Genomic DNA, 88,531 nt, shown 5'->3' with positions numbered 1-88,531 from the left:
TAGTACGAGAGGACCGGGATGGACGAACCTCTGGTGCACCAGTTGTCGCGCCAGCGGCACAGCTGGGTAGCTATGTTCGGAAAGGATAACCGCTGAAAGCATCTAAGCGGGAAGCCCCCTCCAAGATTAGGTATCCCTGAAGACCCCTCGAAGACTACGAGGTTGATAGGCAGGATGTGTAAGCGTTGCGAGACGTTTAGCTGACCTGTACTAATCGGTCGTTCGGCTTGACCATTTATTCTTCTTAGATTGGCGGATTCTATCGCTTTGAACCCAATTCAGTTCTTGAAGCTCTCACCAGCTTTTGGCCCCCGAATGCACTTCGACGGACGCCATCAGCGCGGGATCGAGATCTTTGCTCTTTTAAGAATTAGGTTTTTCCGGTGGTAATAGCGAGGGGGAAACACCCGTTCCCATACCGAACACGGCAGTTAAGCCCCTCAGCGCCGATGGTACTGCGCTGGAGACGGCGTGGGAGAGTAGGTCGTCGCCGGGAATTTATTTCCGAAACGGCCCTCGAGAGAATTCTCGGGGGCCGTTTTTCTTTTTGGCGAAGAGATGCCCGTACCTCAGATCCGTTCACTCTCGGTGAAGGCTTGCCGCAGCAGTGCTCACGTCGCCAAGATGTCCGAAGGTTGTGGGGGCAACGTTGCCGGCCCCCATTGGACTGCTCGAACCTTCGATAGCCTCTCGGACCCTCGGCCCTCGGATACTCATCACAGGAGTCGCTGAGAAGCGCCAGATTGTCGAGGGTGTCGGCAATCTGGCGGGGAGGGCGTCTTCCTCGGTCGCTGAGGATGCGCTGTGGGAGGAGGTTACATCGAGGCGGCCAGAGACCGCCGGTCGACCGGCCCCTGGCAGTCGTAGATCTGGAAGGCCTGCTCGGGCGATCTGCTCTTGCCGGGCAAGATCTTGAAGTCGTCCGGCGCAAACACAGAATGGGCGGTGGAGTCCAAATCGACCGTCGGTGCCTCGACGGACCAGAGTTCAATCGCGTCGAAGCTGCTGCGGAGGTATTCGTCGACCTCTTCCGCGAGTGGCTCGTCGGTGGGATGGGCGAGGAGCAGGCGCCCGTCGCCTCGCAGCAAGCGGGAGGCGCCCTCGAGGGCGGGAATGGGTTTCTCGAGATCGTGTAACAGGTCGACGGCCACCGCCAAGTCCGCTCCTCCTTCGGCACCGATTCTCCGCAACACCGGCAGGACATCCGGCTTGGCGCAAAGGTCGCCTTCGACGAAGACGGCCCCGGTCTTTCGGAAGTGACGACGAGCGAATGCGACGCAGCGCGGGTCTAGATCGATCCCCACCGCTTCGTCCGCTCCGGCTCTTGCGAACTCGGCCGTACCGAAGCCGGTCCCGCAACCGAGGTCGAGGGCTTTGAGGCCTCGGCAGTGTGCTGCGGCGAACCGGTAAATCGCGAGGTGGATTTGAAAGCGATCTGTCGGTAGGTCATCTCCCACCCTGCGCGTGCTTCGCGGCAAGCCCGAGATGAGTCGATGGACCCAGGCGGCTGCTCTTTGACCTGTATGGGAGAGATTCGCTCGCATCGATCACCTTTCCGGACGTTCCCAATCTCGGAACGCACGGCATTTCGGCGACCTAGAAGAATCCAAATAAATGTAACAAGCGCTAAAATGATTCTAGCGGGTGTGGTGTCGAAAGGGCAAGTCGCTGGGAGTCGTGACCTCGCCTTGAATGGATCGGCAGAGACCGCCCTACGGGGCGGTTGCAGGATCCACGGTGAAACCGAATCGCGATTCGAAGCGTCGGAGCAAGCGGACGATCGCCGGACCCACGGACAAAATCAGAATCACGTTCCCCGCGACGCGGCCGAGATCCCACCACATGGAAGAGCCGAGATAGAACAGGGTGTAGCGGGCGATGGCGCTCCCCAACCCCAGCGCAGGGTCCCAACCGTCCCCGTCGAGAATCAAGTAGGGCCAAAACCAGAGGTTCACGATCACTCCGTAGACCAGGCCCGCCGCGGCGGCCCAGGCGGTGAGCAGGATCCAGCGCGGGCTTTTCCGAGACTCGAACTTTGCTGCAAGGGTCGGCCTGGCTCGCTGCCCGATCATGCCCGAGATCAAGCCGATCCAGCCGGCCGCGAGCATCTGGAAGGGCAGCCAGGGCCCCAGGGCGTTGACCAAAATGCCCGAGACGACCATGGTCAAGCTGCCGAGTAGAAAGCCGAAGGTCGGTCCCATCACGTAGCCGCAGAGAATGGGTAACAGAAACACGGCGCTGAATCCTCCGGGTCCCGGTATCAATCGAAGGACCGCATTGAGACCGAGAAGGGTTCCGAGGGCTGCCAGGCGTCGAGCGTCGAAACGCCGGGTTTCGAGCCCCAGAATGATCGCCAGCAGACAACAGCCGAGGAGGAGGAAGAAGAGGAGCGGCGCGTCGTCCGCTCGCGCGCTGGAACGGGCGGTGTCGAGGGTCCGCTGGGCAACGGTGCGGGCTGGGTCGAGGAACGGCGCCGCCAGGGCGTAAAGGCCGATAGCGCTGGAGAGCGTCAACACCAGGGCCAGGAGACCGCCGTCCTTTTTCGCAACTCTAGCCATCCTCTAGCAGGGCCTCCACGGTCAAGCGGGAGGGGTCACCAGCCAGCCGATAGGCGAAAGACGCAAACTCCGGAAAGCGCCCCATCACTTCTCCCACCGGGCCGTCGGCGATCTTCTCGCCGTTTTCCAGAAGCACCAGCCGGGTGGCGAAACGCGCCACCAGCTCCAAATCGTGGGTCACCAGCACCACCGCCATGCTGCCCGCGGGCGTGGTTCGGCGACGCAGGCTCTCGACCATCGCTGCTTCGGACACCGCATCGAGCCCGCGGGTGGGCTCGTCGAGCAGAAGAATGCGAGGTTCTCCGGCGAGCACCGCGGCGAGGGCGGTACGCTGCCGTTCGCCGCCGGAGAGATCGCGCGGATGACGGTCCGCGAGGGACGACAGGCCGAGTTCTCTCAGCAGGTCGTCTCGCGCCGTGGCGTTTTCGGCGAGGCCCCTGGCTCGACGGGTCGTCTCGATCTCCTGCGCCACCGATTCGGTGAATAGCAGGCGGGAGGGGTTCTGGGGAACCAAGCCGACCTCACGGCCGATCTCGTCCAGCGGCCGTTGCCGGTGGGATGACTCGCCGAGGCGCACACTCCCTTCCCCGGGACGGAGCAGCCCCACCAAGAGCTTGATCAACGTGCTCTTGCCGGATCCGTTGCGACCGACCAGGGCGCAGCGCTCGCCGGCGGCAAGGGCGAGGGTGACGGTCTCGACGGCGAGTCGGGAGGCGCCAGGATAGCGATAAGAGAGGTCCTGAGCTTCGAGCAGAGGTGGCTCCGAAGGGGGCGACACGACCCGCGTCGAAGGTTCCCTCTTGTCCCGCTCGTGCGAAGATCGGCGGTAGCGACGGTGGGCCTCCGCCAAGGTCAGGGGAGGAGTCGTCCAGCGATTGTGCTCCGCCAGTTGCAAGACGGGAGGTGCGAACGCAGTGCCCGTCAGCGTCGGGGCGGGCTCTCCAACGCGCTCGATGCGGCCTTGACGGTTGAGCAGAACGACCCGGTCGATTCTTTTCATCAGCGGTTGCAGGCGATGCTCGCTCAAGACGACGGTCACCCCGTGATCGCGTTGCAGCCGATCGAGGGCCTCGAAGATCTCGAGCGCGCTGGCCGGGTCGATCTGGGAGGTGGGCTCGTCGAGCACCAGAATCCTCGGCCGCAGGCTCCAGAGAGAAGCCAGCGCCACCTTCTGTCGTTCGCCGCCGGAGAGGGAGGCGATGCGGCGGAAGCGGAGGTGCCGAATGGCCAGGGTGTCGAAGGTCTCATCGAGACGATGGGCGATCTCCCGCGGTGCCACGGCATGGCTCTCCAGCACCAAGGCGACCTCGTCCTCGACCCGCTGGGTGATGAACTGTGCTTCCGGATCCTGAAAGAGGAAGCCGACGTGTTCGCTCATCGCCCGCGGTCCCTCGGCTACCGGATCCAGGTTCGCCACCCGCAGGCGACCGGCGATGCGACCGCCGTGGAAGTGGGGCACCAATCCGTTCAAACAGCGCAACAGGGTGCTCTTGCCGCAGCCCGAGGGACCGGCGATGAGCCACCACTGACCGGCCGGCACGTCGAGGTCGATATCGCACAGGGCCGGAGCGAGATCCTCGCCCGCGCCTTGCGGGTAGCGGTAGGTCACGCCCTCGAAGCGAATCATGGGCCCCTACCCCTTTCCGAAGAGATGTCGCCGAGGGGAAGAGCCAGCAGCAGGATGGCGAGAATCGGCAGGAGCTGGACAGCGGGCCAGGCGAGCCGCGGATAGGCGGTGAAGGCTAGCCCCTGGCGGTTCAGCACGAGAGCGACCACGGACGCACTACAAGCCGCCACCAGGGCGGTGTCCCAGGGCGTCCAGGGCAGTCGCCGAAAGCGAGTGCGCCGCACCCCCGCCCCGATGCGCCGCACGGCAAGGGTCAGCAGCACGAGGCCCGGCAGCCACAGCCTGGGCCACACGACGATGGCGCCGAGGACTGTCAACAGACCGCCGGCGATGGCCCAGCCGGCCCAGGCCGGCGGCCGGTGGGCCTGGACGCCACCGAAGCCGCGCGCCTCCATCGCTTCGGCCAGGTTGAGACTCCGCTCCAGGCCTTCCGCCAGCAGGGTCACAAAGGTCGGCGCGAGGCCTCGGAGGCCGCGCTGCCGGACTCCCCGCAGTGCCTGTGCCTCGCGGATCTCCCGTTGGGCCACCAAGGTCTGCGGGATGAAGGTCAGGGCGATGGACAGAACCACCGATGACTGGTGTAGGAAGCGGGGCATGCGGCGCACCAGATCCACCGGGTCCACGGCGCGCTGAAAGGCGGCGAAGGCGAGCAAGACCGCCAACAGCGCCAGGCCGGACAGGAACCCCGTCGCCACGCTCTCCGCCGTCACCCGGCCGCCGAGGTCGAGGAGTCCCACCTGCCGGTCGGCGATCTCCAGGTCCCAACGCCAGCGCGGTAGGGAGAAGAGGGTGGTGGCTCCTTGGTGCACCAGCAGCGGCTGCACCAGACTCGAGAAGACCACCAGGATCAGGCCGAAGCGCAGGAAGCCCTCCCAGCCCGGTTCGTGGGCGGGCCGGCGGCCCAGGCCGAAAAACACCGCGGCCAGCACCAGCACCAGCAGGCCGAGGTAGGCCGGATGCCGGGTGAGGGCTGCGGGTACCAGGGCGGAAACGAGCCACAGGCACCAGGCGGCCGGGTGAAAACGGCACCCGGCCGAAGGCCCGGGTCCGTCCGGCGAAGCCACCTGGTCCCTGGGCACCAATCAGAAGTTCAGGGTGACGCCGCCGGCCAGGGTGCGGTCCGGCGCCGGGAAACCGGCGGCCTCGTCGTACTCCTCGTCGAACACATTGTCGACCCGCACATACGGCGCGATCCAGGTGCGGACCTTCCAGGTGGCGGCGAGGTCTGCGACGGTGTAGGCGTCGAGGGTCACGCTACCGATATCCGCCCGCTCCCCGGCATAGCGGCCGGTGGCGTGGAGGGTCCAGTCGGCGATGCCCCAGGAGAGCAGAAGGCTGGCGCTCTCCTCCGGGCGCCGCAGCAGCGGCAGGCCGGTGTCGAGATCTTCTGCTTCCAGGTAGGTGAGGTTTAGCCGCCCTCGAAAGCTCCGCCGAGCGAAAGAAGCTTCGCCTTCGAGGCCCCGACTGCGGGCGCGGCCGACATTGAAGGGCTGGAAGGTCGGCGGGGCGAACTGGATCAAGTTCTCCTGATCGATGTTGAAGGCCACCAGGCCGAACCCCCAAGGACCGCGCTCCGATTCCAGGCCGACTTCCCAGCTTTCGGCGCGCTCCGCTTCGAGATCCGGGTTGCCGAAGCCCGGGAAGTAGAGGTCCGACAGGGTGGGCGGCCGGAAGCCCTCGCCGTAGTTCGCTCGCACCCGCGCGTGTTCTCCGAGGGCCACCACTCCTCCGAGGCGCAGGCTGGTCTCGCTGCCAAAGGAATCCGCATCGTCGTGGCGCAGGCCGGCGTCCAAGGTGGCGATGCCCGCTCGGTAGTGGGCCTGGGCGAAGGCCGCCCAGGTGCTCTGCTCCACCTCCGGGAGAACCGAGAACGCGTCCTGTCGGTCGGCGGTCTGCTCGTCCCACTCGCCGCCGCCGGCAACCCAGCCGCGCTCGCCGGCGAACTTGCGGCGCACGACCGTGCGCGCCGTGCGGGAGACGGCGTCCGTCTGGCTGGCGGTGAAGGGATTGCCGGGATCGCGCGCCTCCAGGTCGTTGCGGTATTCGGCCAGATGTCCTTCGGCGCTCCAGGTGGCGCCGGTCCAGCGCACCGGCAGGTGAATCTGTCGGCTCTCCCGCAGGTTGCTCTGCGTCGGGCTGGGGTTGCCGAAGAAGTCGAAGGGAATGCCCACCTCCGATTCGAGGCCGCGGAGAGAAAGGCCGATCGAGAGATCCGATCGCGGCGCCCAGTCGCCACGCAGGGTGATCTCCTCGGCGTCGTAGAAGTCGTTGTCGACGGTGCCGTCGCCTCGCCGGACCTGGCCGATGAAGTCGAAGTGCACCGCCCCGGTATCGAGGCCGGCCGTCACTCCGCCGCGCCGCAGGCTGTCCTCGCCGCCTTCCAGCCGCAGGGCGACCCCACGGTGGCGGGCCGGCAAGAGCTGCACCACGCCGCCCACCGCGTCGCCGCCGTAGAGGGCGCTGAAGGGACCGCGCACCACCTCCACCCGCTCGATGCCCTCGGTGGACAGGCCGGAGAGATCGAGGGCGCCCAAGAACGGGTCGTTGATCGCCACGCCGTTCCACAGGAACAGCGTCTGGTTGGAGTTGGTGCCGCGGGTGAAGAGAGACGTGACCTTGCCCGGCGAGCCGGAGCGCACCACCGAGACACCCGCAACGGTGCGCAGTAGGTCGAGGACCTCCGGCGCCTGGCGGCGGCGGATTTCCTCGCCGGAGATCACCGTTACCGTGGCGGAGATCTCCGGGCGCTTTTCTTCTTCGAGGGTGGCGGTGACCACCACCTCATCGGCGTACTGCGGGACGACATGGCCGGTGGTCTCGGCGGCGGCCGAGGAGGAACGGGCTTGCTGGGCGGCCGCGGACCCCGTCACCCCGACGAGAACGGCCAGTATGAGGATGCGACGCATGGGTCGGCTCCTTTCCGGTCTGAAACGCACGACACGGGGGAGGAGGAGCGCGATGCGGTGAGCTTCGGGCCTTGGACTTCCCCTCACCCCGAGGGGAGTTCGCCGAGAAGGGCGAACCGGTGCGCGTGAGGTGGGCAGGTCTCCTGACTTCCGGATCGTCTTACCGCCGGGTCCTTCCCATGTGAGCAACCGACTTCGCGCCGAAACGCGCTCGATCTCTCCCACACAGTGGGTTTTTCCCGGTTTCATCCCCGGATACAGTGGCGGGGGCCGTGCCGGCTTTGCACCGGACTTCCCTTTCGACGGGCGACCTTCGCCGTCCGTCGAGGCTCGCGTCAAACGCGGGCCACCGCACCTCATGATGGGTCAAAGAACTTGGATCTCCTCGGGCACAACACCCAAGAGGCCCACTCTACATCACCGGCGCGCCGCGACGCCTGACAGAATGTCTCCGCTGTGCTCCTCTTCGCCCTTTTCGCCGTCGGCTTCCTCGCCGGCGTTCTCAACGTGCTGGCCGGTGGCGGTTCCTTTCTCACCTTGCCGATGTTGATCTTTCTAGGCCTGCCGGCGACCGTCGCCAACGGCACGAACCGGGTGGGCATTCTCTTGCAGGGGGTCACCTCGGTGTGGGGCTTCGACCGGCGGCGTCTGCTCGACCGCGGCCGGGCGGTGAGCGCCGTCGTGCCGGTGCTGGCCGGCACTCTACTCGGTGCCGCCCTCGCCCTGGTGGTCGGTGACGAGGCCTTCCGGCGGATCTTGGCGGTGCTGATGGTAGTGGTTTCGCTGTGGAGCTTGTGGGGCCACCGGACAGAGCGGCCGGGCGAGAGCTCCCTGTCCCGGGGGGCGACCGTCGTGGCGTTTCTGGGCGTCGGCGTCTACGCCGGCTTCGTCCAGGCGGGGGTGGGCTTCCTGTTGCTGGCAGTGCTGAGTCGCGTGGGGATGGATCTGGTGCGGGCGAACGCCCTCAAGGTGCTGATCGTCCTTATCTCCGTCGTTCTTTCTCTCGCGATCTTCGCCTGGCAGGGCCAGGTCGACTGGTCCCTCGGCCTGGTGCTCGCCGCCGGCAATGGCTTGGGTGGTCTGGTTGGCGTGCGGCTGGCGGTGTTGGCCGGCCATCGCGGTTTGCGGTGGATCGTGACCCTCACAGTGATCGCCTTCGCCGTGGCGTTGGTGCTGCGATGAAGCTCCACCGGGGAGTGACCTACTTCGCCTTGGCGGTCCTCCTGTCGGTCCTGGTCACCTGGACAGGTTGTGCTCGCTCCGACGAGATCCGCCGGGAGGTGGACTGGGTGATCGGGCAGGGCCTTCGCTCCTCCTTGTCCGGCGGTGAGCCGGCTCCCTTTCCCTGTGCCGACGAAACCAGGTTCTCTCGCCGGGTGCGCGCCGGCGAAGAGCTGGTGGCGGAGATCGCCCCGCTAGGTCGCGACGGACGATGGGTTCTGTCCGGCTGCCGCCGGGGAGAATCGACCGGTGCCTTGCAACTCGCGGCGTGGTCCGGCGACTCGCTGCTCTTGGAGGAGTCCCTGCCGCTCGCCGGGACCGAGGGTTGGTGGCACCATGAAGTAGATCTCTCGGGATACTCCGGCAAGCCGCTGCGGTTGGTGCTGCGGGCCGACTTCGAAGGGCCAAGACGGCTCTTTCTGAGCGACTTTCGGTTGCAGCATCGCCTGGCGGTACCGCCCGTATCGCCGCCCGAGCGGTCGCCGGTGCTGTTGATCTCGGTGGACACCCTGCGCCACGATCGGGCGGCGCGCATGGCGTCCCTCGAACGCCTCGCCGCCGACGGCGAAGTGTTCGCGCCGCACTACGCCGCCGCGAGCTGGACCAAGCCGTCCCACGGCGCGCTCCTCACCGGACGGCTCGCCGCCCTGGGTCCCACGGCGGATCCAGAGGGCGTTCTACCGGCGGAAGTGGAGACCCTCGCCGAGCGTTTCCGCGCCGCCGGCTACCGCACGGCGGGCCTGGTCTATGACTGCACCTGGCTCGATCCCAAATTCGGCTTCGATCGCGGCTTCGAGAGCTACCGCACCGTCCGCTGGCGCACGGCGCCTCTGGTGCGCGAAGCGCTGGACTGGATCACGGACCACCGCGGCGAGCCGTTCTTCTACTTCCTCCACACCTTCGAACCGCACTCGGATCACGCTCGCCTGCCCTACGAAGGGCAGGGGGTGACGGCGGCGACGGTGGAGGAGCGCTTCGGCGTGCCGGGCTACGGCTGCCGGCAGGCGACCTGCGCGGCGGGTCTGCTCGAAGGCCTGGAGCGGGGGCGGATCGCTCCCCTGCCGGAGGAGCCGGAGATCCTGCGCTTCCTCTACGACGCCGGTGTCGCCGCCACCGACGAGGCTCTCGGCCACCTGTTCGACCGGCTGCGGGAACTGGGCCTCTACGACGCCATGACCATCGTCGTCACCAGCGACCACGGCGAGCTGCTCTTCGAGCACGGCGAACTGACCCATGGCAAGTGGTGGGAAGAGGTGGTGCGGGTACCGCTGATCATCAAATGGCCGGCCTCCGGTGAGCGGGCCGGACGGGTGAACGAAGTTCCGTCGAGCGCCATCGATTTGGTGCCCACCCTGCTGGCGAAGACCGGCCTGCCGGGCAACGATCTCGACGGCGTGGACCTGCAGACCCGCCGGGCTGACCGGCCGGTGACCACCGGTGTGCAGTGGCGCACCGTGCGGGTAGAGAACCTCAAGGCGATCTTCCCGCTGGACGAACCACCGCGGCTCTACGATCTGGCGGCGGATCCCGGGGAAGCGAACGACCTCGCGCCAGGGCGCCCGGAGGCAGTCGATAAAATGAGGGAGCTGCTGGAGAAGACTCGCGCCTCGGCGCAACCGATTCCGGAGGCAGAGAGCGAGCGCGCTCCACTTTCCGAAGAGGAAAAGGCCCGGCTCCGGGCGCTGGGCTACTTGGGAGGGTAGGAGGGGCTGGGACTTGAGCCCAGCCCCCCGTGGAGCGACTAATACCGATAATGATCGGGCTTGTACGGGCCATCCAAGTCGAGGCCCAGGTACTCGGCCTGATCGTGGGTGAGGCGGGTCAGCTCGACGCCCAGGTGGTCCAGGTGGAGCCGGGCGACCTCTTCGTCGAGATGCTTCGGCAGCACGTAGACCTCGCGGCCGTAGCGCTCCGGATTCTGGTGCAGCTCGATCTGCGCCAGCACCTGGTTGGTGAAGGAGGCGGACATTACGAAGCTCGGGTGGCCGGTGGCGCAACCGAGATTCAGGAGGCGACCCTCAGCCAGCACCAGCACGCTGTGGCCGTCCGGGAACACCCACTCATCGTACTGCGGCTTGATGTTGATCACCTGGATGCCGGGCAACTTCTTGACGCCGGCCATGTCGATCTCGTTGTCGAAGTGGCCGATGTTGCCGACGATCGCCTTGTCCTTCATGCGGGCCATGTGGTCGGCGGTGATGATGTCCTTGTTGCCGGTAGCGGTGATGAAGATGTCCGCCGTTTCGAGCACGCTTTCGAGGGTCTTCACCTCGTAGCCTTCCATCGCCGCCTGGAGGGCGCAGATGGGGTCGATCTCGGTGACGATCACCCGCGCGCCCTGACCCTTCAAGGACTGGGCGCAACCCTTGCCGACCTCGCCGAAGCCGCAGACCACGGCCACCTTGCCGCCCATCATCACGTCCGTGGCGCGGTTGAGGCCGTCGACCAGCGAGTGGCGGCAACCGTAGATGTTGTCGAACTTGCTCTTGGTGACGGAGTCGTTGACGTTGATCACCGGGAACAGCAGCGAGCCGTCCTTCATCATCTGGTAGAGGCGGTTGACGCCGGTGGTGGTCTCCTCGGAGACGCCGCGGATGCCCTCCGCCATGCGAGTGAAGCGCTGCGGGTCCTTCTCAAGCTCGGCGCGCAGCAGGTCGAGGATGACCCCCCACTCCTCCGGCTCGGAGGACTCGTCGAAGGCGGGAACCTCGCCGGTCTTCTCGAACTCGACGCCCTTGTGGACCAACAGGGTGGCGTCACCGCCGTCGTCAACGATCAGATGCGGGCCGCTGCCGTCCGGCCAGGTCAGCGCCTCGCTGGTGCACCACCAGTACTCCGGCAGGGTCTCGCCCTTCCAGGCGAAAACCGGCGTGCCCTTGGGATCCTCGACGGTGCCGCCGGTCCGTTCGCGGCCCACCACCACCGCCGCGGCGGCGTGGTCCTGGGTCGAGAAGATGTTGCAGGACACCCAGCGCACGTCGGCGCCGAGATCCACCAGGGTTTCGATCAAGACCGCCGTCTGCACGGTCATGTGCAGGCTGCCCATGATCTGGACGCCGGCCAGCGGCTGGTCGTCCTTGTGGCGCTCCCGGAGGGCCATCAGGCCGGGCATCTCGTGTTCGGCCAGGCGGATCTCGCGGCGGCCCCAGTCGGCGAGCGACAGATCGGCCACCTTGAAGGGCTCACGGCCCGCCTCCCGGGCGGCGGCGAAAGAGTGTTGCGTTGCGGTTGCGGTGATCATCGGTGAAATCTCCTAGTACGAAAAGCGGTGCGGAACACCGCGTAGTGGGTAGGTCAGGTCTAGTTCCTTGAGTCGTTCGGCTTGCCGGCCGGTCCATCGCCCATCCGGGCGGTCGTGACAAAGAGGTTCGGTCCCTTGGCCTTGGGATCCGGCGGCAGGTGCATGCGGTGGGGAGTCTCGAAGCCCACTTCGTCCAGCCACCGCGTCATCTGATCCTCGGAAAAGCCGAGCCACAGGTGCCCCATCTCCTGGCGATAGCGAGCGCGGTCGTGGGGCACCATATCCACCACCAAGAGCTTGCCGCCGGGAGTGAGCACCCGGGCCACTTCGGCGAGCGCCGCCTTCGGGTCCGGCAGATGGTGGAGGACGAGGATCAGGAGGGCGGCGTCGAGCTCTTTCTTGGCCACCGGCAGGGACTCCAGGCTGCCGCGCCGCAATTCCACATTGGGGTGATCGGTGGCCAGATGCTCCGTGGCCGCCTCCAGCATCTCCGCCGACTCGTCGACGGCGATCACCCGATCCACAAAGGGGGCGAGAACCTTGGAGGTCGGTCCGGTGCCGCAGCCGAGGTCGCCCACCACCCAGGTACGGTCGATCAAACCCAGCAGCGGTCCGAGTTCGGAACCCTCTCCGAACAGCTCACGGCGCAGCCGATCCCACTCGCCGGCGGTCGACGAGAAAAACTCCTTGGAACGCGATCGCCGTTCCGCCAGGACCGCCGCCAGGCGGGAGCGATCTTGGGTGGCGGCCGGCAGGCCGGCGATCTGCTGCCGGACGAGACGCCAGAGGTTCTGCACCTCGTCGTCGATCGCCTCGTCCATGCGGTAGCGCCGGCTGGTGCCGTCCCGCCAGGAGTCCACCCAGCCGCCGGTACCGAGCACCTTGAGGTGGCGACTGACCGTCGACTGCGGCTGCTGCAGCACCGTGCATAGTTCCGTTACGGTGAGTTCGTGATCTTCGAGCAGCACCAGCAACCGGCCGCGAGTGGGCTCCGAGAGGACGCCCATGCGGTCGAAAATGTCCGGTGCAGTCGGGGTGGAAGCGATCAATCCGTTCATCCGGATGAATTGTGATGGAATAGTGCTTCGGAGTCAAGGGTTAAGTTGCTAGGATGGGGTAACAGCATAACGAGAAGGAGGGATCTGATGCAGATCTCAGAGAGAAAATCCGTCTCCGCCCGCTTGGTTCTCGTCGGTTTTTGCCTGGTTCTCGCGTTGAGCGGCGCCGCACAGGTTTGGGCCGAATGTCCGGAGGACGGCGAAACCCTTTGCCTGCTCGATGACCGGCTGCAGGCCAAGGTGCGGTTCAAGAACCAGCACGATGGCGGCACCGAGGGGCGAGGCACGCCGGTGACGCTGACGGACGAGACCGGCATGTTCTGGTTCTTCAACGACCAGAACTTCGAGGTGGTCCTGAAAGCGATCGACGGACGGGCTTCGAACGGCAAGGTGTGGGTGTTCCTGGGCTCGTTGTCCGATGTCGAGTACTGGGTGGATGTATTCGACACGGTGACCGAGACGCCACGGACGTACTACAACCCGCCGGGCAACCGCTACGGCATCGCCGACACCAACGCCTTCGATTCGGAGGTGACAGTGTGTGGAACCATCGCTGGCTTGGCCTGCGAAGGCGGCGACTTCTGTGAGTTTCCTGCCGGGATGTGCAACGTGGCGGACCTGGGCGGCGTCTGCCTTCCGATCCCCGACGCGTGTATCGAAATCTTCGACCCGGTCTGTGGCTGCGACGGCGTGACCTACGGCAACGACTGTATTCGCCAGCAGGCGGGGGTGTCGCTCGATCGCGTGGGTCCCTGCTGAAGAATTCGATTCGATGATCCTGGCGCGGCGACTCGCTGCGCCAGGATTCTTCCCTTCTGCTCAGCTCGGCTCGTCGTCTACCACTTCCCACTCCACATCGAGCGGGGCGTCCCCGCGGCTTTCCACCCGCTTTCCGACTTGGACCCTCTGGAAGCGCCGACCGATCATCCGCACGAGTCTCCTCCCCGCCCATCTCCGCACCCTCGGCACCAGCAGGGAGAACCCTGCAATGTCCGTCAGCAGTCCCGGAGTGAGGAGCACCGCGCCGGCGGCCAGCAGGAGGGCGCCCTGAGCGAGCTCTTGGTGCGGCGGCCGTCCCGCTTCCACGGCCTGGCGGAAGCTGGCGAGAGTGGCCAAGCCCTGGTAGCGGGCGAGGGACGCGCCGAGCACGCCGGTGGCGATCACCAGCAGCACCGTCGGGACGATGCCCACCCGCTGGCCGAGAAAGACCAGCAGGGCGAGTTCGACGAGGGGTACGGCGACGAAGAGAAGGGTGAGGCGCCACAGCATGGCTTCACTGTGGCGCCGTGAGGGCCCTGGCGTCAAGGGGGCGCCAGAGTTGGTCCTGCTTGCGAGGCGCTACGGCAGGGAGACGACCACCCCCGTCGGGGTGATGGGGGCCGGCTTGGTCTCGCCGGGCGCGATCACCCGGGCCGAAATGCCGAATTCGCCGTCCGTGTAGCCTTCCCACACCGCCGTGACACCGCCGTTGGGCGCCACCGCCAGATCGAGCTGCTGGCTCGACAAGTGGTGCTCGTTGAGTCGGAAGGGGAAGCCCGTGGGGTTGCCGAGAGCATCCAACCAGCGGGCGTCGGCGGACGATTGCAGATCGCCGTGCCAGGTGAGCCAGCCGGCGATGAAGCCGCCGTCCGGGCTCGCCGCGATGCTGGCGAAGGCATGGGCGCGGTCTTCGTCGTCGGTGTCCGTCGGGCTGGCGGAGAGGGCGAGTTGCGGGCCGAGGAAGGAGCCGCCGCGGCCGATCATCTGGCCCATCACCCGATACTCCCGAGGGCCGGTTCGGGTGGTCCAGGCGGTGAGAAACTGCCCGTCCTGGGCCGCCACGGCGGGGGAGTAGTGACCGATGCCGTCCGCCCCGTTGAGCTGGAAGGAGGCACCGTCCGCGGCGCCGTCGGCGCTGAACAGACGGCCTCGCACCTCGACGACGTCGTTCACCTGCCGTTGCCAGGCGACCAGAAAGCGCCCGTTACCGGTGATCGCCACGGCGGGGTTCTTGGTGGTTCGGCCGGCGGGATCGTCATCGATCTTGAAAGCTGGACCAGCGGCAGCTCCGCCACGCCGGTAGAGGCGGCCGAAAATACCCTCGGTCTGCGACGGCCCCGGCCGGAAACCGTTCCGCTGCCAGGTGCGCACGTCGGACCGCCACACCACCACGAAGCTGCCGTTGTCCCGCATGGCAATCTCCGGGTCGGTGTTGAAAGTGTCGCGGTTGCGGTTGACCCGGAAGCGCCCGGTCACCGGCGTGCCGTCCACCCGGAAGCGCTGGCCGAGAATGTCCTGGCTGAAGATGGTGATGTCCTCGCGGAAAATGGAGGCCCGCAGATACGAGGTTTCTTCGGTCCAGAAGAGGTAGAAATCGCCCGAGGGGTGGAAGGCGACGGTGGGGTCCTTGCGGATGAAGACGGTGCCCTCGCCGGGGTTTTGGTCGATCCAGCGATTGGTCACCAAGTTGAGGTCCCGCGACGCCTCGCCGCGCGCCGGAAAATAGCGAGCGGAAATGCCGTAGCGCAGATTGGTCCACACCACCAGGCTGCCGCCTTCGGCGTCGTAGGCCACCACCGCGTGGCGCTGCTTCGACTCGTCGTTCAGGTTGACGCGGAACTCCGCCGCCAGGGCTGGAAATTGAACTGCCGCGGCGAGCGCGACGATGACTGCGGCCGAAACGAACGAGCGTGTCCTCATATCCCCTCCAGGGTGTTCTCAGTCGATATGTTGTTTTGACATTGTAGGGGGCTTGGCGCGATGAGTCAAACGCAAGGGGTGTGAAGGCTGCGGCGCAGGGAACAGCTTCGGGTGCGGGGCTGCCCACGCTGAGCTAGGGCGCGACCCAAGAACCGCCGGGTCCGTCCGAAAGGCCAATAGGGACCTTGCCTGGCCCTTCCATGGCCCTTACGACTTGGGCCTTGGCTCGGCGGTGTCAGGAGGAGTGCCTCGCGGGTTCCCGCTGGAATCACCCAACAGCACCTCTAGGATCCACGAATACATAGTGGGCCGAGCATACCGCTCTGCCGGCGCTGGTGTCCGGGCAGCACCTGGCGTACATCGAGATCTTAGGGCCAGCGAGCCAATGGCGGCTAGGCCGGGACGACCCAGGTCGAAAAGTGAGCCGGCGGCACATCGCTACCTGTACGTCAACTATCTGGGGTGGAGCCGACGACTATTCGTGTGGCTTCAGGCGCCCTTGGCGTTGACGAGGGCCTGGACCTGGGATCGCTGATCGAGCGGGGCTAGGGGGCGCTTCCGGGGGATCTTCGATACGCCACCGTGGCCGCTCGCCTCCAGCTCTGGCGGCATCCGGAGCCTCTGCCAAATACGGATGACGTCGAGGGGCTAGCTCGCTACTGGCACGGGGCGTGGTGTCGGGGCTGCGCCGGCACTGTCGAGCAGGCGGTGAAGCACTACGGGAGGTATGCAGCGTGACCGCCGACCTCGAGGAGCGAGGCCGGCGGGGCGGTAATGGCGTGGCTATTGAGGGGGAGGACGCGGCGACCTTAGGTGTCGTCGGAGGAGCAGAGGCGGAGGCGGTGCCTGAAGCACTCCCCGACGTTGCTCACAAGAAAGAAGTAGTCGATCCCGTCGCACGAGAATCTGCAGGGAGCCAATCTGGAGTTCGATTCAATCCTAATATTGCCCTGAGAGTCTTCAACGAAGATGATGCTTGGCGCCTGCTCGAGCTTGAGTATCTGCACGTCGGCCGCATTGCCTGAGGTGTCGGCCAGGGCTGCGGGGCCAACTACGACTCCGATTAGGAAGAGGCTTGCCAACAGACACGGGAGACTTTTCTTAGAAATCAGTGGCGTTTTCATGGGCGGCCCCTTGATGTATTGCGTCAAGAGGTCAATTTCTCTTGTGCGTCTATTGGGTAATGCGCAAAGAAAAACGTTACTCCCTCACTTAGAATGAGGTTTCAATAGGCGAATCGGGAGGCGATTGTTTGGACGTGCCGCCACCACCGCCCAGCAAGCAGCGGAGCACTACGGGAGGTACGCGGCGTGAGCGAGGCCCGCTGAGCCTGGCTTTCCCTAGGGCTTGCCAGAGATCTCCGACCGAACCCAGCTCACCGCCCGTTTCGTCTGGTCGGACTTGAACCGCTCAAGAACGGCCTCGATGGCGGGGCTTGCCGTTCCCGTGATCTCTCCCTCGGTCCATTGGGTTCCGTACGTAGGCGCCTGGACCCCAGCCGATCCCGCCTCTGCCACCAACGCTGCGGCTTCGGCAATGGTGCTGATAGCGCTGTGCTCGAGTCCTACATGCTTGCTGACATCGAGACTGGCTAGAAAGCGGGTCTCCTCGATGGTTGATTTCGGAAGGACGGCAGGAGACTCTTCGAGTTCGAGTGCTGCCTGAACCCAATCCTCATACCGCTGGTCGCCTTCCGGGTCGCCAGGCCCGAAAGTCCTCTCAGCATGAAGCCCGTCCGAGGTCAGGAAGCGGATTGACATCGAGAAGTCTGTGTAGGTGCCCCAGGGAACCTCCGTCAGGTCCGGGGGGTCCATCTTGTGAGAGTACTCGGCCCACCATCCAGATTCCTCATCTTCAAGCCGCGTGACCGCTTGTCCGCCATCGGTGGCGTGGGTGTCTGTGATGGTGACTCGGTTCCCTCCGGGGGTGACGATGAGCCACAGCACCGTGCTTTCTTCGTCCTCGCCCAAGAGGTGGATCTTGACGGCCTCTGCGAGGTGGTCTTGAGAGGACCAAGCCCAGTAGGAGTAGGTCCCCAATTGCTTCTTGGGGCCGGCAACCACTTGCCAAACGGCCAGGGTAGCCAAGGCGAGGAGTCCGGCTAGAAGAAGTCTCTTCATGGCGTCACTCTTAGGGTGCTGGGAGGCGAAATTCTAGATCGCCCACCGGGTCGCATTCGTTGAACGGGATTCCGCACTGCCCTTGGCATTCGCCGCGCTTGCGTTCGGCCGTCCGATTGCAGGCTTGGCGGATGGGGCGGAGGCCCATCGTCGAGCAGTGGCAGCTCACCTTCTCGTCCATCTTTCCGTTACAGCATCCCATACAGCCGCGGCAGGTCCGGACTCTTGACGTGTCGCGGCAGCCGGTCTCGCTGACCCAGCCCGGAAAGTGGGGGTTGTTGGCCCGCTGGCAAGCGCTTGTGTCAATCTCGTTGATTTCGTGCTGGTGGTGGTCAGCGTCGCCGCTGCAGTCGTCGTCGCCACCCGGCGGGGTCCCCTGGCCGACTGCGGGAGCCGCGAGGAACGCTACGGCAAGCAACGGGACGACCAGGGCTGCAATCAGGTGTCTCATGGTGGTCCACCTCCTAGAGACTTGAGTGCAAGCGCTTCCTCAAGTGCGCATTGTACTGCGTGCTCTTTAGGGCGCAGTCTAGGAGAGGAGGGGGTCAGGCGGACCCAGATGGATGCCCGGCGCCTTCAGCGCGAGACAGGGGGTGTGGTTCTGGCCGCTCCCGCTGTCCACGCAAAGGCTATGTCCAGCATGACAACTCATTTCGTTTAGGCTTGAAGCCCTAGCGATTTGATGAGGACTGTGAGCCAGCCGGGGGACTGGAGCGGAGGCCCAGAGGTGAGCGGGGCTCCTGGGGGTTGGTTGACCTCTGGCATGAAAAGTCTCCTTCCGCTCAGCCCAGGCCGAGCCATCCAAGAATTGTGGTGAACCATCCGAGGGACTCGCGCAGTGGAGGTTCGGAGGTGACTGGGGCTCCTGGGGGCTGCGTGATCTCCGGCATGACAACTCCTTTCAGCCCAGCCCGAGCCAATTGAGAAGGCTGCCGAACCAGTCAAGGGATTCCCAAAGCTGGGACGCGGGGGTTTCAGGGGCTGAGTCGACAGCGGTGTTGATTCCGAGCTTTGGGATGGCGAACTCCTTCTGTATTGCGTGAATGCTGAGGTGTAACAGAAAGAGTGCGGGGCGGAAGGGGGAGCGGGACGAGGCTTGCGCGGCCCGAACCAGCTTCTGGAGGCGAGACGAGCCTGATGGCTGCCGAGGCGCCACCTCCCGCCCCCCAACCTGAAGCGCCGCCACCAGCTTCTCGAACGCTCCCGAACGAGGCGACATAGCGCATAGCCGCCCACAGCTTCTCCCCAAGCAGAAACGCGGAGCGGAGGCGTTCGTAGACGGTCTTCGGTGGTTTCAGGTGGTGGGTGCCAATGTACTGCCAGATTGCCGTCTCATGCCCGACGCCCTCATCAACCATGCATTTGATGGCATAGAGGTCACCGGGAGTGCCCTTTGGTTTCCGACCGCGCTTGCCTGCCACTGCGCACCCCCCGGGTGCCTTTGGATCTTCCAGCCCCAGCACTTGCCGCTTCTTGGCAGTGAACTCCTCTTCGGTGAGGATGCTTGGTCGCGGAGTTCGGCGAGGGCTTTGAGCGTCTCGATGGTTTCCGAAGTAAGTTCGCCTTTGGCGCTGGCGCCTTCTGTCGCCGGAGCGTCGGGTGAGACCGGATCCAGGGCTGCCAGGTCCACTGGGACGCACTCTCGATCACCTCGCTGGGCCACTACCTCTTCAAAAGCTGCGACCAGGCGCGGTTAGCTGAACATCTTCCTGAACACGGGCTCGAAGGCGGCCTCGATCACGTTCCCACGTCGGGGCTTGGTACCCCCTCCTCGGCCCTGGAGCACCGCCTGGCGGAACGGCTTGTGTTTCATGCGGGCCATTTCCGCGAACAGAATCCTCTCGACCTTCTGGCAATCCACTGCGTCAGGGCAGTGGGAGTTGAGGAAGCTCACAGAGCAGATGCCATCGGCAAAACCCGAGATGACGGACGCAGAGCCGGCGACCTGGTCTTGTGCATCCGAGGGGGCAAGCAGGAGCGCCGCCAGCGATGCGGCCCAGGGTAAGAAGTGAAGCTGAATCCACCAGGAAGATCCTCAACGTCTTAGTCCTCGCCTGCCTCGACGTATCGATGCGCCGTTTCTCGAATCTGATCGGCGAATCGATAGATTTCCTCGACAGCATTGATTGGGTGACGAGTCTCTTCCTTCTCCTCATCGAAGAGCCCGAGGTAGTACTGGCTCGTGTTGAACCATAGGCGACAAACTGGTTTCCGATTGTTGTCGTCTAGAAGGATGCCACAGTAGGTCTTGCGGTCACGGATGGCGATCCGATTCGGTTCGAAGTCTCTACTAAGGATTGCGGTGACGATGTAGTAGCCCTGAAGCTCATCTTCGGTGGTCTCGATACCGTCATCGTCGACCTCGACCTTTTCCGCGTGCTTCGAATTGGGTACTGAAGCCGGGTCCGGGGAAGTTTCGACAGTCGAGCCTTGTTCGGTTGCCAGGGCGGTCCGGAGGCGCTCGCTGATTCGCTCGCTAATGAACTGGGCCATGGCGGTCTTCGTTACTCGAGCGAACTGCTCCAGGACGCCCTGAGTGATGCGACCGTCATAGATCTGGGAGGCGAAGAACCGTGCGAATTCGTCTGACGGCTCGACAAGCTGCTGGGCGAAGAGCTTCTTCACCGCTCTGGTGTATTTCAGGTCGCTTGCGTTCTCGAGAATGTTCTCGAGGTCGAATCTGTCTTTTGAGAACTTCTTGAGCTCCTCGACGTCCGAATCATCAACCCGGCGCAAGTCGATGACCAGGAACGGCTTTGAGTCCATCTTGTTGGGCGCTTCGAGGTCCGAGAAGAACCGATAATCCAGACCATTGGTCAGGACTCCGAACCGAGCCTCGGTGACCGAAAAATATCGAAAGAGCTGAGAGGCGTGCGCCTCGTCGAGACTCGACGTGGCGCTTTTACTCTCGAAGAGAATTGTCGGCCTACCATCGGCCATAATGGCGTAGTCGACTTTCTCCCCCTTCTTTACTCCAACATCTGCGGTGTATTCGGGGATCACTTCTCGAGGGTTGAATACGTCGTATCCAAGAGCGTTGATGAACGGCATCACGAGGGCGTTCTTGGTTGCCTCTTCGGTGTTGATGGCGTCGATCTGACCTGTAGCACGCCGGGCAAGCTCGGCGATTCTGTCGGCGAAGTCCATTTGCTCCTAGCCCTCCATCGCGATGCGAAATCTACGACCTCAACCCGTCTGCGCCGAGGTATGTTTGTATGTCCGGTGGGGGTGCCTTACCGTTGGCGCTCACCTGCGATGACGCTCACCAACCCGATCAACGCAATCACCACCGACACGATCAGTCCCAGTTGTCGATCCTGCATTCGGCCAAGATTGTGAACTCGTCCGCCGCCTACGGTGTTCCCGAGAACTTCAACGCCGGGGACGAACACGCTAGTTTCAAAGAAGGACCAGAAGTAGACCGCTGAGGCGACGCCGCCGAGGAAAAGCAGGGCTCCGAGCCCCTTGAGGAAGCCACCGCTGACCGCCGGGGCAGCCGCAGGCTCATCCGCTTCCGCTCGGCCATCAAGGCTTTCGCCGCAGTAGCGGCACTTGATTGCGGCGTCCTGAATCTCTTCCGCACAGTAGGGGCAGGTTTTCAAGTCACTTCCCTGAGCAACTATAATTTTCGATATTCTGACTTGATTATAATACGAGCTTACATCTGTACTGCGTAAACTCCAAGCCTCAAGGGCCTATTTGAGACGTATGCGGATGCGTCAATCGACTGTGAGCCCAGACTCGCTGTCCATAGCGCTGTCTGGAGTGAAGACGGGTCACAGACCCTGAATCTGCCCATCGTTCACGCCCTTTCTTCGAAGTATGTGTATTTGTCCGGCGCTGGTGCCCGGGCAGCGCTTGGCGTATTTGAGGACCTGAGGCCAGCGAGCCAATGGCGGCTAGACCGGGACGACCCAGGTCGAAAAGTGAGCCGGCGGCACCGTCTTCGGGATGGAGCCGCCGGCTGGGGACAACGAACGGGATGGTGTCGCCGCGGAGCGCCGGGCGGCGCGTCGATCGGCGACGGGGAGATCAGACCATCGCCCGATGGCGGAAGAGTGGGGAGCGTTTGACCGCGGCGCGACAATCCTTCCGGCCCCGCCGCCCTGTAGGGACTGTTAAACTGATCTCTTATGGTCTTCGCGCGGAGGCCTGTTTGACGGGGTTCGAGGGATTCCGCGGTGAGCAAATCTCGTTCTGGGTTCCCGGGGAATTAGAGCTTGCAGGGATCAGAGGTTCGGCGATCAGGGGGGATGGCTTGCGCAAGATAGGAATCTTCGGTTGGGGCATCGTGGCTCCGCGGTCTGAGAACGTCGAGGCCTTTGCGGCCAACCTCGGTTCATCCGAGAGTTGGCTCTCACCTTTCCGCGGCGGCGGTCCCAACAATTTTCTCGTCGGCGATCCGAAATTCGACTTCTCGGCCTACAAGGGCTGGATCGACAACCGGTTCCCGCCCAACCGCTACCCGCAACTGGTCGAGAAGATGGACCAGTCGACGCAGTACGCCGTCGGTGCCTTCATCCAGGCGCTCGGGCAGAACCCGGGACTCGAAGAAGAACTCACCTCCCTCGGCACGGCAGCTCATGTCTACGTAGGTACGGGCCTTGGGGCGTTGCCCACGATCTACGACATCTCGATTGCCCACCACCGGGCGGAGCGCCGCTGGAACCGCTTTTGGTCCCAGCCGGAACGCAACGCGGACCTGCGTCGCTATCTGGCGGATCCCGAGTCCTTCGCGGAGGAGTCCCTGCCGGAGTCACCGGAGGGCCTGGTGGCCGAGGAGCGGGAGCTGGCGCAGGCCGCCTGGGATCGCTTCTGGGCTGCTCGCTCGGACCACCTGGCGGGGTTCCTGGCGGCGATGCGGGAGATCGAGGGACAGCGCGTCGAAGGCGATGTGGAAGCCGGCAAGATGCGCCTGATGAAGTCCAAGCGCCGGCGCCTGGCGCGGTTGAAGGAGGAGTGGGGAGCGCCGCAGCCTCCCTGGGAGGCGGTGTCACCCAAGATTCTGTGGAACATCCACAACTCGCCGTCGGCTCAGATCTCGATGCTCGGGCGGATTACCGGCCTGTCCTTCGCGCCGGTGGCGGCCTGCTCGACCTTCGGGGTGAGCCTGAAACTGGCGATGGACGCCATCGCCCGAGGCGAGATCAAGGCGGCGGTGGTGGGCGCGACGGATCCGGCGCCCCATCATCTGAGCGTCGGTGGCTTCTACAATGCCCGGGTGACGGCGGCGGACGCCTCCGTCTCCAAACCGCTGAGCGAGCTGCGCGGCACCCACGTTTCCGGCGGCTCCGCTCTGTGGATCGTCGGCGATTGGGAGCACATGACGGCCAAGGGCTTCAAGCCCCTGGGAATGGAGCCGGTGGCGGTCGGCGTGTCGGCCGATGCGGACCACATCATCACGCCCTCGAAGGAAGGTCCCCGGGCGGCCGTTCGGCAGGCCCTGGATGAGGCCCACGTCGATCCGTCGGAAGTTTCCACCTGGGATCTTCACGCGACGGCGACTCCGGGCGATTTTCTGGAAGTCGAGACCCTGCGGGGCGTCCTACCGGATTCGGTGCTGGTCACCGCCCGCAAGGGCACCTTCGGGCACGGCATGTCCGCCTGCGGTGGCTGGGAGCTGACCGCCCAGTACCTGGGCTACGCCCGCGGCGAACTTTTTCCGACGCCCCTGGAAACGGCGGAACTCAACGGCGAGATCTCCGAGGTGCACCAGCGGTTCGTGTTCGACTGCGCCCTGGCGGCGCCCGGCGGCTACGCCGGAAAGATGTCGATGGGCATCGGCGGGATCAACGCCTGTGTCCTGTCGCGGCCGCTGTCGGCCGAGTAGAGGCAGGCGGATCCCTCCGGGGATCTACTCTTCGCTCCAGGGCTCGATTTCCAGCGAATAGCCGGCCAGCGCCTGCCAGGCGTCCTCGGCCCCACTTTCTCCCAGCTCGGCCCGGTAGATTCCCGGCGGTAGCGCTGTGGCCGGCACCGTGGCGGTGACGGCGTTGTTGAGCGGGTCGACGGCAATCCTCTCGATCACCAGGCCGGCGCTGTTTTGCAGGCGGAGTTCGAGATTCGCGCTGTCGGCCGCGCCTGCCGGCGCCGGCAGGTTAAGGGTGACCGCCTGCACGCTCGGCGGCAGGGCGATCGCGTTGTCGGCGCTGCCGGACCGTTGGGTATCCACTAGCTTGAAGGCCACAACGTTGGCGAGGGTTGCCGCGGAGGAGGCGGCCAGTCGAACCCGCGCGCCTTCGAGGGCCTGGCTGAGTTCCTCGATGCGGTTCTCGGCCTGAACCAAGTCAGAACGCTGGCTCTGCCAGGTGGTGATCCAGCCGCCGAAGGCGACCAAGCTCATCAGGCCGGCGGCGAGGGCTGCCGGAAGGTAGCTGCGCCGAGGCGCTGCCACGGGCCGCTTGAAGGCGACGACTTGTCCCTCTTCGGCTCGTCCCGCGGTGGCCGACTGGGTTTCCTGCCGCAGAGCGGCGAGGCTCTCGCGCACCATCGCCACCTCCTCCGGATCGGCCAGCTTCTCGATCACCTCCGGGTCGATGGTGGTGCTTCCGCCGAAAACGTAGGCGACCACGTCTTCAGTGGGAATGCGCTGGCCAAAGGTTTGGCCGGCCAGCCACGTTTCGGCCAGCTCCTGGCGCAGTTCCGGGTGTTGGCGGAGAGCTTTTATTACGGTCGCGCGCTCGCCTGGTTCGAGGGTTCCGTTGAGGAACCAAGGCAGCAATTCGCGGATTTGGCTAGAGTCCATGAGTTCAGTCCTTTTGCGCGAAAACCATCATTAGAACGGCATTCGCTACTTAATGGCGCCGCGCGCGATCATCCGTTACGCGGTCTCGCTTCCAAGTAGCTTCTGGCGTAGCTCAATCGCGCGTTTTCGGCAACGCAGGACCCGTACCCGCAGGGTACCCTCGGCCACCTCCATCTGCTGGCTCATCTCGCGATAGCTCAGGCCCCGCAGCACGAGGGTCCACAACTTCCGGCACTCATCGGAGATTTCCCCCAGCACCCGCTCCAGGAGATCCTTGGACTCCTGCCGCAGTTTGGGATCGCTGTCCGTGAGGATGGTCTCGGCCTCGTAATCGGGCATGGCGTCGAGATCCGACCAGTTCCACCGGCTCTGGGATCGAATGCGGTCGAGGCACGTGTGGCAGACCACCCGCCACAGGTAGGTCTTCAAGGCCGATTCGCCGCGAAAGGTGCCGAGCTGGAGGAGGCGGGTGATCTCCAGCCGCACGTCCTGCAAGACGTCGTCCCACTGCGCCATCAAGCGCCGCCGATAGGGCTGTGCGGCATGGTGGATCCAGCCTTCCACGGCCGACATCGCCGCGGGCTGGCCGCTCAGGTAATCGTCGACGAGCTGGGCATCCTCAGGGTGCATGGAATCAAGAGTCCTTTCGCCGCCGATGCTGCCCGACGGACCCCTTGGAGTCAAGGGCGAATCGCTTCGGCCTTGACACTCGAGGCCTTGGTTTCGTACTGTACTAGTGTGATGGTACACAAAGACAACAATGAGTGGGTACCCGTTCTCGATCCGACGAGCGCCGTGCCGATCTACGAGCAGGTCGTGGAACAGGTGGCCCTGGCGGTGGCTTCCGGGCAACTGGTGGCCGGCGATGCGCTCCCTTCCGTGCGGGCTTTGGCCGGCGCGGTCCAGATCAATCCCAACACGGCCGCCCGGGCACTGCGCGAGATCGAGCGCCTCGGCCTCGCCCGCACCCTGCGCGGCGTCGGTTCGGTGGTGGACGACGGGGCGAAAGCGATTGCCCGGGTCAATGCCCGATCCGCGCTGTCTCGCGATGTCGGTGCGCTGGTGCAGATGGCTCTGCGCCTCGGCCTCGACGACGACGAACTGGTGGAAGTCGTGCGCAAGACCTGGAAGGAGATGCACCGTGAAGATGCTGATTGAGGCGGAGGGCGTCCGCAAGAGTTTCGGATCGAACCAAGCCCTGGGCGGGGTGAGCTTCGCCATGTCGCCCGGTGAGGTGGTGGGGCTCGCCGGTGTCAACGGTGCCGGCAAGAGCACCCTGCTCAACCTGGTGATGGGATTTCTCCAGGCCGACGAGGGCCGACTTTCGGTGCTCGGTGTGGATCCCCTGTCCCGGCGTCATCTGGCGCAGGTGGGGTGGATGCCGGAACGACCGGTGTTCCCTTCGTTCCTGACCGTGGAGTCGGCGTTGGCCTTCCAGGCCGCCACCCTTCCCGCGTGGGACGAAGATCTGGCGCGGGATCTGAGGCAGCGCCTCAGGCTGGACGAGCGCGGGTCCGTCCGCTCCCTGTCGCGCGGGCAGACGGCTCGCCTGGCCCTGGTCGCCGCCCTCGCCTCTCGCCCCGACCTGCTGGTGCTGGACGATCCCACCTTGGGCCTCGATCCGGCGGCCCGGCGCCTGCTGCTCGGAGAGCTGCTGGCGACGGCGGCGGAAGCGGGGGCGGGCATCCTGGTCAGCACCCAACTCCTGGCGGAGATTGAGCCGGCCCTCGACCGGGTTCTGGTGCTCGACCACGGTCGGCTCCTGCTCGATGAGCCGGTGGAGGAGCTCAAGAGCCGCTGGCGGCGGATCGAAGTGCCGCGCGATGCGATCGGCCTGCCGGCGGAACTGGTGCCTACATCGATGAACGGCCGAACCTACGCCAGCGCCTGGGACGAGGCCGTCTGGCGCCAGTTCCGGCAAGCCGTACCCAACGCCGCCGCCCATCCGGTGGGTCTCGAAGACATCTTCATCGCCCTGACGGAGGAATCCCATGAAAGCTGACCTTGCCTTTCTGAAGCTGGAGCTGCGGCGGCATTTGAACCTGGTGCTGGTGATCGCCCTCGTCATGCTGAGCCTTCCCCTGATCCATCGCTGGTCGACCGGCCGATGGGATTACTGGTCCGGTGACTGGCCTGCTCTCGTGACGGCCCTTGCTTTGGGTTTGGTGATCCCCCTGGCTGGCCTCGCCATCGGGCTCGGCGCATGGGCCGACGAGCGTTCGTCCGGCACCCTCGGCTGGCTGTACTCCAGGCCGCTCATGGGCCTCCGCCTGTTTGTGTTGCGGGTTTGTGCGGCTCTGCTCTTGCTCCTCTCGATGGTGCTGATCGTGGTGGCTTTCAACGACCAGTCGATCTCCGATCTGAGGTTGCTGCACCAAGATCTGGAGCTTCCCTGGAGTCAGGGCTCAGTCTTGGGAGTCCTGGGAGTCTTCGGTGCCCCCCTGCCCCTGGCGATCGGTTTTTTTGCCTCGGCACTGGCCTCGGATCGTAATCGGGCCCTGCTGATCGCGCTCGGAATTGCCCTGATCCTTGGGATCGTGGCGCCGCTGTTCGTGTGGTCTCAGGGCACCATGGCGGTGTTGCTGATTGCCGGTCAGGGTCTGCTGCAAACCATGAACTTCTATTTCCTGGGGGGCGGATGTTTAGTTGCCCTGGTGGCGGCAGGTTGGGCCGTTCGGCGGGCGCCGGCGGACCGCAGCCGGATCATGAGAGGCCTGAAGGTCTTCGTTCCGGGAGCGATTCTCTTGCTCATCGGGCTCGCTGGATTCGCTCGCGTGCCCTACGGGGTGACATCGGACAAGCCGCAGGCAGTCTTCGATCTGGAGGGCGACCGCTCTCTCGCACTGGTGACGGCTCGAGGCCTTCAGGGGCATTTTCTTCATCCGGTCTTGGAGGGGGGTGGCGGAAGCGAGCGCCGCCTGTTCGTCACCTGGCGGGATGTCTTCCCGGCGCCGGACGGCCGGGGAGCGGTTCTGCAGACCGCGGATTTTCAGCAAGGGCGAGTCTTCTTGTCGGCGGAAGGCGACCTGACGGAGCTGCGGTTGGAGGGGCTGCCGTCGGCCAGGTTTTCTCCCATCGGATGGTCCCCAGACAGCGAGCGGTTCGCCTGGTGGGTGCGCGAGGGCAAGTACTGGACGGGCCTGGCGCTTTTCGAAGGGGACGGCAGGTTGCGTTGGGTGCCGCACTCTCAGCCGCTGCCCAAGGGCTACGGCGCGCACTGGCTCGACTCCCGGAGCTTCGCCGTCATGGAGATCCCTTCCCGCGGAACGGTCATCGATCATTCAACCGAGAATCAGTATCGCTGGCGGGTGATCGATCTCGCAGGCAAGACCGGTCTCGGGCCGACTTCTACCCTCCATCGTGGCTTTCTCTATCCCATCTTTCCGGACTGGGAGCATTCCCTTGGCCTCGGGTTCGGCCGGCTGGCAGATCGGCAGGTGCTGGTCGGAGATCGATGGTTGTTCCGCCGTTCGGTCCGCGACGTTCGTGAACTGGCCTTGCTGGATCCGATCTCCGGAGAGGTCGAGCGGTGGGCGGAAGAGAGGCTAGGCCTCGGCTACGGCCCGTCGGGGCAGGCGGTCTGGCTGGAGAACGGCGCGGTCCTGCGAAGCGCGAACGACGGAGTCGCCACGGAGGCTCTGTGCTCCTACGCCTTCGAGGCGTCGTTCGTCGCCTTCGGCGGAGTGAGAGACGACTGGCTGGTCTTCGCGCACCGCGGATCGGAGCAGGAAGTGGAGCTGTTCGCCTGCCACGCGAAGAGCGGAGAAACGCGCACCTGGCGGCGCCCCTTGGTGCCGATCCGCGGCCCGTGGCACGGTTTCGGCGCGGCCCGGACCAATCCTTCGCTGCCGCTGGCCCCAGTCGAACCGACGCCTGAGGTGGAGGCTGTAGAGTGAACCCTTAGTGGGAATTTGTTAGATCTTTCGGATGTTGTGGCCAAACGAACCGCGAGATCAGGCGCTTTCGACTCCTGATTGAGTGTATTTCGCTCAGGTATTCCGGCCTGGGCTTCTCAGATTTTGGCGGAAGGAGTTTCCTGAATGTCCGAAAGTATGACCCTACCGGTGTTGCCGCTGCGCGACGCCGTGATGTTTCCCGGGGTGACCGTGCCCGTGGCCGTGGGGCGCCCCGGCACTCTGAAGGCGATCGAGGCGGCGATCAAGAGCAACGACAAGCTCCTCTTCGCCGTGGCCCAGCGCCAGAACTTGCAGGAGGTGGGGGCCGAGGGTCTTTACACCATCGGTACGGTGGCTCGTATCGTCCAGCTCCAGCGCGGATTGAACGGCTCCCAGCTGCTGGTGCGCGGCGAGCAGCGCGGCATCGCCCTGCGCATCGCCGAGCACGACGAGTACCTGCAGGCCATCGTGCGGCCGGCCGAAGAGATGGTGCCCCTCGACACGGACGATCCCGCATTCCAGGCGCTTTACCGCGAGAGCCGCGACCGCGCCGCGGAACTGGGTCGGCGATCCGGCCTGCCGGAAGAGGTCATCGATCAGGTGATGGAGACCGTGGACGATCCCGGCCGCTTGGCGGACCTGGTGGCCTCTTATGCCGAGATGCCGACGGCGGATCGCCAGATGCTCTTGGAAACGCTGTCCGTCGAAGAGCGGCTGCGGCGGGTGCTGGTGCAGGTGCAGCGGCAGATCGGTGTGCTGGACGCGCAGGACAGCATCAAGTCCAAAGTGCAGGAAGAACTCGGCGACCGGCAGCGCGAGATGTACCTGCGCGAGCAGCTCAAGGCGATCCAGGACGAGCTGAACGAGGACGACGGTACCTCCGACCTCGACGAACTCAAAGAGAAGCTCGACGCTCTGGAGTTGAAGGACGAAGTGCGCAAGGAGATCGACCGCGAGTGGGCCCGCCTGTCGCGCATCGGCCGCGAGGGCATGGAGTCCCAGGTCATCCGCACCTACCTCGAAACCATCGCCGAGCTGCCGTGGAACGAGCGCACGCCGGAACACCTGGACATTCCCGAGGCGCAGGCGATTCTCGACGAGGATCACTACGGCCTGGACGACGTCAAGGATCGAGTGCTGGAGTTTCTCTCGGTGCGCGCGCTCCACGGTCAGCGGGCCGAAGAGGAAGCCGCCGCCACCGAGGAATCTGCCGCCGCCGAAGGCGCCGGGGAAGAGGCCCGGCTGGATTCCCTGGACGAGGCGGAGTCGCCGAAGGCCTCGGAGGCCCAGAACGACAACCGCAGCCCGATTCTGCTGTTCGTCGGTCCGCCGGGCGTCGGCAAGACTTCCATCGCCAAGTCCATCGCCCGAGCGATGGGCCGCGAGTACGTGCGCATCGCCCTCGGCGGCGTGCGCGATGAGGCAGATATCCGCGGTCACCGGCGCACCTACGTGGGCGCCATGCCCGGGCGGGTGATCCAGGGGTTGAAGCAGGCCAAGACCCGCAATCCGGTGTTTCTGCTGGACGAGGTCGACAAGCTGGGGGCCTCTTTCCAGGGTAACCCGGCCAGCGCCTTGCTGGAAGTCCTCGATCCGGCCCAGAACGACACCTTCACGGACCACTATCTAGGAGTGCCCTTCGATCTGTCGGAGGTGCTCTTCATCAGCACCGCCAACTTCATCCAAAACATCCCGGCGCCGCTGTTGGACCGCATGGAAGTGGTCGACTTCACCGGCTACACGGAGGCCGAGAAGCTGGAGATCGCGCGGCGCTATCTGCTGCCGCGGCAGCTCTCCCAGAACGCCCTGACGGACGAGCAGATGTCCGTGACGGACGAAGCCTTGGGCACCCTCATCTCCGGCTACACCCGCGAGGCGGGCGTGCGGCAGCTCGAGCGGGAGCTGGGGCGCCTGGGCCGCAAGGTGGCCCGGCGCATCGCGGCGCAGGAGGTGGATGGCGGCGTCGAGATCGACGCCGAGGATGTCGGCGAACTCCTCGGCCGGCCGAAGGTGCATCCGGAGGAGGCGGCCCGGGAGGATCAGGTGGGCATTGCCACCGGCATGTACTACACCCCCGTCGGCGGCGACATCATGTTCGTCGAGGCGGAGACCATGGAGGGCAAGGGCGAACTGGTCCTGACCGGTCAGCTCGGCGACGTGATGAAGGAGTCGGCGCGGGCCGCCTGGTCCTTCGCCCGCTCCCACGCCGACCTGCTGCAGATCGATCCGGAGGCCTTCAAAGTCGACGTCCACCTGCACGTACCTGCCGGGGCGATCCCCAAGGACGGTCCGTCGGCGGGCATCACCATGTCAACGGCCCTGGTCTCGCGCCTCTCCGGCCGTCCGGTGCGCCACGATGTGGCGATGACCGGCGAGGTCACCCTCTCCGGCCGGGTGTTGCCGATCGGTGGCGTCAAGGAGAAGGTTCTCGGCGCGGTGCGTGCCGGCATCACCACGGTGATGCTGCCGAAGGCCAACGAGCGGGATCTCGAAGACCTGCCGGACGACGTGCGGGAGCGCATCGAGATCCACCCGGTGGAGGATCTCGGTGAGGCCCTGGCGATCGCCCTACGCGGCGCCGCCTATGAAAACGGTCGGCTGCTCTTCCCGGAATCTCTGACCGGTGGCGATGGCTTGGAGCGCAGCCTGTCGCATTGATGTAGAGAGCGTTTCAGACAACGGAACCGACGGCCGGATCCCCGATTGGGGTCCGGCCGCTTTTCCTTTGACCGAGGTTCTGGAGGATCCGTTCTAAGGGTCTGCCATCTAGTCGGCGCCTGGCGGAGCGCCGGCGGCGTCTATGGTCGGCGGTGTTCCTCACGATCCCGTCGTCTCGGCTTCGATCAGGGGTCGTCCGCCGGCGCCTCAGCCTGCAGGGTCACGGTGCGGGTCACGTCGTTGAAGGGACCCGGAATCGGATTGCCGTCAACATCGATGAGCTCCAGGCGGATCTCGATATTGCCCATCGGCAGCCCTTCGATGACGTGAGGTGTCCACTCGGTGATCACGAACTCGGTACCGTGGATGGTCGCGCGCACATGGCTGCCGTCCGGCGCCAGATCGGTGTTGAGGAGGTAGAAATCGAGCATCAGCTTTTCCGTGTCGGCTCCGGTGTAGGTGCCCTTCGGGCGGCTGTAGAACAGGTGCGGTGCCGCGGCGTCGAAGGCCTTCTGCTCGCCCTCCCCATCGCCCACCGTGAAGTCGAAGACCACCGCCGCGTCGGCCTCTTTGACGCTCTCGTGGTAGGAGCGCGAGAGAAAGGCCAGGGCGACGTGGTGGCCGTCTTTGACCTCGTGCTCGAAGTCCGCCTCGTAGTGCGCCGAGTAGGGGCCGTTGTCGATGATCAGGTGAATGTGCTGGCCCTGGGTGGAGTTGGCGAGTCCTTTCCCTTCCGCATCGGCCGTTTGGATACCCAGTTCGTAGCCTTCGACGGTGAAGTCGAAGGACACGGCACCGCTCGGAACGGTCGCGCCGGCGGCGGGCGATTCGAGGGACAGGCTGGCGCCGGCAAAGGCGGTGGAGTCGGAGTACGGCGTGAGGACGATGGCTTCTTCCACCACCTCTTCAGCGACCGGGTCAGTGTGCGAGGCGTCGTCCGCCGCGTCGTAGGTGCTGGATCCGCCACAGGCCACCATGACGATCAGGCCGGCCAGGAGGAGAAGGAGCAGGGAGAAGTGCAGGGTGGAATAACGCATGGAACGAGACTCCTATGATTTGAACATCGAGCGAGCAGCTTTGAACATCGAAGCCTCTATTCTAGCGGTGATGGGTCATCGCCCCCGTGCTATGCTTCATAAGGCCTAGATTTTATTGAGCTTGGAGGTGTGACCATGAGCTTTTTCCAGATGTCCGATTCCACCCCGCAAAGCCTGCGCCGGTGGCGCTTCGGGATGGCGCTTGCCGCCGCCATTGTCGTGCTCGGCGGCGGTTTTTTCGCGCCGTCCGCCGCCATGGCGGAGACCTTCACCGTCGAGCTGACCGACGGCACCAGCTTTCTCACCCTCTACAAGCCGCAGGAAGCGAGCTGGGACTCGGAGACCATCTTGATCCTGACGGATCAGGGCAACTCGATCGGCATTCCCAAGTCCTCCGTCGCCAGCGTGGTGTCGGAGACGGAGTCCAAGGGCTTCGGCCGGGTGATCGATACCACCACAGTGATTTTGGGTTGGGCCGCCAACGATGCACCCACCGAGACGGATTCGCAGGAATTCTCGACCGTCGAGCGGCTTCAACAGCTATTTAACTCGCAGCAGCAGGACTACTCGGTGCCGCAATTCGTTTCGCCGTCGGAAGCCGGCCGAACCGGCGGCCTACCGGCCTATGGCGCTTCCCCGCAGTCGTCTGGCTTCACCTATTTCGGCGGCTCGCTCACGCCGCGGGCGCCGGCCCCCACCGGCGGCGTGGTGCAGAGCAGCCCGGCCGTCGGAGGACCCGCGCCGGTGGTTTCCACCGGTGAGGTGGGCGGCCCGTAGGCCTCATCTGCCAGGAGATGGAACCACCGCCGGTTCGGCCGGAATGGACTCGGCGGTGACGGTCCCCCCCTCCCTCGGAGAGATTTCCTGCCGTGTTGCTCTACCGCATCGCGCCGGAGGGTTTCTTCGCCGCCGGCGAAAGCCCCGATCGTCTGCGGGTGCTTTTCTCCAGCCCGTTCGAGGTTCCCGTTGCGAGCTGGGAGTTTGGCCGGCCCCTGTCGGCAGGCGATGTCGTTCCCCTGGCACCGGTGGTGCCGTCGAAGATTCTCGGCTTCGGTCGGACCTACCGCGCCCACGCCGAGGAGCTGGGGAACTCCGTGCCGGAAGAGCCTCTGTTGTTCCTGAAGGCTCCGTCTTCATTGATCGGTCCTCGCTCGCCGGTGGTGCTGCCGCCGGAGAGTGAGCGCGTCGAGTACGAGGGAGAGGTGGCGCTGGTGATCCGCCGCCGCATCTCTCGAGTATCGCCGGAAGACGCCCTGGCGTCGGTGTTGGGAGTCACCTGCGGTTGCGACGTGACCGCCCGCGACCTGCAGCGGCGCGATGCGGTGGCCTTCGCCCGCGGCAAATCCTTCGATACCTTCTGCCCGCTGGGTCCGGCGATCCAGGTGCGACCGGACTACGAGGGGATCGAAGTCGTCACCCGGCTGAACGGAGCGGAGCGCCAGCGCGGCCGCTCCGCGCAGTTGGTTTGGCCGCTGGCGGAGCTGGTGTCCTTTGCGTCGCACATGATGACCCTGGAGCCGGGAGACGTTCTGCTCACCGGTACGCCGGAAGGGGTCGGCCCGCTGGCCGACGGCGACCGGTTGGAGGTGGAGGTCTCCGGCGTCGGGGTACTGGCGGTGCCGGTGGAGAAACTCGCGTCGTGAGCTATCGACTCAAAATTCTGACCGGTTTTCTCGTGGCCGCGGGGACCTTTGCCGCCCTCCACTTTTGGCGTGGCTTCCGCCCGGAACACGCCCTGATGGTGGCCATTGCCTGTGGCGCTCTGGCCTACGCCTCGCTCCGCACGGTCGAACGCCTGCTCAACATCTACCGCCGTCGCGGATCCTCGTACTCGGTGGACTGGGACGACTCCTCCGATTGATCGCGCCGGAGAAGGGCTTTCCATGGAGTCACCGCCAGCGCCACGGCGACCAACAGGTGGACCGCGCCACCGATGGTGAATCCCAAGAACAGCAGGGCCATCCAGCTCGATACCAGGCCGAGGGCGAGGGTGGCGCGGAGGGTCGCAGTCGGCATCGGAAAGGGCTAGCTCTGCCGCCGGGCCAATCCGGCGAGCACTTCGTGCAGGATGTCCTTCAGCTCCACCGTGTACTCCGCCAGGTGGCGCAGGTTTTCTTCCAGCCGGTCCGGCCCCGGTCGGGTGAAGGTGCCGGCGCTGCGCGGTCGCACCTTGTGGGTCAGGCGATCGTCGAGGGCCTGGAGGCGAACGTAGGCATTCTGAAGTCGTTGCTGGTCCATGGTGGTGTTCCTATCTTTAAGGGGGATCTGCTGCCGGTTGAAAGCGAAACAGGTAGTCGATGAGTTGGTCGATCTCTTCGGGGCTCAACCGTTTCTCGAAGGCCGGCATGGACTCGTGGCCCTGGGCGATTCGGCGGGTCACCTCGGCGCGTTCGCCGTCGCGGGATTCGGCCAGGAGCGTGGATATTCGCAGATCGAGATTGGGCTTTTCCAGTCGCGGATTGCCTTCCCCCTCGGCGCCGTGGCAGCGGGCGCAGTAGCGTTCATAGAGTCGCTCCGGACTGCGGTCTGCCGGATCCGGCGCGCAGGACGCGAGCCCGGCGAGCAGGGCGAGAGTGGCGATCCCCATCGCAACGCCTCGCCTCACCGCCTTCGTCTCATCGGGCCGCGGAGCGCAGTTCGTCCAGGTAGCCGAGGAGGACGCGCATCTCCTCGCGGGTCAACTGGTCGAAGGCCGGCATCTCCCCGAACACTCCTTCACGGATGACCGATTCGACGGCGATGCGATCCCCGCCGGTGCGCCAGGTGTCGTCGAGCAGGTCGGCGTAGACCTTGCCCATGTAGCGCGGTCGGTTGCCGGAACCATCGATGCCGTGACATTCGGCGCACAGGCTACGCCACAGTTTTTCGCCCTCGGAGCGCTGCGGCAAGAGATCGCATCCGGTGGACGCGATGAGGAGCGAGAGCAGCAGGGATCCGAGACTCAGTTTGACGATCGTTCGGCGCGGTATCGAATTCATCGCGAGTCCTCGGCCGTCGAGCGCCGATGCACCCGGGTCGATGTCGCTTGGTCCCGCGGGCGCACCACGATCTCGTCGATGTTGACGTGCGGCGGTCGGGTCGCGGCCCAGGTCACGCAGTCGGCGATGTCTTCGGCCAAGAGCGGAGTCATCCCTTGGTAGACGGCGGCGGCGCGCGCCTCGTCGCCGTCGAAGCGCACCTGGGAGAATTCCGTTTCCACCAGCCCCGGGTTGACCGCTGTCACCCTCACCGGCTGCCCCAACAGCTCCAGGCGCAGTGTGCCCGTAAGGGCGCGGAGAGCATGCTTGGCGGCGGTGTAGCCGGCGCCACCGGGGTAGACCTCGATGCCGGCGGTGGATCCGATGTTGATCACCTGACCGTTGCCGGAGGCCACCAATTTCGGCAGCAGCGCGCGGGTCATCCGCAAGGTGCCCAGGACGTTGGTTTTGTACATCCACTCCCAGCGTTCGTCGAGGGCTTCGGCCACCGGCTCGAGGCCCCAGGCGCCGCCGGCGTTGTTGACCAGCAGGCCGACTTCCGGCTGTGTCCGGCAGAGGAATTCGACGCTCTCCGGGTCGGTCACGTCCAGGCGGTGGGCGGTGCCGCCGATCTCGCCGGCGAGGGCCTCCAGCCGGTCCAGCCGGCGGGCTCCGACCACCACCCGAAAACCGGCCGCCGCCAGCGAGCGGGCGGTGGCGGCGCCGATGCCGGAACTGGCACCGGTGACGATGGCGGTGGTTTTTCGGCTCATGGATTGCGGGGCGAGGCGTCCGGAGCGGCGGCCGATGCCAGGGCCTCTTCAGACCGTTGTCGCCAGCGGTCCCGGCCGGCAATGGCGACTTCCCGTTCGTTGTCGAAGGACAAGAGAGCAATGCCTTCGTCCCAGGGGAACCAAGCGGCGCCGGAGACCTCCTCCGGATCGTAGTCGTCCGTCGAGCCTTCGATGTACTCCAAGAGGAAGTAATCCACCCGTTTGTGGATTTCCTTGCGGCGGTGCGGGAAGCGGTACTCGATGTAGGGCAGCGGCGCCACCACCTGGCCGGTGACGCCGGTTTCCTCCTGCACTTCCCGCAGGGCCGTCTGTTCGAGGGTTTCGCCTTTCTCGATGTGGCCCTTGGGAAGCTGCCAGCGCTTGCCATCCTGCAGCGAGATCAGCAAGATCTCCCCAGCTCGGACCACCAGGCCGCCGGCGGAATGTTCACGGCGAACCTTCGGAGCACGGTGCCGGCGGCCCGCGCCTGTTTTTTTCTTCTTGCCCTTCATGGCGATTCAGGATCCGTCGCTGGATCTCTTCCCGGGACCTCTCAGTTCGCGCTGCCTTGACCGACCGGCGACCAGCTCGGCAGGGAATTCGGATCCACTCCAACGGAGGCGAGCGCATCCTCCCACATCCGGCTCGGGGTCGGCGAGAAAACGAACTCCGGCACCACCGGCGCGATCAGCCAGTCGTTGCGCAAAATCTCTTCGAGCAGTTGGCCTTCGCCCCAGCCGGCGTAGCCGAGGTACAGGCACATCCGATCCGGCGGCGTGCGCGAGAGTTCGCTCAGGACCGCCACCTGCTGGGTGAGGGACAGTCCCTCTAGCAGCTCATGGCTGGCCTCCGGTGGACCGACCGGCCCGGCGCCGTAGAGCACCGTACCGATCTGCCGCTCGACCGGCCCTCCGAAATGCGCTAGTTGGTCCGGCATACCGCTCCAGTGAAGATCCAGGCCGGCGAGCACTTCGCGAATTTCCAGCGGCGCCTCGCGGTTGAGGACCAGTCCCTCGCTGCCCGCTTCGGTGTGGACCGTCAGCAGGATCACCGTGCGCTCGAAGTCGGGATCCTGCACCTGCGGCATGGCGATCAACAGCACCGGAACGTTCAACTCCAGGCGGTTTTCGCTCATCGGATGGAATTGTAGCGCGCCTTTCGGCCGAGCTTCGGCGGCCTGTGCCGAGCGCTTGGTCTACAATCGCGAGGAGGCTCCCTCAAGGGGCACGACGACCCTTTCGGGGAGAACCTAAAGTCCCTGGATTTGATATTGGAGACACCACCTATGCCGGACCCCACCTCCCCGAACACCTTTGGTACCCACGGCCACTTCGAGGTCGGCGGCAATCGGTTCCGCATCGCGCGGCTACCGGCCCTGGAAGATCGTGGACATTCGATGGCGCGCCTGCCCTACGCCCTCAAGATCCTGCTCGAAAACCTGCTGCGGCGGGAGGATGGGGGCGCCGTCACCATCGACGACATCAAGGCTCTGATCGCCTGGCAGCCGAACGCCAGGCCGGCCACGGAGATTGCCTTCATGCCGGCGCGGGTTCTGCTCCAGGACTTCACCGGCGTGCCGGCGGTGGTCGATCTCGCCGCCATGCGCGACGCGATGGGTGATCTGGGAGGAGATCCCACCCTGATCAATCCCATGCAGCCGGTGGAGCTGGTGATCGACCACTCGGTGCAGGTGGACGCCTACGGCCGCGAGGCGGCACTGCTGATCAACTCCGAGAAGGAGTACGAACGCAACCGCGAGCGCTATGCCTTTCTGCGTTGGGGCCAGCAGGCCTTCGACAATTTCAAGGTGGTGCCGCCGGAGACCGGCATCGTCCATCAGGTCAACCTCGAATACCTGGCCCGCGGTGTGATGGTGGACGCCGGCGATGATCATCCCTTCGCCTATCCGGACACCCTGGTGGGCACCGACTCGCACACCACCATGATCAACGGCCTGGGCATTCTGGGCTGGGGGGTCGGCGGCATCGAGGCCGAGGCGGCGATGCTCGGCCAGCCGATCTCCATGCTGATCCCGCAGGTGGTCGGTTTCCGCATGACCGGCGAGTTGCCGGAGGGAGCGACGGCGACGGACCTGGTGCTGACGGTCACCGAGCAGCTCCGCGCCAAGGGGGTGGTCGGCAAGTTCGTCGAGTTCTTCGGGCCCGGATTGAGTCAGCTTCCGCTGGCGGACCGGGCCACCATCAGCAACATGTCGCCGGAGTATGGCGCCACCTGTGGCCTGTTCCCGGTGGACGACGTGGCGATCGAGTACATGCGCTTCACCGGTCGGCCGCAGGAGGTCGTCGAGCGCACCGAGGTGTACTTCAAGGAGCAGGGCATGTTCCACACCCCGGACAGCCCTGAGGCTGAGTACACGGACACCCTGGAACTGGATCTTTCCACCGTCGAGCCGTCCATGGCGGGCCCCAAGCGGCCGCAGGATCGCATCTTCCTGGGCGCCGTCAAAAATTCCTTCCTCGATGGTTTGGACGATCTGCGGGGCGGCTCGAAGGGTCAATCCAAGGGCAAAGCCGGCAGGCTGAACGTGGTGGACGGCGCGGGCGGCGGCACGGCCGTCGCAGTCGCCGCGCCCAAGGTGCTCGCCGACGGGGCCGTTCAGGTGACCCGCGGCGACGAGACCTTCACGATCACCGACGGCTCCGTCGTGATCGCCGCCATCACCAGTTGCACCAACACCTCCAACCCATCGGTGATGGTGGCCGCCGGCCTGGTGGCAAAAAAAGCCATCGAGCTGGGCCTGGAGGTCAAGCCGTGGGTCAAGACCAGCCTGGCGCCGGGCTCCAAGGTGGTGACTCGCTACCTCGAGGAGGCCGGCCTGATGGACTATCTGGAAGGCCTCAGATTCCACCTGGTGGGCTACGGCTGCACCACCTGCATCGGCAACAGCGGCCCCCTCGATCCGGAAATCTCCGAGGGCATCCACGCCGGTGGCCTGGTGTGCGCTTCGGTGCTCTCCGGCAACCGCAACTTCGAAGGCCGCATCAGCCAGGACGTGCGCGCCAACTACCTGGCCTCGCCGCCGCTGGTGGTGGCCTACGCTTTGGCCGGCCGCATCGACATCGATCTCTACAACGAGCCGCTGGGAACGGATCGCAACGGCGAAGACGTCTTCTTAAAAGACCTCTGGCCTTCCCAGGAAGACATCCGCATCACCGTCGGCGCCGCCCTCCAGGCGGAGATGTTCAAGGACGAGTACGCCAGCGTCTTCGATGGAGACGAGCGCTGGCGTTCGCTGCCGGTGCCGGACGGCGAGACGTACGCCTGGGCGGAAGACTCCACCTATGTCAAGCAGCCGCCCTACTTCGACGGCATGGGCACCGAGCCGGATGCTCTGCCGGAGATCCGCGGTGCCCGGGTGCTGGCACTCCTCGGCGACAGCATTACCACTGACCACATCTCCCCGGCGGGCGCCATCAAGGCCGACAGCCCGGCCGGTAAATACCTCCAGGAGCACGGCGTGGCGCCTAAGGACTTCAATTCCTACGGCTCCCGGCGCGGCAACCACGAGGTGATGATGCGCGGCACCTTCGCCAACATCCGCCTGCGCAACCAGCTCACGCCGGAGATCGAGGGTGGCTGGACTTTGTACCTGCCGGATGGCGAGCCGATGACCATCTTCGACGCCGCCATGAAATACCGCGCCGAGGGCACCCAGCAGATCGTCCTCGCCGGCCGCGAGTACGGCACCGGATCGTCCCGCGACTGGGCCGCCAAGGGGCCGAACCTCCTCGGCGTGCAGGCGGTGATCGCCGTCAGCTACGAGCGCATCCACCGCAGCAACCTGGTGGGCATGGGGTTGGCACCGCTTGAATTCCTGCCGGGCGACTCGCCGGACTCTCTCGGCCTGAACGGTCACGAGCTGTACGACATCGAGGGCCTCGCCGAAGGCGTCGAGTCCAACTTCGCCGGCGGCCGCGAAGTCACCGTCACCGCCCGGCCGGAAGAGGGCGAGGCGATCGAGTTCAAGGCCAAGGTCCGCCTCGACACGCCGCAGGAGATCCAGTACTTCCGCCACGGCGGTATCCTGCACTACGTGCTCAGGCAGTTGCGGGGGTAGGAGGGGCCGTTCTCCACAGCCTTTCACTGAGGGTGCTTGCGTACTTGCGCCCGTGGGGAGTTTCCCCCTCTCGCTCTTCGGGCTAAGGTGTTGCGTAGGCCTAATCCCCTGAACATAGGGGTGTTTACTCCTTTTCTCTTTAGAACCGGTGGGCCGTAGACCTAGCGTTCGGACCTGGTGATTGACAAATAGGACCAATTTGGTCCATGATCCTCGCGACCCCCTGTCTCTGCGAGCGTTCTACTAGATCTCCTGGCTTCTCCAATTCAGTCTCAGTACGGGGTCAACATCCGTTCACCATTCTGATCGAGTGGGCCTCGCCCATCGCGGAGCGCCGGTAGCAAACATCCGATCGTGAAGACGTCACGCAATTTACCCCCACACCACAACGAGACCAAGGCACTTGGCTCATTTCGGAGATGTATATGTTAGCAAGAACGCCCGTTCGTCTACTCGTTGTCGCAGTGTTGTTCATGACACTCATACCCTCAGCAGTCACCGCTCAGGCCCAGGAAGAGTCCACTCCTCCGCGAGAGGCTCAAGACGGCGCCGTAGAAGACGAGAAGGCTGCCCCTGACGAGGTGGTGGAAGAAGAAATCGCCGTCGTAGGCAAATACCTGTATGCCGACAAGGTCAAAGCCCTCAAGACACCGACCCCAATCATCGACGTGCCGCAGAGCCTGTCGATCACTACCGAGGCCCAGCTCGACCGACAAGGCTTCACGAGCATCGGTGAAATCGTGAACTACACCCCGGGGGTCAACACGTCCCAGGGTGAGGGCCACCGCGACGCGATCGTCTTTAGAGGGGTGCGCTCAACGGCCGATTTCTTCATTGACGGGGTTCGCGACGACGTGCAGTATTACCGCCCGCTCTACAACCTCGAGCAGGTGGAGATTCTTCGCGGTCCGAATGCACTTCTCTTCGGCCGCGGTGGCACCGGCGGAATTCTGAACCGCGTCACCAAGAAGGGCTTGATCGGAGAGTCTTTCTCGAGTTACCAGGCGCGCTCCGATTCCTTCGGCGAGTTTGGCGTTCAGGTCGACGGCAACTTCGGCTCCAGCGACAAGCGAGCCTTTCGCGTCAACGCTCTCTACGAAAATCTCGACAATCATCGCGACTTCTACGACGGCGAGCGCATCGGCATCAACCCTACCGCCAAATTCGAGCTGACGCCGTCGACAACCCTCGATGTGTCGTACGAGTATGCTGATCATCAGCGATTCGTTGACCGAGGCATTCCGACGGGATCCGACGGACGCCCCGTCGAAGCCCTCGAAGACATCGTTTTCGGTGATCCCGAGCTCAACACGACCGAGCTCGAAGCCCACCTGCTTCGCGCGAGTCTCGAGCACAACTTTTCGAGCCGCCTCAAGGGCAACTTCAGCGCCTTCTATGGCGACTACGACAAGCTCTACCAGAACTTCTACGCCAACGACTATGACGAAGCGACGAACATCGTCGAGCTGGACGGCTATGTCGACACCACACAGCGTCAGAACCTGATTTTGTCCGGGGATCTGATCGGAGAGTTCGACACCGGCGGTCTGCGCCACACGGTGATCGTCGGCACGGAATACATCGATACCTCGTCGGATCAGAATCGATTCAACTCGTTTTTCGACACCTCCGCTGCGGACGGTACGAGAACGGATCGGGCGGAATTCTTCGCAACTCGCGACATCCTGCGAAATGGTGTGGGCGTTCTGGCCGACGGCCGAATCGCGACCAACAGCTTTTCGACGGATCTCAACGACGATACGCGGGTCGGCGTCGAGGTCGTTTCGGTCTACGTTCAGGACGAGATCGAGCTTTCGGACAAGTTCGACGTGGTGATCGGCGCCCGATTCGACAGTTTCGACATCGAAGTCTTCAACGTGCCGGCGAACGACATCCGGACACGGACCGACGAAGAGGTTTCGCCGCGTCTAGGCTTGGTCTTCAAGCCGCAGGAGAACGTCTCTCTTTACGGCAGCTACAGCGAATCCTTCCTGCCGCGCAGTGGTGAACAGTTCGCCAACATCAACGGCGACAACAATCGCCTGGATCCGAACACCTTTGCCAATCTTGAGGTAGGTGTGAAGTGGGACCTCAGTCAGCGCCTGAGTCTGACAGCCGCGCTGTTCGAGGTTGAACAGGAGTCGCCGGTGGTTTCGGACTCGGACGCTGGAACCTTCGACGTGATCGAGACCTCGGTCGACGGGTTCGAGGCGCAGCTCCAAGGACAGCTGACGGATCGATGGTTCATCGCCGCCGGATACAGCTATCTGGATGGCGAACAGGCGAACGGAGTGCGTCGGCCGCGCGAATTGCCCGAGAATATGTTCTCGCTCTGGAACAACTACGAGGTGACGAGCCGGTTTGCCCTGGGAATTGGGTTGACCTACCAAGATGAAAGTTTCATCAACAACAGCAATAGCGCGGTGCTGCCGAGCTATACCCGAGTGGACGCGGCGGCCTACTACGACGTGTCCGATACGCTGCGGGTTCAGCTCAACATCGAAAACCTGACCGACGAGCTGTATTTTCCCAACTCACACAGCACGCATCAGGCGACCGTGGGCGCGCCTCTCAACGCAAGCCTGTCCGTCAGAGGGCGGTTCTAGCCTGCTAGCGCCTTCCTAGCCGAGAGAGCCAGGGGACCTGTGGCCACACAGGGACCTTGGCTCTCGAAGCGAAACCCCAGCGAGGCCGAAGCGGCTCGGAAACCGGCGGTCCTATGTAGAATCGTCTAGTCTGGATCGCGCTTCGCCATGTACACCATCTTCAAGGACTTCACCTTCGCCGCCGCCCACTTCATCGTGGGCCACACGGGCGGCTGCGAAAACCTCCACGGCCACAACTACCGGGTGCGGGTGTACGCCGCTGCCGAAACCCTCGATGAGTTGGGCATGGTGGTGGATTTCGCGGACTTGAAGGCGGCGATGGCGGAGGTGGCCGGCCCCTTCGATCACCGGGTGATCAACGACATCCCACCCTTCGATAGGCGAAGCACCACCGCCGAAAGCCTGGCCTCGTACATCCACCAGCAAATCTCCGGCCGCCTCGGGTCGGACGGACGGGTGACGGTGCCGCGGGTCGAGGTGTGGGAGAACGATACCTCCTGCGCCATCTACCAGCCATGACCACGGTTGTGGCAGCACCGGCCTCCTCTGTCCTCGAGCTACCGCCGGAAGAGCGCCTCAAGATCCACGAGGTGTTCTACTCGCTGCAGGGCGAGTCCACCGCCATCGGTCGCCCCTGTGTCCTGATCCGCCTCACCGGCTGCCAGATGCGCTGCCGCTGGTGCGACACCACCTACAGCTTCTACGAAGGCGACTGGCGGTCTCTCGACGACCTGCTGGCGGAGGTCGAGGAGATCGGCTGTCCGCTGGTGGAGGTCACCGGCGGCGAGCCTTTGCTGCAACCGGGCGCGCTGCCGCTAATGCGGGAGCTGTGCGACCGCGGCTACGAGGTACTCCTCGAAACCGGAGGCGGGGTGGACATCGGCGCCGTCGATCCGCGGGTGCGGCGCATTGTGGACGTCAAGTGCCCCGGCAGCGGCGAGGCGGAGAACTACCACTGGCCGAATCTCGACCTGCTGACGCCGCTGGATGAACTCAAGTTCGTGTTGGCGGACGAAGGGGACTACCGTTGGGCGCGGGAGCTGATTCGGACGATGGAGAAAGACGGCCGCCTGGCGTCCGTCCGGGCGGTGCACCTGTCGCCGGTTCACGGTGAGCTGGAAGCCACCGATCTCGCCGATTGGATCATGCGCGACCACCTGCCGGTGCGCCTTCAGTTGCAGCTCCACAAGCTTCTCTGGGGCGCCGAAACTCGGGGCGTGTAGTCCTCACCAGTCCGTGGTGAGAATCCTGCGGTTCGTCTCACGCTAGGTCAGGGGTGTCGGTCCATTTCCGCGCCGCCTAGGCGATGCACACTGCAGAAAAGCTTTTCAGTGGATGGCTTCCGAAAAAATCCCTACGCTGACTGGAGGACAGGGGGCGTTCACCCAACGCCAACCCTCCTTCAAGAGCGCCACCAGGTCTGCGAGTTCCTCGAGCGATAAGGCCAACATGACGCGTGCCGACTCGATCTGCAAGAGCATGACCTTCTCGCGGCTGGTCTTGGACTTTTGAGCGCGTTGGATGTCGAAGAAGAAGCTCGCGATGGTGTGGAGTTCTTGCGGACGGGCAGTGAAATACGCCGTGCCGATCTGAAATCCCAGCGTGCCGCACTCCAGGCACTGAGTGAGGTGCCCCGCGCCGGCTCGGTAGCTGCGAGTGGCGCATTCGCTTCGGTCACACATGTGGAACCTGCTCCGAGAACGGTGCTGACAAAGGGGAGAGCATTGTGCCTAGGGGGTCTCCGCTGTTTGGAATTCTGGAGGCCGCCAGCGGGTGGCCTCGCGGTTCGCAGCCCACTCGATGGCCCGGTGCTCTGATGGCGCGCCGGGCCAGGCCACGGGCCGGAGGTCGGCGAAGTTTTGATCTGGCGCCGAGAGTTTGTCCCACAGGGCGAGACAGGCCCGGTATTCGGGGAGCGCCAAGGAGTGGCCGGTCGTCGAGTCAACGAACACCGGATGACTGTCGAGCACGGGCCGTGCGGAGAGCCTGCTCTCGCCCAGCGCAATGGGCAAGGTAGAAAGGAGAGCGAAGAAGAGCGCAACGGCGCCGAAACCGGCGTAGAGCCGCAACACCGGCTTAAGGCTGGTAAAGCGACCATGCACGCCGGGCCGGGCGTTCAAGAGACCCGCTCCTCAGAGCCAGCGACATCGCTGCCGGCGGGCGAAGACGGGCGACCTGTGTTGATCTGCTCGGTACTCATTGGACTCTTCCTTCTCTTTGTTGAGATGTAGTCTCAACTGAGTGCCTCTTAATACTGGACCAAACTGGTACAGTTTGTCAAGGTCGCCCTACCCTGGAAGGGGGGTGAGCGCCGCCGGTCGGCCGGCACTCCGCCTTGCGGAGAACTGTCCGGGCCGGTAGACTCAGCGCGGTGATTCCTTTACGAGGGATAATCGTCGAAGCGCGCATAACGCCCCGTCCGGCTGTCCTTTGCAGCACATCGCAGCGCAGTTTTTGAATTCGGAGTTTTCATGAGCACAGCGAAACTGACTTTTGAGGGTCAGGAGATCGAGTTCCCCGTCGTCGAAGGTACGGAGGGCGAGAAGGCGATCGACATCGCCCGCCTTCGTGCGAAGACGAAGGGTGCGATCACTCTCGATCCGGGCTACGGCAATACCGGTTCCTGCTTGAGCGCGATCACCTTTATCGACGGCGAGAAGGGCGTGCTGCGCTACCGCGGTTATCCGATCGAGCAGATCGCCAAGTCTGCCGACTTCTTGGAGGTCTGCTTCCTGTTGATCCACGGGCACCTGCCGAGCCGGCAGGAGTACGACGCCTTTCGCCACAACCTGACGTACCACAGCCTGCTCCACGAGGACATGAAGAAATTCTTCGAGGGCTACCCGCCGACGGCCCATCCGATGGCGATTTTGTCGTCCATGGTGTCGTCCCTTTCGGCCTACTACCCGGAAGAGGAGTCGGAGGACATCGACGCCAACGTCGTTCGGCTACTGGCCAAGATTCACACCATCGCGGCCTTCTCCTACAAGAAGACGATCGGTCAGCCCTTCATGTACCCGCGCAACGACCTGGACTACTGCTCCAACTTCCTCCGCATGATGTTCGGGGTGCCGGCGGAAGAGTACGAAGTGCCGGTGGTGCTGCGCGAGGCCCTCAATCTGTTGCTCATCCTGCACGCCGACCACGAACAGAACTGCAGCACCTCGACGGTGCGGATGGTCGGCAGCAGCGAGGCGAACCTGTTCTCCTCGATCGCCGCCGGCATCAGCGCCCTGTGGGGACCCCGCCACGGCGGTGCGAACCAGGCGGTCATCGAGATGCTGCAGCGCATCCACGCCGACGGCAGCGACTACCAGAAGTACATCGATAAGGCGAAGGACAAGGAAGATGAATTCCGCCTGATGGGCTTCGGCCATCGGGTCTACAAGAACTTCGATCCGCGCGCCCGCATCCTGAAGGCGACGGCGGACAAGGTGCTCGACGCCCTGGGGGTCCACGATCCGCTCTTGGACATCGCCAAGGAACTGGAGACGGTGGCCTTGAACGATGAGTACTTCGTCGAGAAGCGCCTCTACCCGAACGTCGACTTCTACAGCGGCATCATCTACCGTGCGATGGGCATTCCCACCCAGATGTTCACGGTGATGTTCGCCCTCGGCCGTCTACCGGGCTGGATCGCCCACTGGCTGGAGATGCGCTCGGCGCCGTACAAGATCAACCGGCCGCGCCAGATCTACACCGGCGAAACGGAGCGGAAGTATGTTCCGCTCGATCAGCGATGAGGCCGTTCGAGCGGCTCTAGTCTTGCGGCAGGCTGACTTTGCGGCGAGTCGTTTTGACGGCTCGCCGTTTTTCGTTGAGGCTGGTGGAGACTACAGGTTCCGCCCCAGCCGTCGGCGGATCTTCGAACGGAACGTCTCCATCTTCTCGAGTAGGGAAGGCCAGCGCTGGAGGCCGCGCTGAATCCAGCGGTGGATCGCGCCGCTGACCACCGACAGCAGTGCCAAGCCCACGGCGATGGTCAGGATGCCTTGAATGCCCGGCAGCACCAGGCCGGCGACCCCGATCAGGACCAGAATCCAACCGACGGAAAACAGCAACACCCGCATCCAGGGTGAGATGTCGCCGGTCGCGGTGGCGCCGCCGCCGATTGCCGCAGAGGCCTGCATCGAGTCCGAATCGAGCAGTGAAGAATCCCCGCGCCGTCGATTCGGAGCGTCGGGCGAATCGGAACGTGCCCGCGGAGAGACTGCATTGCGGGCGGGCGGGGGAGGGGCCGATTCAGTCATTGCGTCTTACCTACGTGCTTCTACTGTAACCGGTTTTTGGTCCGCTCTCTTCCCGCGGCGCGGTGGCAATGCCGTGAACTCCCTCCCGACCCTGCTGGTCAACGCTGTGAGAATCCGTTCCGGCCCAGCCGGTTGACAAACAGGACCAGAACGGTCCAGAATCGATTTTGGTTCTTGAGAGGTAGTCTCAACTAGCGCAGCTAGTGCTTGGTGAGGCCTGGGCCGAGGTAGTCTTCGGTGGAGGAGCGGGGATCAGCGAGTATGAAACATCAGAGGGAGCGAGAGCAATTCGTTCAGGGCGTGCGCCAGCGGGGCCTCCGCATGACCGCCGAGCGTCTCGCCCTGTTCGATGAGATCTTCTCCCATCACGGTCATATCGACGCCGACCAGCTCCTCGCCACGCTGCGCGAGAAAAGCGCCAAAATCTCCCGCGCCACGGTTTACCGTACCCTCGATCTGCTGGTCGAGTGCGGGCTGGTTCACAAGCATCGCCTAGGCCGCAATCGATTCCTCTACGAACACATCCACGACGGTCTTGGCCACAACCACCTGGTCTGCGCAGAGTGCGGCCGGGTGGCGGAGTTCGTCAGCCCGGGAATCAGTGCGCTGCAGAGCGAAATTTGTCGCGCCCACGGCTTTTTGCCATCGCGGCACACTCTGCAGATCACCGCTGTATGCGCAGACTGCGGGGGTGACGGTGACCAGGATTCCTCTCGCAACGGAACCTAGTGATTCATCCGGGCGCAGCCCGAACTCATTCGTATCTCTTGGAGAAACCGCTTTGAAAACTTTGCGCTGGATTCCGGCCTTAGCCATACTCTGTCTGACCGCCTGTTCCCCCGCCGCCACTCCACCGGTGGAAGAAGAGGTAGAGCAAAACGTCACCGTTTACTCGGGCCGCAACGAGAGCCTGATCGGCCCGCTCCTGGCTCGCTTCAAGGAGCAGACCGGCATCACCGTCGACGTGCGCTACGGCGACACCGCGGAACTTGCCGCCACCCTGCTCGAAGAAGGCGCCGCAACGCCGGCGCAGGTCTTCATTTCGCAGGATGCCGGAGCCCTCGGAGCGGTGGCCGCACAGGGTCTGTTCAAAACCCTACCGGCGGACGTCACCGGCCGCGTGCCGGCCCGCTTCCAAGACCCCCAGGGCCGCTGGGTGGGGGTGTCCGGCCGCGCCCGGGTGGTGGTCTACAACACGGCAAGCACGACTCCGGAAGAGCTGCCCCAAAGCCTGGCGGCGGTCGGTGAAGAGCGCTTTGCGGGCAAGTTCGGGGTGGCGCCCTTGAACGGGTCTTTCCAGGCCCACATGGCGGTGGTGAAGGTGGCCGAAGGCGATGAGGCGCTGGAAGCTCTCCTCGCCGCCATCGCCGGCAACGATCCCCAGCGCTATCCCAAGAACAGCGCCATCGTCGAGGCGGTGATCCGCGGCGAGGTGGATTGGGGACTGACCAATCACTACTACCTGTGGCGCGCTCTGTCGGAGAATCCCGAGGCGCCGGCGAAGAACTACTTCATGCCCGAAGGGGCCGCTTCATCCTTCGTCAACCTGGCCGGTGCGGGAGTGCTCAGCGAGGACGAGGCTACTCTGGAACTGGTCCGATTCCTGGTCTCCGATGAAGCACAAAGCTATTTCGCGGACGAGACCTTCGAGTATCCCCTCGTCGCCGGGGTGGCCGCTTCCACCGATCTGCCGCCCCTCGACGGTGTCGAGGTGCCGGACGTCGACTTCGCACAAGTTGCCGACGCCCTGCCGGCGACTCTCGAAGCGATTCGCGCTAGCGGCCTCGAGTAAGGCAACCGGGTGGCGGGATCGATCGCCGAGGGTGGAGGCAACACCGGGAGCTCGGGTCCGTTGGGACCGGGCCACCTCACCGGCTCCACCCTCCTACCGGAGAAGCATCCGAGAGCTTTCCGCCGGGCTCGCCGACGAAGCCGTCGGAGGGCTCCTCTCTGGCTGTCGATTCCCGCCGTTCTCACCGCCCTCGCCGTCTCGCTACCCCTCGCATACCTGCTGGTCCGCTCGGCGAGCGGTGGCTGGTCGGCCTACCGGCAGGCGGTGTTCTCCGGCCGCACCCTCGAACTCCTCGTCTCGACCCTCGCCCTGGTTGCCGGCACGGTGACCCTGGCCCTCACGGTGGCGGTACCCCTCGCCTGGCTGGTGGCCCGCACGGACCTGCCCGGCCGGCGCTTCTGGGCGGTGGCCGGGGCGCTGCCGCTGGTTTTTCCCTCCTACGTTTCGGCCTTCGCCTTGGTCGCCGTTCTCGGTCCGCGCGGTTATCTGCAGCAACTCCTCGGCGTCGAACGCCTGCCGGACTTCATCTACGGCTACGGCGGCGCCGTTTGCGCCCTGGGACTCTTCACCTACCCGTACATCTTCCTGCTGCTGGTCGCCGGCCTGCGGGATCTCAACCCGGCCTATGAAGAGAGTTCCCGCACCCTCGGAGCGGGCCGCTGGAGAACCTTCTTCCGGGTGGTCCTGCCCCCTTTGCGCCCGGCCATCTTCGGTGGTTCGCTGCTGGTGATCCTCTACACCCTTTCGGACTTTGGCGCCGTTTCCATCGTGCGCTACGACACCTTCACCTACTCCATCTACAATGCCTACCGTGGACTCTTCGACCGCAGCGTTGCCGCTTCCCTGGCCACCGTGCTGGTCGCATTGACGGTGGGCTTCATCCTTTTGGAAGCGCTGCTCCTACGCCGCCTGCGGCCATCGCCACCGGTCGCCGCGCGCCCGGCCCAGCCGCTGCTGCTGGGTCGCTGGCGCCGCCCGGCACTGGCCTTTGTGACCTTGCTGTCCGCGATCACCCTGGGCATTCCCCTGATCGTGCTCATCTCCTGGGCGCTGCGGGCCGTGCGCTCCGGCGGAGGGTTCGAGACCGTGGCGTCGGCCGCTGCCGGTTCGCTGACGGCGGCGCTCCTGGCGGCGCTCGTCGCGATGGCGCTCTCCCTGCCGGTTACCGCCTGGTCGCTGCGTTTCCCGGGGCCGGTGAGCCGCCTGACGAACCGTCTGAGCCATGCCGGATTCGCCCTGCCGGGCATTGTCATCGCCCTGTCCCTGGTCTTCTTCTCCATTCGCTACGCGCGGCCGATCTACCAGACCCTCGGCCTGCTGGTGGCGGCCTATGTCGTGCGCTTCTTGCCGGAAGCGCTGGTGGCCAGTCGCGCCGCCCTACAGGCGGTCGCCCCACGCTTCGAGGAGTCCTCGCGCAGTCTCGGTCGCGGTGCCTGGAAGACCTTCACCGGGTTGACCGTGCCCCTCGCCCGGCGAGGGGTGCTCGCCGGCGGTGGGTTGGTTTTTCTCACCGCCATGAAGGAATTGCCGGCCACCCTCATCCTGCGGCCGATCGGTTTCGAGACTCTCGCCACCCGCATCTGGAGCAACGTTTCCGACGGCATCTACTCCCAGGCGGCGGCGCCGGCCCTGGCTTTGGTCGCGGTGTCCGCCCTGCCGGTCTATTTCTTGATCATCCGCCCGGCTCTGGCACCCCGGAGGGCGCGGTGACCGCCGCTCACACCGAGCCGATCGTCCGTCTGCGGGGTCTGGTTGTGGCCTACGGCGACCACCGGGCGGTGGACCGGGTCGATCTCGACATTCGGCGCCAGGCGGTGACGGCCATCCTCGGCCCGAGCGGTTGCGGCAAGACCAGTCTGCTGCGGGCCATCGCCGGTTTCGAATCCCCCCGTACTGGCGCCATCGAGCTGGACGGCGAGGTGATCGCCACGGTCGATGGCGAACTACCGCCGGAGAAGCGGCGGGTCTCGATGATGTTCCAGGAGGGCGCCCTCTTCCCGCACCGCACCGTGGAGGGCAACGTGCTCTACGGACTCGCCGGCGGTGAGTCGGCCCGGCGGCGAGCGCAAGAGGCGCTGGAGCTGGTGGGAATGGCGGAATACTCTAAGCGCTACCCGGACGAGCTTTCCGGTGGCCAGCAGCAGCGGGTGGCCCTGGCCCGGGCGCTGGCGCCTTCACCTCGGTTGGTGTTGCTCGACGAGCCCTTCGCCAATCTGGACGCCGCTTTGCGGATGCAGGTGCGGGAAGAGGTACGCGCCATCCTCGAGACCGCCGGCGCCACCGCCATCCTGGTGACCCACGATCAAGACGAAGCCCTCAGCATGGCCGACGTCGTGGTGGTGATGGAACATGGCCGCGTCCTCCAGGCGGGTACTCCGGAGGAGGTATATCACCGGCCCGCTTCACCGGCGGTGGCGCGCTTCGTCGGCGACGGCCAATTCTTCGAGTGCGCCGTCGCGGACGGCTGGGCGGAGTCCCTTTTCGGCCGGGTGAGAACCGACGCACCGGACGGGCCCGGACACCTGCTGGTGCGGCCGGAAGACTTGGAAGCGCGAGCGGCGGACATCCGCGGCGACTCCACCGGCACGGTGCTCCGCCGTCGCTTCTTCGGCCACGACCTGCTCGACGAGATTCGCCTCGACGCCACCGGAGAAACGCTGTGGGTGCGCGGCTTTTCGCGGTCGGACTATCGGCCCGGATCGCGCGTCTCCCTAACCCTGAGGAACGGGGCCCTGCGCAACGGATTCGACGAAGCCGCGAGCCAGGGGGGCGCCCGAGTATTCCCGTTGTCGTCGTGATCCGCGCTTTTCTGTTCTATTTGTCGGTTCTGGCTCTCGCTCTCGGCTGCGCCGCGCCGCCGCCGGAGGACGCGCCACCGCTGCTGCTGGTGGGGATCGACGGTGGCGAATGGCAGGTGATCGAGGGACTGTGGCGGGAGGGCCGTCTGCCGGTGTTGCGCTCCTTGGCCGACCGTGGCGTGCGGGCAACCCTGGGTACCGACTACGCGGCCTCGCCGGTGATCTGGACCACCATCGCCACCGGCCGCCTGCCGCGTGATCACGGCATCACCGACTTCGTCGTGCCCACGCCGCGGGGAGATGTGCCCGTGACCTCGGATCTGCGGCGCGTGCCGGCGCTGTGGAACATGGCCTCCACCGCTGGCCGCCGGGTGGCGGTGCTCGGCTGGTGGGCCTCCTGGCCGGCGGAACCGATCACCGGAGTGATGGTGACCGATCGAGTGCTGCTCAATCTCGACCGCGCCTTCCACCCGCCGGAGCGTCAAGACTGGCTCGACCAACACATCGCCGCCGCGGCCGCGGATCCGGTGGTCCCCACGGCCTTCGATGCGCGTGGTGATGTGGTGCGCCGGGACCGCCTCAAGGGCCGCCTGGCGGCCGATCTTGTGCGGCAGCCTTTTGATCTCTGGATGGTCTACTTCCGCAACGCCGACGTGGTGTCCCACACCGAGTGGAAGTATTTCGATCCGGAGCCCTTCGGCGATGGCGTTCGCGACGGCTTGACGGCGCAAGAGCGGTCCGCCCGCGCGGCGGCGGTGCCGGAGAGCTACGAAGCCATCGACCGGGCGCTGGGCGAGATTCTCGCGGCGTTGCCGCCGGCGGCCAACGTGCTGGTGGTATCGGACCACGGCTTCAAACCGGAGACCAAGGAGATCGCCCAGGTGATCTTCGACCTCGATGCGGTGCTAGAACGCCTCGGCTACCTGGCGCGGGACGCCTCCGGTGCGGTGGACTTTCGCCGCACCCAGGTGTACTCCTACCGCTCGCCGAAGCACAAGAAGGGCAAGACCGTGCGCTTCTCCCTGGCCGGCCGCGAAGCCGGTGGCGCGGTGCTGCCGCGCGAGCGGACGGCCTTACGGGAGCGCCTGGCCCGTGACCTCGCGCGGGTGACCTACGACGGCGGCGAGCCGATCTTCTGGCTGCGCGATGTCCGCCCGCCGGAAGCCCGCCTCGGAGCCGACTTCGTGATCGGCGTGACCAACGACGCGCCATCGCGCACCCTGTGGCTCGACGGCGAACCCTTCGAAGGTCCCGTCGAGGGCATCACCCGCATCACCGGCACCCACGACGCGAACACCGAGGGTATCTTCCTCGCCGCCGGCCCGGACATCGATCCCCGGGCCCAACTCACCGGCATCAACATCCACGACCTCGCCGGTACTGTTCTGTTCGGTACGGGCTTGCCCGTCGGCGAAGACTTCGCCGGCACGGTGCGGCAGGAGCTGTTTCGGGAGTCCTTCCGTCAGCGCTTTCCGCTGCGCACGGTGACGAGCTGGGGGCGGCGGGATGTCTCGGGGAGGGCGACCTCTTCGGAGGCCGATGCCGAACTCCTGGAGGAGCTGGGCGCCTTGGGCTATCTAAACTAGTCCGACCAATTCCGCCCGCTCTTCGTCCGTCAGAAACGCCGCCTCCAGGGCATTGTTCTGCAGGGTGTCGAGGTCGTCTTCGGAGAGGCCCAGCTCCTCCCGGGCAATGCGGTATTCGTGCGCCAGGTCGATGCCGGAGATCGCCGGATCGTCGGTCGACAGGTTGACCTTCAAGCCGTGGGCGAGGAGCTGGGGCAGGGGGTGTTCGGCATAGCTCGGGTAGGTGCTGGTGTGGACGTTGCTGGTAGGGCAGACCTCGAGCGGGATCTCACGCTCGGCCAGGAGATCGAGGGTGGCCGGGTCTTCGATCGAGCGCACCCCGTGGCCGATGCGCTCGGCTTCGAGTTCGAGCACCGCTTGGCGCACGCTCGCCGGCCCGGCGGCCTCGCCGGCGTGGGCGATGGTGCGCAGTCCGGCCTCCCGGGCACGGCGGAAATGCTCGACGAACAACTCGCCGGGATAGCCCGCTTCGTCGCCGGCCAGATCCAGGGCGACGATGCCCCGCTCTCGGCAGGCGATCGCCGCCTCCAGCTCCTCGAATCCGATCTCCTGCCCGTAGTTGCGGGAGATGATGCCGATCAGCTTGGCGCGCACCGGAATCTCGCCGTGGGCCGATTCCAGGGCATCGCAGGCCGCTTCGGTCACCCCCAGTGGATCCAATCCGTGGGGCTCCGCCATGAAGTATGGACTGAAGCGCAGCTCGATGTAGTCGATGTCCTCGGCGGCGGCGTCTTCCAGGTTCTCGCGCACCACCCGGCGTACCGCGTCGTAGTCCACCAGGATGCCGCGCAGCAGCTCGAAGCGGGCGAGGAAGGCCACCAGGTTGGGGCGGGGCTCTTGCAGGTGAACGTGCGGTCGCAGAGCCTCCACCGAGTCCGCCGGCAACGGGAGCCCAAGGCGGGTGGCGAGATCGAAGATCGTCTCCACCCGCACATTGCCGTCGAGGTGGCGGTGGAGTTCGACCAGCGGGCGACCGTTCCTCATCAGCCGTCGGAGTTCAGTGGACCGCCGAAGTTCTCCTCGTAGCGCTGCCAGAACTCCTCCGCCGTGTAGCCGTGGCTCTGGGTGCCGTACTGCTCCACGACATAGGCGGCGGCGACGCTTCCCATGCGGCCGCACACGGAATGGTCCACGCCGCGCATCATGCCCGCCACGAAGCCGGAGCGGAAGGCGTCGCCGGCACCGGTGGGATCCACCATTTCGTGGATCTTGGCGGCGGGAATCTTCACCTTCGATCCGTCGGATCCCAGGATCTCGCTGCCCTCTTCGCCGTAGGTCACGACCCAGTAGTCCGCCAGTTGCGAGAGACCCTTCGGATCGAGGCCGGTCTTTTCCTGGAAGACGGCGTACTCGTAGTCATTCAAGATCACCACGTGGGCGCCCTCGGCGGCCTTGCGCAGGGTCTCGCCGTCCATCGCGATCACCTGGAAGGAGGGATCGAAGACCAGCGGAATGCCCGCCCGGCGCGCCTCCACGCAGTGCCGCACCATCGCCTCCGGGTCGTCCGGCGCCACCACGCAGAGATCTGCCCCGCCACGTTCGGCGGCGATGGCCTCCATCGACAGCTCCGCCGCCCGCGCCATGGCGCCGATGAAGAAGCCGGTGATCTGGTTGTCCGCCTGGTCCGAGGTGATGAAGCACGAGGCCGTCGCCTCGTCCTCGTGGACGGTGACGGCGCTCACATCCACGCCCTGCTCCACCAGCCAGTCGCGGTACTCCTGGAAGTCGCCGCCGGCGGTGGCCACCAAGGTCGGTGTCTCGCCCAACAGCGCCAGGCTGTAGCCGATATTGCCGGCGCAGCCACCGCGCTGCTTGCGGAACTCCTTGACCAGGAAGGAGAGATTGATCATGTGGATCTTGTCCGGCAGGATGTGATCCTTGAAGAAGCCCGGAAAGGTCATGATCTGGTCAAAGGCGATCGAGCCGGCGACCAGGATCTTCTTGTCCGAGGGGGTCAACGCCTGGGATGAGGGCATGGGATATCTCGCTCGAAAATCGGGAATGGGAACTTGGGGTGAAAGGCGGTTGGTTCCGTTCGGTGCCGGTAGGGTGCAACCCGGCCGGACACGACTCGGGAATTGTCTCAAAAACCAGCAAAGATCACCAATTCAGATTGCGCCGCGGAATCCTCGACAAAATGATCGACAGAAAGTGATATGTTTTTGTCCGACATACTGTCCGCGAACTTGTCGCGGCCTTTCTTCGTCTTCTAGATCATGAATGAGTATCCGCATCTTCGCTTTCGCCGACATTGGGAAATCGGCGCTGATGTTGAGTACCAGTTGGGGCAATGTGACGCGATTAGCTCGGCGATCGCTGAGATGCCTTTGCGCCCGGAGTACCGCAGAAGTCTGCTCGGAGTGGCGCTGATTAAGGGAGCACAGGCGACTACGGCGATCGAGGGCAACACCCTGACGGAAGAAGAGATCGAGCGGGTGGCTCAAGGAGAGGCCCTTGCCCCCAGCAAGGAGTACCAGCAGATCGAGGTGAAGAACGTCCTCGATGCGATGAACGCATTGTTGGAAGAAGTGGCCAGTGCCGACCGAGATTCACTCATCTCACCCGACCTGATCCTTCGGTTTCACCGCCTGATCGGCAAGGACCTCGGACAACATCTCGACGCGATTCCTGGCCGATTCCGAGACGATTTTCGAGTCGTGGGAAGATACCGGTGCCCGGACCCTCGAGAGGTACCGAAGCTGGTCAGCAGGCTCTGCGAATGGCTTCGTGAGGAGTTCGGCTACCCGTCGGGTCGTCAGTCCTTCCGGGAGGCGGTGATCGAGGCGATCGTCGCCCATGTCTACTTGGAGTGGATCCATCCATTCGGCGATGGAAACGGTCGGACAGGGCGTCTGCTGGAGTTCTACCTTCTCCTGCGGGCCGGAAATCCCGACCTGGCGTCGCACATCTTGTCGAATTTCTACAATCAGACTCGGCCGGAGTATTACCGGCAACTTGAAGTTGCCGGAAAGCGAGGGGACTTGAGCAGTTTCATCGCTTATGCCGTTCAGGGCTTTCGAGACGGATTGCTCTTGACTCTGGAGTTGATCCAGCGAAGTCAGTTCGAAACGGCTTGGCGCAGCTTTATCTATGACCGGTTTGCAGGCAAGAAGTACCGGAAGACGGTGTTCAAACGACGTCGGAACCTCATTCTCGAAGCACCAATCGGCGAGTGGCTTACCTTCGACGAGATCGCATTGACTTCCCCGCGGGTCGCTAGAGACTATGGCGGGCTCTCGGAGCGTACTCTACAAAGAGACCTCGAAGTCTTGATTGAGATGGATCTCCTAGCGATGAAGGATCGGAAGTATGCCGCCAATACGGTTCTTCTCCGCCAGCTCATGCCCAGTCGTCGCAGGGTAGGGTCATGACCTTCGCCTCGGCTACTTCCGATCCTTGCCTCGGCCATCTTCGCCGAGAGTTGGAAGGTCGCGAACCCCGCCGCTACGAACGGGACGGCGACACCAAGGAGGCGGCGGTGGCGGCAATTCTGCGGCCGGGCCTTTCATCGGCAGGGAACTCGGCCCTCGAACTGCTCCTCATCGAACGCACCCACCGCAGTGACGACCCGTGGTCCGGCCACATCGCCCTGCCCGGCGGTCGCCGCGAGGGCCAAGACCCGGATCTGCTGACCACGGCGCTGCGCGAAACGCGCGAAGAGGTGGGTTTGGAGCTGGTCTCGGAAGTGGATGTGATCGGCCCGCTGGACGAGGTGCGACCCAACACCCGCAAGTTGCCGCCGCTGATCATCGCTCCCTTTGTGGCCACGGCCCCGGCGGACGCCGAGGCCGTGCCCGATCCGCGGGAGGTGGCGGCCGCCTTCTGGGTGCCGATCGAAAAGCTGCTGGCGAAAGAGGCACAGAGCGAGATCCAGGTCAGCTTTGGTCCCGGCGAAGTCTACTTTCCCTCCATCCGCTACCGCGACCACCACATCTGGGGCCTCACCCACCGCATCCTCTTCGAGCTGTTCCGCCGTCTGGGCGCCCTAGACCGGCTTCAGCCGCCGATGTAGGACATCTCCACCCGCTCGCGGGCTTCGAGGGTCGGCGTCTCCGCCGTGCGCAGCTCGGAGTAGCGATCCTCGCGCCGGCCCCACAGCTCGTGGAGGAAAGCTTCGATCTCTTCGTCTGCGGAGCCGTCCCGCACCATCCCCCGCAGGTCCGTGCCGCGGCTCGCGAAGAGGCAGGTGTAGAGGCTGCCTTCCGCCGACAGGCGGGCCCGGGTGCAGTCGCCGCAGAACGGCTGGCTGACGGATGTGATCACCCCGAATTCGCCGCCGCCGTCCCGATAGCTCCAGCGCTGGGCCACCTCGCCCCGGTAGGCCGGTTCTACCGGGGCGATCGGGAACTCGGCGCGCAGGCGGTCCAAGATCTCCCGGCCGGGCACCACATCGTCCAGCCGCCAACCGTTGGTGGTGCCGACGTCCATGTACTCGATGAAGCGCAGGATGTGACCGCTGCCGTGAAAGTGGCGCGCCAGCGGCAGGACGGCGTCGTCGTTCACCTTGCGGTGAATCACCGCGTTCACCTTCACCGGAGTCAGACCGGCGGCGGCTGCCGCCTCAATGCCGGCGAGCACCCGCGCCACCGGAAAGTCGACGTCGTTCATGCGCCGGAACTGGGCATCGTCCAGCGAGTCCAGACTCACCGTCACCCGCGCTAGACCCGCCCGAGCCAGCTCCGGCGCCAGTCTTTCGAGCAGGGCTCCGTTGGTGGTGAGGGTGACCTCCAACCCCTCGATCGCCACCAGTTGCTCGATCAGCAGCGGCAGATCCCGCCGCAGGAGAGGCTCGCCGCCGGTTAGCCGCGTCTTCCGCACCCCCAACCGCCGAAAGATCCGCCCCAGCCGCGCCACCTCCTCATAGTCCAAGATCTCCGCTCGCGGCAGGTACGGAAAATCCGCTCCGAACACCTCCTTCGGCATGCAGTACCGGCAGCGGAAATTGCACCGGTCCGTGACCGAAATCCGCAGATCGCGAATCGGCCGACCGAGGCGGTCCTGCGGCTGGCGATGGGGGAGTGAGGCCATGGCTCCGAAACTCTAGCAGGGGATGATCGTTGACGTTCAATATGCGAGGAGGGATCCTCCCACCATGACGACGAAGGCGGATAGCAAGCGTCGAGTTGTGCTGCCGGGCGCCAATCCCGGTGATATTTACGACGTACAGAAGCAAGATGATGGGCAATACCTGTTGGTGCGCTTGCAGCGGCCCGAGCCGCGAGGCGCGATCAGCCGGGAAGAGAGCCTGCGCGCCATGGAGCGGAACCCATTGCGCCCGGTCATGACTTGGGAGGAGTTGAAGGGACTCACTCGCGAGCCGTGATCCTCCTGGACACGAACGTCTTGATCTACGCGATGGACCAAGACCCTCCGTTCGGGTCATGGGCTCGTCGGAACATCGTTGACGCGGTCGCCGACGATAGGGCGGCGATCAATGCAGTCATCCTGGCGGAGACTTGCGTTGGGGATCAGGATCCTCCGACGGTGGCCGATGTGGGCTGGATCGGACGGCGGCACGCACCCCTTCGGTCATCGCCTTCTCCTGGGGAGCGAACTCATGGCTGCGAAACTCTGGCAGGGGATGGATCTCTCTGTGACATGGCCGATAGAGTGCGCGAACCATGCGAAGAATCTGTGTGTTTTGCGGCTCCAACTCCGGATCCCGGCCGGCCTACCGCGAAGCCGCTCGGCAACTCGGCACCACCCTGGCGGAGAGGGGGGTCGGGGTGGTCTACGGTGGTGGTCGGGTGGGGTTGATGGGCGAACTGGCGGATGCAGCGCTTGCCCGCGGTGGCGAGGTGATCGGAGTGATTCCGGAGGCGTTGTTCGAAAAAGAAGTCGGCCACCCGGGGCTCACGGAACTCCATCGCACCCGCACCATGCACGAGCGGAAGGCCTTGATGGCGGAACTCTCAGACGCTTTCGTGGCGTTGCCCGGCGGGATCGGCACCCTCGAGGAGCTGTTCGAGGTTTGGACCTGGGCGCAGCTCGGCTTCCACGGCAAGGCGGTAGCCCTCTACGACGTGGAGGGCTACTTCGGTCCCCTTCTCGCCTATGTCGACCGGATGGTGGAGCAGGGCTTCCTGCGTCAGCCGCACCGGGATCTTGTGTGTCAGGCGAGTGATCCGGCCGGCCTGATCGACGTGTTGCAGACGGCGCGGACCCCGGCCGTCGACAAATGGCTCGACCCTCCGATCTAAAAGAACCCGAAACCGGCATCCAGCAGGATGTCTCCCGCGCCTCAGCTCTCAGTTCGAGCGGTTGGAGTTGTCCATGTCCGAGACGATCAGCCAGCGTCCATCGGCGTTGCGGGCGAGGGCGAGGGTGAACTTGCCGCGGTCGGGCGCGCCTTCTTCGTAGGTGTAGCCGCCTAGGATGAAGCCCACATCGCCTTCCATCTGGTAATGGAAGGCTCGCAGGTAGAGCGATCCGCCGCTGCCCTTGTAGCGCTCGGTGATGGCGGCCCGGCCCACCACCGGCGGCCGGCCGTGGGACAGCACATAGCCGTCTGCGGTGAAGAGGGCGGCGAGGCCTTCCGGGTCGCCCTCCCGCCAGGCCTGCTCGTAGTCGCGCAGGACGCGATCGAGTTCCGGCGGCAGGGTGACGGAGGGCGGCTGGGACTCGGGCGGTTTCCCTGCCGCGACTTCTTCGGCCGCTATCTCCGGGCTCGCTGTGGAGGCCGCCGCCGCATCTCCGGCAGTTAGAACTTCCTGCATGAGGTCCAGGAATTCACCACCGCCGTCGCCGGTCGCGTCCGCCCGATCCACCAGCCGGACGACCACCGCGCCTGCCTCGGGAAGTCCCATCAACCATTGGCCGAGCCAACCGTTGGCCTGGTACCCGGAGGGCCAGTCGGCAAGAAGCCACCAGAGGAGCCCGACGCGGTCGTAGTCATTTCGCTGCGAGGTAAGAGCCTGCTCGGCGAACTCTCGGTCGATGAGCTGCTCGCCGTTCCAGGTGCCGCGCTGGTTCATGAGCTGACCGATCTTCACCAGGTCGCGGGCGGCGAGAAACAGACCGGCCATGCCGTAGGGATTGTCGGCGCTGTCGCGCAGCCACTCGGCGTCGGAGATGCCCAGATCGGCAAAGACCGTCTGCCGCAGGTAGTCGTCGAGTTTTCTGCCGGATCGCTCTTCGACCACCGCTGTGAGTAGGTTGGAGGCCTTGTTGTTGTACCGAAAAGCGGCTCCGGGAGCCTCGGCCAGCTCCGCGGCGAGGGCCAGCTGCACCACGTCTTCGCTCGGTTCGATCTCGACACCGGCGTTGGGAATGTCCTGCAGCCCAGTGGCGTGGGTGAGGAGGTGGAGAAGGGTGATTTCGGCCTTCCGACCCTGCCGCCACTCCGGAAAGAGTTCGCTCAGCGGCAGATCCAGAGAGTCGATCTTGCCTTCCTGGATGAGTCGGCCGATCGCCAGGGACGCCACGGATTTGGTCACCGACATGATGTGAATGGGCGTCTCGGACCGTTCCGTCTCGAGCTCGAATACGGTTTCGCCACCAACTGAGACCAGCAGCGCACTGGAGCCGGTTTCGAGTGCCCATGCCTCCAGCCGGCAGCGCTCCTCATCGGTGATGAGCGGGTTGGGGCGGAAGGTCGACGAGGCTCCGCATTCGGCGGCGAAGGCGGTAGAGGTGATCCAGGTGGCCGTAACGACTGCAAGGCAGGCGAGCTGGGCAGGGACTCGATTCCGTCGGGTGGTGATCCGCATGCAGGAATGGTACGCGATCGCGGTGCAGTCGTTTATTTGACGGCGTTAATTAAACGGTGTTAGATTTTCTATATGGCTCGACCTGCCCTCCAAGCTGAAGAGATCGCGAGCTTTCGCGAGAGTCTTTGTGACGTCGCTCTACGCCTGTTTGCGGAGCGAGGCTTTCGAGCGGCGACGCTGCGCAGTCTGGCGGCAGAGCTGGGCTGCAGCGCGGCGACGCCCTACCGCTACTTCGACTCCAAGGCCGAGATCTTCGCCGCCGTTCGGGCGCGAGGTTTCGATCGCTTTCGGGGGTACCTGGAGGCGCGGTTGACGGGTTGCACAACGCCGGCTGAAGAGGTGCGGGAGGTGTCGCGGGCTTACCTCGAGTACGCCTGCCGGGAGCCCCACGCCTTTCGCATCATGTTCCAGCTCGAACCGCCGGAGTCCGAGGGCGTGTCGTCGGATCGCGAAAGCGAAGCGCGGACCTGGGAGGTGGTGTACGGCTGTGTGCGGCGAGCGATCGAATCGCGCGACCTGGCCGGTTCTCCGAATACCGCGGCCCATCTTTTCTGGGCGTCGGTCCACGGCATCGTTTCCCTTCATCTGGCGGGCAAGCTGACGGCCGGCCGCAGCGCCGAGGAGTTGATCGAGCCGATGATCGAAGCTTTGATGACCGCCCATCGCCCGGGCGGTACCGCTGAAAGGAAGACATGACCGAACACGTGCTCCGGCCTCCGACCGGTACGCTCCTCAAGGAAACTCGCGTCGTCACGGACGCTCTCTCGCTGGTACTGGCGGCTCCCTGGGCGCTGGCACTACCGCGCGGCTCGGGGCAGACGGTGATGGTGCTGCCGGGCTACATGACCAGCGATCGCGCTACCGTGCTCTTGCGCGGCTTCCTGCGGGCGCTCGGCCACCGCGCCGTCGGCTGGGGGCTAGGCACCAACCGCGGCAATGTCGAAGGGCTGCTCGAGCCGGTGAGCGAACGAGTGGCCTCGCTGGCCGAGGAGGCCGGCAGTCCCATCGCCCTAGTGGGGTGGAGCCTGGGCGGCGTATTGGCCCGCGAGGCGGCGCGAGATTTGCCGGCCCTGGTGAGCCGGGTGATCACCCTCGGCACGCCGGTGGTGGGCGGGCCGCGCTACACCATCGCCGCCGGGGCTTTCGCCAAACACCAGGCGGAAATCGACGCCCAGATCGAAGAGCGCGGCCAGCGACCCATCGAGGTACCGATCACCTCGGTCTACACCGAGACCGACGGGGTGGTGGCCTGGCGGGCTTGCATCGACGAACTCAGCCCGGATGTCGAGCATCTGCGGGTGCCGGGCTCCCATCTGGGGCTCGGCATCAATCCGCGGGTGTGGAGCATCGTCGCCCGGCGCCTGGCCGATGATCCGTCGGACTGAACGGCTTCGGAGACACCGTCTAGTCCCGTAGCCAATCCCGCGGCTGCAAGAACTTCTCCGTGAGTTCGGCTTCCGGAGTACCCGGCTCCGGGGCATAGTCGTACTGCCAGCGGACCCTGGGCGGCAGGGACATGAGGATGGATTCGGTGCGGCCATCGGACTGGATGCCAAACAAGGTACCACGGTCCCACAGCAGGTTGAACTCGACGTAGCGGCCGCGGCGGTAGAGCTGGAATTCGCGCTGCCGCTCGCCCCAGGGGGTGTTCCGGTGCCGTTCGGCAATCGGGGCGTAGGCCGGCAGAAAGTGGTCGCCGACGGAGCGGGTGAAGGCGAAACACCGCTCGAACCCCCAGCTTTCAAGGTCGTCGAAGAAGAGCCCGCCCACACCGCGGGCCTCGCCGCGGTGCCGGAGGAAGAAGTATTCGTCGCAGCGGGCCTTGAACCGCGGGTAGACATCCTGTCCAAACGGCTGGCAGGCGGTCCGGGCGGTGTGGTGCCAGTGGACGGCGTCTTCCTCGAAACCGTAGTAGGGCGTCAGGTCAAAGCCGCCGCCGAACCACCAGACGGGATCCCGCTCGCGGCCGTCGGCAAGGAAGAAACGGACATTGGCGTGGGCCGTGGGGACATAAGGGTTCTTCGGATGGAGGACCAGCGAAACACCCATCGCCCGAAAGCGGCGGCCGGCGAGGTCCGGCCGTTCGCGGGTGGCAGCCGGCGGCAGGGTTTCGCCGTGGACGTCCGAGTAGTTGACGCCGGCGCGTTCGAAGAGGCCGCCCTCATCGAGGATGCAGGTGCGTCCGCCGCCGCCTTCCTGGCGTTGCCAGCGGTCTTCGGCGAACCCCTTCGCTCCATCGAGTATCGCCAGTTCGGAGGTCAGGCGTGCCTGCAGGGCGCGCAGGTACTCTTGGACCGCTTCTGCGGAGGGCTTCACTGTGGGACCTTCGTTGCGGTCGGCAGCAGGTCGTCCTCCGCCGGCAGCGGCTGGAAAAGGGTGGCGCCGATGGTGCCCGGGCCGACGTGGGCGCCCACCACCGGCCCCATCTCCGCGACGATCATTTCCTTCACCTGGAATTCGTCTTCGATCAGGCCCCGCAGGCGATCGGCCCACACCGGTGCCGCCGCGTGCGCGATGCCGGCGAGGACCGGGCGCTCCGGGTCGATGCCGTCGCGAAGCAGCTCCAGGATGCGCGGGTGGGCCGCCCGGCCGCCGCGCACCCGGTCCACCGGCACGATGCGTCCGTCATCGAGGCCCAAAATGGGCTTGATGTTGAGTAATCCGCCGAGGAAGGCGCGGGCCTTGCCGATGCGCCCGCCGCGGGCGAGAAACTCCAGCGAGTCGACGACGAAGAAGGTGTGAAAGCGCTCCCGCAGTGCCAGCAGCCTTTCCTCGATGGTCTCGACGGCGATTCCCCGGCCCGCCATGCGCGCCGCGAACAGGGAGAGAAACCCCAGTGGCAGGCTGACCAACCGACTGTCGATCACCCGCGGAGAAAAATTCGGTGATTCGGAATCCATCCATTCCATGGCGGCGCGCCGGGCGTTGAGTGGCGTCTGTGAAAGTTCACTGGAGATGTGGAGGGACAGAACCATGCGGTCCGTCGACTGCCGTCGATAGCGGCGACCGATGGTTTCCGCCGCCGGAGGTTCGGTAGTGGGGTGCGGCCCGCGGTCCGCCAGCCGCTCGTAGAACGGGCCCGGCTGGAGGTCCACCCGGTCGAGCAGTCGTTCTTTGCCGAACAGAACGGTCAGGGGAACCACCTCGATGCCGTACTTCGCCGCCAGGTCCGGCGGCAGATCGGCGGTGGAGTCGGTGACGATGTGGACCGGGGTGGAGGGCGGCTGCAAGCTCAAGGACCCGAGATCTTCCAGCTCGTTGAGCTGGCTCAGGATCTCGCCGTCCGTCTGCGGCAGACCGTCGAACACCTCCTGCACCGTCTGGCCGCCGTGGGCTCCCACCAGGATGGCCTGGGCGAGCTTGCTGAAGGAGGTCTCGAAGAAGATCGAGTTCGGGTTGAGCACGAGCTGGTGGGTCGGCGGCGGATAGTCGCCGAGGGAGTCTTCGATCGCCGCGATGAGGGCAGCGCTCAACTCCCCGCAGTCCTCACCGGTATGGGGTTCGAGCACCACCCGGAAGGGTCCCTCGGTCAAGCGGCAGAGGCGGCAGAAGGCTTTGATGCCTTGCACCTTGCCGGTCGCCGCCGAGTGGAGGGTTTGCTCCGCCAGGCGGAGATGGCCGCGGCCTGGCAAGTCGACCCGCGCGGAGAGGTGCATGCGGCTCAAGAGCTGCACTAGCTCGATCAGGGAGATTTGGCTGAGGTCCCCGAGGAGGGCTTCGAGGTGAGCGTCCGGAGCGAGGCCGGCCTCGCGCGCCAGCAGGGCGAGGCGAATGCGGGTGATCAGGGCGTTCCGGGCGAGTCCGTGGGCCGGCAGCAGCACGGTGGACTCCGGGATCTCTTCCGCCTCCGCCGGATCGCCGGAGCCGAGGAGGACGACGCTCTGAGCGACGGACGGATCGCCATAGCGCTCGGCGAGAACCCAGGCCCCGGCGCCCCGGGCGATGGGCGCCGGCATCACGATGACCGCCGGGCCGAGGGTTTGGGCGTAGCGTTCGCCCTCTTCCGCGTCGAGGGCCGGCACCACTTCGTAGGCGGCGGCCAGGGCGCGGCTCAGGGCGCGCCGGCGCTCGGTGATCGGGTCGACCACCAGCAGGGCGGGCCTCGCCCGCTGGCTGAGCGGAGTTCGGCTTGCCGGGCCGCTCATGCTCCGACCCCTAGCAGGCGCAGCACCGCGAGCAGGGTGCGCGGCGGGTGGAGGGTATGTTGCCAATGGCTGTCGCCTTCGATCTTCGGCACCACCGCCCGCTGGGCTTCGGGGGTGGGGGTGATCACCAGGCCGGTGGGCCGTCGGCTGCGCACCCGCTGCATTCGCTCGAGAACCTCGTCCTCGAGATCCTCGCCGCGGTGCAGCCATACGAGGATGCCCAGGCATGCCGGGGCCACCACGTCGATCTGCGCGCGGGCTCCCTCAGAGAGCATCTTGATGTGCAGCGAGAGGGCGCCGGTGGTGGGATCCTGGACCGTTGTGCTGCCGCTCCGCCGGTTGGCGACTTGCCGCCCGAGGCGGCGAAAGGGTTCGTAGGCCGGCGCCGACGGCAGACCCTCGAAAAGAGCGTCGACCTGCGGCGCGACAGCGGGCTCGAAGAGCCACAAGAAAGGCACCGTCTCGGCTTCGAAGCCCCGCTTGCGGGCCCTCCCGAGGAGGCCCGAAACGGCGGTTTCCAGCAGCATCGACGAACTCAGCGCCTGGGTGGTGGGGAAATCTTCACCGCCGCCCGCACCGCCTTCTTCGATCAGGTCCTCTTCGGCCAGCCAGCTGGCCGTCAAGCGGATCAGGTGGGGCGCAAAGGGTAGTTGGGCCAGCAGGTCGTAGAGGCGGCTGCCGGGCTGAGCGTGCAGGTGGCCGAGCACTTCCTGCACGGGCAGGGGTTGCGCCAGGAGATCTTCCGGCAGCGGTTTGCCGGTAGCCCGCAAGGGGGCCGCCGTGGCGGGCGTCCAGTGACGCCGCCGGACGCGCTCGTCCTCGATCCACTGGCTCTTGAGCATCAACTTGCGCAGGGGGAGAGGGCGTCCGGAATCCGCCGCCGCCTCGGACGCGGTAAAGCGAAACGAGCCCTCCTTCGAGCCGAGCATGGCGAGGAGTGCCTGTTCGCCGGTCAGCGAGCCCCACTCCGCTCGCATCGCTTCACCGTTGGTCAGCCGGACGAGGCCGCCGCCGGTGTTGGTGCGAACGCGCAGAGTGCCGCTGCGCTGAGCATAGCCTAGGGATTCGAAGACTTCCCAGGGGGGATAGGTGGCGAGGTTTCCCTCCAGGCCGTCGTCGTCATGGTCCGCCGCGCGATCCACCCGCAGGGCCAGTTCTTCGAGATCAATCGGTTTGGAGAACACCTCCGCGGCACCGGCCCGCAGGGCCGCCAGCCGGTCCTCCCGCCGGTGGCTACCGGTCATCACGAAGACCGGTACGTCGTTCGAGGGCAGCCGTTCTTTGAGGGCGGCCAAGCGCTCGACCTGCGGACTGGAGTCGTGATCGATGCTGAGCAGAATCAGATGAGTGTTCGAGGCGAACTTGGCAGCGGAAACGTCCGCCGGGCTGGTGAAGAGGTCCACCGAGTGACCGCCGGACCGGAGGCGATCCTCGACCGCTGTCGCCGACACCTGATCCTCATCTATGACCAGAACTTGAGCCACGCTGAAACCCCTGCCAACAAGGCACCTGAACTCTCGCCGGGCGGAAGAAAACCTGCGCTTGAAGCGATGAAAGTTGGAGCCTCGATCCTACCGCACTTCGCCAGCCGCTACCCTCGATCGGGGGTGAACCAGCGGGCGTCTTCGAGACTCGGCGTGGCGTTGATCAGACGCACCGTCGGCCGCCGGCTCCAATCGATCACGTGGACCGTCGCCGGATCGAGGAAAAGGCGTCCCGATTCCGTCAAGGGCAGGCCGAGGGCGGCGTAGAGGAGGGCCTTGATCGGTCCGACGTGGGTGATCAGGGCGATTCGTTCGCCGTCGTGGCGCTGGGCTAGCTCGTCGGCCAGCTCTACCAGCCGCCGCTGTACCGAGGCGAAGGACTCCCCACCGCCGGGCGGCGCCGATTCCGGTTTCGCTTGCCATCGGCGCAGCGCTTCGAGGCCGCCTTTGGCGGCGGTGATCTCGTCCTGTCGCCGGCCTTCCCAGTCGCCGAAGGACATCTCTCGCAGGCGGTGGTCGATGCCCAATGGGAGGTCACCGGCGCGGCGCAAGGGCTCCGCCGTCTCGCGGGTGCGTGCAGCCGGACTGCTCAGTAGGGCGGCCAGCCGGACCGAAGAGAGCATGCGGGCGATGCCCTCGGCCTGGCGGTGACCCTCGGCGGTCAACGGATCGTCTCGCGCGCCGACGAAACGCATTTCGCGGTTGGCGGCGGTGATGCCGTGGCGGATCAGGAACAGCCGCACCGACGGTGACGGTCCACCGGATCGGGCAGTCGGCTTCACGGCCAGCGCTCGCGGAGGGCCGAGGCCACTGCGTCGCGCAGTTCCGCGCGGGCGTACACGCGATAGCGGTCGATGCGGGCGAGATGGCGCAGGAAGTGGCTGAACTGGGCCACCGGCTCGAAGCCTCCACCCTCACGCTGTACCAGCACCCTGCTGGTCGCCATGCGGTGCGGGTCCTTGGCGGAGTTCGACACCAGCAGATGGCCGGCGCCGAAGCGCTCTTCGAGCTCCGGCAGCAAAGCCTCGAAGCGCTCCTTCTCGTCTCGCGACAGGTGCTCGCGGGTCTCGAAGGCGAGAGGGAATCGCAGGTCCCGTCGGAGCACCGCCTGGGCGTGCGGGTCGGAGGACTCCCGCATGCGGGAGACCACCCGCAGGTCGTCCTCCTCGAGAAACGTCTCGGGGTCCGCCGGCCAGCGCCAGCCCTCGGACGTGAGCCAGCAGGCGAGGTGGAGTTCCAGCACCTTGCTGACCACCGTGAAGTAAACCTGGGTAAACATGTAGTAGCGCGCCATGATCAGCGCTTCCAGAGCGTGGACTCCGCCCTCCTCGACGCCCACGCTCCAGGCGCCGCTCAAGGGATCCTGCACCGGTACCATGGTGTCGAGCAGGCGTTCGAGGTCGAAGTTGCCGTAGCGCACACCGCAGAACAGGCTGTCGCGCAGCAGGTAGTCCATCTTGTCGACATCGAGTTCTCCGGAGACGATCTGCACCAGCAGCGGATCGCCCCGGCCGGCGATCAGGTCGATCACGTCCCGCGGTTCGATGCCGGCGCCGTGGCGCTCGAAGATCGCCACCATCCTCTCCAGGCCGAGCAGCCGGCAGGTCATCTCCTCGTGGTCGATGCCGCCTTCGAACAGCTCCTCCGCCGAGTGGCTAAAGGGCGCATGGCCGATGTCGTGGAGGAGGGCGGCGGCGCGCACCAGCCGGCGCGGTCGGCATTCCGGACCCTCCGGCAGGCGCCCGCCGCTTTTCGAGGCGAGGGAGTCGTAGGCTCGGCCGGCCAGTTCCAGGGCTCCAAGGGCGTGGCTGAACCGGCTGTGCTCGGCGCCCGGAAAGACTAGGTAGGTGAGGCCGAGTTGACGGATCCAGCGCAGCCGCTGGACCGGCTCGCTGTTGATCAGGGCCGCCTCCAAGGGGTCGGCGCGGACAAAACCGTGGATCGGATCCCGGAGTGAAAGCATCGGGCGGTATGCTACCGCCTACGAGGAGAGAAGGTTGCAATCCTGCATCAGCATCGCGTTCTGAGCCCGCAGGGCGAGGCGGCGGCGCGGCGCCCCCGCCGCAGGCGCCGAGGACGGGGTGAAGCTGAAAAGTTAAACTTTTCGGCTGAGGGGGCGCCAAGCCCCCTAACCATCAATAGCTATTGGGCCTGCTGAGAAAATGCGCGAAGCGCTTTTCGGCAGTCTGCTGGCGGAGGGGTCATGAACGATCGCCACAACACCATCATCCTGATCGGCATCGTCGCCGGTATCGTCCTCGCCTTCGTCGGGGTGCAGATCTTCGGCGAGAAGATGACCATGTTCGGCTGGATGGGTACGCTCTTCCTGAGCGCCCTCAAGATGATCATCGTGCCGTTGATCATGGCGTCGATGATCGTCGGCATCACCGGTCTGGGAGACGTGCGAAAGCTCGGCAGCGTGGGCTTGCGCACGGTCCTCTACTACGCCGCGACCACCGGCATCGCGGTCTTCCTCGGCATCGTCGTGGTCAATTTGATCCAGCCCGGGGTCGGGGTGCCCTTCGGTGAGGTGACGATTCCCGAACAGGTTGCTGCCAAACGTGACCTGGGCTTTTCGGACATCGTACTGTCCTTCGTGTCGGACAATATCTTCGCCTCCATGGCGCAAATGCAGATCCTTCCGATCATCGTCTTCTCGCTGGTGCTCGGCGGTGTGTTGACCACCCTGGGCAAGGCTGGCGAGCCGGTGATCGCCTTCTTCCACGGCCTCAACGAGGCGGTGATGAAGATCGTCTACATGATCATGTGGATGGCGCCGCTGGGCGTCTTCGGTCTGGTGGCGGCGCGCTTCGGCGAGGCCGGAGACCTCGGCACCCTGATCGGCGGCCTGGGCAAGTACATGCTCACGGTGCTCCTAGGGTTGGGGGTGCACGCCCTGGTGGTGCTGCCGCTCTTGCTGTGGTTCTTCGGCCGGCGCAATCCGTTGCCCTACCTGTACAACATGGCAGCGCCGCTGCTGACGGCCTTTTCCACCGCTTCGTCCTCGGCCACCCTGCCGCTGACCATCGAGGCCGTCGAGGACAACAACAAGGTCTCCCGCAAAGCCACCTACTTCGTGCTGCCCTTGGGCGCCACCATCAACATGGACGGTACCGCCCTCTATGAGAGCGTGGCGGCGATTTTCATCGCCCAGGCGATGGGCATCGAGCTGTCCGTCGGGCAACAGGTGATGATCTTCTTGACCGCCACCCTCGCCGCCGTCGGCGCCGCGGGCATCCCACAAGCCGGGCTGGTGACCATGGTCATCGTCCTCCAGGCGGTCGGTTTGCCGCTCGAAGGCACTGCCCTCATCCTCGCCGTCGACTGGCTCCTCGACCGCTTCCGCACCACCGTCAACGTCTGGGGCGACGCCTGCGGCGCGGCGGTCATCGATCGCTACATCGACAGCGAGCCGGAAGCAGCCTGAGGTAGATCTGAACGAGTAGATTGTGGGAGCCTCCACCTGGCGCCGGCACTCGATTCTGTGGGCTCTGTACTTCGTGCAGGGGTTGCCCTACGGCTTTCAGGTGACGGCGCTGCCGGTGTATTTGCGCGGCGAGGGAGTGTCCCTGGCGGAGATCGGCTGGGCAGCGGCGCTCAGTTTGCCCTGGATGCTCAAGTTCCTGTGGGCGCCGTGGGTGGATCGGCATCGGCGCGGGCCGTTGGGACCCCGGCGAAGCTGGATCCTGCCGCTCCAGGGTTTGCTCGCGGCGACCTGTTTCGTGGCGTCCTTCGTCATCCCGCAGGGGTCGTTGACGGCGGTCCTGGTGCTGGTTCTGGCAATGAACCTGGCGGCGGCGACCCTCGATATCGCGGTGGACGGCCTGGCGGTGGATTTCCTGCGGCCGGACGAGCTGGGCCTCGGCAATGTCGCCCAGGTGGTGGGGTTCAAATTCGGCATGCTGACCGGTGGCGGCGTCCTGCTGTGGGCGAGCGCCTGGATCGGTTGGAGCGGCCTGTTCCAGGCGATGGCCGGGCTGATGCTGCTGATCGCTGCGGTCACTCTCACCTTCCGTGAGCCGGCCGTTGCCGGCGACGCGGCGTTGTCTAGCCTGGGGAAAGTGCTCGGCGCGCTGCGCGGCTCCCTCGCCGGGCGGGGATTCGGCTGGCTCCTGCTGCTCGTCGTCACCTACAAGATGGGCGAATCGCTGGCCGACACGATGTTTCGGCCGTTTCTCGTCGACCACGGCTTCACCGCCCGGCAGATCGGCGCCTGGGTGGGCACCTGGGGGGTGGTGTTTTCGATCGCCGGCTCGGCCGCCGGTGGGCTGTTGGCCTGGGCTGTCTCGATCCGCCGGGCGGTGATCTGGACGGCGGTTCTGCGGGCGTTGCCGCTGGCGGGCCTGTGGTGGTTGTCCGTCTCGGAGGTGGATGCAGCGGGGGTGATCGCCGTCACCTGCGCCGAAAACTTCTTCGGCGGCGCTCTCACCGTCGCCCTCTTCGCGTACATGATGAGCCAAGTGGACCGGCGCATCGGCGCCACTCACTTCACTCTGCTGGCGGCCCTTGAGGTGTTCGGAAAAATCGGCGCCAGTACCGTTTCGGGGATGCTGGCGGAGGCCACCTCGTACAGCACCCTGTTCGGCATCGCTACGGTGCTGTCGGTGCTCTTCTGGGCGCTGTTGCCGACGCTGCGCCGGCCGAGGGCGGACGAATCCGAAGGCCTGGGGCCGCAACCCATAGAACCATGACCACCAGCGCGAGGCCGGCACCGGCAGCTCCGTGCACGAAGGACCGGGGCCGGTAGAGGAGTTGCAGCCGGTGCTGCCCGGTCGGCAGCCAGGCGGCGAGTAGGGGTCCATTGGCGAGAAAGGTGGGGTGCGCCTGGCCGTTGACCAGGAGCCGCCAGCCGCCGTCCTGGTAGAGGGAGCTGGCGATCAGCCGGGGCTCGGCCAGGGCGGCTTCGGCGGAGAGAGAGTCTTCTTCCGGCGGGTCGAGGGACAGACGGCTCGCAGCCGGGTGAGTCGTTCGCCAGGGGGTGGATGTGACGGCGGCTCGCAGCAGCGCCGTCTTTCTGGGATCCAGTTCGCCCATGCGATCCTCCCACCGACCCTCGCGATGAATCTCGACCCCTTCCGGCAAGAACAGGCGCTCCAGCGGCCGGGGTCGTTCCCACAGGCGGGCGGTGGCGTCTTCGTAGAGGAGGCGTGCGGACCCCGAGAGGTCGGACCCCGAGAGGTCGGACCCCGAGAGGTCGGACCCCGAGAGGTCGGACCCCGAGAGGTCGGACCCCGAGAGTATGGACCCTACCGCATTGGGTCCGGTGAGCCACCAGCGGATTCCCAGCAGGTCGAGCCGCGGGTCGTCGATCAGCGCCGGCCGGCCAGCGTCCGGCGGGCGGCCGAGGAAGTCCGTCAAGCCCGCATAGAGCGTCGGGGCCACCCGCCCGGGTCGAACGTCCGACAGCCCGTAGACCGAGGCAATACGCGGCAGCATCACCCCACGCGGCGCCGCCAGGCGGCCGTCGGGATGCTCGACGGTCGCCTGCTGCAGGGCGGCGAGAACCGGCGGCGTGGGGAAGTAGAGATCGCGGGGCATCGGCGCATTGGCCGGGACGTGCAGCCACAGCAGCTCCGCCCCGATCAACACCGCCAAACACGGTGCCCGCCAGCGCAGGGGAACAACTAGCAGGGCGATCAGCCCGGCGGCGAGGGTGCCGAGCTGGAGCCACGGAAGACCCGCCGGCGCCGCCAGGGCAATGGCCGTGGCGAAGACCGCTCCAAGGTACAGCAGGATCGGCCGGATCTGCTTCCTCTCGAGAGTTCCCAGCCGATCGACGGCGAAAGCCGCAAGGGCGGCGAGGCCAAGGGTGAGGAGCACCGCCACCCGCCGGTGCGAAACCGCCGACGGTCCGACGAGCGGCAGCGAGCCGAGCAGGTAGGACAGGCCCGGCGGATTCAGCAGGACAACCAAAGCCCCCAGGGTAATGGCTGCCGGGAAGGCGCGGCCGATCGTGAGGCGCTGTGCCTTCTTGTTTCTTGCGGCTCGAAGACTCGGCAGAATCAAAGCCAACAGGGCGAGGAGCAGGGTCACCGTACCGGCGAAGCCGGCGGCGTCCTCGTTGCGATGGATCGGGCCCGGATAGAGCGCCGTTCGATGCTCCGTGAAGGAGCTGGCGGCAATCAGCGGCGGAAGGCGCGCCGCCGTGCCGGCCCAGGCGGCGGCGCGCTTCTCCGGGTCGGCCATGGTCTCCAGAGCGAAAGGGTCGTTTCGCCGTTCGGAGCGGGCCCGTTCCATGGCCCGCTCGCTCTCGCTGCTCTGGCGACTCCACTCGCCCTGCGGCAGCAAGACGGGAGCGGCGAGGAGGAGCCCCAAGGCCAAGGCGCCGGCGGTGCGCAGCCAGAGCGCGGGGCGCTGCCGGGTGGGCTGCCGGGCGAGGCGGATGGCGACCAACCCCAAGGCCGCGAGGCCGCCCCACAGGGCGACCTCGCCGTCACCGGCGAGGGCCAGTCCCGCACCGGCGCCGATCAGCAGCAGAACATCTCGGCGGCGGTTCGCGCTCGCCGATACGGCGCGCTCGATGGCGTAGAACAGCACCGGAAGGAGGGCCGCGGCGCCGCTCCGCGGCCAGCCGAGCCACAGCAGCACGAACCCCCCGAGGCCGTAGGCCAGGGCGCCGACCGTCGCCGCACCGTTCGAGGCTCCGGCGCGGCGAATCCACAGCCAGCCGAAGACCAGCGCGATGAGCACCTTAAGAGCGGCGGCCGCACCGACGGCACGCTCCAAAGGCAACGCCAGCGTGGCGAGGCGGAAAGGTGAAAGGGTCGCCGCCTGGGGCGAAGCAAGCAGCGGCAGGCCGGCCCCGCCGTGGTCGTTCCACAGGGGCCAGCGGCCGTCGGCGAGATCGCTCCGCACCGCCGCGGCGAGGGGGGCGATCAGGGTGATCTGCTCCGTTTGCAGGTGGTTGCCGGGGGTCGGGGCCGCCGGCAGATTCTGGAACGGCACCGTCGAGCGCAGGTTGTCCACCGGCAGGAGGATCTTGCCGCCGAACAGCACTTGCCCGAAGAGCACCAGCACGAGGACGAGAAGGCCCGCTGCCACCCGTCGCGGCAAGCCGTCGTACCAGCGCTCCAGGACGCCGAAAAGAACCACCGCCCAGGCCGCGACGAGCAGTCCCGGAAGAAGATCGAAGATGGACATCGGGCGTAGTGTAGCGGTGCTATTCTGAGAATCGGAGTACACGCCGTGATCACCACCGACTTCGCCAGCTCCGTAGCCGCTCACTCGATCCCTTTCCACCGCCACCTGGAGCGTCCATGATCTCCGCCAAACCCTGTTTCCGATGGCTGGCGATGGGTCTGCTCGTCGCCCCTTGGGCCGGCGGAATTTCTCTGCCGGGAGCCGCCCAATCCCTCGATCTCGCCTGGGAGCTCGCTCCGCTCTACGGCGGCGATGTGCGCACCCTGGCGGTGGATCCGCGCGATCCCGAAACGCTCTTCGCCGGCACCTCGGCGGGTCACATCTACCGCTCGACGGACGGCGGCGAAAGCTGGGTCGAGCGTGGGCACAGCACGCCGCTGGCCGGTTGGGTGGTGGGAGATCTGATGTTCGATCCGAATCGCCCGGACCGCTTGTGGGCGGCCCTTTGGGGGGTGTGGGGAGGCGGCACGGTGGTCTACACGGAAGACGGGGGGCGCTCCTGGGTCGAGCGCCGGCAGGGTCTTCCCGGCGGCCAGGTCTACACCCTGGCCCTGCTCGCGGATCAGCCGGGTCGCCTCTACGCCGGCACCCGGCAGGGCGTCTTCGGGAGCGACGACGACGGAGAATCCTGGCGCCACCTGACCGCCGAATTGCCGCGCATCCAGAAGGTCACCAGCCTGATGGTGGATGCGCGGTATCCGGAGCGCATCACCGCCGGCACCTGGCGCCGGGCCTACCGCAGCGACGACCGCGGTACGACCTGGCGCGGAGTGTTCGAGGGCATGGCGTTGGACAGTGAGGTCTTCCGGCTGCAGCCGGTGCCCGGCAGCCCCGACGAAGTGTGGGCCTCAACCTGCGGCTGGGTCTACCGCAGCCTGGACGGCGGCGAGCGCTGGAAACGCTACAAAGAGGGTCTGGAGTGGCGCCGCACGCCGAGCTTTTCGCCGCTGCCCGGCGGCGCCCTGCTGGCCGGCACCGTCGGCGGCCTGTACCGCTCGGACGATGGTGGTGCGAGCTGGCATCGGGTGTCCATCGCCGGTCTGGTGATCCAGGACATCGTCTACCACCGGCAGCGGCCGCAGCGCATCTGGTTGGCCACCGAAGGCGCCGGCGTGTGGCGTTCAGACGACGGCGGCCGGTCCTTCGCGGCGACGGCCACTGGGCTGACCAACCTGCGCATCGGCGCTCTGGCCGCCACCGGCGAGCATCTGCTGGTGGCGGTGAACCACGCCGGTCCTTTCTCCGGGGTGTACCAAGTGGACAGCGCGGTCACCGTCGGCTCCACGGTGCATCGCGATCTGCCCCCGATCCTCGACCTGGCGGTCGCCGGACCCAACTTGCTGGCGGCCACCGAGGCGGGACTGTTCGAGCGCAGCGGCACCGCCTGGCGGCAGGTGACGGAAGTGGGGAAGGGTCGGGTGGAAGAACTGGCGACTTCCGCCGGGCGAGTCGCCGCGCGCACCCCCGGTGGGGTGTTCGAGCAGGTGGGCGCCGGGGGCTCCGGTCTCTTCGAGCGCCTCGCCCTACCGGCCCAGGGAGTGCGTTCCTTGACCTTCGCCGGGGCTGATCTGTGGATCAGCCATGGCGAAGGCTTGGTGCGTCGCACCGCCGGGGCCACGGAGCGCTACTCCGGCCCCTACGCCGGCGGACGCATCGCCAGCGCCGGCAGCCTGCTCTTTGCCGGCGATCAGGGGCTTTGGCGGCGACAGGATCTGTCGTCGCCCTGGGTGCTGCTGGAGAAGGCGGCCAGCAAGATATTCGCCACCGGCGGTGAACGCTTTTCCGCCTTGGCGGTAGGCGAGGAGGGGGCGTGGGTGTGGGATCGCGAGGCGACGGCGCTGCGCCCCGTGGAGTTGCCGGTGCGCGCGGCGGACATCACCGCCGCCCGGGTGTTCGAGGGGCGTCTTTTCTTGGGCACCGTAAGCCGTGGCCTGTGGTTGGCGCCGCTGGCGGGTGACGGATTGGCGGGCGAGCCTAGCCCTCGTCTTTGAGGCCGGCCTTCTTGGCGTAGTAGCGGAACGACCGAAAGCTCATCCCCAGCAGCTCGGCGGCCTGGGTCTGCACCCCGTCGGCGCGCTCCAAGGCCTGGCCCATGAGCTGGGCGCGGACGTGTTCCAGGTAGGCTTCCAGATCCATCCCCTCTTCCGGTAGCTGTACCGCGGTGGGGTTCGAACTGCGCATACTGAATACCGCATCGGGCAGGTCCTTCGAAGTGAGGGTCGGCCCGGTGGTGAGGGCGAGGGTGCGCTCCACCACGTTTTCGAGTTCCCGCACGTTGCCCGGCCAGTCGTAGCGCTCTAGCGCCTTCATCGCCTCGGCGGTGACTTTCTTCTCGTCGAGGCCCATATCCTCGGTGCATTTGCGGACGAAGTGGTCCACCAGCAGCGGAATGTCTTCCCGCCGTTGGCGCAGCGCCGGCAGCTCGATGGGAATGACATTGATGCGGTAGAAGAGGTCTTCCCGAAACTGCCCCTCGGCGATGCGCTCTTCGAGGTTTTGGTTGGTGGCGGCGATGATCCGCACGTCGATCGGCTCTTCGCGGTTCCCGCCCACCTTGCGCACCACCTTCTCCTGCAGCGCCCGCAGCAGGCGCACCTGCATGGTGGGGGTCATCTCGCCGATCTCGTCGAGGAAGAGGGTGCCGCCGCTCGCCTCCTGGAACAGTCCCTTCTTCTCCCGCACGGCGCCGGTGAAGGCGCCGCGTTCGTGGCCGAAGAGTTCGCTCTCCAGCAGATTTTCCGGCAAGGCGCCGCAGTTGATCGACAGGAACCGCTTATTCGAGCGCTGGCTGGCGAAGTGGAGGGCGCGGGCGATCAGTTCCTTGCCGGTACCGCTCTCGCCGCGGATCAACACCGTCGAGGAGGTGCGGGCCACCCGGTCGATGAGCGAAAAGATCGTTTGCATCTTCGGACTGCGGCCGATGATGTTCGAGAAAGTGTACTTCTGCTCCAGCTCCCGCCGCAGGTAGACGTTTTCGTCCACCAGCTCCGCCGTCGCCAGAGCCTTCTGCACCAGGACCTTCAGTTCCTCCACATCGAACGGCTTCGAGATGTAGTCGTAGGCGCCGAGCTTCATCGCCTCGATCGCCGATTTGGTGGAGGTGTAGGCGGTCATCATGATCACCGAGGTGCGCGGCTCGGATTCGCGCACCTCTTTGAGCAGGTCGAGGCCGTTGCCGTCGGGCATCATGATGTCGAACAAGCACAGGTCGTAGCCCCGGTGGAGGGTCTTCCGCGCCTCGCCGACGGAACCGGCGGTCTCCACCGTGAAACCCTGTTCCTCGAACAGCAAGGAGAGGAAGCTGACGACGCTCTCCTCGTCGTCCACGATCAGCAGGCGGTGGCTCATGAAAGATTCTCCAACAGGATGGGCTGGGTGCCGGTGCCCCCGAGGGGAAGTTCGACGGCGATCGATGTGCCCACGCCGGGTTCGCTATCCACCCGCAGATCGCCGCCGTGCTCTTCGACGATGCGGTAGACGATCGCCATGCCGATCCCCGAGCCGCTGTCGAAAAACGACTTGAAGGGGTGGAAGAGATTGGTGCGCTCTTCGTCCCCCATGCCGCGGCCGGTATCGATGAAGCGCAGGGTGTAGTGCTCCGGATCGAGGCTGCCGCTGACCCGCAGACGGCCCCCTTCGGGCATCGCCTTCAGCGCATTGCGGGCCAGGTTCCAGAAGATCTGGCTGATCAGGTCCGGGTCCGCCACGATCATCGCCGTCGGCGGCTGGAGATCCAGCTCCAGGCTGTGGCCGGCCAGCACCTCCGGGCTGTTGCGCAGCAGCTCGACATTCTCCTCGATCAGTTGGGCGATGTCGAAGTGCACGCTGGCCCGTTCCTTCGGCCGGGCGAAGCGCAGAAAGCCCTTGATCGTGCGGTCCAAACGCTGGCTCTCCTTGAGCAGGATGTCGAGCAACTTGCCCTCGGAGCTGCCTTCCTGGACCTTGTGGCTGAGCATCTGCACCGAGCCGGAGATCGCCGCCAGGGGATTGCCGACCTCGTGGGCCAGGCCCGCCGCCATTTCGCCGACGGCCGCCATGCGGTCCTTGAGGCGCACCCGGTCTTGGAGTTCCTGCCAGCGGGTGAGGTCCTGGAAGATCACGATATGGCCGCGCGGCACGCCCTCGGCGTCGGACAGGGGCGAGAGGGAAAATCCGATCAGGGCCTCTTCGCCGTCGCGCTCCAGGCGGGTTTCGATGCGCAGCTTGCGCTCCGCCTCAGCGCTGGCGAGGGCCTCTTGCCATTGCTCTTCGGTCACCAGGCCGACACTCTGGATAGGCTCGCGCAGCAGTTCCTCTTCGCCGCGGCCGAGGATCTCCTCGCCGGTGCGGTTGACGCTGGTGATCCGTCCTTCGAGATCCGTCGTGATCAGCCCGCTGTTGATCGACTGGATGACATCCCGGTGCACTACCTTCAGGTCCGCCAGATCTTCCAGCTTCTCTTCCAGCTCCAGTTCCGTGCGGGTGACTCGGCTGCGCAGGGCGAGGTAGCTGGTCAACAGAGCGACGGAGCCGAAGGCCACCAGATTGACCGTCAGGTTGTAGACCAGGCGGCTGGGAGAGGCCGTTTCGGTCACCGGGGTTACGGCCTGAAGCCAGCCGAAGTACAGCGACAGCAGGAGACTGGCGTAGAGCACGTAAGCGAAGACGGCGATGACAAAACGGTTCCGCCGACCGAGAAGAAACGAGGCGACGGCGATCACCAGCAGGTAAATGGTGGAGAAGGGGCTGTTGATGCCGCCGGTGTAGTAGACGATGGCGGTGACCAGCAGCAGGTCGCCGCACAACTGCAGGAAGGCTTGGGCCGGGTAGCGCCGGCCCAGCGACAGCAGCAACAGATAGAGCAGGCTCGCCAGGTAGGTGGCGCCGGCCAGGCCGAGCACCACCCGGGCGGTGAGGCCGGGGACGATCTGGGCGGAGCCGATCTGGACCGTCGAAGGCTCGAACCCCTCCGTTGGCAATGCGCCGCCGGGGGTGGGGACCTCGGGCACCGTTGCCGGGTCGATGGTGCCCTGGGGTACCAGGGTCAGCAGGCCGTAGGACACCAGTAGGCTGGTGACCACCACCAGCCGCAGGGCGATCAGCCAGCGGAGTTGCCGGGCGATGGGACTCATGACCGCGATGTCCTCACCGGGGGAAGAGGGGCGGGGGACTCCTACCCCCCGCCGGCTCTCGATGACCTACCCGATCTGCGACAGCACCGAGTAGAGCGGCAGGTACATGGCGGTGACGATGGTACCGATGACCACGCCGAGAATGGTGATCAGGAGCGGCTCGATCAGCTTCATCAAGCCGTTGACCGCCGTATCCACCTCTTCCTCGTAGAACTCGGAGATCTTGGCGAGCATCTGGTCGAGGGCGCCGGTCTGCTCACCGACGTTGATCATCTGCACCACCATCGGCGGGAACACGCCGGTTTCCGCCAGCGGTTCGCTCAGGGTCTTGCCTTCTTCCACCGCCTTGCGAACGGCCATGATGGCGTCTTCGATGATCGCGTTACCGGAGGTCTTGGCGGTGATCTCCAGGCCGTCCAGGATCGGCACGCCGGACGAGGTGAGGGTGGAGAGGGTCTGACAGAAGCGGGCCACGGCGATCTTCCGCAGCAGCATGCCGAAGATCGGCATCTTCAACATCAGCCCGTCGAGCACCCGTCTCCCGCGGTGGGTCTTGTGGTACCGATGCACCGCGAACCCGAGGGCGATCAACACCAAGAAGATCCAGATCGAGTAGCGGCCGAGGAAGTTGCTCGCCCCGATCACCACCTTGGTGACGAAGGGCATCTCGCCGCCGACACCGGCGAAGAGCTGCTCGAAGACCGGGATGACCTTCCACAGAATGATGTACACCACGAAGGCCGCGATCACGATGACGGCGATCGGGTAGAGCAGGGCGGAGCGCACCTGGTTGCGCAGCTTGACGATCTTCTCGATGTAGGTGGCCAGGCGCTGCAGGATGATGTCCAGAATACCGCCCGCCTCGCCGGCCGCCACCATGTTGACGAACAGGTCGTCGAAGGCCTTGGGGTGCTTGCGCATGGCGTCCGCCAGGGAAGCGCCGGACTCGACGTCCGAGCGCACCTTGTCGATGATCTCGGCGAAGGTCTTGTTCTCCTCCTGCTCGCCGAGGATCTCCAGGCACTGGACCAGCGGCAAGCCGGCGTCGAGCATCACCGAAAACTGCCGCGTGAACACCGCCAAGCGCTTGACGCTGATGCGCTGCGGCAGGCGCGGCAAGAGCGGAATGCGCCGCCCCTTCTCCCGAATATTGGTGATCTGAATCTGCTGGCGCCGGAGCGTCGCCACGGCGGCGTCGCGGCTGTCCGCCAACAGTACCCCTTCCTGGGCTCCACCGCTTCGGTTGCGTCCTTTCCAAACGAACTGGGGCATGGTCTAGCCTGCCTTTCTCACCGGTTAGCTCCTCGAAGCCTGGCGTCCCGGCGGCTGCATGTGCTGACTCAACGCCTGGGGACCGCGATTGATGATGTCCTGGAGTTCGTCCGGATAGGACGAGCGCGCCATCGCCGTGGGCAAACTGATCGTGCGGCGGAAGTAGAGCGACGCGAGGGACTGATTGAAGGTCTGCATGCCGAAGCGCGACTGCCCGGCCTGCATCATGCCGTAGATCTGGTGGATCTTGTCCTCGCGGATCAGGTTCCGGATGGCCGAATTCGGCACCAGAATCTCCATCGCCAGCGCTCGCCCCTGGCCGCCGGCCCGCGGCAGCAGCGACTGACACATGATCCCCTCCAGCACGAAGGAGAGCTGCACCCGGATCTGGCCCTGCTGGTGGGCCGGGAAGATATCGATGATCCGGTTGATGGTCTGGGCGGCGGAGTTGGTGTGGAGCGTCGCGAAGGTGAGGTGTCCCGTTTCGGCGATGCGCAGCGCCGCCTCCACCGTCTCATAGTCGCGCATCTCGCCGATCAGCACCACATCCGGATCCTGCCGCAGGGCCGAGCGCAGAGCATTCGAGAAACTGTGCGTGTCGGCGTTCAACTCGCGCTGGTTGACGATGCATTTCTTGTGCGAGTGCAGGTACTCCACCGGATCTTCGATGGTGACGATGTGCTCGCTGCGCTCGCGGTTCACCTTGTCGAGCATCGAAGCCAGGGTGGTGGTTTTGCCGGAGCCCGTCGGCCCGGTCACCAGCACCAAGCCGCGGGGCTTCTCACACAGCTTCTCCACCACCGTCGGCAACCCCAACTCGCGGAACGAGCGGATCTCGTAGGGAATCCGCCGGAAGGCCGCGGCGATCGCTCCCCGCTGGTGAAAAACGTTGGCCCGAAAGCGCGCCAAGCCCTTGATGCCAAAGGAGAAATCGATCTCCAAATCCTCCTCCAGACGGTGCTTTTGGTTGTCCGTCAGGATGGAGTAGGCCATCTGTTTGGTTTCGGTGGGGGACATCGGAGGCGCATTGAGCGCCTTCAACACGCCGTCAATACGAATCTGCGGCGCCGCATTGGTCGTCACATGGAGGTCCGAGCCCCCTTGTTCGACCATCGCCTTGAGCAGTTGGTTCAGCGTCGGTGCTGCCATGCAAAATCACCCCTCGGTGTCAACTACAGAGAAACGCAGCCTCGAATCCTACACCATCGAGGAGATAGATGAAAAGCGATAGATAGGATGGCTACGGGGGTTTTCAGAGGCGAGGTCGCGAATTCGAACCCGTGAAAGCCGCCGGCAAAGTGCGGGGAAACTGTAGGAATCTCCCGTCCGTCCACACAATGTCCCGGTGGACCTGAAAAGGTGCGAAGGAGCCCTTCTCCAGGTGCGGGGCGGGGTAGAGTTCGCCTTCGAACCGACCGTCGCTGCCGGGGCTGCGGATGACGAGAACCGGGCTCCGGCCGAGGGGGTGGCTTGCCATGCGAAAGTCGTAGTCGTAGCCCCAGCCATCGACCGCGGGTAGTTGCCCGAGATACAAGGGTACGAGCAGGGTATGAAGTTGGGATGCCGAAACGGGCGGCAGATCGCCGACGAAGACGCCGTTTCCGGCGCCTTCGTCCGAGGCAAAACGGACCGTTCCCCCGGGCAGCTCCAGGGAGGAAACCTGGTCGACGAACCAGCTCATCCAGGCCGCCCCGATCGCACGCATTTCGTCCAACGTTTGCCTCTGCGCCCTCAGGTCGGCGGGATCCGGTGGCGCGAGCGGCCCTTTGGTCAGCTCGTCCAGCGACGGAAGCGGCAGGTTGAGGTCGGCTCGTACCGAGTCGATCACCTCGGGCCAACGCGGAGCACAGGGCGCCGACAAGACCTCGATCCAGGCGTCGCGACCCATGCGAGCTCCGCCGCGGGCTAGCTCCGCGAAGGCCGTCACGTTGCATGCCTTGCCCGCCAAGCTGAGGGCCGAATTGCCGCGTGCATCCGCGGCATCGTGAGCTGCGCCTTGCGCCAGCAAGCGCCGGATCATTGCATTTTGAGCCTCGTCGCCGGTAGCCCGTTGGGTCCGTGGCAAACGCCAGGCGGCGAGTTCCATCAGCGGCGTTCGCCCCTGCGAGGTCGCCAGGTCGACCCTCGCACCGGCATCGAGCAGTCGGTGAGCGAGGTCGAAGTGGCGCAGGGAGATCGCAGCGAGCAGGGGGGTCGACCCATCCTTGGCGCGCGCGTCGAGGTCGGCACCCAGCCGCAGGAGAGCTTCGAGCTGCGGTTCGTTTCCCGACTTGGCGGCGGAGTAGAGGGCGGTTTCCCCGAAGGATCGGTCGGCGGCCTCGAGATCGGCGCCGTGGAAAGCCAGCAACTCGATTTCCGGGACCGTCTCAGCGAGATGAATCAGCGTCCTACCGCTGGCCTGGGAGAGTTGATTCGGCTCGCCACCGAAGTCGAGCAGAAGGCGCATCCAATGGAGTCGGTCCGGCGACTCGGTCTCCAGCTTGCGCAGCAACAACGGACTCGCTTCGCCGTCCTTGAGCCTCGCACCGTGTTCCCACAATAGATCGAACCAGTCGCGTCGGCCCTTGGCGATCACCTCGCTGACCAGGCTCCTCCGCCGATTCGGTCCTGCTCCGACGGACGATCTCGGCGGCGCGGAAACCTCGGCGCCGGCCTCGAGCAGGTTCCGGGCGATGTCCAAGGCGTCCGCGCGCCAGGATTCCTCCAGGGCCGAGCGCTGTCTCGGCCCGCGGCGGCTGGGATCTGCGCCCCGGGACAAGAGGAAGGCGACCATCTCGCTGTGGCCGCCCTGAATGGCCGCGAACAGCGCCGACCGCGATCCCGCGAGATCGCTCTCAATCGGAACCCCCTGGTCGAGCCATGACCGAACCGCCGGGAGATCGCCTTGTTCGGCTGCGGCCACCAGTTTGCCGACGCGCTCGGTCGTCTCTAGATCCTCGGCGGGTCCTTCCTCGGCGTACTCGTGAAACGCCGTTCGCAGATTCTCTTGGCTCCCCGGATTCTTGATCTCGTCACCGGTGGTTCCGCCGGCGATGAGAACCGTCGCCACGGCGACTCCAAGGGATCGGCCCCATCCGAGAGGGCCGGTTTTGCGGCTGAATCTTCCGAGGATCATGGCAACTATTTTAGTGGAGTCCCGGGGGTGGGCTTGCGGCGCGGACTCCATCAGCCGGTGGAATGCAAGCGGAGGTGGCGGTGTATTCTCGGCGTCGTGAACAACCACCACGAAGAAGAAGTTCTCGGCAAGGCCTATGACGGTCGCCTCATGCGGCGCCTCCTCGGCTACGTGCGGCCCTACCGCGGCATGGCCGCCGGCGCCGTGGCGCTGATCATCCTGTCGTCTTTCTTGCAGTTGGTGGGTCCCCTCGCCACCGCCGTCGCCATTGACCTCTACATCCGGCCGCCCGACCCAAATGGAGAACAAGCCGCCGAACAGTCAAGCGCCGCCCTCTGGGCCGGCGAGCAATTGGCCGCCGTCGGCATCGTGCTCACGCCGGCCGAGGGCATCACCGTGATGGCGGCGATTTTCTTCGTTTCCCTGGTGCTTTCCTTCGGGGTGCTGTACCTGCAGGGGCGGGTGATGTTGATGATGGGCCAGTACGTCATGCGGGATCTGCGCAACCAGATCTTCCGGCGCCTGCAGGAGTTGCCCGTCTCCTACTTCGACAAGAACCCCATCGGCCGGCTGGTCACCCGGGTCACCACCGACATCGATGCCCTCAACGAACTCTTCACCTCCGGCCTGGTGTCCATCTTCGGCGACGTCTTCCTCCTGGCCGGCATCGTCAGCGTCCTCTTCTGGCTCAACTGGAAGCTGGCGCTGGTCACCTTCTGCATCCTGCCCCTGCTCCTGCTGTTGACCCTATGGTTCCGCATCCGGGCGCGGCAGAGCTACCGCGAAGTGCGGGTCAAGATCGCCCGCATCAACTCCTTCCTACAGGAGCACGTCACCGGCATGTCGGTGCTCCAGTTGTTCAACCGCGAAAAGCGCGCCTACGACGAATTCACCGAGATCAACGAAGAGAACCGCGTCGCCAACGTCCAGGCGATCTTCTACTACGCCGTCTACTACCCGATGGTGGAGTTGATCACCGCCGTCGGGATCGGACTGATCATCGGCTATGGCGGCAACCGGGTGGTGGCCGGCGCTCTCTCCCTGGGCGCCCTCGTCGCCTTCGTGCAGTACGCTCAGCGCTTCTACCAGCCGCTCTCCGACCTGTCCGAGAAATACAACATCCTGCAGGCCGCGATGGCGAGTTCCGAGCGGGTCTTCGCTCTGCTCGACCGGCCGGTGGAGATCGCTTCCCCGGAGAATCCCTGGCGCAACGACCAAGCGCCGTCCGGCGAGGGCGCCTCCATCCGCTTCGAGGAGGTCTCCTTTTCCTACCTGCCGGGCGAGCCGGTGCTCAAGAACGTCTCCTTCGAAGTGGCCGCCGGTGAAACGGTGGCGGTGGTGGGCCACACCGGCGCCGGCAAATCCACCCTCACCAATTTGCTGCTGCGCTTCTACGACGTGGACTCCGGCAGCGTCTCCGTCGACGGGGTGGACGTCAAGGGTTGGGACCTGGCGGCGCTCCGCCGTTCCACGGCGATGGTGTTGCAGGACGTCTTCCTCTTCTCCGGCACCTTGGGCGCCAACATCCGCCTCGGCTCCGCCGAGATCGACGACGCGCAACTTCGCCGCGCCGCCGAAGAAGTCCACGCCCTGCCCTTCATCGAGGCCAGCGACGAAGGCTTCGCAACCCAGGTCCGTGAGCGCGGCGCCGGCCTCTCCGTGGGCCAGAAACAACTCATCGCCTTTGCCCGCGCCCTCGCCTTCGACCCGCGCATTCTGATCCTCGACGAAGCCACCTCCTCGATCGACACGGAAACCGAGCAGCTGATCCAAAAGGCCCTCCAGCGCCTCCTCATCGGCCGCACTAGCCTGGTCATCGCCCACCGCCTCTCCACCATCCAGCGGGCGGACCGCATCCTCGTCCTCCACAAGGGCTGCCTCAGAGAACAGGGTACCCACCAAGAGCTTCTGGCGCTCCGGGGTATTTACTACCGGCTGTACCAGTTGCAGTACAAGGAGCAGGAAGTGGCCTGAGGAAGGGCGGGTTCAGCACGCAGAGTCGGCAAACGCGACACCAACTTTGCGCCCTGAGAGCCGTACCTTCCACCTATGCAGGTTCCATTGCCGCCGACCGCCCCTCTCGGAACGGTACGCCTTGTCCGCCAGGTAGGTCCCTTCTCGATCTGGGAGGGCCGGCAGCCTCCAGGGCTGGAGGTGGAAGAGCACAGCCACGGCGCGAGGCTTCGGTTGGATTCGCCGCTACTTCGACTACCTGGCTTCCTGCGCCGGGCGCGAAGCCCTGTCCCAGGGCCTGGAAGGAGAGAGCCAGCACCCCTGGATCGCCAGCGCGCCCGTCCAGTCGATCCTGCCGAGCGAAAAGAACTGCCCCAACTGGAGTTGGGTCGCCACCTACGACCCCCTCCCGGACATCGCGCGCCTCGGCAACCTGCCGGTGCTCGCCCTCTTCGGCGGCCGCGACCGCAGCTCACCGGCCGATGTGTCCGCCGCCCGCTAGCGGCTGGGCCTGGCCCAGGCCGGCAACGACCCCGCCACCGTGATTGTCCTCCCCTACGCCAACCACTCTCTCCAGGTGGGAATGCAGGCCGCCGCCGCAGGCCACGGCTCCCGCGGCGAAGACCAGGCTGCGCCCACGGGCAGGGGCTACTTGGAAGAGATCGAAGACTGGGTCGAGAGGCAGGGGATCACGGTTCCGAAGCAGTAATCTCCAGCTCATGACCCCACCAGCCGAGAGATAGCCCTCGTCGCAGGCCAGGGGGGTGGATTCCTCCCGGCCGACGAACGTCAAGGACAATCTCCTTGATTTGCGAGCCGGAATCAGGCCCGCCTGTCCAGGCTCCGCCGCAGCCGGGCCAGTAGGGCGGCGGAGAGGCGCTCGGTGGCGGCGGCTCGGGCGAGCAGGTGAATGGCGCGGGCGGCTTCGGCCGGGACTTCCTGCTGCTCAAACACGCTGAGAGTTTCCTGGGCGAGGGTGTGCACGGCGGCGAGGTGGCCCTGGGCGAGGCGGAGTTCCGCCAGATCGAGGGTCACGAGGGAGGCGTCGAGGGGCAAGTCCGCGGCCAGGAACGACGACCTGACGGATTGGAGTGAGCTTGCCGCTTGGTCAAACTCGCCGAGGCCGCTGGCGATGCGCCCAGTGAGCCATTCTTCATGAATGCCCGGATCAGTCACGGTCCGGAGCCGCGCGTCTCTCCGAAGAGCGTGCCAGGCTCGGTCCGCACCCGGCAGGTCCGAGGCGACACGCAGTAGGTTTGCCCGCCGTGCCGCCAGGCGCAGGCTCAGGGCCGCCGTAACGGCCCGCGGATACCCGCCGCCGTGGAGGCGAAGGAGGAATTTCTTCGCCAGGTCCAGCCACTGGGATGGAGGAGCCAGCCTTGTGACATCTCATGGCTCGCTAGCCATTCGGCCAGGGCGGGCGAAATCTCAGGCAGGTGATTGTATGAAGCCATCACCTTGTAAGTACCCGCCACAGCCCTTGGCGAGACCAGCAAGCGGCAATTCAATGAAAGAACGCTGGGTCACCGCTCGATTCTGCGAGCGATGACCAAGGGTGTTAACGAGCCTAACCGTCCGGGTCCAATCCGGGGCCACGTTCGCTGTGGTTACCATTGGGGTCCATGCCCGGGCCGCGTTCGCTGCGGTCGCCGTCCGGGTCCAATGCCGCGCGGCCGCCGTCAGGGTCCATGCCTGGCCCGGTCGCGGTCTGACCAGCCCAGGGTTGAGGGTCCGGTTCTCCGTCTCCGCTCTGGTTGGCCCATGGAGTGGGGGCCGGGCCGGAACCTGCCAGGTGGATATAGCGCTCGTAGAGTCCGGCGATCCAGCGAGCGATCGGGCTGGACTGCGTGGTCTCCTCTGCTGCATGGCAGGGGGGCGCGGAAAACGCCGCCGGAGCGGTAAACACGAGAGCCAGGATCACGAGCAGGGCAAATGCGCCTAAGCGTCGCATGGGAAATCCTCCTTCGCGAGGAAGTGCGAACGGGCCGGCGGCAGGCCGGCTCGGCCTTCCCCTATGAAGGTATGTATCGCAATCCCACGGCGCCGGGACTCCCCGAAAGCTCGAAAAAAGTTGTCGATTCTTACCGCAGTGGGTAAATGATGACCGCTTCGGTTACCGATTCCGGTATGCGAATGCACAGCTTGGACCTCTCCCACGAAATGTGGGCGAGGCCGATTGGATCGAAAGAAATGTAGGTTAGAGAGCGGAGCGGGCTGGGCGGCGGGCCTCTTCCAGCCGGTGGCGCAGACTGGCCAGGGTTTCCAGGCTGAGTTGATCCGCAGCGGCCGCTTGGAGAAAGAGCTTTAATGCCTCGGCCATCTCTGGCGGCACGCTCTGTTCCTCGAACGTGCGAAGCGTTTGCCCGGCGAGACGTTTGACCTCGAATGTACGACCTTGCGCGAGGTGAACACCAGCGAGATCCAAGCTAGTTATTGCGGCGTCGTACAAAAGGCCATGATGTGTGAAGTGATTCCGCGCCTCGCCGAGCCGGCGCTCCGCGGTTTGCCAGTCCTTGAGGCCTATGGCGATGCGGCCCTCCAGCCAGCACCGCAGGTTCGCCTGCTCCGGGCCGAGGGGTGCACCAGGGCTAGCGGCGAGCGCCGCAGCAGCGAGTTCGAAGTCTCCGCATTCGCAAAGGCACAAGGCTCGGTTGTGATGCACAGCCTCTACCAGCCGAGGCGCTACCGCTGGGTGGACCCAGCGCTCCGCTCTATTCAGGCGAACTCCCTCCGACCAGCGGCGAAGCCGGCACCCGGGGACCGTGGAAAGTCGAAGTCGCCGAGCCGGAAGCGCGCTACGCCGTGCTCCGGCAGTCCGAAAGCCTGCCGGCCGGCGACATCCCCCGACTGCTCCTCCAAGACCGCCAAGAGGCCCTCCTCGCCGCCGCCCTACCCGCCCTCGGCGTGCGCGACACCTACGCCCTGGCGAGCCAACCCATACCCTCCACCAACCCCCTCCTCGCCGGCACCTACCCCCTACTGCGAGAAGGCGAGCCCGTGGGCCACTGCCAAAGCTTTGACAGCGGACTCCTTGGCTACCTGCACGCGCTACGGACCCTCTGCACCCATCCGGAGGCCTTGGCGCACCTGCTGGAAGCGGCGGGGCACGAGGCGGTGCTGCGGGCGGGGAGGGTGCTGGCGGGGCGGGTGGGGGAGTAGCGGTGGTGGGGTGACCTTGCTTGACGGTGGGGATCGTCCGCTGCTATTTCTTATTCCATGAAAACAATGACCCCCAGGAGTCCTCTGGTGCACAGCGGTTCGCTCCTCCTATTGGCGCTTTTTGTAGAGGTCATTGCCGGGACGCCATGCAGGGGCCTAGATCAGACCCCGATGGTAACGTACCCGGCCGCCGCTGATTTTCGGGTTCTGGCGCTCCAGTCTCGCGTCAACTGGGCTATCGATGGGAAAGGACCCTCCATCCACGTCTACGGTGATGGTCGAGTGCATTTGCATCGACCTGCCGTCATGAAGGATTCCGGCGATTTTGAAGCCTGGCTTACCACCGGCGATCTCGATGCCCTTCTTCGTCGATTGGCAGAGTCTGGCCTTTTCGAGTTCAGCCCCGAAGCCGCTCGTGCGGATCTGGTGGAGGCCATGAAGCGCAGACGAGATGCCGGCGAGTCTGCCCCGATGATCACGGATGCCGGAACGGCTGTTCTCATAATCCAGTTAGGGAGCTATCGGGCCGTTGGCAGCACCGAGCCGGTCCAAGACTTCTCGAAGGTCATTGAATGGAGCGGCCTGGATTTCGATGCCGAGACCTACCCTGAAGTCGTTGCTCTGCAGCTGCTTGATTGCGCGGTCTCTGTGATCCGGCTCTTGGGTGAATTGGTCCAGGACGCCGCTATCCGCAACGAGACCATGATTCGTTTGCCGGCCTCTCCGGTTGCCTCACGACAGCTGCTTACCCGAGGCGACGAGATTTCTTGCAAGGCCCCCAAACAACTGATCAACTGTTTTGAACGAGACTGTGATCGGAAGAACGCCGTCTAGCTGAAGAAGTGAACCTCTTCCAA

Annotated in this window: 77 protein-coding genes, 2 rRNA genes and 1 riboswitch; of the genes, 36 read left to right on the top strand and 43 right to left on the bottom strand. The window is 65.4% G+C overall.

All coding sequences use genetic code 11. The annotated features are described in order from the left end of the window. Both AAF481_09760 and rrf read left to right on the top strand, forming a co-directional pair. Positions 1 to 235: ribosomal RNA gene (locus AAF481_09760) — 23S ribosomal RNA — on the top strand; the annotation flags it as partial. 144 nt (positions 236 to 379) lie between these two features. After that, positions 380 to 496: ribosomal RNA gene (gene rrf, locus AAF481_09755) — 5S ribosomal RNA — on the top strand. A gap of 319 nt (positions 497 to 815) precedes the next feature. Here rrf and AAF481_09750 read toward each other — a convergent pair. The 5 genes from AAF481_09750 to AAF481_09730 all read right to left on the bottom strand — a co-directional run bounded on the left by AAF481_09750 (position 816) and on the right by AAF481_09730 (position 7,091). Further along, the gene (locus AAF481_09750; protein ID MEM7481447.1) at positions 816 to 1,544 is read right to left on the bottom strand and encodes a class I SAM-dependent methyltransferase; all 729 of its coding nucleotides are present in this window, start codon (positions 1,542 to 1,544) and stop codon (positions 816 to 818) included. 168 nt (positions 1,545 to 1,712) lie between these two features. Continuing rightward, positions 1,713 to 2,558 (bottom strand): ECF transporter S component, encoded by an 846-nt coding sequence (locus tag AAF481_09745; protein ID MEM7481446.1) that lies wholly within the window; start codon positions 2,556 to 2,558, stop codon positions 1,713 to 1,715. Further along, positions 2,551 to 4,185, bottom strand: a complete 1,635-nt coding sequence (locus AAF481_09740) for an ATP-binding cassette domain-containing protein (GenBank protein MEM7481445.1) — start codon at positions 4,183 to 4,185, stop codon at positions 2,551 to 2,553. The genes AAF481_09745 and AAF481_09740 overlap by 8 nt, the downstream gene beginning before the upstream one ends. Continuing rightward, positions 4,182 to 5,264, bottom strand: a complete 1,083-nt coding sequence (locus tag AAF481_09735; GenBank protein ID MEM7481444.1) for a CbiQ family ECF transporter T component — start codon at positions 5,262 to 5,264, stop codon at positions 4,182 to 4,184. Before AAF481_09735 ends, AAF481_09740 begins: the two co-directional genes overlap by 4 nt. 3 nt (positions 5,265 to 5,267) lie before the next feature. Further along, complete coding sequence (locus tag AAF481_09730; GenBank protein MEM7481443.1) at positions 5,268 to 7,091, bottom strand: TonB-dependent receptor; 1,824 nt, start codon at positions 7,089 to 7,091, stop codon at positions 5,268 to 5,270. A gap of 115 nt (positions 7,092 to 7,206) precedes the next feature. Beyond that, positions 7,207 to 7,431, bottom strand: a riboswitch (cobalamin riboswitch). 116 nt (positions 7,432 to 7,547) lie between these two features. Between AAF481_09730 and AAF481_09725 the strand changes: the two genes are divergently transcribed. Together AAF481_09725 and AAF481_09720 are read left to right on the top strand one after the other, a co-directional pair. Then, positions 7,548 to 8,273 carry a sulfite exporter TauE/SafE family protein gene (locus AAF481_09725; protein MEM7481442.1) on the top strand — a complete coding sequence of 242 codons (726 nt, stop codon included), beginning with the start codon at positions 7,548 to 7,550 and terminating at the stop codon, positions 8,271 to 8,273. Then, positions 8,270 to 10,015: a sulfatase gene (locus AAF481_09720; protein MEM7481441.1), complete on the top strand. Its 1,746-nt coding sequence runs from the start codon at positions 8,270 to 8,272 to the stop codon at positions 10,013 to 10,015. The genes AAF481_09725 and AAF481_09720 overlap by 4 nt, the downstream gene beginning before the upstream one ends. A gap of 38 nt (positions 10,016 to 10,053) precedes the next feature. On the opposite strand, the gene ahcY is transcribed toward AAF481_09720, so the two are convergent. Together ahcY and AAF481_09710 are read right to left on the bottom strand one after the other, a co-directional pair. Further along, a complete protein-coding gene (gene ahcY, locus AAF481_09715; GenBank protein ID MEM7481440.1) occupies positions 10,054 to 11,553 on the bottom strand; it encodes an adenosylhomocysteinase in 1,500 nt (499 codons plus the stop codon). A gap of 59 nt (positions 11,554 to 11,612) precedes the next feature. After that, positions 11,613 to 12,611 carry a metalloregulator ArsR/SmtB family transcription factor gene (locus AAF481_09710; GenBank protein ID MEM7481439.1) on the bottom strand — a complete coding sequence of 333 codons (999 nt, stop codon included), beginning with the start codon at positions 12,609 to 12,611 and terminating at the stop codon, positions 11,613 to 11,615. A gap of 87 nt (positions 12,612 to 12,698) precedes the next feature. On the opposite strand from AAF481_09710, the gene AAF481_09705 reads away from it, so the two are divergent. Then, the gene (locus AAF481_09705) at positions 12,699 to 13,370 is read left to right on the top strand and encodes a Kazal-type serine protease inhibitor family protein (protein MEM7481438.1); all 672 of its coding nucleotides are present in this window, start codon (positions 12,699 to 12,701) and stop codon (positions 13,368 to 13,370) included. 60 nt (positions 13,371 to 13,430) lie between these two features. Here AAF481_09705 and AAF481_09700 read toward each other — a convergent pair whose 3' ends face one another. Together AAF481_09700 and AAF481_09695 are read right to left on the bottom strand one after the other, a co-directional pair. Next, a complete protein-coding gene (locus tag AAF481_09700; protein ID MEM7481437.1) occupies positions 13,431 to 13,880 on the bottom strand; it encodes an FxsA family protein in 450 nt (149 codons plus the stop codon). A 69-nt stretch (positions 13,881 to 13,949) separates the two neighbouring features. Beyond that, complete coding sequence (locus tag AAF481_09695) at positions 13,950 to 15,290, bottom strand: hypothetical protein (GenBank protein MEM7481436.1); 1,341 nt, start codon at positions 15,288 to 15,290, stop codon at positions 13,950 to 13,952. 734 nt (positions 15,291 to 16,024) lie between these two features. Here AAF481_09695 and AAF481_09690 point away from each other — a divergent pair. Continuing rightward, positions 16,025 to 16,315, top strand: coding sequence for a hypothetical protein (locus AAF481_09690; GenBank protein MEM7481435.1), 291 nt, complete (start codon positions 16,025 to 16,027; stop codon positions 16,313 to 16,315). 315 nt (positions 16,316 to 16,630) lie between these two features. Here the strand turns inward: AAF481_09690 and AAF481_09685 are convergent, their stop codons facing one another. The 3 genes from AAF481_09685 to AAF481_09675 form a co-directional block, all read right to left on the bottom strand. Further along, positions 16,631 to 17,410 carry a hypothetical protein gene (locus AAF481_09685; GenBank protein ID MEM7481434.1) on the bottom strand — a complete coding sequence of 260 codons (780 nt, stop codon included), beginning with the start codon at positions 17,408 to 17,410 and terminating at the stop codon, positions 16,631 to 16,633. Between the two features lie 2,043 nt (positions 17,411 to 19,453). Continuing rightward, the gene (locus AAF481_09680; GenBank protein MEM7481433.1) at positions 19,454 to 20,557 is read right to left on the bottom strand and encodes a type I restriction endonuclease; all 1,104 of its coding nucleotides are present in this window, start codon (positions 20,555 to 20,557) and stop codon (positions 19,454 to 19,456) included. 86 nt (positions 20,558 to 20,643) lie between these two features. After that, positions 20,644 to 21,012, bottom strand: coding sequence for a hypothetical protein (locus AAF481_09675; GenBank protein MEM7481432.1), 369 nt, complete (start codon positions 21,010 to 21,012; stop codon positions 20,644 to 20,646). A 656-nt stretch (positions 21,013 to 21,668) separates the two neighbouring features. Between AAF481_09675 and AAF481_09670 the strand changes: the two genes are divergently transcribed. Next, positions 21,669 to 23,240, top strand: a complete 1,572-nt coding sequence (locus AAF481_09670) for a beta-ketoacyl synthase N-terminal-like domain-containing protein (protein ID MEM7481431.1) — start codon at positions 21,669 to 21,671, stop codon at positions 23,238 to 23,240. Positions 23,241 to 23,264: 24 nt separating this feature from the next. Here AAF481_09670 and AAF481_09665 read toward each other — a convergent pair whose 3' ends face one another. After that, positions 23,265 to 24,155, bottom strand: a complete 891-nt coding sequence (locus AAF481_09665; GenBank protein MEM7481430.1) for a hypothetical protein — start codon at positions 24,153 to 24,155, stop codon at positions 23,265 to 23,267. Positions 24,156 to 24,230: 75 nt separating this feature from the next. Then, on the bottom strand, positions 24,231 to 24,785 hold the full coding sequence (locus AAF481_09660) for an RNA polymerase sigma factor (protein ID MEM7481429.1): 555 nt from the start codon (positions 24,783 to 24,785) through the stop codon (positions 24,231 to 24,233). Between the two features lie 111 nt (positions 24,786 to 24,896). Between AAF481_09660 and AAF481_09655 the strand changes: the two genes are divergently transcribed. The 4 genes from AAF481_09655 (at position 24,897) to lon (ending at position 30,709) form a co-directional block, all read left to right on the top strand. Then, on the top strand, positions 24,897 to 25,313 hold the full coding sequence (locus AAF481_09655) for a GntR family transcriptional regulator (protein ID MEM7481428.1): 417 nt from the start codon (positions 24,897 to 24,899) through the stop codon (positions 25,311 to 25,313). Continuing rightward, positions 25,303 to 26,157, top strand: coding sequence for an ABC transporter ATP-binding protein (locus AAF481_09650; GenBank protein ID MEM7481427.1), 855 nt, complete (start codon positions 25,303 to 25,305; stop codon positions 26,155 to 26,157). Before AAF481_09655 ends, AAF481_09650 begins: the two co-directional genes overlap by 11 nt. Beyond that, the gene (locus AAF481_09645) at positions 26,147 to 28,051 is read left to right on the top strand and encodes an ABC transporter permease subunit (protein ID MEM7481426.1); all 1,905 of its coding nucleotides are present in this window, start codon (positions 26,147 to 26,149) and stop codon (positions 28,049 to 28,051) included. Before AAF481_09650 ends, AAF481_09645 begins: the two co-directional genes overlap by 11 nt. A 144-nt stretch (positions 28,052 to 28,195) precedes the next feature. Then, a complete protein-coding gene (lon, locus tag AAF481_09640; protein MEM7481425.1) occupies positions 28,196 to 30,709 on the top strand; it encodes an endopeptidase La in 2,514 nt (837 codons plus the stop codon). Positions 30,710 to 30,894: 185 nt separating this feature from the next. Here lon and AAF481_09635 read toward each other — a convergent pair whose 3' ends face one another. Next, positions 30,895 to 31,746, bottom strand: coding sequence for a hypothetical protein (locus AAF481_09635; GenBank protein ID MEM7481424.1), 852 nt, complete (start codon positions 31,744 to 31,746; stop codon positions 30,895 to 30,897). A 135-nt stretch (positions 31,747 to 31,881) separates the two neighbouring features. Between AAF481_09635 and AAF481_09630 the strand changes: the two genes are divergently transcribed. From AAF481_09630 to AAF481_09620, 3 genes are all read left to right on the top strand, one after another. Beyond that, positions 31,882 to 32,523 carry a hypothetical protein gene (locus tag AAF481_09630; GenBank protein ID MEM7481423.1) on the top strand — a complete coding sequence of 214 codons (642 nt, stop codon included), beginning with the start codon at positions 31,882 to 31,884 and terminating at the stop codon, positions 32,521 to 32,523. Between the two features lie 92 nt (positions 32,524 to 32,615). Beyond that, positions 32,616 to 33,389 (top strand): fumarylacetoacetate hydrolase family protein, encoded by a 774-nt coding sequence (locus tag AAF481_09625; protein MEM7481422.1) that lies wholly within the window; start codon positions 32,616 to 32,618, stop codon positions 33,387 to 33,389. Beyond that, positions 33,386 to 33,607: a hypothetical protein gene (locus AAF481_09620; protein ID MEM7481421.1), complete on the top strand. Its 222-nt coding sequence runs from the start codon at positions 33,386 to 33,388 to the stop codon at positions 33,605 to 33,607. Before AAF481_09625 ends, AAF481_09620 begins: the two co-directional genes overlap by 4 nt. On the opposite strand, the gene AAF481_09615 is transcribed toward AAF481_09620, so the two are convergent. From AAF481_09615 to AAF481_09585, 7 genes are read right to left on the bottom strand one after another with little or no spacing between them, the layout of a single operon-like run. Next, entirely contained in the window at positions 33,553 to 33,762 is a 210-nt protein-coding gene (locus AAF481_09615) for a hypothetical protein (GenBank protein ID MEM7481420.1), read from the bottom strand. The two genes, AAF481_09620 and AAF481_09615, sit on opposite strands and share 55 nt — an antisense overlap. Positions 33,763 to 33,771: 9 nt before the next feature. Beyond that, entirely contained in the window at positions 33,772 to 33,984 is a 213-nt protein-coding gene (locus tag AAF481_09610; protein MEM7481419.1) for a hypothetical protein, read from the bottom strand. Positions 33,985 to 34,000: 16 nt separating this feature from the next. Next, a complete protein-coding gene (locus AAF481_09605) occupies positions 34,001 to 34,351 on the bottom strand; it encodes a cytochrome c (GenBank protein MEM7481418.1) in 351 nt (116 codons plus the stop codon). A gap of 10 nt (positions 34,352 to 34,361) precedes the next feature. Beyond that, a complete protein-coding gene (locus tag AAF481_09600; GenBank protein MEM7481417.1) occupies positions 34,362 to 34,724 on the bottom strand; it encodes a c-type cytochrome in 363 nt (120 codons plus the stop codon). Next, a complete protein-coding gene (locus AAF481_09595; GenBank protein MEM7481416.1) occupies positions 34,721 to 35,476 on the bottom strand; it encodes an SDR family NAD(P)-dependent oxidoreductase in 756 nt (251 codons plus the stop codon). The genes AAF481_09600 and AAF481_09595 overlap by 4 nt, the downstream gene beginning before the upstream one ends. Continuing rightward, on the bottom strand, positions 35,473 to 35,988 hold the full coding sequence (locus AAF481_09590; GenBank protein ID MEM7481415.1) for an NUDIX hydrolase: 516 nt from the start codon (positions 35,986 to 35,988) through the stop codon (positions 35,473 to 35,475). The genes AAF481_09595 and AAF481_09590 overlap by 4 nt, the downstream gene beginning before the upstream one ends. Before the next feature lie 41 nt (positions 35,989 to 36,029). Beyond that, positions 36,030 to 36,611, bottom strand: coding sequence for a YqgE/AlgH family protein (locus tag AAF481_09585; protein MEM7481414.1), 582 nt, complete (start codon positions 36,609 to 36,611; stop codon positions 36,030 to 36,032). Positions 36,612 to 36,761: 150 nt separating this feature from the next. On the opposite strand from AAF481_09585, the gene acnA reads away from it, so the two are divergent. The 4 genes from acnA (at position 36,762) to AAF481_09565 (ending at position 43,383) form a co-directional block, all read left to right on the top strand. Further along, a complete protein-coding gene (acnA, locus tag AAF481_09580) occupies positions 36,762 to 39,554 on the top strand; it encodes an aconitate hydratase AcnA (protein MEM7481413.1) in 2,793 nt (930 codons plus the stop codon). Positions 39,555 to 40,027: 473 nt separating this feature from the next. Beyond that, positions 40,028 to 42,160: a TonB-dependent siderophore receptor gene (locus tag AAF481_09575; GenBank protein ID MEM7481412.1), complete on the top strand. Its 2,133-nt coding sequence runs from the start codon at positions 40,028 to 40,030 to the stop codon at positions 42,158 to 42,160. Between the two features lie 147 nt (positions 42,161 to 42,307). Further along, entirely contained in the window at positions 42,308 to 42,679 is a 372-nt protein-coding gene (gene queD, locus AAF481_09570) for a 6-carboxytetrahydropterin synthase QueD (GenBank protein MEM7481411.1), read from the top strand. Beyond that, positions 42,676 to 43,383 carry a radical SAM protein gene (locus AAF481_09565; protein MEM7481410.1) on the top strand — a complete coding sequence of 236 codons (708 nt, stop codon included), beginning with the start codon at positions 42,676 to 42,678 and terminating at the stop codon, positions 43,381 to 43,383. Before queD ends, AAF481_09565 begins: the two co-directional genes overlap by 4 nt. A 105-nt stretch (positions 43,384 to 43,488) precedes the next feature. On the opposite strand, the gene AAF481_09560 is transcribed toward AAF481_09565, so the two are convergent. Together AAF481_09560 and AAF481_09555 are read right to left on the bottom strand one after the other, a co-directional pair. Continuing rightward, on the bottom strand, positions 43,489 to 43,842 hold the full coding sequence (locus AAF481_09560) for a hypothetical protein (protein ID MEM7481409.1): 354 nt from the start codon (positions 43,840 to 43,842) through the stop codon (positions 43,489 to 43,491). Between the two features lie 48 nt (positions 43,843 to 43,890). Next, positions 43,891 to 44,280, bottom strand: a complete 390-nt coding sequence (locus AAF481_09555; protein ID MEM7481408.1) for a hypothetical protein — start codon at positions 44,278 to 44,280, stop codon at positions 43,891 to 43,893. 351 nt (positions 44,281 to 44,631) lie between these two features. Between AAF481_09555 and AAF481_09550 the strand changes: the two genes are divergently transcribed. Beyond that, positions 44,632 to 45,903, top strand: a complete 1,272-nt coding sequence (locus tag AAF481_09550) for a citrate synthase (GenBank protein ID MEM7481407.1) — start codon at positions 44,632 to 44,634, stop codon at positions 45,901 to 45,903. Between the two features lie 90 nt (positions 45,904 to 45,993). Here the strand turns inward: AAF481_09550 and AAF481_09545 are convergent, their stop codons facing one another. After that, positions 45,994 to 46,290, bottom strand: a complete 297-nt coding sequence (locus AAF481_09545) for a PGPGW domain-containing protein (protein ID MEM7481406.1) — start codon at positions 46,288 to 46,290, stop codon at positions 45,994 to 45,996. A gap of 381 nt (positions 46,291 to 46,671) precedes the next feature. On the opposite strand from AAF481_09545, the gene AAF481_09540 reads away from it, so the two are divergent. From AAF481_09540 to AAF481_09520, 5 genes are read left to right on the top strand one after another with little or no spacing between them, the layout of a single operon-like run. Beyond that, positions 46,672 to 47,139 carry a Fur family transcriptional regulator gene (locus AAF481_09540; protein ID MEM7481405.1) on the top strand — a complete coding sequence of 156 codons (468 nt, stop codon included), beginning with the start codon at positions 46,672 to 46,674 and terminating at the stop codon, positions 47,137 to 47,139. Between the two features lie 52 nt (positions 47,140 to 47,191). Further along, positions 47,192 to 48,202 carry an extracellular solute-binding protein gene (locus tag AAF481_09535; protein ID MEM7481404.1) on the top strand — a complete coding sequence of 337 codons (1,011 nt, stop codon included), beginning with the start codon at positions 47,192 to 47,194 and terminating at the stop codon, positions 48,200 to 48,202. A gap of 9 nt (positions 48,203 to 48,211) precedes the next feature. Then, positions 48,212 to 49,912: an iron ABC transporter permease gene (locus AAF481_09530; protein ID MEM7481403.1), complete on the top strand. Its 1,701-nt coding sequence runs from the start codon at positions 48,212 to 48,214 to the stop codon at positions 49,910 to 49,912. Then, positions 49,909 to 51,000, top strand: a complete 1,092-nt coding sequence (locus AAF481_09525; GenBank protein MEM7481402.1) for an ABC transporter ATP-binding protein — start codon at positions 49,909 to 49,911, stop codon at positions 50,998 to 51,000. The genes AAF481_09530 and AAF481_09525 overlap by 4 nt, the downstream gene beginning before the upstream one ends. Then, entirely contained in the window at positions 50,997 to 52,586 is a 1,590-nt protein-coding gene (locus AAF481_09520; GenBank protein ID MEM7481401.1) for an alkaline phosphatase family protein, read from the top strand. Before AAF481_09525 ends, AAF481_09520 begins: the two co-directional genes overlap by 4 nt. Here AAF481_09520 and add read toward each other — a convergent pair. Together add and AAF481_09510 are read right to left on the bottom strand one after the other, a co-directional pair. Continuing rightward, positions 52,578 to 53,570 carry an adenosine deaminase gene (gene add, locus AAF481_09515; protein MEM7481400.1) on the bottom strand — a complete coding sequence of 331 codons (993 nt, stop codon included), beginning with the start codon at positions 53,568 to 53,570 and terminating at the stop codon, positions 52,578 to 52,580. The two genes, AAF481_09520 and add, sit on opposite strands and share 9 nt — an antisense overlap. Further along, positions 53,570 to 54,562, bottom strand: a complete 993-nt coding sequence (locus AAF481_09510) for a carbohydrate kinase family protein (GenBank protein MEM7481399.1) — start codon at positions 54,560 to 54,562, stop codon at positions 53,570 to 53,572. Before AAF481_09510 ends, add begins: the two co-directional genes overlap by 1 nt. Positions 54,563 to 54,802: 240 nt before the next feature. Here AAF481_09510 and AAF481_09505 point away from each other — a divergent pair, with 240 nt between their 5' ends. Next, positions 54,803 to 55,957 carry a Fic family protein gene (locus AAF481_09505; GenBank protein MEM7481398.1) on the top strand — a complete coding sequence of 385 codons (1,155 nt, stop codon included), beginning with the start codon at positions 54,803 to 54,805 and terminating at the stop codon, positions 55,955 to 55,957. Further along, a complete protein-coding gene (locus AAF481_09500; protein MEM7481397.1) occupies positions 55,954 to 56,598 on the top strand; it encodes a CoA pyrophosphatase in 645 nt (214 codons plus the stop codon). Before AAF481_09505 ends, AAF481_09500 begins: the two co-directional genes overlap by 4 nt. On the opposite strand, the gene moaA is transcribed toward AAF481_09500, so the two are convergent. Further along, complete coding sequence (gene moaA, locus AAF481_09495; GenBank protein MEM7481396.1) at positions 56,583 to 57,614, bottom strand: GTP 3',8-cyclase MoaA; 1,032 nt, start codon at positions 57,612 to 57,614, stop codon at positions 56,583 to 56,585. The genes AAF481_09500 and moaA overlap by 16 nt on opposite strands. Positions 57,615 to 57,678: 64 nt before the next feature. Between moaA and AAF481_09490 the strand changes: the two genes are divergently transcribed. Both AAF481_09490 and AAF481_09485 read left to right on the top strand, forming a co-directional pair. Continuing rightward, entirely contained in the window at positions 57,679 to 57,909 is a 231-nt protein-coding gene (locus tag AAF481_09490) for a hypothetical protein (GenBank protein ID MEM7481395.1), read from the top strand. A 298-nt stretch (positions 57,910 to 58,207) separates the two neighbouring features. Continuing rightward, positions 58,208 to 58,786 carry a TIGR00730 family Rossman fold protein gene (locus AAF481_09485; protein MEM7481394.1) on the top strand — a complete coding sequence of 193 codons (579 nt, stop codon included), beginning with the start codon at positions 58,208 to 58,210 and terminating at the stop codon, positions 58,784 to 58,786. A 48-nt stretch (positions 58,787 to 58,834) separates the two neighbouring features. Here AAF481_09485 and AAF481_09480 read toward each other — a convergent pair whose 3' ends face one another. Then, a complete protein-coding gene (locus AAF481_09480; protein ID MEM7481393.1) occupies positions 58,835 to 60,295 on the bottom strand; it encodes a serine hydrolase in 1,461 nt (486 codons plus the stop codon). Positions 60,296 to 60,367: 72 nt separating this feature from the next. Between AAF481_09480 and AAF481_09475 the strand changes: the two genes are divergently transcribed. Together AAF481_09475 and AAF481_09470 are read left to right on the top strand one after the other, a co-directional pair. Further along, positions 60,368 to 60,991: a TetR/AcrR family transcriptional regulator gene (locus AAF481_09475; protein ID MEM7481392.1), complete on the top strand. Its 624-nt coding sequence runs from the start codon at positions 60,368 to 60,370 to the stop codon at positions 60,989 to 60,991. Further along, positions 60,988 to 61,680 carry an alpha/beta hydrolase gene (locus AAF481_09470; protein ID MEM7481391.1) on the top strand — a complete coding sequence of 231 codons (693 nt, stop codon included), beginning with the start codon at positions 60,988 to 60,990 and terminating at the stop codon, positions 61,678 to 61,680. Before AAF481_09475 ends, AAF481_09470 begins: the two co-directional genes overlap by 4 nt. 19 nt (positions 61,681 to 61,699) lie before the next feature. On the opposite strand, the gene hemF is transcribed toward AAF481_09470, so the two are convergent. The 5 genes from hemF to AAF481_09445 all read right to left on the bottom strand — a co-directional run bounded on the left by hemF (position 61,700) and on the right by AAF481_09445 (position 67,887). Continuing rightward, the gene (hemF, locus tag AAF481_09465) at positions 61,700 to 62,611 is read right to left on the bottom strand and encodes an oxygen-dependent coproporphyrinogen oxidase (GenBank protein ID MEM7481390.1); all 912 of its coding nucleotides are present in this window, start codon (positions 62,609 to 62,611) and stop codon (positions 61,700 to 61,702) included. After that, a complete protein-coding gene (locus AAF481_09460; GenBank protein MEM7481389.1) occupies positions 62,608 to 64,440 on the bottom strand; it encodes a DegV family protein in 1,833 nt (610 codons plus the stop codon). Before AAF481_09460 ends, hemF begins: the two co-directional genes overlap by 4 nt. Beyond that, positions 64,437 to 65,924 carry a response regulator gene (locus AAF481_09455; protein ID MEM7481388.1) on the bottom strand — a complete coding sequence of 496 codons (1,488 nt, stop codon included), beginning with the start codon at positions 65,922 to 65,924 and terminating at the stop codon, positions 64,437 to 64,439. Before AAF481_09455 ends, AAF481_09460 begins: the two co-directional genes overlap by 4 nt. 107 nt (positions 65,925 to 66,031) lie before the next feature. Next, a complete protein-coding gene (locus AAF481_09450; protein ID MEM7481387.1) occupies positions 66,032 to 66,706 on the bottom strand; it encodes a histidine phosphatase family protein in 675 nt (224 codons plus the stop codon). After that, entirely contained in the window at positions 66,703 to 67,887 is a 1,185-nt protein-coding gene (locus AAF481_09445) for an HD domain-containing protein (GenBank protein ID MEM7481386.1), read from the bottom strand. The genes AAF481_09450 and AAF481_09445 overlap by 4 nt, the downstream gene beginning before the upstream one ends. 240 nt (positions 67,888 to 68,127) lie before the next feature. On the opposite strand from AAF481_09445, the gene AAF481_09440 reads away from it, so the two are divergent. After that, positions 68,128 to 69,351 carry a dicarboxylate/amino acid:cation symporter gene (locus tag AAF481_09440; GenBank protein ID MEM7481385.1) on the top strand — a complete coding sequence of 408 codons (1,224 nt, stop codon included), beginning with the start codon at positions 68,128 to 68,130 and terminating at the stop codon, positions 69,349 to 69,351. Between the two features lie 22 nt (positions 69,352 to 69,373). Next, positions 69,374 to 70,615, top strand: coding sequence for an MFS transporter (locus AAF481_09435; GenBank protein MEM7481384.1), 1,242 nt, complete (start codon positions 69,374 to 69,376; stop codon positions 70,613 to 70,615). Here AAF481_09435 and AAF481_09430 read toward each other — a convergent pair. Then, positions 70,515 to 73,148 carry a pentapeptide repeat-containing protein gene (locus tag AAF481_09430; protein MEM7481383.1) on the bottom strand — a complete coding sequence of 878 codons (2,634 nt, stop codon included), beginning with the start codon at positions 73,146 to 73,148 and terminating at the stop codon, positions 70,515 to 70,517. The two genes, AAF481_09435 and AAF481_09430, sit on opposite strands and share 101 nt — an antisense overlap. Before the next feature lie 32 nt (positions 73,149 to 73,180). Between AAF481_09430 and AAF481_09425 the strand changes: the two genes are divergently transcribed. Continuing rightward, positions 73,181 to 75,055, top strand: a complete 1,875-nt coding sequence (locus tag AAF481_09425) for a hypothetical protein (GenBank protein ID MEM7481382.1) — start codon at positions 73,181 to 73,183, stop codon at positions 75,053 to 75,055. Here AAF481_09425 and AAF481_09420 read toward each other — a convergent pair. The 5 genes from AAF481_09420 to AAF481_09400 all read right to left on the bottom strand — a co-directional run bounded on the left by AAF481_09420 (position 75,039) and on the right by AAF481_09400 (position 82,496). Then, complete coding sequence (locus AAF481_09420) at positions 75,039 to 76,412, bottom strand: sigma-54 dependent transcriptional regulator (GenBank protein ID MEM7481381.1); 1,374 nt, start codon at positions 76,410 to 76,412, stop codon at positions 75,039 to 75,041. The two genes, AAF481_09425 and AAF481_09420, sit on opposite strands and share 17 nt — an antisense overlap. Then, positions 76,409 to 78,175: an ATP-binding protein gene (locus AAF481_09415; protein MEM7481380.1), complete on the bottom strand. Its 1,767-nt coding sequence runs from the start codon at positions 78,173 to 78,175 to the stop codon at positions 76,409 to 76,411. The genes AAF481_09420 and AAF481_09415 overlap by 4 nt, the downstream gene beginning before the upstream one ends. Positions 78,176 to 78,241: 66 nt before the next feature. Next, on the bottom strand, positions 78,242 to 79,447 hold the full coding sequence (locus AAF481_09410; protein ID MEM7481379.1) for a type II secretion system F family protein: 1,206 nt from the start codon (positions 79,445 to 79,447) through the stop codon (positions 78,242 to 78,244). Positions 79,448 to 79,471: 24 nt separating this feature from the next. Beyond that, positions 79,472 to 80,596 carry a type IV pilus twitching motility protein PilT gene (locus tag AAF481_09405; GenBank protein ID MEM7481378.1) on the bottom strand — a complete coding sequence of 375 codons (1,125 nt, stop codon included), beginning with the start codon at positions 80,594 to 80,596 and terminating at the stop codon, positions 79,472 to 79,474. Positions 80,597 to 80,699: 103 nt separating this feature from the next. Next, positions 80,700 to 82,496 carry an ankyrin repeat domain-containing protein gene (locus tag AAF481_09400; GenBank protein ID MEM7481377.1) on the bottom strand — a complete coding sequence of 599 codons (1,797 nt, stop codon included), beginning with the start codon at positions 82,494 to 82,496 and terminating at the stop codon, positions 80,700 to 80,702. A 162-nt stretch (positions 82,497 to 82,658) separates the two neighbouring features. Here AAF481_09400 and AAF481_09395 point away from each other — a divergent pair, with 162 nt between their 5' ends. Then, on the top strand, positions 82,659 to 84,536 hold the full coding sequence (locus AAF481_09395; protein ID MEM7481376.1) for an ABC transporter ATP-binding protein: 1,878 nt from the start codon (positions 82,659 to 82,661) through the stop codon (positions 84,534 to 84,536). Between the two features lie 451 nt (positions 84,537 to 84,987). Here the strand turns inward: AAF481_09395 and AAF481_09390 are convergent, their stop codons facing one another. From AAF481_09390 to AAF481_09380, 3 genes are all read right to left on the bottom strand, one after another. Next, positions 84,988 to 85,308, bottom strand: a complete 321-nt coding sequence (locus AAF481_09390) for a hypothetical protein (protein MEM7481375.1) — start codon at positions 85,306 to 85,308, stop codon at positions 84,988 to 84,990. Between the two features lie 29 nt (positions 85,309 to 85,337). Further along, positions 85,338 to 85,691, bottom strand: a complete 354-nt coding sequence (locus tag AAF481_09385; GenBank protein ID MEM7481374.1) for a hypothetical protein — start codon at positions 85,689 to 85,691, stop codon at positions 85,338 to 85,340. Between the two features lie 1,021 nt (positions 85,692 to 86,712). Beyond that, positions 86,713 to 87,177, bottom strand: coding sequence for a hypothetical protein (locus AAF481_09380; protein MEM7481373.1), 465 nt, complete (start codon positions 87,175 to 87,177; stop codon positions 86,713 to 86,715). A gap of 140 nt (positions 87,178 to 87,317) precedes the next feature. Between AAF481_09380 and AAF481_09375 the strand changes: the two genes are divergently transcribed. Together AAF481_09375 and AAF481_09370 are read left to right on the top strand one after the other, a co-directional pair. Next, positions 87,318 to 87,674: a hypothetical protein gene (locus AAF481_09375; protein MEM7481372.1), complete on the top strand. Its 357-nt coding sequence runs from the start codon at positions 87,318 to 87,320 to the stop codon at positions 87,672 to 87,674. Between the two features lie 87 nt (positions 87,675 to 87,761). Continuing rightward, a complete protein-coding gene (locus AAF481_09370; protein ID MEM7481371.1) occupies positions 87,762 to 88,508 on the top strand; it encodes a hypothetical protein in 747 nt (248 codons plus the stop codon). Positions 88,509 to 88,531 lie beyond the last annotated feature (23 nt).

This window comes from Acidobacteriota bacterium (genome assembly GCA_039030395.1).
GTDB lineage: Bacteria > Acidobacteriota > Thermoanaerobaculia > Multivoradales > JBCCEF01 > JBCCEF01.
Note: the sequence above shows the minus strand (reverse complement) of the source record. Positions and strands in the feature narration are given on the sequence as shown.

Excerpts from the sequence above, each read along its gene's own strand:
- AAF481_09650 (MEM7481427.1), top strand. The coding sequence starts at position 25,303 with ATGCTGATTGAGGCGGAGGGCGTCCGCAAGAGTTTCGGATCGAACCAA.
- AAF481_09405 (MEM7481378.1), bottom strand. The coding sequence starts at position 80,596 with ATGGCAGCACCGACGCTGAACCAACTGCTCAAGGCGATGGTCGAACAA.
- AAF481_09615 (MEM7481420.1), bottom strand. The coding sequence starts at position 33,762 with ATGCCGACTGCGACCCTCCGCGCCACCCTCGCCCTCGGCCTGGTATCG.
- AAF481_09410 (MEM7481379.1), bottom strand. The coding sequence starts at position 79,447 with ATGCCCCAGTTCGTTTGGAAAGGACGCAACCGAAGCGGTGGAGCCCAG.
- AAF481_09470 (MEM7481391.1), top strand. The coding sequence starts at position 60,988 with ATGACCGAACACGTGCTCCGGCCTCCGACCGGTACGCTCCTCAAGGAA.
- AAF481_09425 (MEM7481382.1), top strand. The coding sequence starts at position 73,181 with ATGATCTCCGCCAAACCCTGTTTCCGATGGCTGGCGATGGGTCTGCTC.
- acnA (MEM7481413.1), top strand. The coding sequence starts at position 36,762 with ATGCCGGACCCCACCTCCCCGAACACCTTTGGTACCCACGGCCACTTC.
- AAF481_09485 (MEM7481394.1), top strand. The coding sequence starts at position 58,208 with ATGCGAAGAATCTGTGTGTTTTGCGGCTCCAACTCCGGATCCCGGCCG.
- AAF481_09440 (MEM7481385.1), top strand. The coding sequence starts at position 68,128 with ATGAACGATCGCCACAACACCATCATCCTGATCGGCATCGTCGCCGGT.
- AAF481_09415 (MEM7481380.1), bottom strand. The coding sequence starts at position 78,175 with ATGAGTCCCATCGCCCGGCAACTCCGCTGGCTGATCGCCCTGCGGCTG.
- AAF481_09490 (MEM7481395.1), top strand. The coding sequence starts at position 57,679 with ATGACGACGAAGGCGGATAGCAAGCGTCGAGTTGTGCTGCCGGGCGCC.
- AAF481_09480 (MEM7481393.1), bottom strand. The coding sequence starts at position 60,295 with ATGCGGATCACCACCCGACGGAATCGAGTCCCTGCCCAGCTCGCCTGC.
- AAF481_09420 (MEM7481381.1), bottom strand. The coding sequence starts at position 76,412 with ATGAGCCACCGCCTGCTGATCGTGGACGACGAGGAGAGCGTCGTCAGC.
- AAF481_09565 (MEM7481410.1), top strand. The coding sequence starts at position 42,676 with ATGACCACGGTTGTGGCAGCACCGGCCTCCTCTGTCCTCGAGCTACCG.
- AAF481_09575 (MEM7481412.1), top strand. The coding sequence starts at position 40,028 with ATGACACTCATACCCTCAGCAGTCACCGCTCAGGCCCAGGAAGAGTCC.
- AAF481_09710 (MEM7481439.1), bottom strand. The coding sequence starts at position 12,611 with ATGAACGGATTGATCGCTTCCACCCCGACTGCACCGGACATTTTCGAC.
- AAF481_09475 (MEM7481392.1), top strand. The coding sequence starts at position 60,368 with ATGGCTCGACCTGCCCTCCAAGCTGAAGAGATCGCGAGCTTTCGCGAG.
- AAF481_09585 (MEM7481414.1), bottom strand. The coding sequence starts at position 36,611 with ATGAGCGAAAACCGCCTGGAGTTGAACGTTCCGGTGCTGTTGATCGCC.
- AAF481_09590 (MEM7481415.1), bottom strand. The coding sequence starts at position 35,988 with ATGAAGGGCAAGAAGAAAAAAACAGGCGCGGGCCGCCGGCACCGTGCT.
- AAF481_09460 (MEM7481389.1), bottom strand. The coding sequence starts at position 64,440 with ATGAGCGGCCCGGCAAGCCGAACTCCGCTCAGCCAGCGGGCGAGGCCC.
- AAF481_09700 (MEM7481437.1), bottom strand. The coding sequence starts at position 13,880 with ATGCTGTGGCGCCTCACCCTTCTCTTCGTCGCCGTACCCCTCGTCGAA.
- AAF481_09545 (MEM7481406.1), bottom strand. The coding sequence starts at position 46,290 with ATGCAGGCCTCTGCGGCAATCGGCGGCGGCGCCACCGCGACCGGCGAC.
- AAF481_09685 (MEM7481434.1), bottom strand. The coding sequence starts at position 17,410 with ATGAAGAGACTTCTTCTAGCCGGACTCCTCGCCTTGGCTACCCTGGCC.
- AAF481_09740 (MEM7481445.1), bottom strand. The coding sequence starts at position 4,185 with ATGATTCGCTTCGAGGGCGTGACCTACCGCTACCCGCAAGGCGCGGGC.
- AAF481_09560 (MEM7481409.1), bottom strand. The coding sequence starts at position 43,842 with ATGTGTGACCGAAGCGAATGCGCCACTCGCAGCTACCGAGCCGGCGCG.
- AAF481_09610 (MEM7481419.1), bottom strand. The coding sequence starts at position 33,984 with ATGGACCAGCAACGACTTCAGAATGCCTACGTTCGCCTCCAGGCCCTC.
- AAF481_09745 (MEM7481446.1), bottom strand. The coding sequence starts at position 2,558 with ATGGCTAGAGTTGCGAAAAAGGACGGCGGTCTCCTGGCCCTGGTGTTG.
- AAF481_09550 (MEM7481407.1), top strand. The coding sequence starts at position 44,632 with ATGAGCACAGCGAAACTGACTTTTGAGGGTCAGGAGATCGAGTTCCCC.
- AAF481_09630 (MEM7481423.1), top strand. The coding sequence starts at position 31,882 with ATGAGCTTTTTCCAGATGTCCGATTCCACCCCGCAAAGCCTGCGCCGG.
- AAF481_09445 (MEM7481386.1), bottom strand. The coding sequence starts at position 67,887 with ATGCTTTCACTCCGGGATCCGATCCACGGTTTTGTCCGCGCCGACCCC.
- AAF481_09510 (MEM7481399.1), bottom strand. The coding sequence starts at position 54,562 with ATGCCCTCATCCCAGGCGTTGACCCCCTCGGACAAGAAGATCCTGGTC.
- AAF481_09635 (MEM7481424.1), bottom strand. The coding sequence starts at position 31,746 with ATGCGTTATTCCACCCTGCACTTCTCCCTGCTCCTTCTCCTCCTGGCC.
- AAF481_09595 (MEM7481416.1), bottom strand. The coding sequence starts at position 35,476 with ATGAGCCGAAAAACCACCGCCATCGTCACCGGTGCCAGTTCCGGCATC.
- AAF481_09750 (MEM7481447.1), bottom strand. The coding sequence starts at position 1,544 with ATGCGAGCGAATCTCTCCCATACAGGTCAAAGAGCAGCCGCCTGGGTC.
- queD (MEM7481411.1), top strand. The coding sequence starts at position 42,308 with ATGTACACCATCTTCAAGGACTTCACCTTCGCCGCCGCCCACTTCATC.
- AAF481_09540 (MEM7481405.1), top strand. The coding sequence starts at position 46,672 with ATGAAACATCAGAGGGAGCGAGAGCAATTCGTTCAGGGCGTGCGCCAG.
- ahcY (MEM7481440.1), bottom strand. The coding sequence starts at position 11,553 with ATGATCACCGCAACCGCAACGCAACACTCTTTCGCCGCCGCCCGGGAG.
- AAF481_09655 (MEM7481428.1), top strand. The coding sequence starts at position 24,897 with ATGGTACACAAAGACAACAATGAGTGGGTACCCGTTCTCGATCCGACG.
- lon (MEM7481425.1), top strand. The coding sequence starts at position 28,196 with ATGTCCGAAAGTATGACCCTACCGGTGTTGCCGCTGCGCGACGCCGTG.
- AAF481_09505 (MEM7481398.1), top strand. The coding sequence starts at position 54,803 with ATGAATGAGTATCCGCATCTTCGCTTTCGCCGACATTGGGAAATCGGC.
- moaA (MEM7481396.1), bottom strand. The coding sequence starts at position 57,614 with ATGGCCTCACTCCCCCATCGCCAGCCGCAGGACCGCCTCGGTCGGCCG.
- add (MEM7481400.1), bottom strand. The coding sequence starts at position 53,570 with ATGAGGAACGGTCGCCCGCTGGTCGAACTCCACCGCCACCTCGACGGC.
- AAF481_09695 (MEM7481436.1), bottom strand. The coding sequence starts at position 15,290 with ATGAGGACACGCTCGTTCGTTTCGGCCGCAGTCATCGTCGCGCTCGCC.
- AAF481_09660 (MEM7481429.1), bottom strand. The coding sequence starts at position 24,785 with ATGCACCCTGAGGATGCCCAGCTCGTCGACGATTACCTGAGCGGCCAG.
- AAF481_09645 (MEM7481426.1), top strand. The coding sequence starts at position 26,147 with ATGAAAGCTGACCTTGCCTTTCTGAAGCTGGAGCTGCGGCGGCATTTG.
- AAF481_09500 (MEM7481397.1), top strand. The coding sequence starts at position 55,954 with ATGACCTTCGCCTCGGCTACTTCCGATCCTTGCCTCGGCCATCTTCGC.
- AAF481_09680 (MEM7481433.1), bottom strand. The coding sequence starts at position 20,557 with ATGGACTTCGCCGACAGAATCGCCGAGCTTGCCCGGCGTGCTACAGGT.
- AAF481_09665 (MEM7481430.1), bottom strand. The coding sequence starts at position 24,155 with ATGGACTCTAGCCAAATCCGCGAATTGCTGCCTTGGTTCCTCAACGGA.
- AAF481_09720 (MEM7481441.1), top strand. The coding sequence starts at position 8,270 with ATGAAGCTCCACCGGGGAGTGACCTACTTCGCCTTGGCGGTCCTCCTG.
- AAF481_09730 (MEM7481443.1), bottom strand. The coding sequence starts at position 7,091 with ATGCGTCGCATCCTCATACTGGCCGTTCTCGTCGGGGTGACGGGGTCC.
- AAF481_09600 (MEM7481417.1), bottom strand. The coding sequence starts at position 34,724 with ATGAATTCGATACCGCGCCGAACGATCGTCAAACTGAGTCTCGGATCC.
- AAF481_09705 (MEM7481438.1), top strand. The coding sequence starts at position 12,699 with ATGCAGATCTCAGAGAGAAAATCCGTCTCCGCCCGCTTGGTTCTCGTC.